The 85,387-nt window shown below is 41.8% G+C and carries 61 protein-coding genes and 1 pseudogene; 18 read left to right on the top strand and 44 right to left on the bottom strand.

The window, feature by feature from the left end:
• The 9 genes and pseudogenes from ACRD7P_RS16050 to ACRD7P_RS16010 form a co-directional block, all read right to left on the bottom strand.
• A pseudogene (locus tag ACRD7P_RS16050) lies at positions 1 to 280 on the bottom strand (transposase); the annotation flags it as partial.
• Positions 281 to 427: 147 nt separating this feature from the next.
• Positions 428 to 1,291 carry a hypothetical protein gene (locus ACRD7P_RS16045; protein ID WP_430908668.1) on the bottom strand — a complete coding sequence of 288 codons (864 nt, stop codon included), beginning with the start codon at positions 1,289 to 1,291 and terminating at the stop codon, positions 428 to 430.
• 445 nt (positions 1,292 to 1,736) lie between these two features.
• The gene (locus ACRD7P_RS16040) at positions 1,737 to 2,816 is read right to left on the bottom strand and encodes a glycosyltransferase (protein WP_430908667.1); all 1,080 of its coding nucleotides are present in this window, start codon (positions 2,814 to 2,816) and stop codon (positions 1,737 to 1,739) included.
• A gap of 369 nt (positions 2,817 to 3,185) precedes the next feature.
• Positions 3,186 to 3,884 (bottom strand): methyltransferase family protein, encoded by a 699-nt coding sequence (locus ACRD7P_RS16035; RefSeq protein WP_430908666.1) that lies wholly within the window; start codon positions 3,882 to 3,884, stop codon positions 3,186 to 3,188.
• A gap of 6 nt (positions 3,885 to 3,890) precedes the next feature.
• Positions 3,891 to 4,757, bottom strand: coding sequence for a CPBP family glutamic-type intramembrane protease (locus tag ACRD7P_RS16030; protein WP_430908665.1), 867 nt, complete (start codon positions 4,755 to 4,757; stop codon positions 3,891 to 3,893).
• Complete coding sequence (locus ACRD7P_RS16025) at positions 4,750 to 5,874, bottom strand: quinone oxidoreductase family protein (RefSeq protein WP_430908664.1); 1,125 nt, start codon at positions 5,872 to 5,874, stop codon at positions 4,750 to 4,752. The genes ACRD7P_RS16030 and ACRD7P_RS16025 overlap by 8 nt, the downstream gene beginning before the upstream one ends.
• A gap of 328 nt (positions 5,875 to 6,202) precedes the next feature.
• A complete protein-coding gene (locus tag ACRD7P_RS16020) occupies positions 6,203 to 6,346 on the bottom strand; it encodes a class I lanthipeptide (protein WP_430908663.1) in 144 nt (47 codons plus the stop codon).
• Between the two features lie 73 nt (positions 6,347 to 6,419).
• Complete coding sequence (locus ACRD7P_RS16015) at positions 6,420 to 6,569, bottom strand: class I lanthipeptide (protein WP_430908662.1); 150 nt, start codon at positions 6,567 to 6,569, stop codon at positions 6,420 to 6,422.
• A gap of 292 nt (positions 6,570 to 6,861) precedes the next feature.
• Entirely contained in the window at positions 6,862 to 7,011 is a 150-nt protein-coding gene (locus ACRD7P_RS16010; RefSeq protein WP_430908661.1) for a TIGR04149 family rSAM-modified RiPP, read from the bottom strand.
• 604 nt (positions 7,012 to 7,615) lie between these two features.
• Here ACRD7P_RS16010 and ACRD7P_RS16005 point away from each other — a divergent pair.
• The 4 genes from ACRD7P_RS16005 to ACRD7P_RS15990 all read left to right on the top strand — a co-directional run bounded on the left by ACRD7P_RS16005 (position 7,616) and on the right by ACRD7P_RS15990 (position 15,913).
• Entirely contained in the window at positions 7,616 to 8,851 is a 1,236-nt protein-coding gene (locus tag ACRD7P_RS16005) for a lanthionine synthetase C family protein (protein WP_430908660.1), read from the top strand.
• A gap of 43 nt (positions 8,852 to 8,894) precedes the next feature.
• Positions 8,895 to 12,044: a lantibiotic dehydratase gene (locus ACRD7P_RS16000; RefSeq protein ID WP_430908658.1), complete on the top strand. Its 3,150-nt coding sequence runs from the start codon at positions 8,895 to 8,897 to the stop codon at positions 12,042 to 12,044.
• A 359-nt stretch (positions 12,045 to 12,403) separates the two neighbouring features.
• Positions 12,404 to 14,602: a peptidase domain-containing ABC transporter gene (locus ACRD7P_RS15995; protein ID WP_430908657.1), complete on the top strand. Its 2,199-nt coding sequence runs from the start codon at positions 12,404 to 12,406 to the stop codon at positions 14,600 to 14,602.
• 9 nt (positions 14,603 to 14,611) lie between these two features.
• Positions 14,612 to 15,913, top strand: a complete 1,302-nt coding sequence (locus tag ACRD7P_RS15990) for an HlyD family efflux transporter periplasmic adaptor subunit (RefSeq protein WP_430908655.1) — start codon at positions 14,612 to 14,614, stop codon at positions 15,911 to 15,913.
• 265 nt (positions 15,914 to 16,178) lie between these two features.
• On the opposite strand, the gene ACRD7P_RS15985 is transcribed toward ACRD7P_RS15990, so the two are convergent.
• The 9 genes from ACRD7P_RS15985 to ACRD7P_RS15945 all read right to left on the bottom strand — a co-directional run bounded on the left by ACRD7P_RS15985 (position 16,179) and on the right by ACRD7P_RS15945 (position 31,464).
• Positions 16,179 to 16,427, bottom strand: a complete 249-nt coding sequence (locus ACRD7P_RS15985; RefSeq protein ID WP_430908670.1) for an integrase core domain-containing protein — start codon at positions 16,425 to 16,427, stop codon at positions 16,179 to 16,181.
• A 108-nt stretch (positions 16,428 to 16,535) separates the two neighbouring features.
• Positions 16,536 to 16,640 carry a hypothetical protein gene (locus ACRD7P_RS15980; RefSeq protein WP_430908654.1) on the bottom strand — a complete coding sequence of 35 codons (105 nt, stop codon included), beginning with the start codon at positions 16,638 to 16,640 and terminating at the stop codon, positions 16,536 to 16,538.
• Between the two features lie 544 nt (positions 16,641 to 17,184).
• Positions 17,185 to 20,487: a VCBS repeat-containing protein gene (locus ACRD7P_RS15975; RefSeq protein ID WP_430908652.1), complete on the bottom strand. Its 3,303-nt coding sequence runs from the start codon at positions 20,485 to 20,487 to the stop codon at positions 17,185 to 17,187.
• Between the two features lie 925 nt (positions 20,488 to 21,412).
• Entirely contained in the window at positions 21,413 to 23,020 is a 1,608-nt protein-coding gene (locus ACRD7P_RS15970) for a fasciclin domain-containing protein (RefSeq protein ID WP_430908651.1), read from the bottom strand.
• Positions 23,021 to 23,049: 29 nt separating this feature from the next.
• A complete protein-coding gene (locus ACRD7P_RS15965; protein WP_430908650.1) occupies positions 23,050 to 24,756 on the bottom strand; it encodes a RagB/SusD family nutrient uptake outer membrane protein in 1,707 nt (568 codons plus the stop codon).
• 11 nt (positions 24,757 to 24,767) lie between these two features.
• Entirely contained in the window at positions 24,768 to 27,950 is a 3,183-nt protein-coding gene (locus ACRD7P_RS15960) for a SusC/RagA family TonB-linked outer membrane protein (RefSeq protein ID WP_430908649.1), read from the bottom strand.
• 463 nt (positions 27,951 to 28,413) lie between these two features.
• Complete coding sequence (locus ACRD7P_RS15955; protein ID WP_430908648.1) at positions 28,414 to 29,598, bottom strand: THUMP-like domain-containing protein; 1,185 nt, start codon at positions 29,596 to 29,598, stop codon at positions 28,414 to 28,416.
• Between the two features lie 5 nt (positions 29,599 to 29,603).
• A complete protein-coding gene (locus ACRD7P_RS15950; RefSeq protein WP_430908647.1) occupies positions 29,604 to 30,704 on the bottom strand; it encodes an AI-2E family transporter in 1,101 nt (366 codons plus the stop codon).
• 109 nt (positions 30,705 to 30,813) lie between these two features.
• Positions 30,814 to 31,464 carry a DUF4159 domain-containing protein gene (locus tag ACRD7P_RS15945; RefSeq protein WP_430908646.1) on the bottom strand — a complete coding sequence of 217 codons (651 nt, stop codon included), beginning with the start codon at positions 31,462 to 31,464 and terminating at the stop codon, positions 30,814 to 30,816.
• Positions 31,465 to 31,528: 64 nt separating this feature from the next.
• On the opposite strand from ACRD7P_RS15945, the gene ACRD7P_RS15940 reads away from it, so the two are divergent.
• On the top strand, positions 31,529 to 32,329 hold the full coding sequence (locus ACRD7P_RS15940; protein WP_430908645.1) for a DUF1223 domain-containing protein: 801 nt from the start codon (positions 31,529 to 31,531) through the stop codon (positions 32,327 to 32,329).
• A 64-nt stretch (positions 32,330 to 32,393) separates the two neighbouring features.
• Here the strand turns inward: ACRD7P_RS15940 and ACRD7P_RS15935 are convergent, their stop codons facing one another.
• The 3 genes from ACRD7P_RS15935 to tsaD all read right to left on the bottom strand — a co-directional run bounded on the left by ACRD7P_RS15935 (position 32,394) and on the right by tsaD (position 35,152).
• On the bottom strand, positions 32,394 to 33,107 hold the full coding sequence (locus tag ACRD7P_RS15935) for a 16S rRNA (uracil(1498)-N(3))-methyltransferase (RefSeq protein ID WP_430908644.1): 714 nt from the start codon (positions 33,105 to 33,107) through the stop codon (positions 32,394 to 32,396).
• Between the two features lie 127 nt (positions 33,108 to 33,234).
• On the bottom strand, positions 33,235 to 33,975 hold the full coding sequence (locus tag ACRD7P_RS15930; RefSeq protein ID WP_430908643.1) for a class I SAM-dependent methyltransferase: 741 nt from the start codon (positions 33,973 to 33,975) through the stop codon (positions 33,235 to 33,237).
• 154 nt (positions 33,976 to 34,129) lie between these two features.
• Complete coding sequence (gene tsaD, locus ACRD7P_RS15925) at positions 34,130 to 35,152, bottom strand: tRNA (adenosine(37)-N6)-threonylcarbamoyltransferase complex transferase subunit TsaD (RefSeq protein ID WP_430908642.1); 1,023 nt, start codon at positions 35,150 to 35,152, stop codon at positions 34,130 to 34,132.
• 57 nt (positions 35,153 to 35,209) lie between these two features.
• On the opposite strand from tsaD, the gene ACRD7P_RS15920 reads away from it, so the two are divergent.
• The 4 genes from ACRD7P_RS15920 to ACRD7P_RS15905 all read left to right on the top strand — a co-directional run bounded on the left by ACRD7P_RS15920 (position 35,210) and on the right by ACRD7P_RS15905 (position 43,107).
• The gene (locus tag ACRD7P_RS15920; protein ID WP_430908641.1) at positions 35,210 to 39,688 is read left to right on the top strand and encodes a translocation/assembly module TamB domain-containing protein; all 4,479 of its coding nucleotides are present in this window, start codon (positions 35,210 to 35,212) and stop codon (positions 39,686 to 39,688) included.
• Positions 39,689 to 39,999: 311 nt separating this feature from the next.
• Positions 40,000 to 40,986: a 6-phosphofructokinase gene (gene pfkA, locus ACRD7P_RS15915; protein WP_430908640.1), complete on the top strand. Its 987-nt coding sequence runs from the start codon at positions 40,000 to 40,002 to the stop codon at positions 40,984 to 40,986.
• 23 nt (positions 40,987 to 41,009) lie between these two features.
• Positions 41,010 to 42,011, top strand: coding sequence for a type I glyceraldehyde-3-phosphate dehydrogenase (gap, locus tag ACRD7P_RS15910; protein WP_430908639.1), 1,002 nt, complete (start codon positions 41,010 to 41,012; stop codon positions 42,009 to 42,011).
• Positions 42,012 to 42,255: 244 nt separating this feature from the next.
• Positions 42,256 to 43,107: an N-acetylglucosamine kinase gene (locus tag ACRD7P_RS15905; RefSeq protein ID WP_430908638.1), complete on the top strand. Its 852-nt coding sequence runs from the start codon at positions 42,256 to 42,258 to the stop codon at positions 43,105 to 43,107.
• A gap of 87 nt (positions 43,108 to 43,194) precedes the next feature.
• Here ACRD7P_RS15905 and ACRD7P_RS15900 read toward each other — a convergent pair whose 3' ends face one another.
• Positions 43,195 to 43,575 (bottom strand): RidA family protein, encoded by a 381-nt coding sequence (locus ACRD7P_RS15900; RefSeq protein WP_430908637.1) that lies wholly within the window; start codon positions 43,573 to 43,575, stop codon positions 43,195 to 43,197.
• A 43-nt stretch (positions 43,576 to 43,618) separates the two neighbouring features.
• The gene (locus ACRD7P_RS15895; RefSeq protein ID WP_430908636.1) at positions 43,619 to 46,384 is read right to left on the bottom strand and encodes a putative LPS assembly protein LptD; all 2,766 of its coding nucleotides are present in this window, start codon (positions 46,382 to 46,384) and stop codon (positions 43,619 to 43,621) included.
• A 106-nt stretch (positions 46,385 to 46,490) separates the two neighbouring features.
• Here ACRD7P_RS15895 and ACRD7P_RS15890 point away from each other — a divergent pair, with 106 nt between their 5' ends.
• From ACRD7P_RS15890 to ACRD7P_RS15850, 9 genes are all read left to right on the top strand, one after another.
• The gene (locus ACRD7P_RS15890) at positions 46,491 to 47,930 is read left to right on the top strand and encodes an N-acetylmuramoyl-L-alanine amidase (protein ID WP_430908635.1); all 1,440 of its coding nucleotides are present in this window, start codon (positions 46,491 to 46,493) and stop codon (positions 47,928 to 47,930) included.
• A gap of 54 nt (positions 47,931 to 47,984) precedes the next feature.
• A complete protein-coding gene (locus ACRD7P_RS15885) occupies positions 47,985 to 48,953 on the top strand; it encodes an MlaD family protein (protein ID WP_430908634.1) in 969 nt (322 codons plus the stop codon).
• Between the two features lie 6 nt (positions 48,954 to 48,959).
• Positions 48,960 to 50,297, top strand: coding sequence for a 4Fe-4S dicluster domain-containing protein (locus ACRD7P_RS15880; RefSeq protein ID WP_430908633.1), 1,338 nt, complete (start codon positions 48,960 to 48,962; stop codon positions 50,295 to 50,297).
• Between the two features lie 28 nt (positions 50,298 to 50,325).
• Positions 50,326 to 51,117, top strand: a complete 792-nt coding sequence (locus ACRD7P_RS15875) for a (Fe-S)-binding protein (RefSeq protein WP_430908631.1) — start codon at positions 50,326 to 50,328, stop codon at positions 51,115 to 51,117.
• Between the two features lie 83 nt (positions 51,118 to 51,200).
• Positions 51,201 to 51,683, top strand: a complete 483-nt coding sequence (locus ACRD7P_RS15870) for an ABC transporter ATPase (protein WP_430908630.1) — start codon at positions 51,201 to 51,203, stop codon at positions 51,681 to 51,683.
• Positions 51,684 to 51,817: 134 nt separating this feature from the next.
• The gene (locus tag ACRD7P_RS15865) at positions 51,818 to 54,736 is read left to right on the top strand and encodes a glycoside hydrolase family 3 N-terminal domain-containing protein (protein ID WP_430908628.1); all 2,919 of its coding nucleotides are present in this window, start codon (positions 51,818 to 51,820) and stop codon (positions 54,734 to 54,736) included.
• Between the two features lie 115 nt (positions 54,737 to 54,851).
• A complete protein-coding gene (bshA, locus tag ACRD7P_RS15860) occupies positions 54,852 to 55,997 on the top strand; it encodes an N-acetyl-alpha-D-glucosaminyl L-malate synthase BshA (RefSeq protein ID WP_430908627.1) in 1,146 nt (381 codons plus the stop codon).
• The gene (locus tag ACRD7P_RS15855) at positions 55,969 to 56,457 is read left to right on the top strand and encodes a hypothetical protein (RefSeq protein WP_430908625.1); all 489 of its coding nucleotides are present in this window, start codon (positions 55,969 to 55,971) and stop codon (positions 56,455 to 56,457) included. Before bshA ends, ACRD7P_RS15855 begins: the two co-directional genes overlap by 29 nt.
• Positions 56,458 to 56,714: 257 nt before the next feature.
• Positions 56,715 to 57,899, top strand: a complete 1,185-nt coding sequence (locus ACRD7P_RS15850) for an OmpA family protein (protein ID WP_430908624.1) — start codon at positions 56,715 to 56,717, stop codon at positions 57,897 to 57,899.
• Between the two features lie 172 nt (positions 57,900 to 58,071).
• Here ACRD7P_RS15850 and ACRD7P_RS15845 read toward each other — a convergent pair whose 3' ends face one another.
• From ACRD7P_RS15845 to ACRD7P_RS15745, 21 genes are all read right to left on the bottom strand, one after another.
• A complete protein-coding gene (locus tag ACRD7P_RS15845; RefSeq protein WP_430908623.1) occupies positions 58,072 to 58,671 on the bottom strand; it encodes an acyltransferase in 600 nt (199 codons plus the stop codon).
• Positions 58,672 to 58,698: 27 nt separating this feature from the next.
• Complete coding sequence (locus ACRD7P_RS15840; RefSeq protein ID WP_430908622.1) at positions 58,699 to 59,763, bottom strand: O-antigen ligase family protein; 1,065 nt, start codon at positions 59,761 to 59,763, stop codon at positions 58,699 to 58,701.
• 448 nt (positions 59,764 to 60,211) lie between these two features.
• Positions 60,212 to 61,651: a lipopolysaccharide biosynthesis protein gene (locus ACRD7P_RS15835; RefSeq protein WP_430908621.1), complete on the bottom strand. Its 1,440-nt coding sequence runs from the start codon at positions 61,649 to 61,651 to the stop codon at positions 60,212 to 60,214.
• A gap of 69 nt (positions 61,652 to 61,720) precedes the next feature.
• Positions 61,721 to 62,809, bottom strand: coding sequence for a GDP-L-fucose synthase family protein (locus tag ACRD7P_RS15830; RefSeq protein WP_430908620.1), 1,089 nt, complete (start codon positions 62,807 to 62,809; stop codon positions 61,721 to 61,723).
• Positions 62,810 to 62,845: 36 nt separating this feature from the next.
• Positions 62,846 to 63,961, bottom strand: a complete 1,116-nt coding sequence (gmd, locus tag ACRD7P_RS15825; RefSeq protein WP_430908619.1) for a GDP-mannose 4,6-dehydratase — start codon at positions 63,959 to 63,961, stop codon at positions 62,846 to 62,848.
• Positions 63,962 to 64,367: 406 nt separating this feature from the next.
• Positions 64,368 to 65,636, bottom strand: a complete 1,269-nt coding sequence (locus ACRD7P_RS15820) for a glycosyltransferase family 4 protein (protein ID WP_430908618.1) — start codon at positions 65,634 to 65,636, stop codon at positions 64,368 to 64,370.
• Between the two features lie 105 nt (positions 65,637 to 65,741).
• Entirely contained in the window at positions 65,742 to 66,854 is a 1,113-nt protein-coding gene (locus ACRD7P_RS15815; protein ID WP_430908617.1) for a glycosyltransferase, read from the bottom strand.
• Positions 66,855 to 66,883: 29 nt separating this feature from the next.
• A complete protein-coding gene (locus ACRD7P_RS15810; RefSeq protein ID WP_430908616.1) occupies positions 66,884 to 68,596 on the bottom strand; it encodes a N,N-dimethylformamidase beta subunit family domain-containing protein in 1,713 nt (570 codons plus the stop codon).
• A gap of 38 nt (positions 68,597 to 68,634) precedes the next feature.
• Complete coding sequence (locus ACRD7P_RS15805; RefSeq protein ID WP_430908615.1) at positions 68,635 to 69,645, bottom strand: peptidoglycan bridge formation glycyltransferase FemA/FemB family protein; 1,011 nt, start codon at positions 69,643 to 69,645, stop codon at positions 68,635 to 68,637.
• Positions 69,646 to 69,759: 114 nt separating this feature from the next.
• Positions 69,760 to 70,386: a sugar transferase gene (locus ACRD7P_RS15800; RefSeq protein ID WP_430908614.1), complete on the bottom strand. Its 627-nt coding sequence runs from the start codon at positions 70,384 to 70,386 to the stop codon at positions 69,760 to 69,762.
• Positions 70,387 to 70,394: 8 nt separating this feature from the next.
• Positions 70,395 to 71,516 carry a glycosyltransferase family 4 protein gene (locus ACRD7P_RS15795; RefSeq protein ID WP_430908612.1) on the bottom strand — a complete coding sequence of 374 codons (1,122 nt, stop codon included), beginning with the start codon at positions 71,514 to 71,516 and terminating at the stop codon, positions 70,395 to 70,397.
• 143 nt (positions 71,517 to 71,659) lie between these two features.
• Positions 71,660 to 72,877, bottom strand: a complete 1,218-nt coding sequence (locus ACRD7P_RS15790) for a glycosyltransferase family 4 protein (protein ID WP_430908611.1) — start codon at positions 72,875 to 72,877, stop codon at positions 71,660 to 71,662.
• On the bottom strand, positions 72,874 to 73,380 hold the full coding sequence (locus tag ACRD7P_RS15785) for a DapH/DapD/GlmU-related protein (protein WP_430908610.1): 507 nt from the start codon (positions 73,378 to 73,380) through the stop codon (positions 72,874 to 72,876). The genes ACRD7P_RS15790 and ACRD7P_RS15785 overlap by 4 nt, the downstream gene beginning before the upstream one ends.
• A 51-nt stretch (positions 73,381 to 73,431) precedes the next feature.
• The gene (locus tag ACRD7P_RS15780; protein WP_430908609.1) at positions 73,432 to 74,553 is read right to left on the bottom strand and encodes a glycosyltransferase family 4 protein; all 1,122 of its coding nucleotides are present in this window, start codon (positions 74,551 to 74,553) and stop codon (positions 73,432 to 73,434) included.
• A 12-nt stretch (positions 74,554 to 74,565) separates the two neighbouring features.
• On the bottom strand, positions 74,566 to 75,435 hold the full coding sequence (locus ACRD7P_RS15775; RefSeq protein ID WP_430908608.1) for a glycosyltransferase family 2 protein: 870 nt from the start codon (positions 75,433 to 75,435) through the stop codon (positions 74,566 to 74,568).
• Positions 75,436 to 75,733: 298 nt separating this feature from the next.
• A complete protein-coding gene (locus ACRD7P_RS15770) occupies positions 75,734 to 77,383 on the bottom strand; it encodes an Ig-like domain-containing protein (protein WP_430908606.1) in 1,650 nt (549 codons plus the stop codon).
• 535 nt (positions 77,384 to 77,918) lie between these two features.
• Complete coding sequence (locus ACRD7P_RS15765; RefSeq protein WP_430908605.1) at positions 77,919 to 79,205, bottom strand: nucleotide sugar dehydrogenase; 1,287 nt, start codon at positions 79,203 to 79,205, stop codon at positions 77,919 to 77,921.
• Positions 79,206 to 79,235: 30 nt separating this feature from the next.
• On the bottom strand, positions 79,236 to 80,564 hold the full coding sequence (locus ACRD7P_RS15760) for a UDP-glucose dehydrogenase family protein (RefSeq protein WP_430908604.1): 1,329 nt from the start codon (positions 80,562 to 80,564) through the stop codon (positions 79,236 to 79,238).
• 2 nt (positions 80,565 to 80,566) lie between these two features.
• Positions 80,567 to 81,571 (bottom strand): SDR family oxidoreductase, encoded by a 1,005-nt coding sequence (locus tag ACRD7P_RS15755; protein ID WP_430908603.1) that lies wholly within the window; start codon positions 81,569 to 81,571, stop codon positions 80,567 to 80,569.
• A gap of 128 nt (positions 81,572 to 81,699) precedes the next feature.
• A complete protein-coding gene (locus ACRD7P_RS15750) occupies positions 81,700 to 82,734 on the bottom strand; it encodes an NAD-dependent epimerase (RefSeq protein WP_430908602.1) in 1,035 nt (344 codons plus the stop codon).
• Positions 82,735 to 82,834: 100 nt separating this feature from the next.
• Positions 82,835 to 85,387: T9SS type A sorting domain-containing protein (locus ACRD7P_RS15745; protein ID WP_430908601.1), on the bottom strand; the 2,553-nt coding region annotated here is incomplete at its 5' end.

Genomic DNA, 85,387 nt, shown 5'->3' with positions numbered 1-85,387 from the left:
CTTGGGGACGATCATCGGATTGAAGGAAGCGTCCCTGTCCCGAGGCACAGCGATTTCGGATTCCCCGAAGGACGTCCTGACCCTTTTCTTTGAGTGGCCGTTACGCGTGTTCCCGCCTTTGGATTTTTGGTGTTTTTCATAGTCCAAGTGACCATCCAGCTCACCTTCGAGCATCTTCTCGATGCCACGTTTTTGCAGTTCCTTTAAGAAACCGTTGAGTTCATCACCGGTCTTGAAACTGTTTTAAAAATTCATCGTTGAATAATTCCTCTTTTTTCAATAAGGTGTAAATATTTAAAGTTAAAAAAAATAGCGGGGGCATGCCCCCGCTATTTTGCTACTTACACACTTTATGAGATAGTCCTGTTTATTTTGAAAAAAGTAGAAGCTTATGGAAAATCCAATTTGTTGTATACCGAGGCAAGTTTTATCGTTTTGAATTTTCAAGAGTGTTAAGTGCGGCCAAAAAAATCAGATAAGTCTCCCCTTTATTTCTAATATCTAATTTATTAAAAATGGCATCAATTAAAAGCTCATAAATCAAATCTTGATTTTCTGAAGTTTTATTCTGGAAGCGAGATTTTGACACCAAAGACTCCCATTCAATTTCCCAAGCTTCTTTTTGAGATCCAACCTTTTTAAGCATAGTGTCCTCAAGATAACCTAAAATCTCATTTCTGTTATCGTTGAAATTTATCAATCCCAATTTCTGTGCATCTTCTACATATTCCGTTTTATGCTTTTTAAACTCTTTTTGCAACAGCGTATTAAAAAAGGTGATTGCCGAACCTAATTCCTTTTCAGAAATCAAACAAAAAAGCGCCATGATTTGAATGGCTATCTCAATGGTCATCCCTACAGTTTCTTCACCGAAGTCTTGAAAAATAGTAATGATCAGGCCTGTAATTTGATGGTTTATATCCGCAATGGATTCAAAAGGTTGATTGTTTGCCCTGAATATTGGTACATAGTCATGAACACCATAATGAATCGTGTTATTTGGGAAATCTAAAAAGAATACATCGTTAATTGTATCTAAACTTTTGTTTGATGAAGGTGTTGTTTCAAGAAATTTCTCGATACAACCGCTAAAATGTTTGACACATGTTTTTGAATGTTTTTTTCCAACCTCAATGGTGAACTCGACATGGCCCCCTCTAAAAGTGCTAAGATTCAGAAAATAGTTAAAAATTCTTTTGTCATCTTTAACTAGGGTGTGTATCTCATTGATCAACTTATGCCATTCTTTTTTATTATAGTAAATCGAAAAAGTTAGATGGTAGGTGCTCATTATCTTTTATATATAGCAATTTTAGTTCTTAAGTTCTATGGTCTAGTTACAATTAGACCGTAATTCAAAATCATAACAGAGGGTTGTAATCAAAACAACGCTCCCACCTTTAAAAGGGCTTTGACACCTTAATCTATTCAAATTGAGCCTTAAATTATGTTTCCTGATACATCGGTTACAAATAGATGCAAACAACGGCCTATTTGGTTGTGACTATATGGAGCCATGAATTTGTGATTTTACAGGTTATATGTTAAACACTCACCTCACAGCGCGTTACTAGAGCTAAAACTATAGCCGGCAAACTAAGCAATAACAATCGCTGCTTAAAGTTTCATCTTTATCTTAAGACCATATCTGATTGTATTGGGACTTGAAAAAACTTATGGTTCAAGGCCATTAATAAGTGAAAAATTAATCAACACAATCCTGGTCTTTCTTTAAACTAAAGTTTCACAAGATTAACTTTTCCGAAAGAAACTTGATTTAGGGTGGTTGACTTCTCACTTCTATTTCTTAACATTTTAATTCTATTCGAGATTTGAGAATAAAACATTTTCATAGATAAAATGCGGGCTTCATCTTCGACCGGGAAAAAATCTTCTACTGCCACATAATTCTCTGTTTCATTGAAACCATCCTTTGTTAAACCTGAAAGAAACTTAGGTTTTAGCAGCATTAATCTACCGTTGGTAAACTTAAAAAGTCCTTTTTCCCACTTATCTTGTTTGATGGAGTGTTCGTATTCATATTCTCTATTTTCTGGAAAAATGTTACTTAAAGATTGCGAATTTTGCAATCGATTATATAGTAATTCTCCATGGCAATATTCAGAATTTTTGAATAGAAATAACAATTGGACAGATTTATAGTCTATTTTACGGGCAAACACACGTTGAATATCCACAGAGTTTTTTTCATCTTTAAGTCGTTCCCCGTCATCATGTGAAATTGCGTTCAAATAGTTTGAATTTGTTATTTTTATCCTAGTTAATGGAAGCATTTCAAGTCTGTTGGTCAGGTCAAAGTCCTCAAAACCGTAACCTTTCATTGTTTCATCATAACCTGTAATCTTATAGAAGTCAGAAGCCTTGGCGCAAATTCTACCATAACAACCAACAGCTTTAGCGTTTTTGGGTGTCGCTATGAAAACATTTTTGTTTTCGGTAAACACTTTATTCACATAATCCACAAAACCTTTTCCAATAAAATTATCTGCATCCACATTGCAAATGATATTTCCTTTTGCACATTTAGCCACCGCATTTTTTGCATGACTATGCTGAAAGCTCTCCGGCTCCGTAGTTTTATAATATTGTAAAATACCTGAATCGAGATACTTCCCCATTTTTTTAGTTACCCACTCATCGATAGCATCTTTCGAATTATAATTTAAGACGACAAATTCTAAATTGTCGTAATCAATATTATCTTCAATATTTTTCGGCAACGTTTGCATAAGGTGATGCAGACGGTTCATGCTTACCGTACATAACGAGATTTTATTTTTTTTTAAATTTTTCATGGACTGAAGTTATATTTTGAATCGTGTCAGTTTTAAATCAGGACCTAAGAACAAAAGCGGTAACTCTAAAATTTAAACCGTAAATCACTGCTTATTTCTACTATATGTTAAAGTATTCTTCAGTTAAGACTCCACATATTACTTCAAAGTTTTTTAAAAAATTAAGATTTTTTCATACAATTAAAAGAATAATCCTAATTATTAAAGCGCGGTTCAAACTTTATTGACAGGTTATCAAGTCTGTTTTTTACTTTTTTGATACAACACAATGGTGTAAATCTGAAATGGGTATTCATTTCCAAAATGTAAGTCCTCAATTGGCAGAAAGCAATTCTTTTGAAAGAAGAGCGATCAAACATAAATTTGTATTTACCAGATACCAGGAAGTATTCGGTATTTAGTACTTTCCATATAACTATCATAATTAAGCAGTTTTTCTAAAAGTAACTTCTCTTCCCTAGTTATCCTATAAATTAGATTTGCTACAAATAATACAGCTGGTATTAGTCCATAATAGGACTCAGCTGCCAAAACAATTGATATAATCAGTAAAATAGAGGCAGAATACCCGGGATGCCTAACATATTTATAAGGACCGCTATCAATAACCATTTGATTTCTATCGGATTGGAACCGAACGTGTGTTTCGTAAAACGGATTGGTTAAAATTACCTGCGTAATTATTAATTTGTAAAAAACCAAAAGTACCAATGAAATTAAAAAGCTGAATCTAAGTTGATCCGGTTTTGGAAAAAATCGCATTTCCAAAGCTGATATTACAAATATGAGTACCAGAAAACTACCGTAAAGAAAAACTACTTTCTTATCCCACGATTCCACATTTAGCTTATTTTTTTTCAGCCTAAAATATAATGTCTGTGGAACTTTATCTGTTAAAACATAATAGCTTGCAACGGTCAGGATAAAGTAACAACCAAAAAATATATACACATATATATCCGTAAACCTACCGGAAAAAACTAAAAAAATCAATGCCAAAGCAGCTATCTGCAAAACGGATACCTTAATTGCTGCTATTAATGGAGATTCGGTTATTTGTCTGTTCAATTGTTTTTATTTAAGGATGAATTTTTGTAACAGAAGGATAGTCAGGATCGCTAAGACAAATGCGACACCAAACGGACCATAAACTGGATTTTCAATCTTAATTATCAATCCGGAAAGCGTCATTGCCGAGGCATTTATAATTCCATGCAAAACTGCTGGAGTAATTAAAGTATTGCTCTGTTTTAAGCTGTCGGCTAAGAAGAAGGAAATCGAAATACAAAGAACAATCATAATTAAACTTCCGGAAAGATAGTGTTCCCCAAAATTATGACCGTTCAAAATAATCGGAATATGCCAAGCCCCCCAAATAGTTCCGATAACAATATTCTTGGTAAAGTACTTTAATTTCAAATGCTTATTTAAAAACCCCCTCCACGCTACCTCTTCTCCAAAAGCAAAAACCATATTAATGGTTACTCCGGCAAGAATGCTGGATATTACCATCATGGGGAACCATACCAAAATAGGATATTTTACATCAAGAAAGCTTGGAAGCGTTTTTTTTAACTCGACGGGAAGTTCGGAAGAAGAAAGAATTACGCTGCCAAAATTTTCAATTTCTAAATGGTTTCCAAAAAAATATACTAATAAGACTATTAAGAATGGGAGAATAAAAGCAGTTAAAACAATGTATTTTAGAAGGGATTTAAAGTTAATAGAATTAAGATTGAATTGATACTCCGTAAAAATCTTCCTAAAATCAAACCTATCAACAATCAATACGGACAGTAGGGGAGTAAACATTAAAACTGCATAACAAATTAATACCGCATTCGGATTATTGCTTTCCGTTTTTAAATACCTTGCCACAAAACCAATTAAAACAGAAAAAGAATATGCAATCAATAAAAAGTAAACAACCTTTTTAGTCATATCTATATACTACTTTCCCGAATTTTTCTTTAAAATTATAGGTGGCATCAAAAAATTCCGATTCTTCTCCTTTGGAAAAAACTTTATCCACTACTACCTGAAATTTACCTGATTCGCAGTCTTTTATCGCCTTAATTCCATCTTCGTAAGAACCTATGCAATTGCCAATCAAACTAATGTTTTTCGTCATTACTTCGGTAATTATCTCACTAAACGATTTACCCCTAGGCTCGAATGACGTTTTTGAAAACAACGGAAATTGATTATAAAAACCACATGTGACGTATTTAGAGTCATATGTCATGAGTTCCGTAATTTTCGGAAGGTGAATATCAAATAATGGATCGATAACTGCATCAAAACCGGTAAAATCCTTTATGACTTTCTGAATATCGGGTAAGTAACTGTCGGTATCATGGTTTACCATAATTACATCGGTGGCCCCCAACTCCTTTAGTTCGTTATTGTTTTGGTCAGTCGAACTCATAACATAAACTTCTACCGGGTGATTTTTTAATGCACTTATGGCCGCTAAGGAAGTAGAGGATCTTCCTGCTGTTACCAATACCTTAATATTAGGACGAACTACTTTTCTGACCATACTGTGCGCGGTAAACCCGGCTATGGACAGACATGCCGCTACTTCATCGGGAATCTTATTCGATATTTTTATCAATTTGTTGGGATAGAAATCATCTATTCTTCTAGAGCCATGATTAGTAGCTAAGCCACCGGCATATGTCGGGTCGTAAGACGGGTAAGCAATGTTGGAAATAACGCGGTCTCCTATTTTGAAACCACTCACATTTTTTCCTACATCTACCACTTCTCCAACAAACTCGGACCCGATATAAGAAAAAGAGGGAACGCCCATTTCCATTTTATCAGAAACTTGCTTGTTATATTTAAATGTTAACGACTTGTCCCTGTAATTACAGGAAATTGCTTTTTTCTTAACAAGAACCCTATTATCTGGATCGGAAGAATTACTAAGTTCCAAATCTTCTTCCTCAATTAAACCGACATTAATTTGCTCATTTTCAAGTGAAAAACTCCCATAACTTTTAATAGAATCGTCCGAATTTAGCTCTTCCGGAAATATACCTAAACTTATCATATAAAAATTTGAATTATATTTTGATTTAAAATTGAAATTACGGTTTTCTTACAAAAAAAGATGAGTAAAATTATAGAAAAACTTCAATTAGTATGTTATAGTAAAGATTTTTAGTAGTCGATGATGAGAAGTTTCTAGTTCATCGTCACAGAATGCGTAAAATAAGATTTTAAGCAACTAAGTTTTGAGTGCGCGTCTGTGATATTATTATAATTTCTCAGCACCTGAACCCATTAAATGCACCAAGTGTTTTCAACAAAAGGGTACAAATCGCTAAAAAAAAAGGGTAGCTGCTTTACGCGCTACCCCGTCAAAACTCATAATCAATTCAACATGGAATCGTTATCGTAATGGTGAAAGTAACAGTAATGGTGAGCAGCTGCGCATACCCCCCTTTTATCTGCTCCATTTCTTGTTCGTTAATATTCGAAATTGTTGTCTTCTTTAGTTTTAACTTTTTTTTATTTTCCATTTTGTACTATTTATTTTGTTATACTTTGAACTATCAACGATAAAAAATGTTTTCTTTTTATCTATAAATTATTCTAACAATCATAAGACCATGTCCACGTCCATGAATATGTAACGGTAAGGGTTAACGATTGTGCGTACCCCCCCTTAATGTCTTCCATCTCTTTTTCATTAATGTTAGAGATAGTAGTTTTTTTTAACCTCAACTTTTTGTCATCTTTCATTTGTAAAAATTTATATAATTAGACTTAAATTAAATATTATCAAGAAATCTATATAATCCCAAAAAGGAATAACACTCCTAATCTATAAATCAAGCCTTTTCAAAGAAGAGGGAAATCAAACAATCATTTTCAGTTAGCATTAACACTAGAAATGTTTGTTCTTTGGGCTTACGCTTGTGTTAATCATATATATAAACACTATCCTTAGATTAAGGGTGACGACATCAAAAACAATTTAACGGGATGTTTTTTCACATTCATAGAGAGCACCTTAAATAGTAGCAGCGTCTTTTTAGCAACAAATCGGTAACGTTACCGTAATTATAGATGGACCACAGATAGTTATTGACAAACCATAGCCCCCTTTCAGTTGTTCCATTTCCTTCTCGTTTAAATTTGAAACTATACTCTTCTTTAATTTTAATTTCACCTGTTTTTTCATAATAAGTCTTTTTGAAAATTCATAAAAAAATCTTTTTTGGAGGGTAATTGCAAAATTTCACAACTACTATCTATAAGATAAATACTATAATAATTACTTAAAAGTAAGCAAAATATTAATAGATTTCATAAAAAGATGCATTTTATTCAGAATTAGTAGTAGGGTAAAGAATGTAAATCAATTTAATAATCCAGTATAATGCTTTATATTTAGTAGCTTTAACACTACATAAAACTATGAGATATCATTTTTAAACAGAAAGAATACAATTGGCTTGGATTGAACTTTGGGCCGTAGATTTGAAAAACGCTGCGCTAGGGATGCTTTTTATGTTTAGAACTGAGGTTGCTTTTAAAGCTGACAATGCCCTGATAAACGTTTTTGTAGCAGGAAGTTTTTTAAAACGATTCTAAAGGGTTTCACCGATTAAATGGACCTCACACTGGCGTTATTAAATAAGGCAATATGTTTTTGGACGACTTTAATTTTCCGGAATTACTGTTCAATAGAAAGTAAAGCATCCGTCGAGGTTTTTGTTAAATTAAAATTTCGCTCAATTAGGGGATTAAAATAATTAATATTTCAAAAAAATCGTGCACTGAAAATGGATAGAATATTGAAATCTAAAATTCACGAAATCAAGGGTTCCCTCTTGAATCCTTCATCAGTGAATACTTCTCTTCTGGCAGGCACATTAGGCGAAATACTTTTTCTCTTTTACTATGCTGAGGAGTTTAAAGATGAAGAAACCAAAAACTTTGCAGATAAATTACTAGATAAAGTTTTGGAGAAAATTCAAAAACAGCGGGGCACCTATTTATATTCCGACGGTCTATCGGGATTTGGTTGGTTAATGATACACTTAAAAGAAAAAAAATTTATAGATATTGATATTGAGTACATGTTTGAAGATTTAGATGAGAATTTTGAAAAATCGGTGGATTACCTTATTAAGAATAATGATTTGGATTTTTTGCATGGAGCTATCGGTATCGGTTTTTTTTACTTAAAAAGGGATAACGGTTTAGTGAGGAACCGAATACTAAAGAAAATCATATGTAGCATTAATGAAAGTGCTATTATAGTTGGGAAGCACGCAAAGTGGGCAAGTTACGATTATGAAAAAAAGGAGTTTGACAACACTAAAGTTAATATGGGATTGGCCCATGGTGTCCCCAGTATTTTATCTTTTCTAGTCAACTGCGCACGGCAAAGGATACATAGTGAAATAACGATACCATTGATTACCAAAAGTGCCGATTATATTTTGGACAATCAGTTAGAACAAAATGCTTACAACTGTCATTTTCCTTTCTATATAGATAGTGAACCATTACGGAGCAGAATGGGTTGGTGCTATGGAGATATGGGTGTCTGTAGTGCGCTATGGAAAAGTGGGGTTTTTTTAGAAAATCGCCGTATTCTAGATCGAGTAATTGAAATTATGGATGACAATGTTTTAAGAGAGGATTTAAGACTTAATATGGTCAATGATGCCGGCCTATGCCATGGAACGGGAGGCGTTGCCGTAATTTTTCAACGAATGTATTATAATACAGGGAGAAAGAACTATGCCAAGGCAGCCGATTTTTGGTATAACAAAACATTGGAAAAGGGGAATCGCCCTACGGGCTTGGCCGGTTACGAATCCTGCTATAGCGCAACAAAAGAACAATTGAACTTAAAAAAGTTTGTTGCTAATAACGGGTTTGTCGAAGGAGAGATGAAATGGGCCAGTAGTCGTGGTTTTTTAGACGGTATTTCCGGTATCGGCCTTGCACTGTTATCAAGATTGAATAAACGCAACATGGTTTGGGACGAGGCATTGTTGATTTCATAATTACCAGATTAGAATTACTCTTTTAATAATAAAGCAAAACTAGATGAAAGAATACGAATTTGGTGATGAACTTGTGTTGCGAACCCCACTTCATCCCATTGTTCTTGATACCACAGAAAATGAATTAAAAAAGTTTTTCTCAGAGCCTCAAAATAAGGAGGCACTGTTTTTAGCTTCTCCAGATTTACATTATGTACTTTGCAAATGGTTGAATAATGATATAACTGAAGAAACAGACAAGGCAAAATTAATTGTCTCCCTAAGCAAATATTACACCAGGATGCATAGTAGATGTACACCATTCGGTCTTTTTGCAGGGTGTTCGTTAGTGAAGTGGGGAGATCAAAATGAGATTACGCTCTCCATGCCAGATTCAATTTCTAGACATACTAGACTTGATATGAACTTCCTTTGTGCCTTAGCGCAAAACTTAGAAAAAATCCCGGAAATCAGGGGCCAATTAAAATTCTTCCCCAATACCAGTTTATATGCGTTCAACGATGAGATTAGATATGTAGAATATCTTTACAGACATACAGGAATCAGAACCCATAAGTTATCTTCTATACTTTCTGATGAGTATATAGAGATGGTCCTTTCGAAAAGTAAGTCAGGAGCTACTATTGATTTGCTGTCCGATAGTTTGGTCGATGACGACATTAGTAAGGAAGATGCAATTCATTTCATTTCGGAAATAATCAATTCGCAACTACTGGTTAGCGAGTTGGAGCCAGCTATCACGGGTAAAGAATTTATTTTTCAGATTATTTCCGTTTTAGAAGGAATTGGCCATAAAAGCCATTTAATAAATGCTATAATTTCTGATTTGAAAGCTTTAGAACAAAAAATTCTACGTCTTGATGAAAGGGTTGTTAATAATACTCAAGAATATTTTGAAATATCTGAATCCCTTAAAAAGTTCAACACAAAATATGATCTCAGTAAATTGTTTCAGACCGATTTAAACAGAAAATTGTTTAAAGATGCCACAATTTCGAAAACCATTACCAAAGATTTAAAAAATTGTCTTGAATTTATAAATCGGATTACCCCAAAAAGAAAAGGGGATAATAACAAATTGGAAGAATTCGCCATACAGTTTTACAGGAGGTATGGAGATGCCGAGATTTCACTTGGCAAAGCCCTTGATGTAGAGTCCGGAATAAGTTATCCCGTAAATACCGGTAATACTGACATAAGTCCATTGATCCAAGGTTTGGTTACGAACGGTAACACGAAAGATAATCCTAAAAATATACTATGGGATAGCTTTCAATCAAAGCTTTTCAATTTAATTACAGAGGCTAATATCAATGATGATGATTGGGTAGATCTGTTTGAGAAATGGGAACCAAAAGATATTGAAGAATCTTCGGAAAAGAATCCCCTACCTGATTCTATTGCATGTATGTTCAGTATTTTGGGTAAACTTGACAATGGCGGGCACCTTATCCACTTATTACCATCGGGAGGAAGTAGCGCCGTAAATATTTTGTCGAGGTTCGCTCATGGAAATTTTGAGATAAATGATCTTATCAAAAGAATTTGCTCATTTGAGGAGGAACTAAATAAAGATTTATTGATAGCGGAAATCGTCCATTTACCGGAAGCTAGAACCGGAAATATTCTTTTGCACCCTGCATTTCGAAAGTACGAAATCCCGTATTTGGCGAAAACTTCTGTCGACAAACAAGAAACCTTAAGAGTCGATGATATTATGATCAGTGTTATACCAGGCGAGAATCGGATTCTACTGCGATCATTGAAACATAACAAATTTATACTACCAAGACTGAGCAATGCTCATAACTATTCATTTCTATCATTGCCCATTTATCATTTCTTGGCAGATATGCAAACCCATAAGACAAATAGTGGTATCCATTTTAGTTGGGGCCGTATGGCGAACAAATTTAAAATAGTGCCAAGGGCAGTATGGAAAAATGTGATTCTAAAACCAAAAACCTGGCATTTGCAAAAAGAGGATTTCATCGTATTAATAAATAAAAACGCATCCTTGGAGGAACTTTCTAAATGGAAGCGGCAATGGAAATTACCGAATTTATTTTTTTTAAAGGATGCGGACAATGAATTGTTGATCAATTGGAAAAGTCGCCTGTCGTTAAATATGTTTCTATCTATAATTATCAAAAGACAATCTATAACGATTACAGAGTTTTTGTTTGACATGGAATCGGCAGTTGTTTTGGATGAGGAAGGAAACGCATATACCAATCAATTAGTAGCTTATTTAAAAACTAAAAAAACCAAAAAAACATTTCCTTTTAAGGCAATTCCCCAGAAAAAACCGGTCATCCCCAGTTCATTTGTTCTTGGTTCGGAATGGTTATATTATAAAATTTATTGTGGAACCAAAACTTCAGATTTTGTACTGACAAATATTGTAAAACGTCTTCTGGACGACTTAAAAGATAAGTCCCTAATTGATAATTGGTTCTTTATCAGGTATGTTGACGAGGAAGGTTTTCACCTAAGATTAAGATTCCATTTTGTAGACCTTACGAAGATTTCTGAGGTAGTCGACTTATTTAAGAATATGGTAACTCCTTTCATCGAAAAAGGTGTTGTTACAAACGTAACTACGGATACCTATAAGAGAGAAATCGAGCGTTACGGAGAAAATGTTATGGTTTTGACCGAAGCTTGGTTTGGTGTGGATAGTATGGCAATTTTAGATGTTTTGTGCCTACTCGAAGATGATCAGGGAGAGGATTTAAGATGGCTTTGTGGTATTTTAATGATAGACGAACTCCTTCAAAGTTTTAATTATGATAGTGAAAAGAAATTACGTTTGACAGAACATTTAAAAAATGCATTTTACAGGGAATTCGCCGTAGACAGAGGTGTAAAGAAGCAAATTGATAAAAAGTACAGAACCGTAAAACCCTTTATCGATAAAGTAATGAAAAGAGAAGGAATAGTAAGTGAGACTATTTTAGAAGTTTTAAAGGTTAAAAAAGAAAAATCGAAAGAAATAGTAGATGCATTATTATATAAAGAACAAGAGGGTCAGCTAAAGATTTCTTTAGATAGCTTGCTTCCTAGTTATGTTCATATGCTGTTAAATCGGTTATTCAGATCAAATCAAAGATTACACGAACTGGTAATTTATGATTATATGTTTCGTTTCTATAAGAGTGATATTGCGAAAAGAAAATATCTTTCTAAATAACGGATTACGCTTTTCAATCTGTTTAAGTAAGTAGATTATTGCGTAACTTCCCGATTGAAGATAAGTTTCACTAAAATTTATTTTTTTATAGGTAAAAAATATCTGACGTTTCAGTGAATCGTTAATAACTCATGTAACCTTAGGAGACGTAACGCATATGCCTTGGAATCTTAATAATTTCACAGCCATTTAAAACAAGTACATAAAAAAGGTATTTTAGAAAATGTAATCCAAGAACAAATGAGCACGGTACAAAGGAACTATCTTGAAGTTTGGATGTTCTAGTAGCATATGGAAAAAAATGGAAACCATTCACGCTCATAATCACTTAAATACTATCCCCTTAAATTATTTCAAATTTGAGTTTTCCACACATTAAACAGCTTGACATTATGGATTGTGGTCCTTCCTGTATAAGGATCATTGCTAAGTTCTATGGGAAGAACTTCTCTAGGGAAAGAATTGTGAACCTCAGTGAAACTACCAGAGAAGGAAGTACTTTGCTAGGGCTGAGCGATGCAGCAGAAGCTATAGGATTCAGGTCTTTAGGAGCAAGGCTTGACTTTCTATCTTTGGAAGAAGAATCCCCTTTTCCCTGTATTGCACATTGGAATAAGTCCCATTTTATCGTTGTTTATAAAATAAAAGATGATATTGTTTATGTTTCGGACCCTGCCTATGGTTTAATAACTTACACTAAAGATGATTTTATAAAGGGCTGGGTAGGCAATAATACTGATGAGGTAACGCCAGAAGGAATAATTTTGATTTTGGATCCTACACCAAAATTTAATCAAACTTCTCTTGAAGTTGATGAAACAAAAAAAGGACTTAAATTTCTATACAAATATATATTCCGGTACAAGAAGTTTTTAACCCAGCTTCTTTTGGGGTTAATCGCTGGTAGCCTTCTTCAGCTAGTTTTTCCTTTTTTAACCCAAAGTATAGTTGATATAGGTATTCAAAACCAGGACATCAATTTTATCTATTTAATCTTATTGGCCCAGTTGATGCTTTTTTTGGGAAAAACGTCGATAGAGCTGATTAGAGGATGGATTCTTCTGCACCTAAGTACAAGAATAAACATTTCGCTGATTTCTGATTTTTTTATAAAATTAATGAGTTTGCCTATCGCTTTTTTTGATGTAAAAATGACGGGGGATATCATGCAACGTATACAAGATCATAGAAGAATTGAACATCTTCTTACGTCCACCTCTTTAAGCGTGCTTTTTTCATTTGTGACTATCGTACTTTTCAGTTTTGTCCTTTTCTACTATAGCTTTAGTATTTTCTTAGTGTTCCTCTTTGGAAGTCTTTTATATTTTTTGTGGGTGATATTATTTTTAAAAAAAAGAAGGAAACTAGACTATAAACGTTTTGCTTATGTAAGTCAGGAACAGAGTAAAATAATTGAACTGATTAATGGAATGCAGGAGATAAAACTAAATAACGCCGAAAAGCAAAAACGTTGGGGTTGGGAACATTTACAGGCCAGACTTTTTAAGGTTTCCATACAAAGTTTGACGTTGGAACAAAGTCAAACAGCAGGCTCAATGTTTATAAACGAATTAAAGAATATTTTTATTTCGTTTTTATCGGCAACGCTGGTAATTAATGGGGAAATGACCCTAGGTATGATGCTATCCGTTTCATACATTATAGGAGAATTAAATGCTCCTATCACTCAAATTGCAGGTTTTGCCCAATCAATTCAAGATGCAAAAATCAGTTTGGAAAGGCTTCAGGAAATACACGTCAAAAAAGAGGAAGATGATGTTCAAGATACCTTCGTGCCAATTGTAGATGTTAACAATGATTTAATTTTGAGTAACGTCAGTTTTCGATATACCGGTACAAGAACGCATGTTCTAGATGATTTGAACATTTTAATTCCCGGAAATAAGGTGACCGCTATAGTTGGGGCAAGCGGCAGTGGTAAAACCACCTTGATGAAATTGCTTTTAAAATTTTATGAAGCGGATATTGGCGAAGTGCGGATCGGAGAACAAAACCTTAAAAATATCTCACAAAAAAAATGGAGGGATCTATCTGGCGTAGTCATGCAAGAAGGATATATTTTTAACGATACCATTGCCAGAAATATAGCGGTAGGACAGGATGTTATCGACAAGGAAAAACTCAGGAGGGCGGTAACCTTAGCAAACATAAAAGAATATATTGAAGGACTGCCTACTTCTTACAATACGAAAATAGGTCTGGAAGGTGTGGGGTTAAGTGCCGGCCAAAAACAACGAATTTTGATTGCAAGGGCAATTTATAAAGATCCAAAGTTGTTTTTTTTAGATGAAGCAACTTCGGCATTGGATGCTAATAATGAAAAAATTATTATGAACAATCTTGAGAAATTTTATAAGAACAAAACTGTGGTCGTTATTGCACATAGATTAAGTACCGTAAAAAATGCAGATAAAATCATAGTTCTGGAAAAGGGTAAAGTTATTGAAGAGGGAAACCATCAAGCCTTGGTTAATTTAAAGGGAAGATATTTTTCGTTGGTTAAAAATCAGTTAGATCTGGGAAAATTAAATGATTAAGTTAGAGTTATGTCGGAAAAAGATAAACTTGAAGCCATTGATCTCCGTTCTCCCGATTTTCAGGACATACTAAGCCATGTCCCAAACAAGATCATTAAATGGGGTTCAGGATTAATTTTGGGTATAATAGCGATAGCTATTTTCTTAACTTGGTTGATTAAGTATCCTGAAACCGTAAGTGGTCAGGCCATAGTTACTACCAAGCAACCAACGATAAAAGTTGTAACAAAAATCTCGGGTAAAATCGAAAAACTCTTTATAAAGAATGAATCTAAAATAGATGAAGGAGATTATATAGTTAAAATCGAAAGTCAAGTTCATATCAAGGAGATTAATTTCTTGGATTCCTTGCTTAAACAGGTTTTTAATTTGTTAAATGGTTCTCCAGCATCTTTAAATCTTTTACCGCATAACGGTTTCGTATTTGGTGAAGCACAAACCGTATATAATCAGCTAATAAAATCACTCCAAGACTATCAAGAACACTTGGAAGACGACTATTTTTTAGAGGGTATAAAGAATTTAGAAAGTCAGATTGCGAATTACAAGTACTTGTTGCAACTAAATTCAGAACAAATAAAGTCTTCCGAAGCGGAGCGGGAGTATGCCCGCGAACGATTGGAGGCTAACAACAAGTTATATGACAAGGGGGTGATTTCTAAGATGGAGTGGTTTCAAGAAAAAACAATTTTTTCTCAAAAAGATCAAAATTCACAAATAACAAAAAAAGACTTGGTCCAAAGTAAGATTACCCTAACCGAGTATGAAAAGCAATTAGCACAACTAAAGTTTGAAAAAAAGGAAAAAGAGAGAAATCTAAAAAATCAAATAAATCAAAATGCCATTCAAATTAAAAATTTTATAAATTCTTGGGAACAAAATTATGTCTTAGTTTCACCAACAGATGGAATAATTAATTATTTGGATGACTGGACGGAAAATGAATTTGTAAAAGGAGGTGAACCTGTATTTGCTGTAGTTCCCGACAATCAGGAATTTCTGGCGGTACTACAATTATCTGCTTTTGGTTTTGGAAAAGTTAAAGTGGGCCAAAAAGTATTGGTAAGGTTAGATAATTATCCTTTTCAGGAGTACGGTGAATTGGAAGGAAAAGTACAGAGTATTTCGGCTGTACCAAATCAGGATTTATACCGGGTTGAAATTGCCTTAGCAAAAAAAATGGTTACCCGATATAAGAAAGTAATAAAGTACACTCCGGAAATGACCGGTACTGCTAAGATAATTACCGAAGACCTTAGACTTATTGAACGACTACTTTATAAGTTTAGAAAGATTTTTACGACCGATTAATGAGCTGTTTTAAGTTGGTAATAGTACTTCCAAAAAAAGGCTTCAATTTCTTTTTCATGGTACTTTTAATGATAGTGGTGTGTTAAGGTATACCAAAGGCTTCACTTGTTTAGAATTTGAAGTTGAAGAATGCCCCGTTTTCGTAGAGTGCTGAGTTAAACAATCTTCTTTTTCCATTAGGCCTAGCCCCGATGAAAATTCTCTAAAATTCTGTTCGGGCTTTTTCTGCCAAGAAACTTGAAGACTTACCCGTTTTCGTACAGCCCTAAGTTAAACAATCCTGTTTTTTCATTGGGGCTAGCCCCAATGAAAATTCTTTGAATATTTGGTTCGGGCTTTTTCTGCCCAACGATTTGTGAGGGTGATACTGGTTGTAATCTTCCCTAAAACCTTCTGCTTGTTGATACACCTCCTCGATGTTCCTGAAAAGATAGGCATCCAACACATCTTCTCTGAAGGTCTTATTGAATCTTTTGTAAGCTACCCTTGAAACCGAACTGTTTAAAAGTAGAATAATAACCTTAATTTTAAACAGTCATTATGAGAAAGAGCAGATTTTCACCCACGCAGGGAAGCCTTCAAAAACAGGGAAGCCTTCAAACTTATGGGGACGATGTTCGTTCTAGTCTTCCCTAAAAATCTCTTTTATACAGCTAACTTCTTCGGTATTATTAAAGACATATGCGTTCAACACGTTTTCCTTGAAGGTGTTGTTGAACCTTTCCATACAAACGTTCTGTAATGACCTGCCCGGTTGTTAAGATAAAGACTTCACATTTTAGGAAAAAACCTTCTAAATTGAAGCAAATATTGTTAATTTGAAATAAATTACATAAATAATGATGTATTTTTCTTATATTCAATAGATTCTACTATGTATATTAACCTTTAAATTATTCTGAAATGAAAAAAAAGAAGTTAAATCTCAAATTAGATCTTTCTAAAAAAGTTGTATCAAACTTAAATTCTATTAAGGGAGGATACTGGTCTCAAGGTTGTACGGACGGCTGTTCACCGTATGCAACTTTTTATAATTGTACTCGTGGTGATTGTACGAATGACTGCAGAGTTGAATAATATTAGGGAAAAGTATCCCAATCGCTTTGTAAATAGCATTATCAAAATGTCTTAAGTATAATTTAGCGGGTTCAGCTTTTAGGAGTGGGCCCGTTTTTTAGATATATTCAAGGTAAATAGCAGGACTAAATCACTTAATATTAAAGTAATTTTTTTTAGTTTCAAAAACTACTGTATCGCGTCATAAATTATTATCAATGTCGTATCGAAACCAATTGAAGGTAATCGTTGTTTTTTGCCACAATAAGGTATTCCTTTTCTTGAAATGTAATTTTGGCAACATCGCGCACATCACCAGTGGCGAACAAGCCGCTGTCCCTTCCGCTAATGGGCAGGAAGGATCCGTTTTCGTCCTGTAACAAAAGCAGACCGTTACCGGCATCATTTCTAGGGGTTTCTACCTCTGCGGTATGTAAATTGCCCGCAATCATTACATCCAGTTTTCCGTCACCGTTAAAATCTTGGATTATAGAGCTGTTGATATTCGATATTTGTGCCGCTCTGGGTAAGGGGGAAAGTCGAAACGTTCCGTTGTCATTTTCGAGATAAACGCTGGCAAACGATTTGATTTTGTAGTTGAGGGATTTGTTCAAATAGTCTTCGGTATACACCTCTTCCAGGGTAGCCTCCGAAAAGGACTGATAGGATTCGAACTTCTTTTTAATTCCGGGCATTTGTTGTGAGGAGCATTCCCGTCCGCGCAGCGGATATTGTTTTCCCTCGTTAAAATAACTTAATACGATATCTTTGGAGCTGTTGTCGTCAAAATCCCTATAATACACGTCAAAGGTTTCCGCTTCGGTAGCTTGGTATTTGTAATTCAGCCCCAAGTTGCCAACAATATAATCCATGTCGCCATCTCCGTCAAAATCGGCCGAATTGATATGGTACCACCACCCATGGGTGTCCGCTATGCCTAAATTCTCGCTGGTATTTTTAAACCTGCCTGTTGTATTTTTAAATACGGTAATCGGCATCCATTCCCCTACTAAGATCAGGTCGTCCCAACCGTCGGCATCGTAATCGCTCCATAGGGCATCGCTGACCATTCCAATACGTTGTAACTCCGGGGCGACTGTAGCGGTTACATCCTTAAAAATGATTTTTTCCGGGGTACTTCTATTTTCCATAATGTAACTGTTGGTCGGTTCGGGATATCCACCGGGCACCAATCTACCTCCCACAAAAAGATCCAAATCGCCATCTTTATCAAAATCATGGGGTTTGGCAACAAGCCCGCTCGCCGTAATTTCAGGAAGGCTCCCTTCCGCTTTGTGGAAATGGCCGTTTCCGTCATTGACATAAATACGATCTTGTAGTTGCTCGGATTCCGGAGCGAATTCATTTCCGCCGCTAACGACATAGAGGTCGTTATCGCCATCGCCCTCCATGTCAAAAATTACAATGTCCATATCCTCATAGGCCCGTTCTTTTTCTAGGGAGGCTATCTGTGTTCGTTCAAAACCCGTAGCCGTTTGAAGAAAGATGCCCATAGGATTGTTGTGGGAACCTCCCACGACAAAGTCGTCCAAACCATCACCGTTCAAATCGGCAACCGATGTCAAGGGCCCGAGCATGGAGGTCTGATAGGGAAGTAAAATTTCTTTGTTGAAATCGTTATAATAATTTTCCAAATGGCGATAGGGCTTTAGGAAGGCAGTATCGCTTTCGGTTTTAAAAATTGGCTTCGACAACAAAGGGCTTGGACTATTTTGGACGAGGTTCTGACGTTTGGCATCCTCTTGGGAAACGGTCAAAAGTTGATTGGTTTTTACCGCTGTTTTAATTTCGGTGTCGCCATTGGGCCATTGTATCGCTACCGAATCGATTTGCGCTATCTTACCCACCCCAAAGTGCAACCGCGGGGCAACCGACGATTGAAAACCTCTGGTGAAGGTCATTTCCTGAAACTGAAAGTGCCCATCCTCCAAATAGAGATACACTTTAACGCTGCTCCCAAAAACATCGTTTACGCTACCTTTAAAGTCGAGGCTCAAAAAATTATTGGCATTCGGATTTAAATTTTCGTAGAGTTTGGCCGGTTCGTCTATATTGTTGGTCACGATTTCAAGATCGCCGTCATTATCAAGATCGGCGTATACGGAACCGTTGGAAAAGCCCTTATGTGAAATGCCCCAAGCGTCGTTTACCTCCTCAAAATCGAGGTTTCCCGTATTACGGAACATGAAGTTGTCTATTTTTTCTGAAGGAATGGCCAAGCTGCGCTCTAGCAGGCTGTCCTTAGGTTTTCCGGCCTTTTTATATCCGATAAAGTAATCCCGATTATTGATTTCCCTTCGGATACCGTTGGTGATGAACAGATCTTTATGCCCGTCGTTGTCGAAATCCCCAAAAAGAGGGGCCCAGCTCCAATCTGTGGAGGATGTTCCGGTCAGTCGGGCAATATTGCTAAAATCGGGTAGAGTGTCGTTCAGTATTCCGTTGTTCAGCTGAAAACTGTTCTGCATGTATTGATAATGAAATCCCGAACCGACGGTGTTCCAAAACAGCTTTGGATTCATACTGGCCATATTGGATTTGGAACGCCTATTGTCCTTTGCCGTCATATCGACCTGAAAGATATCGAGCCAACCATCGTTGTTAACGTCCGCGATATCGGTACCCATCCCAAAGAAAGAAGTTTGTTTGGTCACTTCTTTCACCACCTCGGAAAAGGTCCCGTTTTTATTGTTGATGTAAAAAAGGTCCGGCGTACTAAAATCGTTGGATACATAAATATCCGGCCAGCCGTCGTTGTTCATGTCTCCCACGGTGGCACTTAACGATAGTCCGAATGATGTTACCCCCGAAGCTTCTGTAGCGTCGGTGAACTGGCCATTATCGTTTCGAAACAATTTGTCGGTTTCGATTGTTTTGGGGGACTGCATTTTATAGCTATAGTACTGGTTTGGTGCGTCGAATGGTGTAGGGGGGTAGTTGGCCACATAGGCGTCAAGATCACCGTCTTTATCGTAGTCGAAAAAAGTGGTCTGTACACTATTGCCGTCTTCCGCCAACCCAAATTGTTCGGCCCGTTCGGAGAAGGTTTCGTCCCCATTGTTCAAAAACAACTGATTGGTTTTGATGCCGGATCGGCCGCCTACGGAACAATAAATATCCAAAAAGCCGTCATTGTTGACATCTGCCATAGTTACTCCGGTATACCATCGATCATCTCCGGCAACCCCGGCGGAAACCGAAATATTCTCGAACTGCAAATCGCCTTTGTTCAGATATAGGGCATTGGGCACCATGTTCCCTGTAAAATAAAGGTCGATTAGCCCGTCGTTGTTAATATCGCCCGCTGCGATACCGCCGCCCATGTACAGGTATCCATAGGTGAAATAATTTAAGGAATCGGTTTCGGTAAGGGTATTGGTAAAGGTAATATCAGAAGTGCTTGAAGCAATTTCCCGAAATACTTTTTTTATAGTACGTTCTTTATCCGGGTCCGCAGCTTTCTCGTTACAGGAGCCGAGAATTCCTATAATCGCCATAACAAGCAGTTCCAAGGCTCTTGGATGGAAAAAAGTAAGTCGATTTAAAAAAGAGAACATATGATACGGCATTTCTTCAAATAAATTCCAATTTAACAACATAGTAAAGGCTACGGATATTCCAAGATATCAGGACCACTCGCTTAGAAGTGGTAAAATATGAATTTTCGTGTTGAACCAAAAGTTAAAACAATCTGATTGTTCTTGAACCTGGATGATATATTAGAAAATCCATTATGGTTCGAAACTACTGTAAAACCGAAGGCTTCACTATCTTTTGGGCTTGACCGCAGTCTCAATGCTTTGCGGCGATGCGCAAACCCGAAGAACATCTTAATTTTATAGCATTTTCGACCCTCATGACGAAGTTCCATTGCTTAAAACGGGTTAAGCAATTCCCTTTTTTCCGCTTTTTTATGGGTGGTTAGGTGATGATATTATTGGTCGTATGCATCACTTTTTAAGTGTAAGCCTATATAGCAGGCGGCCTACGATGTTAAAACTGTTTTTAGAATATAATACCGTTTCTGGTATTAAATTACCCATTAAAAATTGTTCTTTTCCGTGTTTACTTCAAAAGAAAATCTAACCATAGCTACTGCTATGCTTGGATTTTCTTTTTCATCTACCCAAAAAATCCCTGGTTTTTATTTGCGTAATGTAACCCGCTTTATGCATTAGAAAATCGATTACAGCTTCCAGCTACTTCAAACTATGGTGCTGCGCTACATTTTTAAATGTAACCGTAGCGGTGCTATGCTTACATTCATAAAATGTCATATTTTATCGCAGCTAAAAGCTTCATTACGAAGTTCTAATACATAATCCGGGTTGAACACCATAAATGGTATAAAAAAGGCCGGTACTAGTACCGGCCTTTTTGAGTTGACCGGTTTTGAATACGGTCAACGGTATGGTCAAAAGGTTATTCCAATGAGTCGATAAAGGCCAGGGCCACAGCGGGCAATAACACTTTATCGATAGTATGGGCCACCCCGTTTCTTGCCGTCACGTCCGCGGTCAATATTTCCGCATTGATGTCGTCGGTAGCGTCACCGATAACAAAGGCATTGCCCCTCGCAATGATTTCCAAGGAAGCCGCTTCCAGAGCCGTATCTACCGATCCGGGCGCTAAGTCAGCAGCGGTAATGGTGCCCACAACCACATGATACCGAAGGATATCGGCCAACAAAGCGATTTCGGCATCCGTTTGGAAGTCACCGATACCATTGTAATTCGGTCCTAGTGCATCGAATAGGGCGGTAAACGCCGCATTTGTCGGTGCAAAAACGGTTGCTGTATTGAAATAGGTAAAACTATTTACGACCGTAGTATCATTGGTAACATCAATAAACAAGGTGTCAAGCTGCGTTGCCGCAAGGGCTTCACCAAGTATGGAAAGATCAGCAACGTTGCCAACCGTGGTCGCTAGGTCGTCCGAGGCCAAAAGGTCAAGGAACTCCTGAATAGCTGCCGGTTTCAAAACTTTATCGATAACATTGGCTTCCCCATTGGTCGTACTGATAGGCTCGGCCCCAACATTGGCCGTTTCACCAAAACTATCCGTAATGGTAAACGCCCCGGGAGCACCTGCTACATCCAGTGTAGCTCCTGTTGCAGTTTCGACCGTACCAACGGCAAGTTCTTGAAGCACATCCATCTCATCATCTCCCATTCCCATGGTAGCCGGAGGAAGTACGTGATAGGACAATATATCGGCCAATAACTGTAATTCTACGCTGTTGTCAAAGGATTCCAGACCGGTATAATCATCACCCAAATCTTCCAACAATTGTGCAAAAGCATCGTTGGTAGGGGCTAGTACGTTCAACGGTCCAGCACCGGAAACAACATCCACGAGCCCGGCCTGGGCCAAAGCACTGTTTAAAGTGGAAAGCGCCTCGGTATCACCTACCAATTCCGGTAGATTAGGTCTGATATCGAGACTGGCAGCATCGATTAAGGCCTGTGGGATCAGTACTTTGTCGACAAAGTGAATTACGCCATTGGAGGCATTTTGATCTTGGGCTGTAACGTTCGCTGCAGTGGAGGTGGACGAAAGTTCCGTTTTATCCTGTACCTGCACGCCATCGGCAAGGGATATGGTAATATCCTCTCCCTGTACCGTAGTAAACGAAGCGCCATCGCTCAAACTGGAAGCTCGGTTCGTTCCCGGCACCACATGGTAGGTCAGGATCGCCGATAGCAACGCATTGTCAACATTCGCCAAAAGTTCAGCGGCATCGGCAAAACCAAGTTGTTTTCCCAAATTATCAAAAGCGGTGTTGTTCGGGGCGAAAACCGTAAACGGTCCGTCTCCACTAAGGGTCTGCACCAAATTACCGTCAGCCTGCGATAATGCCGCGACCAGGGAGTTTAAGGAAGTGCTCCTTTGCGCGACCTCTACGATGTTACGGGTACTATTGTCCGAAATCGTACCATCGTTGGTATCGTCGTCTTCACAGCTAACTAAAAAAGCCGAAAGCGTTAATAGTGATAATAACCAGGTGGTTATCTTTTTGTTATAAATCATTATATGTCTTTTTTCTGGTTAATGTACGTTTAATATCCTGGATTCTGCTCAATTAACCCGCCACTAAGATCAATGATCGCTTGTGGTATGGCAAAATAGTTGCTTGTTTCGGTAAAACCGGGAGCCGCCTGTAGGTGTACTCTTTTGGTTTTTTCCGCGTCGAGGTAAGCATTCATTACCTGAACGGCATCGCCCCATCGTACAAGGTCAAAATAACGATGTCCTTCCAATGCCAGTTCCAATCGGGTTTCAAACTTTACCGCTTTTAAGGCAAACGCAGCGTCCGGGAACGTGCTGTATGGTTGAACATTATAATTGGCTGCAGGAACGCCGTTATCAAAACGAACAACATTGTCGGGAAGTGCCGCTCTGTTCCGTACTTCGTTGACCAGACTTAACGCCTTTGCCAAATCGCCTTCGTCAACGGCAACCTCGGCACGCCATAGCAACACTTGTGCATAACGGATGATATTGGTATTAAGCCCGTTTACTGCGGGAGTCCAAGCTGCGGTAGAGGAAGCATTATCCCTTTCGGCAGCGGAGAATACCTGCTTTATTTGGTTATAGGGCCCACCGTTACTTGGGTCCCTTACCCAGGCTACACCGGCAAATTCGCCATATCCCAAGAAAGGAATGCCACGGCGCGCGACGGTCCAATCCAAACGGGGGTCTAATTGTCCCGTGTAAGGCGTAAACGGATCCGAGGCGGCAACACTTTCATCATTGGTCACATCTGTAGCGTTAAACGTGTCCAAAAGAGGAAGACCACTAGCATCGGTCTTGAAGGCGTTCACCAAATTCTGGGAAGGCTGATAAAACCCACAGCAGGAAGATACCGGTCCACGATGGTGAAATTGGAGGATATCGCCCCAGTTCCCGTTTCGATCTTGGGGTGTTCCGTCACCTACGCTATATTGTATGGAAAAAATCGCTTCGGGGGAATTCTCCGTTGCGAGATCAAAGTTATCTCTGAACCTACCGTTTAAACTATGTTTGCCACTATTGATTACGGCATCCAACAAGGGTTTTGCGGCCGCGTAATCCGACTGGAATAGGTGGGTTTTTGCCAAATACGCCTGCGCAGCGGCTTTGGTCGCTCCACCGGTACGGGTGGGGTCTTCATTCAGGTTATCTACGGCATACTGAAAATCGGCCTCGATGGCGCTCCACGAATCGACACCCACATTGGTGGTACTTTCCGTAATATCCTCGGTTATATAGGGAATGTTGTTCCAGATTTGCTTGGCATCAAAGTGATAGTGCGCCCTTAAGAAACGCATTTCCCCTTCTGCCTGATTGGCTTCCGCTTCTGAAAGGTCTCCCGACTCCCTTCCCTGTGCTATGGATAGCAAGGTAATATTAGTTCTGGCAACACCTTCATAAAGCGCTTTCCATTTTCCATCAAGATATCCGTTTACCGAAGTGGTATTTCCGAATTCTATCGGGGTGATTACGGCGGCATCATTCGGTTCACTGCCCTTGTAGGCATTATCCGAGGTCACACCACCATAGGTCCAATTCGATGGGGAAGATGCAATGGCATTTCCGGTATCCGGGCGAAACCCGTCCAAAAGGGCATATGCCGAAACAACTTGGGTTTCGATGAATGTAGAATTTAAAGGAACACTGTTCCCCGCTATTTGTCCTTCGATGGGAACATTGAGGTCTTCCTCACATCCCATGGTCACCATAGATATGGCAACTAGAATACTAAGATATTTATACATTTTTTTCATAGTTTTTTTATTTAAAAATTAACATTTAACCCAACAATTACTTGTCTGTCAATAGGGTAGGCACCGCCGTCAACGCCGATGGTGAGGTTCTGGTCGTCCTCACCGAAACGGGCAAGACTGATTTCCGGGTCAAGACCGGAGTAATCCGTAATGGTGATCAGGTTTTTTCCTTGAACGTAAAACCGAATTCCCGCAAGCCCTAATTTTTCAACGGTTTGGGAAGGAAGGGTATATCCGATTTGGATGTTCTTCATTCTTGCATAAGAACCATCTTCAAGATAAAAGGACGACTGATCCGATTCCCTATTAATGATTTCAGCACTGGTAGTCAAGGCAGGAAGATTGTTTTCCTGTACGTAGTCTACACTTTTCGCTCCTGGAAAGGTATTAAAGTCAAGGAAAAATTTGTTGAAATTATAAATATCGTTTCCTTGTGACCCCTGCCATAACATGGCCATGTCCCAGTTTTCATAGTTCGCCGAGAAATTCAGGCCGTAAGTAAAATCAGGATGTGGACTTCCAATAAATTGCCTGTCCTCGGCATCGTCGGCTCCATCGCCATTGATATCCTCGAACAACATTCTCCCTTCGTCGTTGAAACCTAGGAACTTTTTGCCCCAAAAGGCTGCCAACGGCTGTCCGGCAATGGTTCTGTTCGGTCTTTGACTTCTAAATGCGATACCATCAATAAAATCGTCCAGGTTGTTAGGATCTAAAAACTTCACTTCGTTTTTATAGTGCGAGACATTTGCCGCAATGGTATAGGTAAATTTGTTATCGGGTGAGTTGGAATAACTCAAATTGACATCGATACCTTTGTTCTCGACCTCTCCAAGGTTTTTTCGGATAACGTTCGTACTACCCAAAATTGTGGCATCACCCGGATCGTTTACCAATAGGTCCTCTGTCGTGGCAATGTAAGCATCCACGTCCAAACCTATTCTATTGAAAAGCTGTGTTGTAATACCCACGTTGGTGGTTGTAGTGGTTTCCCAAGTCAACGACTCATTACCCCTACTTTGAAGCCCATAACCGATATCCAACGAGCCATTACCACTAGGGTAGGCATTAAACTCTGTATTGGGGGTCAGTATGTCGGCTACGTCATCGGCAGGAATACTTGCATTACTACCGATCACTCCATAACCCGCTTTGATAAGAAGATTGGTAAACACCTCGGAATCCTGTAAAAAGGATTCGTTGCTCACCCTCCAACCTGCACTAAAGGATGGAAAAACACCATATTTGTTTCCTTCGGTAAACTGAGAGGAACCATCTCTACGCAGGGTGGCCGACAATAGGTATTTATCGTCAAACTTATAATCGACCTTTCCGAATAATGAAAAGTAGTTTACCTGCGAGGCAAACCCAAAGTTAGCGATGTTTTCGGTACCCAAGTCAAGAACTCTGGTGTTCAGTACATCGTTAAACAAGAAACCTGTTCTACTAGCTCCTACGGTCCTGCGATTGGTATTGTTAAATTCGGTACCGGCCAATACATTAATGGAGTGTTTCCCAAAATCCTTATCATAGGAAAGCGTATTAAACCACGTATAAATACGATTGAATTCGGTACGTTCCTCTAAACGATTGGTAAGGTTGACTACCTCGCCTTCGGGAGCCGCAGGGAAAAATCGCGATTGATTAAAGCTATTGATATCAAACCCCATATTGGATTTGAATGTTAAGTTTTCCAAAATATCGTATTCTCCGAAAAAGTTACCAAGTGCTCGAAAATTGACAGAAGAGTTGTCCTTAAAGCGAAGTGCGCGGGCAATAGGGGCATTAGCGTTACCAAGCCCGGGAGCACCGGAGCCGGCAAAGTTGCCACCTTCGTCGTAAATAGGGATAAAAGGATGAATTCTGGTCAATGCGGCAATAGACCCATTGGTATCCTGATTGTTGTTCAACCCGTTTCTATCTGTCAATGACACTGTAATGTTTTCTCCGACCCGAAATCGATTTGTGATGTTGAACTGTGTATTCGCTCTTAAAGAGACCCTAAAGAAATCGGTACCTAGGGCCACACCGTCTTGATCCAAAAGCCCTAAGGAAAAGAACGATTTGGAATTCTCCGTACCTCCCGAGGCATTGATACTGTAATTCGTTGTCAATGCGGAGTTGAAAAATTCATCGAAGTAATCGGTTCCGACAGCATTACCTCGTGTTATGCGATTGGTCTCCAAATTATAAGGTAGGGCACCGGGATCTCCAGAACCCGCCGGAATAATATAGGTCGGCAATACTGGTGTAGGGCCGTTACCGAACTGCGGATGGTTCGGGGAGTTACCACTGGTATTGATTTCTGCACGCCATAAAGCCTCGGCATGTTGTTGTGGGGTAGCGATGTTCGGAAAAACGGAATTTGGAATAAAACTGACACCGGTCCATACATTAGCCGAAAACCGTACTTTCTGGTTTACTTTTCCCGATTTGGTGGTAATGATGATTACCCCGTTACCTGCTCGGATACCGTAAATGGCAGCGGCGGAGGCATCTTTTAGAATTTGGATCGATTCGATATCGTTCGGATTCAAATCGTTCAGACCCGCATTTGAAGGTGTTCCATCGATGATGTACAAGGGGTCGTTACCATTTACGGTTCCGAAACCACGAATACGAACTGCGGCCGAACCACCTGGTCCACCTTCGCTACCCACGGTAACACCTGCCGCCTGACCCTGTAAGGCCTGTTCTATGCTTGTTGGGGCGGTCGCTTCCAACTCTTTGGCCCCTACCACGGTGACCGCTCCGGTAATATCCCTTGTCGATTGTTTGGAATACCCCGTAACAACTACCCCTTCCAGTTCCGCTGCATCCAATTCCATGCTTACCTGCAGGGTCGATTGTGCGCTCACAGAAACTTCTTGGGTTTTGTAGCCGATATAGCTAAAAATCAAAACCGCATCGGAGCTGGCTTCAATGGTAAAATTACCATCAAAATCGGTCTGGGTTCCCGTAGTGGTTCCCTTGACCACAATGTTTGCTCCCGGTAGCGGTAATCCGTTTTCATCCAAAACGGTACCCGAAACCGTAGATTGAACCATTTCATAAAGCATTGGTCCACCTTTTATCTTGGGCTTTGCATGCAGAAAACCCGTGCCTAGGATGATTCCTATACCCAAAAGACGGGTAAGGAAAAAAGTTAAACCCCTATTGCAGCGCAACAGGTAGTAATCTCGTTTTTGATTCATAATCCTTCTTGTTTGTTAGTTTAAAATTGTCTTGTCGGATTTAAGTTTTCCTTGACATTTTCGGCTTTTAAGTGTTAAGAAAACTTAAAATCGTGATAATAATACCAAATTTCTGGGAGATAGTACCGTTTAAAGCATAATATTTTGACAGTAATAAATCGGATAAATAGGGTTTTAAATTGCTTTTATCTTATTTATGCCCTGTATTTATTATGCTTTTTTAATTTTTTCTATTGGTTTTTTGCGAAATACCCAATACTCTAAAACCTAATTTAGACTGATTTTAATCGTTAAAACGGCCCTGAAATTAGCTCTGGATCGGCCAACTATAACGTTTGAAGTGACGTCCGATTTTTAGTTGTTCTTATGTTAAATTAGCATAAAATTAAGAAATGTGGTCGGTAGCATTTCAAGGAAGAGTTTTATCTATTTTTTCAGGGTAGTGCTAAAAGCAAAAGAAGTTTTATCGCTCGATTTTTTCACAGTGAAGTACTACTTGTTTTTCCTCGGAATTTTTGACGAAAAACAAGTAGTGCTCACCACCGTCCTTAATCTTGGTTTTTTTTCGGATAACCGCACTGGTTTCCGGAAAATTGCGACAACTGATATTGGCTTTTTGGAGGCGTAACGTTTTTAATGCTTTTTTGGAGTACGGCAGTGTTTGTTTTATTTTGAAGCGTCTGCCGGGAAACGGGCACAGTTCCGAATGGGTATATAGATGGGTATTCCTGTGCAATTTGAAAAGCCCGTACGTTTCCCCTATTTTTTTAAAGGCCCCCGATTTCAATATGGCCGCATTGGGTTCATAAAGGTAGTGTTGCGGACCGGAAAATGTTGAAACGGCCGTCGATTCTTCCTCGCGATCAAAATCAAAGCGCATAACACCCGAATTGGTAAAGTTTATGGTTTTTACACTAACATTTCCCTGATATCCGCTTTGAATGACCCATAGCAGCTCTTTCACTTCATTTTGTATGGCGACAATATGGATTTCCTTCACCCATTTGAGTTCATTGATTCCTTGAGACAAATCCAATAAAGGTGCGGTTTTTATCAATAGATTATAGGTACGCCCCATCAGTAGTTCAAAATGGCTTATAACGTCAGGGGTACAATCGGCCAAGCGAAAAACTTTGCGCTGTTCAGGATTTCTCCGCGAAGGATCGATATACACCCAATCTATCTTTTCGGAATCTTCCCTTAAGAACTGCAACCCGTTTACTGGAAGTACCGTAATGTTGTTGGTCCCCAAAACCGAGAAATTATGAGCTGTAATTCTGGAAAGTTCTTCGTTGATGTCGCAATGGACTACCGTATCCATCTTCTTGGCAAAATAATAGGTGTCCACTCCGAAACCTCCCGTAATATCCACCAATCGTTCTCCGGAAACAATTTCAGCTTTGTAGCGGGCCGTTATTTCCGAGGAGGTCTGTTCGAGGTTTAATTTTGGTGGATAGTAGATACCCGGCGTACCGAACCACAGGGGAAGCTTTTTTTTACATTTTTGTTTCCCTACCAATTGTTGTAATAATTCCGTATTCGAAACGCCTTCAAAAATGGGTTTCTTGAACAGTAATGGAGTGGCATCCTTATGGTATTGCCGTTCAATATAGTCCTGCACCTCTTCGCTAAGTACCGCTACATTCAAAAGTATTAAAGGTTTTGTGTCAACGATTTCACCAATTTGTTTTCGGAAAGGAATTCTTTAAGAATTACTTTGATCGCCGTGTACCCGGGTACGGCAACGATCATCCCAATGATTCCGAACAGTAGTCCGGCAATGATAATGATCAAAAAGATTTCCAAAGGATGCGATTTCACACTATTGGAGAAAATAATGGGTTGGGAAGCGAAGTTGTCGATCAGCTGTCCAATAGCGAGACCGATGAGTACATATCCTGTTTTGGGAAGTATTACGGAACTGAAGTCCATGCCCAAAAAACTGGTCATTGTAAGAACAATCATCAAAACCCCGCCAATAATGGGCCCCACATATGGAATGATATTGAAAAGCGCGCACAAAAATGCGATAACCACGGCATTTTCTACCCCTACGACCAAAAGGGTTATGGTATAAATAATGAAAAGGACAAAGAGTTGCAGCAGCAACCCAACGAAATATCGGGAAAGGAGATTGTTGATTTTATCGATCGATTTTACAGTACCGGACTCCTTTGTTTTAGGGACGAACATCAAAAGACCATTTTGGAACAATTTACTGTCCTTTAGAAAGAAAAAGGAAATGAACAGTACGGAAAATAACCCAATACTGGCAGTACTTAAGAGCGTTAGAAAGGAATTCAGAAAGTCGGGAATGAACCCCATGTCCAACCCCTCCAAAATATTTTTTTCGATTTCGGTATCTTCAATAATTTCATTGACCACCACTGGGGATGCGCCCAAATATTCGGTCAATTGCCGGTACAGCGCATTTAGGTTCCCTTGAAGGGCATCAATATTGAGCAACGAAAGGTTTTTGCCCTGCTCCGATATCAATGGCACGAAAAGCGCAATAATGCCGACCAATACCCCTACCATGATGAGCATGGTCAGTATTACGGCCAACGTATTGGGAAATTTAAGTTTCCTTCTTAGGAAAAGAACCATGGGCCTCCCGATCAACGCTATTACCGCCGCAATGGACAAATATGCCAAAACGGACTGTATTTTATAAAGAAAATACCCGACTAGGGCAATTCCTACTAGAATGCCGACGGCCCTAAGAATACCGTTTGCAATTGTTTTCGCTTTCACTGTCATAGTTTCAATTCATGATATGGTTGAAACGATCATTATGTTTCCAAAAAAGAATAATAGTTTATTCCCATACCGGTTTTGGTTTCTTCGAGAAAATGGTACCACCTCAATTTTTAAAAACGTAAGAGATAATGTTGGCACCCATTTTTAATGCTTTTTGTCGAACGGCTTCGGGATCGTTATGCACCGATGGGTCTTCCCACCCATCCCCCAGATCACTTTCAAATGTGAATAGGAGCAGTAACCTGTTCTCATGGAAAATTCCCAGGGCCTGGGGCCTTTTGCCATCATGCTCATGAATTTTGGGAAGCCCTTCGGGAAAATCGTATTCTTGTTTGAACAGGGGATGATCGGCACCCAATTCTTCCAATTCCTTATCCGGGAAAACCGATTCTAACGCCTTTCTCACATAAGGTTCCATTCCATAGTTGTCGTCGATATGAAGAAATCCGCCCGACATCAGGTAGTTTCTTAAATTGAGCGATTCTTCATCGCTGAAAACCACATTGCCATGCCCTGTCATATGTAAAAAAGGGTATTGGAAAATGCCACTGCTCCCTACCGCTATGGAAACCACTTTTTCGTTTAGGGCGGTACCGATATTGGTATTACAAAAACGGACCAAGTTGGGAATAGCAGTAGGGTTCGCATACCAATCACCGCCCCCATTGTATTTTAAAATGGCAATTTCCTGCGCTTGGACCACCATACTCATAAAAAAAGCATAAAAGAAAAAAACGGATGTAAGTTGCTTCATGGCAGTGCGTACTAAAAGGACAGGTGCATTGTTCGTTTAACAGTACTCAAAAGTAAGGATTCTCATGATTAAAAAAGTTACAATTGCTATTTTGGTGTTCAGCGGATTTTTTATCACGGCATTTTCCTTCGGGAACAGGAACCTCGCGCCAAAAATGATGTCCGCACAACCCGATGGCATGAAGGAGCAAGCTACCTCGTTCGTAGTGCTAGAGTTATTTACGTCGCAAGGATGTTCGAGCTGCCCTGCCGCCGATGTACTCTTGGAAAAAATGAAACAGAAATACCCTGAAAATGTTTATGCATTATCATACCATGTCGATTATTGGAACTACATCGGATGGGAAGATCCCTTTAGTAGGTCGGAACATACGGAAAAACAAGGCCGATACAATAAAAAATTCGGGTACCGGGGAAACTATACCCCAGAGGTAGTGGTCAACGGAAAAAATCATTTTGTTGGGTCCGATGCCAGAAAAATGCAGCATGCCGTTGCTACTTATGGACAGGACGAAGGTGCCAATAGCATTCGGCTTTCCGACATAGGGATAACCGACAAAAAGGTCGACTTTCGGTATTTCGTAACGGGCACGGTAGCGAATAAAAAAATCAGGACGGTATTGGTATTGGACAAACGAGTTACCGATGTAAAACGGGGAGAAAACCGAAATAGGACCGTTACCAATAGTAACATTGTGGTTTCGGAAAACCAATGGAACCTGGAAAAGGACGAGGGCACGGGTGCTATCGCGATTCCCGATATTGTTGAAAAGGACGAGCTACTTTATCTAATGGTTTTGATATCGAACGCCAAAGATGAAATTACCGGCGCTGCAAAGGTCGCGCTACAAAATAGTACGATTTAAAATTCTTGTTTGTTAGGTGTTTATATCCGAACGGTCTACTTGTTCATGGGCCGTTCGGATTTTTTTATACTTCAAAGACACTTTGCACCAATGTGCAGGCCACAATTGCGGCCGTTTCCGTACGCAAACGGCTTTTTCCCAAGGAAATAGGTGCATAGCCCTGTTCCATGGCGGCTTTGATTTCCTGAGGTGCAAAATCACCTTCGGGTCCGATCAAAACAATACTCTCGGTATTGGTCTTTTCATGTGATAAGCTGTGCAAGGTCCATTTGTCCCCTTCTTCGCAATGGGCTATAAACCGGTTGCCTGAAAACGGTTTTTGTAAGAACGCTTCAAGGGTAATCGGACTGTTCAACTTAGGGAGGTAGGTATTCAGGCTTTGTTTCATGGCAGCCTGTACCACCTTTTCATAACGTTCCTGTTTGATGGTTTTTCTTTCGGACCGTTGGCAGATTATAGGGGTAATCTCATGGACCCCTATTTCAGTGGCCTTTTCCAAAAACCATTCGTATCGTTCGTTCATTTTTGTCGGCGCTACGGCCATATGAAGCCGATAGGCCGGTTTGGGCGTATGCTCGGTACGTAAGATATTGACTTGACATTTTTTTGGGTCCGCCACGAGCAAGGTCACCTCAAATAGCTCCCCTTTTCCGTTGGTGATGTGGAAGCGGTCACCGATTTTTTTTCGGAGCACCTTAACAATATGTCGGCTTTCATCCTTTGAAAAAGAAAAGGTGCCGGCGGTACTCACGATATCGGCATTATAGAATAACTGCATGGAACAAAAATACTACTAAAAATAGTTCGCTAATAGGTCACTTGATCGGTGCCGTCCAAACGGCACCAAAACAGGAAAATGATATCGTCTTTGCATGGCGTCCTGTTAGCCATTAAAGCGAACGTTATTACTTTTTACACACGATATAAAGCGCCCCCTTATTCCCCTTTTTATGGATTTCGTTTCCTTTGACTACTTCTTCGATTCGAAACCCTACCGCTTTGAGCTGTTCTATTATACTATCCTTGGTAGGCCAGTAGATGCTGGGTTGTCCTTTAGCGAACAACTTCCAGTTGAATTCGGTATCGTTTAATTTAAGCCATGGGAGATGATGTTTCGACACCGTCTCTTTTCTAAGATAGCGTAAGGTATTACTCAAAAAACTCAGTATGGGATTATAAAAACGGGAGTGATAATCCAAGAAAGAAAAAATAATGGTCGCATCTTTTTTGGCAATGCGAAAGGTTTCCATGAGAGCCTTATGAAAAAGTGGTTGTGGAACGAAGCATAGTACCTGTTGGATATACACCAAGTAGTCGAAATTGGCATCGGGAAAGCAATCTAGGTTGGAGGCGTCCCCAGTCAAAAAATGTACCTTTGAATTTCGCTCGGTAGCTTTTTTTTGAGCAATGGCCATCATTTCTGAAACGATATCGAATCCGGTAACCTGATCAAATCCCAATTCTTCTATAAAAAAAGTAAGTCGACCCCCTCCGGCACCTGCTTCTACAACAGTTTTGGCGGCGTCGGTCAAGTACTTCTTTAATATAGCCGCTTCTTCTGGCCAAACACCTTCGCGCCTCACGGTACTATCTACCATGTGCTCCGTGTAGAAATCCTTGTTCGGGTTTGCTGTGGTGCCTGCCATGTTTGAAGTGTTGTGCTCGGTCGGTTCGATAACCTTAAAGTTTGCCAGAATCCTATCGATTTTACTATTGTACTCTTTAAATGTAATCGTTTTCTGCGTAACGAGCCACTAAAAATCGTTAACCTGCCATTTTTGTTTCAACCGGACATGGCCGTTATATGGAGAATCTAGCCTTGGCACTAACGGTCTGTTTCGAGAAATCGTTTTCCTTGAATTTGTAGTATCCTACGATACCGATCATGGCCGCGTTGTCGGTACAGTATTCCAATCGAGGGATATGGGTTCGCCATTCATGGGTAGCTTCCATTTCCATAAGTGCTTTTCGAATTCCGCTATTTGCAGAGACTCCTCCGCCGATGGCAATTTCTTTGATGCCCGTTTCTTTTACCGCTTTTTGCAGTTTATCCATCAAAATGGTAACGATCCGATGCTGAATGGAAGCACAAATATCATTTAAATGTGTTTTGATGAAATCGGGATTTTCCGCCGTTTTTTTCTGTAAAAAGTATAGAATACTGGTCTTTAGTCCACTAAAGCTAAAGTTGAGCCCCGCGACCTTTGGCTTTGGAAACACAAACGCATTCGGATTTCCATGTTGCGCATGGCGATCGATCAATGGTCCTCCCGGGTAGGGTAGCCCTAGCAGTTTGGCACTTTTATCAAAAGCCTCACCAACGGCATCGTCCAAGGTCTCCCCAATGATCTCCATGTCAAAATAGTTCTTCACCAGCACAATTTGGGTATGTCCGCCACTGATGGTCATCGCTAAAAAAGGAAAGCTTGGGGGAGTACTTTTTTCATCGGCTATAAAATGGGCCAAAATATGGGCCTGCATATGATTTACGGCTATTAAGGGAACACCAAGTCCCAACGACATCGATTTCGCAAAGGAGGTTCCTACCAATAACGAGCCCATAAGTCCCGGACCTCTTGTAAAAGCTATGGCCGATACTAGTTTTTTATCGATATTTGCTTCGGCCAATGCCTGGTGAACTACGGGAACAATATTTTGCTGGTGCGCCCTTGATGCTAATTCGGGAACCACTCCACCATATTGCTCGTGAATTTTTTGGGTCGCAACGACATTGCTGAGTACCTTGTCGCCTTGTAAAACTGCCGCAGAAGTATCATCGCAAGACGATTCGATAGCAAGAATGTAAATAGTTTCCTTTTCCACCGGGTTTGGAATAAAAATTGGACGCCCAAAGGTAAAACATAAGGCCTTATCAAAAAATTGAAAAAAATATTGATTCGAACGGTACTGGTCTTGGTACTGCTTTGTGTGTTCGGAACCCTTATTTTATCGCTTCCCTTTGTGCAGACCCGCTTGGCCCGGTATACCACGGAGTCCATCAATACCGAGTTCGGGACCAATATCAATATCGAAAAGCTCCATATCTCGCTGATTTCCTGGGACACTTCCTTGGAAGGGGTGCTTATCGAAGATTTTAGACGGGATACCCTGTTTTATGTAAACGAACTGAGCACTTCAATTTTGAATGCGCGGAACCTGGTAAAGGGCAAGCTGGAGTTTGGGGATATTGAGGTGGATAAGCTCGATTTTAAGTTGACGACTTACAAGGACAGTAGCAGCACCAATTTAGAGGTATTTATCGATAAACTGGACGATGGCAAACCTAGGGCGCCCGGTACGCCCCCTTTTTATTTTTCATCTTCTTCCATTTCCGTAAGGAACAGTCGTTTTAAAATGATAGACGAAAATTTACAACGGCCCGTAGCGTTGGATTTTCGTAGCCTTGATATTGCCGCAAAAGATTTTCAAATCCTTGGTCCGGAAGTGACCACAGGAATAGAGACCATGTCGTTCCACAGCGGCAGGGGCGTACAGGTCGATACGCTGCGAACGGACTTCAAGTATACCAAACAACAAATGCGTTTCGATTCCTTGGCCATCCGTACCCCGGGATCTGAACTGAACGGGGCCTTGGTATTCAATTACGATCGGAAGGATTTCAAGGATTTTTTGAACAAGGTAAAAGTCGATGCCAGTTTTAATGAATCTACCCTCGCCTTTGACGAGGTGAATTTGTTGTACGACCAGTTTGGGAAGGGGAAAGAGGTTTCGTTTTCCTCCAATTTTAACGGAGTGTTGAACGACCTGAACTTGGAAGATCTGTTTTTGCTTTCTGATAATACGGGAATCCGAGGGGATTTTAATTTTAAAAACCTTTTTAGCAAGCGGCGTCCATTTTTGATGCAGGCCAAAATGAAAAACGTTAGCTCCAGTTATTATCAGCTGAACGCGTTAATGCCCAATATTCTGGGCAAGTCGTTGCCGCCCTCCATTTTTAAAAAACTGGGCCAGTTTACCATTAGGGGGAATGCCATGGTAACGGAAACTTCTATCGATGCCAAAGTAAACGTAAATACGGCCATAGGAAGCAGTTATACCGATATGACCTTGACCAACATTAATAATATCGATGAGGCGGCTTACGAAGGTTTTGTTTCGTTGATCGATTTTGACCTTGGCGATTTTGTGGAGAACGAACGTTTGGGAAAAACGACGCTCGACTTTAATGTGGAAGGAAAGAGTTTTTTGACAAAGAACCTCAATACCGAAGTTATTGGAGAGGTGTATTCCATCGTTTTTAACAACTACGAGTATAACAATTTAAAAGTATCCGGAATTTTAAAGGAACAGCTTTTCGACGGTAGCTTGATAAGCAATGATGAAAATTTAAAATTCAATTTTAAGGGATTGGCCGATTTCGCGCCCGACCGTAACAATTTTAACTTTATTGCCAACGTAGACTATGCCGACCTTAAAAAACTGAATTTTATAAAGGACAGTGTTTCCATTTTCAAAGGTAACGTGAATATGGATGTTACCGGAAATACCTTGGATAACTTGGTAGGGGACATCAAATTCTCCAAAACCAACTTTCAGAACAAGAACGACACTTATTATTTTGAAGACTTTAAAGTATCGGCCACCTTTGAAAATGACTCCACCAGAGTAATCGATATCAATTCGCCCGACATCATTACGGGGTACATGCGGGGCAATTTTAAGGTAAAGGAATTGGGCAAACTGGTACAAAATTCCTTAGGTAGCATTTATACGAACTACCGGCCCTTTCAAATTTCTCCTGGACAAAAACTAGCCTTTAATTTTAAAATTTACAATAAGATCGTAGGGGTGTTCTTTCCTGAAGTAAATTTTGACCCGAATACCTTTATCAAGGGAGATATCGTGGCCGACGAAGGGGACTTTAAGCTGACTTTTAAATCTCCGCTCATACAGGCATATGGTTCCAAAGCGGAAAATATCGATCTACAGATCGATAATAAAAATCCCCTGTTCAACACCTTCGTTTCGGTTGGGGACCTTTCCAACCCGTATTATGATGTGAAAGACTTTAACATCATAAACACCACCCTAAAGGATACGCTGTTTTTCAGGGCAGAATTTAACGGAGGAAGTGAGTATAACGATATATACAACCTAAATTTCTACCACACTTTTAATCAACAGAACAAATCGGTCATCGGTTTCAAGCAATCGGATGTCAGTTTTAAGGGGAACAAGTGGATTTTGAACAAATTCAACGATAGCAAGAACAAAGTTATCATTAACCGTTCCTTGGACAGCGTTAGCATTCAGGAAATTGTAATGAATAACGAGGTTTCCGAGCAAATTAGGTTAAAAGGTCAGTTGGCGGATTCTACCTTCAAAGATTTACAGTTGGAGTTTAAAATAGTGTCTCTCGACAAGATTACCCCGGCCATAGATAGCTTAAAACTCAAGGGAGAGGTAAACGGGATCTTGAATGTTTTTCAAAAAGACGGCATTTACCTTCCGTCTTCCAACCTGAATGTTGTCGATCTATCGGTCAATGATATCCGTTTGGGGGACTTGGCCGTAAGTATTGCCGGAAACCGTGATCTGACCGACTTTATAGTCAACTCCCAAATTACGGACAAGGGAGAAGAAAAATTGGCCATTGTTGGGAACGTGCGCAAAAAAGGGGAGATGCCTACGGCCGATTTGCTGGTGAATTTCAATCGGTTTGATCTGGAACCTTTTAACCCATTGGGCGAAGGGGTCATCGATCGTATTCGTGGCCGCTTGAACGGAAATGCCCGGGTAAAGGGTCCGGTGGATAACCCCGATTTTAGCGGTCTTCTCACCTTGGACGATGCCGGCATCGCAATTCCCTATTTAAATGTCGACTATAGTTTTGCGAACAACTCCAGGGTGAATTTGTTCGATCAGACCTTTGATTTTGAAAATATATCCATTACCGATGTGGCCGAAAATACCCAGGCCACTTTGGACGGTACCATAACCCATAGTTTTTTCAAGGATTGGGCGTTGGACCTGAACGTCGATACCAATAATGACCGACTATTGATCCTGAATACCCCGCCCGATGATGACGAACTTTACTACGGTACGGGATTCTTGAACGGTACGGGAAGGATATATGGCCCGACCAAAGGCTTGAATATCGATGTGGTAGGAAGCACTGCAAGAGGTACTTCCCTTTCCATACCGTTGAGCGATGTTGCCAGTGTAGGAGACTATTCTTTTATCAACTTCATCGATAAAAATACCGTTAACGACATTGCCGTAAGGCGCACCCTTAATGATGTTCAGGGGTTGGAACTTACCTTTGACCTGGATATCACACCCGAAGCGGAGGTGCAGATCGTTACCGATACCGAAACTGGTAGTACGCTTTCGGGTACCGGTCGGGGGCTGTTGCTCATGCGGATCAACACTCGGGGCGCATTTGAGATGTTCGGGGAATTTGTAGTGGTTACCGGAAAATATAACTACCGCTTTGGCGGTATTGTTAACAAAGTCTTTGATGTACGTCCCGGAGGGAATATTGTTTGGGACGGCAAACCTTTGGATGCCTTATTGAACATGGAGGCGGTGTATAATCTGCAGGCCAACCCCTCGCCGCTGTTGGTCAACAATAACTATACCCGACAGATTCCAGTCGACGTGGTCATCAAACTTACCGAACAGATCCAAAATCCCGGTATCGATTTCAATATTGAATTTCCCGGAACCAATTCTATCATACAGTCCGAATTGGAGTATAGCCTACAAGACCCTACTGTAGAAGAGCGTAATGCCATCTTTCTGTTAACACAAGGGTCTTTCGCAGGCCAGCAAGGCGGAATCAACCAGCAGGCCGTAACGGGCAATTTATTGCAATCGGCTTCCGGACTTTTTAATTCGTTGCTAAGTGGGGACAACGATAAATTTAACTTCGGGGTATCCTATGTACAGGGCGATGTGCTGGCCGAAACACAGGTCGAGGACAGGCTAGGGGTCACCGTATCCTCCAAATTGAGTGATCGGCTGTTGTTCAACGGAAAAGTGGGTGTGCCCGTAGGGGCCGCAGGAACCACAGTGGTCGCGGGAGATTTCGAAATACAGTTGTTATTGAACGAGGAAGGTACCGTAAGCGCCAAATTTTTTAGCCGTGAGAGCGAAATACAGGAGTTTTTGGCCGAACGTATCGGCTCCACACAAGGGGTAGGCCTGTCGTACGAAGTGGACTTCGATAGTTTTCAAGAACTTTTTAGAAAAGTGGTCCGTAAAAAAAATAAAAAACAAGATGAAGAAAACCCGTCATCCCCGGTCAAATTAAAAGCCTCGCCGACCGCCGTAATGGGAAGGGACAGTTTAATACGCATCACCCCCAAGAGCAGAACAAAGGGGCTCCCATAATTTTAACACACAATTTTTCAAAATCGTTTCATATAACACCCCGTAATACTCGGGTGAACGCAAACGTTTGAATTGTATTAAAATCTTGTATCCAAATCGATTCGATTTTCGAAACACAGCACTTTTTTTGAGATTAAATTATTGATTTTCAGTTATTTGAAATAAAATTTGTTTGATGTTTTCAGTTCCGTGTCTTTTTTTGAAACCCTTTGGCCATCCATCAAAAATCAGCTGTGGAAGCCGTAATTTTAGAAGGGCAACAATTCGTAATTTGAAATAAGTTTGTTAATATTGTAGCTTACATTTTTTTGATGGAGTCAGCAATAAAAAAAATAGGAGTATTAACTTCTGGAGGGGATTCTCCCGGGATGAATGCTGCCATTCGTTCCGTTGTTCGTACCTGTGCCTATCTGAAGGTAGATTGCGTAGCTATATATCGTGGTTACCAGGGGATGATAGAAGGGGATTTTAAACCTATGGATGCCCGTAGCGTGAATAACATCATTAATAAGGGCGGTACCATTTTGAAGTCCGCGCGTTGTGACGATTTTAGGACTGCCGAAGGCCGGAAAATTGCACATTATCAACTGTTAAAGGAAGGTATCGAGGCATTTGTGGTCATCGGTGGCGACGGAAGTTTCACTGGAGCGATGATCTTTAACCAGGAGTATAACTTTCCAGTGATCGGTATCCCCGGTACGATCGATAACGATATTTTTGGTACTACTTTCACCCTTGGCTTTGATACTGCCTTGAATACGGTGGTCGAGGCCATCGATAAAATTAGGGACACCGCCAGTTCGCATAACCGACTGTTTTTTGTTGAGGTTATGGGAAGGGACGTAGGGCATATCGCCTTGAATGCCGGAGTAGGTGCAGGGGCCGAGGAAATTCTGATCCCTGAGGAAAATTTAGGGCTCGAACGTTTGCTCGAATCGTTGAAACGAAGTAAAAAATCGGGAAAATCGTCCAGTATCGTCATCGTTGCCGAAGGCGATAAAACCGGTAAAAACGTTTTTGAACTTAAGGAATATGTTGAAGAGCATTTGCCCATATACGATGTACGGGTATCCGTTCTGGGGCATATGCAACGGGGTGGAGGACCATCTTGCTACGATCGCGTACTCGCCAGTAGAATGGGTGTCAAGGCCGTAGAGTCCATTTTAGAAGGGAAAACGAACCTTATGGTAGGGGTACAGGACAACCGGCTTATTTTGACTCCCATTAACAAGGCGATTAAAGGACACACGAAAATCGATAAAGAACTCATTCGGGTCTCCGAAATAATGACAACATAATACTAATACTTAAATAAGGAAAAATGGCAAAATTGAATATAGGAATCAACGGCTTTGGACGGATCGGTAGAATGGTTTTTCGTGCTACCGTTCGCAGGGACGATGTAGATGTGGTAGCGATCAACGACTTGTTGGATATCGAGCACCTCGCATATTTGTTGAAGTATGATTCCGTTCACGGTAGGTTCGACGGTGATGTTGAAGTTTCCGGTGATCACTTGATCGTTAATGGAAAAAAAGTAAGGATAACTGCCGAGCGAGATCCAAAGAACTTGAAATGGGACGAAGCAGGTGCCGATATCGTAGCAGAATGTACCGGTATATTCACCACTTTGGAAACGGCGCAGTACCATATTGACGGTGGCGCCAAAAAGGTGGTCATTTCCGCACCATCCAAAGATGCCCCAATGTTCGTTATGGGGGTCAACCATAAAGAAGCAAAAGCATCGGACATGATCGTCTCAAATGCTTCCTGTACCACTAACTGTTTGGCTCCTTTGGCCAAAGTGCTGAACGATACCTACGGTATCGAAGAAGCGTTGATGACCACTGTTCACGCTACCACGGCCACCCAACTGACCGTTGACGGACCTTCCAAAAAGGATTACCGTGGCGGTAGAAGTGCCATGCTCAATATTATACCGGCCTCCACAGGTGCCGCCAAAGCGGTAACAAAGGTAATACCGGCATTGGTAGGGAAATTGACTGGAATGGCCTTTAGGGTACCCACGGCAGATGTATCCGTTGTAGACCTTACGGTCCGTTTGGAGAAAGAGACCTCGTACGAGGATATTAAAAATACCTTCAAAAATGCCTCGGAAGGCGATTTGAAAGGCGTTTTGGGATACACCGAAGAGTCCGTAGTTTCACAAGATTTCATCGGGGACGCGCGTACCAGTATTTTTGATGCGGGTGCGGGAATAGAATTGAATTCCAAGTTCTTTAAAATTATTTCTTGGTACGATAACGAGGCGGGCTACTCCAATAAGTTGATCGATTTGGCACAGTATGTCAACGCCCTGTAGATAATACCATGTTAACTTTGAAATAACACTAATAAATGGTTTCTTTTTCAGTTATTCTTCGTTAAAAAAAATAACCGTAGCTACGGCTATGCTTAGATTTTTCGCCTTGAATACCTAAAAAATAATTCAATTTCTATACGTGCCATTTCAAAGTTAAAATGGCATAAGTAATTATAGGTAAAGTATTTTCCCGAAAATAGGTGTTTTTGCTTATTTTCGGGATTCTTTTTTAAATCGTTTGTGTATGATATTAATTGTGGATAGTGGAGCGACCAAATCGGATTGGATCGCCTTGGATGAAAAAGGAGATCAATTGTTTTTGACGCAGACCCTGGGACTTAGTCCAGAGGTGTTGACCCGTGAGGTTATAGAAGACCGTTTGGCGAATAATTTTGAGATCTCGAAAAATAAGGAAAAGGTGACCCGCTTGTATTTTTATGGCGCCGGTTGCGGTACCGACCGTATGAAGCAGTTTCTGACCGCAATTTTCAAGGACTTTTTTCCCAAAGCAAAAACGGAGGTCAAAGAGGATACCTATGCAGCAATCTTTGCGACCACCAAAATCGGTCACCAAGGTATCGTATGTATTCTGGGCACCGGTTCCAACTGCAGTTATTACGATGGACACCAACTGTTTCAAAAGGTGACTTCCTTGGGTTATATCCCAATGGATGACGGCAGTGGAAACTTTTTTGGACGTAAGCTGATACGCGATTATTATTTCCATAAAATGCCACAAGACCTTGGAATGAAATTTGCCAAGGGCTACGACCTTGACGCCGATGTCATTAAGGAAAACTTGTACAAACAACCGAACCCCAATACATACTTGGCTACTTTTGCACGGTTTTTAGTGGAAAACAAAGACCATCCCTATTGCAAAGGGGTCATCGACAAGGGGTTTCAGCAGTTCGTCAACAACTACATTATGCAGTTTGAGCTGGCCACCAAAGTACCCATCAATTTTGTAGGGAGTATTGCCTACTACCTGCGGGAAGAGCTCACTACGGTATTGGAAAGAAACGACTTGATTGTTGGGGTCATCCGTCAGCGGCCTATTGATGGTTTGGTAGAGTTTCATAAAGAAAATCTGTAAGTACTGAGGTAACTTAAGCAAAATCTGCCCAAGAATGGGTTTTTGATTTTATACAACGGGTGTAAGGCAAATCATCTTTGATGTAGCCTATAGTACGGCAATCATGGAGATTTCCACAGCTACGAACTTAGGAAGGTTCGCTACTTCTACCGTTTCCCTGGCCGGAGCGGTTTCTATGTCGAAATAAGTGCCGTATACCTCGTTTATTGCCGAAAACTGGTGCATGTCCTTCACAAAAATACTGGCTTTTACTACATGGGAGAAGGAAGCGCCCGCTTCGCTAAGGATGGCTTTTAGGTTTTCCATCGACTGTTGTGTTTGCGCTTTAATGTCACCGGTCACCAGTTCCCCGGTTTTGGGATCCATTGGTATTTGTCCTGAAATGTACAGCGTATTGCCGGTCAATATCGCCTGGTTATAAGGTCCGATGGGTGCCGGAGCATTGGGTGTATTGATGATTTTTTTCATAATCTTAAGCTGTTTTATGGGAATTCATGTCACTTCTGGGGCATTATTGTCTAACGGGTTGGCTGCGGTTCTCCCATTTGAGGTCTTTAAGTACATTTGCCTTTATCCCGATAAAAAAGTTCCATTGTCGAAACCGACCAAAAGGGGTCCAGTTAAAACGCATTACAAAACTCTTTAAGTCCCGCTGTATACGCAAGTTGGTTATGGAAAAACCTTTGTTCTTAAAGTCGTAACCCGAATTTCCACCGATTTTCCAACGTGGGGAAAGGCTGATATTTCCTGAGAACATTAAAGAGTGCGAACTGAATTCGTTCTGTCTTGCGGTATTCGCATAAGTGGCCGCGTAGGCAAGCCGAAAATCCCAAGGTATTTTGGTGGCGTATACCGGGTTTTCTACATCTTCGTCGCCATCGTCATCCTCAAAAGCACCTTGGTCCCCGTAAAGACTATCGGCCGTTCCAAAAAGATCGTCGTCTCGACCGCCGCTCTGCGCTACGTAATCATAAGGGTCCGGTTCTTCGTCCTCCTCGTCCTCCTCGTCCTTTTTTCCAAACATCTTGCTGCTGATATTGTAGCCCACGTTCAAATTGGCCCGTGTAAGCCGAAAAAGGCTTCCTCCGTTGTTAATGTTCCAAGTGTCGATTCTACGGCCGTTGTTGTCAATGGCATACGCGTCCAGCGCGGCACCAAAGTTAATACTCATCTTATTGTCCAGAATAGAGGTTCCCCCATTGATGTTGACCGGACTGAGTTTAAGGGAATCCGCTTCAAAGTTATAGGCCGTACTAAGGTTAAGGTTCGATAATAGCGGTATTTTTTTGGGTTCCAGTACTGTAGAGTCCCTATCGCGTACCTTTGCTTCCAGGGTATTGGCCAGAGAAAAACTAAGGCTGCTCGATTTACCCAAACTGGGCGCTCCATTTAGTGTCCCCTGAAAACGGGTGTACTCTACTATTTCATCGGTATCCGTATTCACATACTCGTCAAAAAACTGATCGAAGGATGGCGTGTATCCATAACTGATGGATGGCCGCATAACGTGTCTGATCGCTTGTATTTTTTTATCCTCCCCGAGCAAAAAGGTTCCGTAAAGGGTAGTACCTACACTGGTGGATACCCCGTATCGGTTAAAGCGGTCAAAGCCCTTCATGGTATCGATGACCACTTCGCCCCGTTCCCCGTTTTCCCCAGGCTCGAAACGTCTGCCAAACGTTTCCAAGGCCCAAACATCTTCATAGGTACCGCCCATGGTAACACTGAAAAACTTGGCGATTTTAAAGTTGGTGCTGATGGGTACGCGGTGTCTCGCCCCAACTTGGGCATTGTCGAACATTTTGGCGGTGAGAAAGTCGGCGTCATTAGTGGCCAGTCGATTCTGGCCGTTCACATCATATTGTAAATTAATATTTTGAATTGCCCCCTTCTTAATACCATCGCGTTTGGCGAACGGAAAAATACGTTCTAAACTGGCCTGAAAGGTCGGTAAGGTCATTTGAATATTGTCGGTCCCTTCCGGTGCACTGGTATTTTGGCTATGGGTCATGGTAAGGCTCATGTTCACGGACGGATACTCTGGAAACGTTTTGGAATAGGAAACGGAGGAGCTCAACGTATTATTGAGCCTGTTCCCTACATTTAACTGGTTTAGAGAGTTTTGAAAATACGAACTACTCCCCAGGTTAACAGAGGCCGAAAACCGGGAGTTTGGACTTGCCTTGGTATCTTGCGAATGCGAAATCTGGATGTTGTATATAGTGCTTCGTGCATAATCATCGAACCCTCTTTGGCTAGTGACCAGGTTTTCGAACCGGAAGTTTACATTTCCACGATATCGGTACCGTTTTGCATATACCGATTGCGTTCGAAACCCGTAACTACCGTTGGTGTAAAAATCCCCGGTCAATGTAAGGTCGGCAACCTCTCCAAAGGGAAAATAATATCCTCCGTTCTGCAAAAAATACCCACGATTTGGGTCATTGCCGAAAGTAGGCATCATAAGGCCGGCCGTTCGGCCCACGGTCAAGGGAAAATAGGCAAAGGGAAGCGCAATCGGAGTAGGCACATCGGCAATATAAAGGTTGCTCAGCCCGGCGATGACCTTTTTCTTAGGCACAAATTTTGCCTTTCGTATCCGTATGTAATAATCCGGGTTGATGGTGTCCTTTGAAGTCGTCAATTTTCCTTCGCTTAAAAAGTAGACCGAATCGTTTTCCTTTTTGGTGATTTCGGCATACACTTTCATAGAGTCGCTACCCAAGTTTCCGGCATCGGCCTGCTGTTCGGTCCTGGAGTTCCATATCAACGCTTTTTGGGTGTCAAAATTAAACCGTATGGAGTCGGGCCGCACTTCCTGAGTGCCCTGCTTGAAGAAGGGTAGTTGCGTATAATTGCCGAGCGAATCTTTTAATCTGCCCGCGTACACCTCATTGTTTACATAGTCCATGATAATGATTCCGGCCTTGAGCTCCGTATCCTGATAGTAAATTTCAGCCTCGTTGTACAGGTAAATCTTCTGCTCTTTTTGGCTTAATCGTACATAATCCTTGGCTTTGTATCGAATTTTATCCAAAAGAATGCTCTTCTTTTTTCCAAGGGAGTCGGTTTTGGTGGAATCGTTCAAAGTGGAGTCCTGCAACATTTCTGCAGAAAGCAGTGGGGCGGTAATGGTATCTTTCACCGCTTTAATGGGCATTACCACTATTTTATCTTCTTGGGAGAATACCGTAAACGTACCGATCAAAAACAGGAAAAGGAAAACTAAATTATGTTTGTTTGATTGCAAGGCTTTATATCCTATTTTTGTAATCATTGGGTGTGCGTGATACACCGTGTTCCGGGCTCAAACTTACATATATTTTTTGTTCCATGGCAGGGGCATTACCATAAATTTAACCAATTTGAAGACTCTAAAAACTATGAATAGTGCAAAGTTGAAGCCATTGCTTTTAATTCTTATGGCGCAGTTGGTTACATCATTTTGCGCTTACGGTGGTCCCGACTTGCCCAACGGGGGTGACGATAAGTTTGTAGTGGTGCTCGATGCCGGGCATGGAGGGCACGACCCGGGCAACCTGGGGAATGGCTATTTTGAAAAGAACATAGCGCTCAATATTGTATTGAATATTGGCAAGATTTTGGAGAACGATCCCGACATAAAGGTGATCTATACCCGAGATGACGACACCTTTGTAGATCTTTATGTGCGAGGGGAAATTGCCAATAAGGCGAATGCCGATCTTTTTGTTTCGGTACACTGCGACTCCCATTCATCCAATGCGCACGGTGCGGGTACTTTTGTATTGGGACTGCACGCCAACAAGCAGAATTTTGATATTGCCAAAAAGGAGAATTCCGTTATTTATCTGGAGGATAATTATGAAAAACGGTACGCCGATTACGATATCAATTCACCGGAATCAGTCATTGGGTTGACCATAATGCAAGAAGAGTTTTTAGACCAGAGCATTCGTTTGGCAAAAGGGATTCAAGATAATTTTTCCGGCCAGCTCAAGAGAAACGATCGAAAAGTAAAACAAGCCGGATTTATCGTGTTGCATCAAACCTTTATGCCAAGTGTTTTGGTAGAGACCGGTTTTTTGACCAATGCGGACGAAGGAGCCTATTTGAACTCGAAAAAAGGGCAGGAGGAAATGGGGAATGCCATTGCCAATGCCATTCTTAAGTACAAGAACGGCGTGCCGGTCGGCACTGAGAAGGCCACGAATACTACTTTGCCTTCAGATGTGGATAAAGCACCTGATACGGACGAGAAGCCAGAAATGGTGGAGGAACTTCCGGAAACAGTGACCGTCCCGGATACGGCCGTGGCCGATGAAGCCGTGGAGGTTAGTGAAGCATCTCCTCAGGCAACAGAAGTAAAGGAGGAAATCCCACCTGCGGTAGAAACCGAAGTAATAGAAGTGACCAAAACCGATACCGATGGGGTCGCAGCGCCAAGTGCGGATGTTCCAGAGCGTGAAACCCCAAAAGCGGTTGCGGAAAAAGTACTGACCGAAACGGTCGCGGAACCCGAGTCCACACCGACGGAACCCATTACCGAAGTGGCGCCTGCGGAAAAGAAAGAAAAGGCCAACATTACCTTTAAAGTACAATTGCTTGCCAGTTCAAAGGACATCGCCCTTCGATCCGACAATTTTAACGGTTTAAATAAACTGTCCCGTGAGCCTTTTAAAAACATGTTCCGATATTTGTATGGGAGCACCACGTCTTTCGAAGAGGCCAAGCTATTGAAGTCCAACGCCGATATCAAGGGATATCCTACTTCCTATATCGTGGCGTACAAGGACGGCAAACGTATCACTATGGCCGAGGCGCAGAAATACGTTTCCGATTAATGGTGTCTTGTAAAATTTATTTCTAATTTTGTTTGGAACAGAAAAACAATTCTTTTGAAGCTATCTAGGGAAATCAAAACGGGAATTATCGTAATAGGTGGCATTCTTCTTTTTATATTGGGCTTTAGTTATTTAAAATCCTCCCCATTATTCGACAATAGCCGGCAATTGTTCGCCGTATATCCCAATGTGGGCGGCCTACAGCCAGGTACCCCGGTATCGATAAACGGTTTGAACGTAGGGAAGGTGAACGACATTCGTTTTATCGATAAGGCCGGTAACCTTCTTGTCACATTTACCGTAAACAGCGATTTTGCTTTTTCCAAAAATAGTCCGGTAGAGTTGTACGATACCGGGATCATCGGGGGCAAGGGACTTCAGATAAATCCTATTTTTGATGGTGCCGCTCCGGCAAAGAACGGCGATACGCTGGCCACCGATACCCGGCCTGGGTTAACCGAGCTCGCACAAGAAAAATTGACGCCTTTGTTCAAAAAGTTCGAATCGGCGGTATCGGATGCCGATTCCGTATTATTGAACGTAAACGAGGTGCTCGATACCAAAACGAAAAGGGATTTAAGGGATGCGATTTCAGGATTTAGCCGGTTGATCGGTAGTTTGCAGGGCAGTGCATCCTCATTGAACGCTATCTTAAGTCAAAATGCCGGAAAATTGGACAGCTCCTTACGTAATTTTCAAGACCTAACGGCAAATTTTTCAAAATTGGCCGATTCCCTGAATAATGCCGGACTGCCCAGGACCCTTAAGAGTTTGGAGTCTACAGTGGCGAATCTGGATAAGGTCATGGCCAAAATAGACGCTAAAGAAGGCACTTTAGGCCAGTTGGTCAACGATAAAGAACTGTATACCAATTTAAACGGTGCATCCAAGGAACTGGAATTGCTACTTCAGGATTTCAGACTGAACCCGAAGCGCTATGTAAACGTTTCGGTCTTTGGCAAAAAACAAAAGGAGTATGAACTCCCCGAGGATGATCCCGCGGCAAAAATGGACGACCAATAACGATTTATGGAATACTTCCCCAATATACTTTTTGCCCTGCTATTGATTGCAGGGATAGGGTATTTCGCCCGAAACGTAAAAAAGCTGGCCCGTAATATAAAGCTCGGAAAAGAGGCCGATGTATCGGACAATTCGTCCCAAAGGTGGAAGAATATGGCCATGATCGCCTTGGGACAAAGCAAAATGGTAGTACGGCCGATCGCCGGCCTACTTCATATAATCGTTTATGTTGGTTTCGTAATCATCAACATTGAAGTGTTGGAAATAATACTGGACGGACTATTGGGAACACATCGGCTGTTTGCCTTTTTGGGTCCGGTGTATAACGTACTTATCGGTAGCTTTGAAATTCTGGCATTTTTAGTGGTCGTAGCGGTAATTATTTTTTGGATTCGAAGAAATGTCATACGATTACAGCGTTTTTTAAAGTCCGAAATGAAGGGATGGCCGAAAAAAGACGGAAACCTGATCCTGTATATCGAATTGGTGCTGATGTTTTTGTTCCTGACGATGAATGCCGCAGACTACCAATTACAATTAAAGGGAGCCGCACATTACGCTAGCGAAGCGGGAATTATGGGGTCGTTCCCCATAAGTGGGTTCATTGCGCCCCTTTTTGAAAATTTATCCATTTCAAGCCTTATTTTGGTAGAACGTACTGCGTGGTGGCTGCATATTGTTGGAATCTTACTGTTTTTGAATTACCTCTATTACTCCAAACATTTACACATTTTATTGGCGTTTCCCAATACCTATTATGGAAACTTGAAGCCAAAGGGACAATTTAAAAACCTACAATCGGTCACCAACGAGGTAAAGTTGATGATGGATCCAGAGGCCGACCCTTTTGCCGCTCCCGATGAGGATGCCCCCGAGCCTGAAAAGTTCGGTGCTTCCGATGTAGCGGACCTCTCATGGGTACAACTTTTAAATGCTTATACCTGTACCGAATGTGGTCGGTGTACCAGTGAATGTCCCGCAAATCAGACCGGAAAAAAGTTATCTCCCCGAAAAATAATGATGGATACCCGTGACCGTCTGGAAGCGGTAGGGAAAAATATCGATGCCAATAAGGGAAGTTTTGTAGATGATGGAAAACAACTGCTGGACGACTACATCACAAGAGAGGAACTGTGGGCATGTACCTCATGTAATGCCTGTGTAGAGGCTTGCCCTGTGAGCATAGATCCCCTTTCCATAATTATGGACATGCGACAATATTTGGTAATGGAACAATCTGCGGCACCCACCGACTTGAACAATATGATGGGCAACATCGAAAACAACGGTGCACCATGGCCCTTTAACCAAATGGACCGGCTGAATTGGGCGAACGAGTCTTAAACCCTTAATAACGACACAATACACGACTATGTCAAACGAGTTGAAAGTACCTACAATGGCGGAACTGTTCGCGAAAGGCGAACAACCAGAGGTTTTGTTTTGGGTAGGTTGCGCAGGAAGTTTTGACGACCGGGCAAAAAAAATTACGAAGGCGTTTATCCGCCTATTGAACAAGGCGGAGGTATCTTTTGCCGTTTTGGGTACCGAGGAGAGCTGTACGGGCGACCCGGCCAAACGAGCAGGAAACGAGTTTTTGTTTCAAATGCAGGCGGTCACCAATATTGAGGTGATGAACGCTTACGAAGTGAAGAAAGTAGTTACCGCATGCCCTCATTGCTTCAATACCATAAAAAATGAATATCCTGGCTTGGGCGGGAATTATGAGGTGTTGCACCATACCCAATTTTTAAAACAACTATTCGAAAGCGGAAAACTTGGTCTGCAAGGCGGAACCTTCAAGGGGAAACGCATCACCTATCATGATCCGTGTTATTTGGGAAGGGCCAATGCATTGTATGAGGCACCTAGGGAGTTGATCAAAAAGCTGGATGCAGAGCTCGTTGAAATGAAGAACTGCAGAAAAAAAGGACTTTGTTGCGGAGCCGGTGGCGCCCAAATGTTCAAAGAACCCGAAAATGGCGACAAAGACGTAAACATAGAACGGACCGAGCAGGCCATGGAAACAAAACCTGACATTATAGCCGCCGCCTGTCCGTTTTGCAATACCATGATGACCGACGGGGTCAAAAACAAAGAAAAAGAGGCCAGTGTTGCGGTAATGGACATTGCGGAACTGATTGCCCAAGCCGAAGAATTGTAGGTTTGCTACCCCAGATAGGAAGACTATCGATTACATACAATAATAAAATTTAGGCCCACGCGCCTATCCCCAAATACAGAAAAATGCTAGTTGATTTTGAAAAATTGCCCGGAGATTCCCGTGTTTGGATCTATCAGGCCAATCGGACCTTTACCGATATCGAACTTGAGGAGATCAAAACGGAGACCGATACCTTTCTTAAAGCATGGACGGCCCATGGCCAAGCTTTGAATGCAGGTTACGAAATACCGTATAAACGATTTTTGATCATTGGGTTAGATCAAACCGATGCTTCGGCCTCTGGTTGTTCCATAGATGCCTCCGTACATTTTATTCAGCAATTGGAGCAGAAGTACGATGTGCTTTTGTTGGACAAAATGAACGTATCCTATAAGCAAGGCGAGTACGTAGCCTATAAGCCTTTGACGGAGTTTAAAAAGATGGCCAAGGCAAAATCCGTTTCCGCAAAAACGGTGGTCTTCAATAATTTGGTCGCTACAAAGGAGGAGTATTTAGATCATTGGGAGGTACCGGCCTCCGAAAGTTGGCACGCCCGTTTTATGTAATCCAAAATCACGTATTGGTTGTAGGCGGCACCCCAAATGGCATGGTAGTTGAACCGCTATAAATGATATGCGACGGAAGATCGGTGAAATACAATAATTTCCGTTGTTTTTAGTTATTTGATAGAAGTTTTACTATGCGATCCGTATTTTTCTCCCTTGTGTTCTTTCTGTACGCAGCTTCCCTTTTAGGGCAAGCGCATCCCTTGGTGGCCAAGGACAGTGCGGCGCAGGCACAGTGGGTAGATTCGCGATACAACGCAATGGACATCAATGAAAAACTAGGACAGCTTTTCATGGTGATGGTCGCATCCGACGGAGGAAAAGCGAGTCATGAAAAAATCGGAAAGCTAATTCGGGAACAGCATATAGGAGGCGTGATTTTCTCCACTGGAGGACCAATAAAACAGGCACAGCTCACCAACGATTATCAAAAGCAATCAAAAACCCCCTTACTTATAGGAATGGATGCCGAATGGGGACTGTCCATGCGTTTGGATTCTACCTATGCTTTTCCATGGAATATGACCTTAGGGGCAATTGCGGATAGCAGTATTGTAGAATCAGTAGGATACCGTATCGGTCTGCATGCAAAGCGATTGGGCGTGCATATTAATTTCGCCCCGGATATCGACATCAATATCAATCCTAAAAATCCCATTATCGGAAATCGTTCCTTTGGCGAAAACCGCGTTAATGTGGCAACGAAGGGAATGGCGTACATGCGCGGAATGCATCGCGCGGGCATACTCTCCAGTGGTAAACATTTTCCGGGCCATGGCGATACGGCGACCGATTCGCACTTGGCCTTGCCGGTAATCGAGGCGAGCAGAAAACGTTTGGATAGTATAGAGCTCCACCCTTTTAAGAAACTCATCGATGCCGGGGTGTCCAGTGTTATGGTGGCACATTTGAACGTCCCCAGCATGGAAATAAAGAAAAATCTGCCGTCATCCCTTTCCGAACAGATCATCACAGGAATATTAAAGGAAGAAATGGGGTTCAAAGGCCTTGTTTTTACCGATGCGCTGAATATGAAAGGTGCTACAGACTATGGCGATGAGGGTGAAGTATCGCTGAAGGCCTTTATGGCGGGAAACGATATCCTATTGATGCCTACCGATGTGGTGAAAGCGAAAGAAAAATTGCTACGGTTTTATGAGCGGGGTAAAATTAGCGAGGACCGTTTGGCCCGTTCGGTAAAAAAGATATTGATGGCCAAATACCAAGCAGGTCTCGGGAATTATCGCCCTATCGATCTCAAAGGTTTGTACGCCGATCTAAACTCCTTACAGGACGACCTTGTCTATGAAAAGGCCATTGAAAATGCACTTACCGTTGTAAAAAATAATTTTTACTTGATGGGCATCAAAAAATTGGAAAACAAAAAAATAGCCTATGTGAAACTGGGCGATTCCGATAGTGACCCATTTTTAAAAGAGTTGAACAAATATGCTACGGTTACCCAAGTGAATACTGCCGACATCGGGAATGTTAAGGATAAATTATCGGAGTATAACCTCGTCATCATTGGATACCATAAGAGCAATGAAAGCCCGTGGAAGGCATACCGGTTTTCGAAAAAGGAATTGAGCTGGTTGAAGGAAATTTCAGAAGCAAGAACGTCCAATACCATACTGGCATTATTTGCAAAACCCTATGCCTTGTCGGATGTACCCTCCTTTAAAACCTTGGACGGTGTGGTGGTCGGCTATCAGAATAGCGAAATGGCACAGCGTAAAATGGCACAGTTGATTTTTGGTGCCATTCCTTCGAACGGCGTATTACCGGTAAGCGCCCATAAAGACTTTCCAGAGGGCACGTCCATACGGTTGAAGTCCTTACAACGTCTCGGTTACAGTTTTCCCGAACGTGTGGGTATCAGTAGTACGGCATTGGCAAAAGTGGATACCCTTGTAAAAAACGGACTGGACTCCCTAATGTTTCCCGGGGCGCAGGTATTGATTGCACGGAAAGGAAAAATTATTTATCAAAAAGCCTTTGGAAAGCCCACGTATACCTCAAAAGATTCCGTTACCCCAAAACACCTTTACGATTTGGCCTCGGTAACCAAAATTTTGGCCACACTTCCCATGGTCATGAAAATGGAGGAAGATGGCGATGTTGATTTGAGCGATACCTTTGGAGAGATCATACCCCAATACGATACTACCGAGCTAAAAAACGTGACGGTGTTAAAAGCATTATCGCACTATGGTCGTTTGCCTGCCTGGATCGCGTTTTACGTAAGTACCCTGAATGGCAAAAGACGTCCCTCAAAAGAGTTTTATAGACAAGCGCCCATGGACGGTTTTTCCATAAAGGTTAGTGATGGGCTGTATTTGGCGGATGCTTATACCGATTCCATTTATAATAGAATAGGGCGGCAAGACTTAAAATCGAACCGCTATCGCTACAGTGATGTTGCCTATTATGTGATGAAAAAATTTGTCGAGGATAGCAAAGGACAGCAGTTGAACGAATTGGCCAATGATTTTTTATATGGTCCTTTGGGTGCGACCACCACTACGTACAACCCTTTGGAGAAGTTTGAAAAATCGCTGATCGTTCCCACGGAAGAAGACAAATATTATCGCTACCAACGGGTGCAGGGTTATGTGCACGATATGGGGGCGGCGATGCAAGGTGGGGTCGGCGGTCATGCCGGTCTGTTCAGTAACGCCAACGATGTGGCGAAGGTAATGCAGATGTACCTACAGGGCGGTTTCTACGGGGGACACCGTTTTTTTGATGCGCGTACCATTAAAAAGTTCAATACCTGTTATTTCTGTGATAAAAAGGTGCGGCGGGGCGTTGGATTCGATAAGCCCAATCCCAATGGCGGCGGTCCGGCATGCGACTATGTTTCGCGAAAAAGTTTCGGACATAGCGGTTTTACCGGAACTTATACGTGGGCCGACCCGGAAGAAGAGCTGGTTTATGTGTTCCTTTCCAACCGAACCTACCCATCGGCAAGCAATACGCTATTGGTAAAATCGGGCTTGCGCACCCGTATTCAGGGTGCCATATACGAAGCCATTGTTTCCGACCGATAATTTGACCAACAAGCCGTTCATTTGCCATATCGATAATCCCGATATTGACCACCCTTTGTTGTAATAATACCAATGTAAAACCGACAGACCTACTGGATTTCACTAAATTTGACAGATGAAAATAGCAATTGTATGTTATCCGACCTTTGGAGGAAGCGGGGTAGTGGCAACCGAACTGGGTATTGCCCTTGCCAATAGGGGGCACGAAGTACATTTTGTAACGTATCGACAGCCCGTTCGTTTGGAACTCCTGAACAACAATATTTATTTCCACGAGGTAAACGTTCCCGAATATCCGCTGTTCCATTACCAGCCCTATGAACTGGCTTTATCGAGCAAATTGGTCGATACCATCAAACTTTTCGGTATCGAATTATTACATGTACATTATGCCATACCGCATGCCTATGCCGGCTATATGGCAAAAAAAATGTTGGAAGAGGAACAGATTTTTGTTCCCATGGTCACTACACTGCACGGTACCGATATTACCTTGGTAGGGAAACATCCGTTTTATAAGCCCGCGGTTACGTTCAGTATCAATCAATCCGATGTTGTAACCTCGGTATCCGAGAACCTGAAACAGCGTACGTTGGAATTTTTCGATATCAAAAAAGAGATTGCGGTAGTACCGAATTTTATAGACGAAAAAAAATACAGCCTTTCTTTTACGGATTGTCAGCGTTCGTTGATGGCCAATGACGACGAGAAAATAATTACCCATATCAGTAATTTTAGGAAGGTAAAACGGATCCCGGATATTATTGCCGTTTTCCATAAGGTACAACGGTCCATACCCGCTAAATTGGTTATGGTCGGGGAGGGGCCTGAAAAAGAAGGTGCCGAGCGCCTGTGCGAGGAACTCGGTATTGCCGAAAAAGTCATCTTTTTGGGGAATAGTAATGAAATTGATCGCATCCTTTGTTTTTCCGATCTTTTTCTACTTCCTTCGGAGTCCGAAAGTTTTGGACTGGCCGCATTGGAGGCCATGATCAATAAGGTGCCGGTTATCTCCAGTAATGCCGGAGGTATTCCCGAGGTAAACAAGCATGGGGTTACCGGATATTTGAGCGACATAGGCGATATTGACGATATGGCGGAAAATGCGATTCGGGTGTTGCGGGACGATACCGTGTTGGATCGTTTTAAGGAAGATGCCTATAGGGAAGCGAAAAAATTTGATATTCTTAAGGTGCTGCCCTTATACGAGCAGATCTATAAAAAAGCATACGATGCGCGACTTCATAAAGTTTATAATTAACGGTACCGCTGCAATGGTGGTGGCATCCATATTCCTTATGGCATGCAACGGGCAAAAAAAAGCGACTATGGGAACAACGGACGCAACTGCCGACAACCCCCTCACCTTAATTTTACAAGATAACTACGCGCCTACGGATACAGAGGAAACCTTGGTGGTTAAGGACCAGAAGTCGCTCCAGAAATTTTTCTCAAAAATTAACCGTACCCGAAAGCCCGGAATACCCGTACCTCAAGTAGACTTTGAAAAGGAGTATGTACTGGTCTATTGTTCCGGAAAACAAAAAGGTTCCGGCATACCAATCCTATCCATGGATAAGGAAACCGAAAGTGAATTGGTAATCGGTAAGCAAATGACCGTATTGCCAAAAGGAGCATCGGAAACCGCTGTCATAAGCCCGTTTAGCGTTTACAAAATACCAGCTACCCAAAAAGCTATTGTTTTTAAACCCGAAGAATAGCGGTATTTGTATATTTTGTTGGTTGTTTTTGTCTTTTTCAGCCCTTGGTCTATGCTCTTTTAAATCCTTGAAAGGACCTTCCTTTAAGTTCATCTGCTGATTTTTCCGTTTACTGGCCTCCCTGATTTTGGAGCATTCGCCCAAAACAAGGTGTAGAACCCCCGTGTATCGAATTATAAGGCACTTTAGAGGCACTTTTTGTGGCTAATACTACATATGGATAACTTTGTGACGGTATTGACCCAAATCCTACCGCTATGAAGAATGGATGCTTGCTTCTTTTGGCCTGTTTGTTTGTACGTATTGTTACTGCCCAAGTTGATGTGGAAAACGATAGCCTTCCCGAACTTACCGCAAAGGATAGCATTGTGGTAAGTGCTTGGACCGTTGGTCTTGGATATAACTTTGTTGACGATTCCGGCGATGTAACGGACAAACTTTTTTCCGTAAATGCGCAATGGAACGCCTTGCCCTATCCTTCGCGAATAAGTATCGGCCGTTACTTCAAAAGTGGTATCGGGTTATCGGCTGTAGGCAGTTATAACAAGTACAAGGTTGGAAAGCAGATCGATGGGCGTGTAAACCAACAAGAAACGGATTACTTGGCCTTGGATACCGGCGTATCCTACGATCTTAATAAAATAGTGGGCGAGACCGCTTGGTTCGATCCGTATTTGGGACTTGGGCTCGGGTTTACCAGGGCCAACACGATTTCTAGAGTTACTTTTAACACTACGGTCGGGTTTCGTATTTGGTTTTCCGACCGATGGGGGGCAGACCTGAATACCATGGCGAAATGGACCATAGGGGAAACGGATGCCACAAACCATGTTCAATATGGTGCGGGTGCCGTATATCGCTTTGGAATCGAGAAAGCGTTATCCAAAAAAGGGGAAGAAAAGTTAGCGTTGCGCAATGCGCTGGAGAAGCAAAGGCAACAGTATCAAGATTCCCTGGCCCAGGCGACCCGAGAGAAAGCGGCTTTGGCTTTGGCCGAGGAATTGGAAAATGCTAAAAAAGAAGCGGCATTGGCCGCCGAACGGGCAATCTCGGAAAGAGAACAGCGGGAGGCACGGTTACGCGCTGAAATTGATAAAATCGGCCACGCTTATTTTCCGTTGAACTCTTCTTACTTAAACCCCGAGTCCAAAAGGGTTTTAGATGAGCTTACCCTTTTTTTACGGCAAAACCCGACTGTTGTACTCAGTGTGGCTTCCCATACCGATTCCCGAGGGAGTACCCGGTATAACCAATGGTTGTCGGACCGGCGCGTACTACGTACTACGGATTACTTGATCGCCAATGGGGTTCCGGACGCGCAACTCGTGAGCGAAGCATTGGGGGAAACCCTTTTGTTGAACGAATGTGATGATGTTACCTATTGCCCTGAAGAAAAGCATAGTGTAAACCGCAGATCTGAATTCGGTATTGTGGCGTTTTAGGTGGGAGTCCGATAGTTCTTGTTGTTTAATGTGGCCTAGTATTTCGTTGCCAAGGGGGTCTTGAAGAAAAAAACATTCCATACCAATAAAAGTAATGCAATAGTATAACGGGTCTAGGGTTGTGAAGTGATACATTTCCGATTTCAAACACACTAAATCAAATGAAGCGGTATTAACCAATAGCATCAATTTTTTTAATGAACTTCGCCGGGTTTCCACCCCATACTTCGCCCTCGGGAATGGATTTGGTTACTACGGAACCCGCTCCTATAATTGCCTTGTTGCCTATGGTGACGCCCTTTAGAATGATGCTATGTGCACCAATAAAGCAATGGTCACCGATAACGACCGATTTGGTAAGGGGAATGTCCGTTTTACGATTTTCCCGTTCCGTGTATTTCAAATGGTGGAAATCGGTATCATAGATCTTTACACTGCCGCCGATTTTTACATGTTTGCCAATGGTTACGCCGTTTTGGCATACAATGGTGCAATTGGACAGGCCCGTATGATCCCCTATTGTCAATACGGCATTTTGTGAGACGATGAGGTTGGTTCGGGTATCGCCTCCGATGGGATTGCTGGTAGCTCCCGAATTTATGGAAACACCTGTTCCGAAGACCACCTTTCCGGTCTTATAAATATATATTTTTCCCGTTATTTTGGGTCGGGCCGCATAGAAAACCCTTTTGAACCGGAACATTACGGCATTATGGATGCCGTTCCAGGTTTGTGATGGAAAAGTTAAGATGGATTTTAATACCTGAATCATATTAAAGGTGTTGCGGTGCTGAATGCATTAGGGAACAATTTCTGAAATGTTCTCCGTGTCCGTATGAACAAGCTCTTGTTCCTTTTTAGATTCAGAAATCTTTTTCCTGTAAATTAAGATTACCCCGTTAAAAAGGCAAAAAGCGGTAAAAAAGGTAAATGAACTATCGATGATCGGCTCTACCATAAAAGAGAGGTACAACGCCAAAAAGAAGCAGATCATAACTACGTTTATGGAAAGACTTTTTTTTCTGAGGAAAACGGCCTTTTTTAAATTTAGCAACGCCCAAACCGTATAAATCAAAAGCAAGAACGCGGAAATAAGGCTGCCTACCCGAGCGGTGTCCAACCAGAGGTTATGGGCATGCCCGATATCTTCCAAGCCCCAACCCAATGGTTTGTCTACCAGATTTTGGAGGGAAACCTCCCAACGTTCCGACCGATTGCCTGCATTGGCAACGGTATTTTTAGAACTCTTTAATCGCGATTCGAAAGCTGCGAGCCAATTGGCATTAAGATCAAAGGAAACGTTTTTATAAATTACTCCCGAAAGTGCCAAAAGCGCTAACAAAAGCCCAACGTTTTGTTTAATTCGTTGCCTGGGAAACAAATAAACCAGCCCAATGACAAAAGTGAACATTAGTATGGCGAGCTGCGATCTACTTCCCAGTCTTATAACGCAAAGCAGGGAAATAAAGAAAAGCAGCCCTAATATTCCTTTTTGTAGCAACGATAGCCGCTTATCGTTGGTCATCAAATATGCGGGAATACACATATTGAAAACGAAGAGGACCGCCATGTTCGTAGCATTTCTGGAAGTTTCCGCCCAGAAGTAGGGGATGTCCCTTGAAGATTGCCCAAGGCCATCGGACATAATGTTCAATAAAATGGAAATCATTCCTATACTGGAAAACACCAACCCTATAACGATGAATGCCATGGTGAAGTCACTTAGCTCAAGCCTATAGGCAATGTATTTCCCCCAGAGATAAAGCGTTACCGGAAACGTCAGGTAAATGAAGAAGTATTGCACGCCCCCAATGGGGTCCATCAAGTAGAAAAGCGCATAAACAACGCTAAACGCCAACAACATAAAAAAGTGTTTGTCCAGATTTTTTTTTATGAAGCTTTTTTTAAGAAAAATGCTAATAAAAAGCGCATAGCCAAATACAAAACCGATGTTCATTGGGGTGGACAAAAAAGCAATAAGCAGGAGGGAGTGAATAATTCCTATGCTTTTTATATAGTTCAATATTTTGGACATATAGGTGACTTTCAAATGGCCCTTGACAACACGTTGTTTATGGAATTACGAGCCCGTATTCGACTCAAATATAGTTTCTATTTCCGTACTACATTATACCCTTTTCCAGTAATACGCTTAGCTAAAGTATAAATATTGATTGCCAATGATCCAAATAGGATGATAATTTTGTTGAAAAACAAAATTTTACCCGGGAACTACGGTTACCTATATCCATTTCTTATGCGTTCGTACGATGGTGTCCAAGTTTTGCAGCACGCTTTTTTATGTTGTGATTTCAACTTTTCTTTAAAAAAGATTGTGCCTTTTTTTGGAGTTCCAGCAATTCGGAGATGTTTAAAGTGCGCACCATGAAGTAGTAAAGTACCGGGGCAATAATTCCCGCCAATACCAAACGTAACCAATCGTAAGGTATCCACAGGTTGATCAGGATCAAAGGCACTACCATTACAATACCCGCGAAAACCACTTTCCTTAGGTCTTTTAGTTGTTGTAAAGCTCCAAAATTCATTAGTTTTCCGGGATAATAGGTATTGATGAAGAAATGGATGGAGGTAGCCACAACTTCGGCCAATGCAATATAGACGATACCGAACGGCAAAGCGGCAAGTAGCAGTGCTATCTTTATAGCAATGCTGACATACTGTTGCTTTAAAACAAGATCGGTGCGCCCTAGGACATAAAGGAGATTAACATTGATTCCGCTGATGATGGTGATCATTCTACCGATGCAAAACGCTTGCATAATGGGGATGGATAACAACCATTGCTCACCGATCGATATACGAATAATAGGCTCCGCCATTGTGGCCAACCCTAAGAATATCGGCACGACCACAATTGCGGAGGACTTGATGATCTTTTTCGTTTGAAATACTAATTTATCTCGCTGATCCTGCAACGGTGAAAGCCCGGGAAGAAGTACTCCGTTCAATGCGGAGGTAACCAGATTGAACACAACATTGGTAAATTGCATGCCCTGTTGATATAGTCCAAGGTCTTTTTGGCTGATATATTTCCCGATCAGCAAAGCGTTCATTTGAGTGGTGAACGTGCCCAAAAGCGAGGAGATGAGTAGCTTTGAACCAAAGGAGAACATTTCCTTGAAGGACTTTTTTGAAAAGACAAGATTGGGTTTCCATCGTAGCCAATACCACATTAAAAGGGTCGTTAAAAGGCCTTTAAGCAAGGCTTGCCATACCAATGACCATACCCCGAAACCCGAAGCGGCCATGATAACTGCCACCGTTCCCGAGATTAGGGCAGAAATAAAGTTAATTTTGGTGATTACCTTGAAGTTCAGATCAATGGTATAGAGCGTAGTAGGAACGGTAAACAAGGCATTCAAAAATAGCGATAGCGATAATACCCTTAGCAACAGTGTTAAGGCAGAATTGTCATAGAATGCCGCAACAAAGGGCGCGATAAACCATATTACAATGTAGCAAACAACGGCAATGGCAATGTTGAATAAAAATACCGTAGAAACATCGTCCTCTGAACGGTTCTTTTTTTGAATAAGCGCCTTGGTGAAGCCACTATCGATAAATACTTGGGATATTGTGGTGAAAATTACCAAGATGGTAAGCGCCCCATAAACTTTTGGACCTAGAATCCGCGCCAAGATGATTCCTAATATGAACTGTACCGCTTGAATACTAATACTTCCAAAAGCATTCCAAGCGGCACCTCGGAACATTTTATCACCTTGTCCCATCCGATACCGATTTTGAGCTATGTTGGGTTTCGGGGAAGAGACGAATGTTATAGCATTTATTTGGGCGCATCACTGTTTTAGATACCAATCGTATTGTTTTTGTATACCTTCTTTCAAGGATATGTTATGTTTCCATCCCAAATCGTGCAATTTTGAAACATCGGTCAACTTTTTCATGGTTCCGTCGGGTTTATCGGTATTGAACACGAATGTACCTTTAAAGCCAATAATTTCCGAAATGAGGTTCGCCAAATCTGCTATGGAAACATCTGTACCGGTACCGATGTTGATATGGGTATTGCGTACTTCGGTGGTGTCTTTGGAATAGGTATCCTTAAAGTCCCTTTCCTGCATTAAAAAGACGCAGGCATCGGCCATGTCTTCCGACCATAAAAATTCCCTCATCGGTTTTCCACTACCCCAAATCTCAACGGAAACACCGTCTTCCAAATTTGGTTGAAGTCCATACTTTTCAAGAATTCCTTTTATATCGGACGTAGAAGCTTCTCCGTTTACCCCTTCAATGGGCAAACGGTTCAAATCCGCCCGAACGCTGTCCCAATCTTCATTTTCTAGGGCCTTTCCCAAGTGAATTTTTCGAATTAGGGCCGGTAGTACATGTGACTTTTCTAAATCAAAATTATCGTTGGGACCGTATAAGTTGGTCGGCATTACCGAAATGTAGTTGGTGCCGTATTGGAGATTATAGCTCTCACATAGTTTGATGCCCGCAATTTTGGCTATGGCGTAAGGCTCATTGGTATACTCCAAGGGATCCGTTAACAGATAGGTTTCTTTCATCGGTTGTGGACAAGCCTTTGGATAGATGCAGGTGCTTCCCAAAAACAATAGTTTTTTTACCTGATGCAGATAACTCTGGTGAACCACATTGTTTTGGATCATCAGATTTTCATAAATGAATTCTGCACGATAGGTATTATTGGCTACAATGCCTCCCACCTTTGCGGCTGCGAGAATAACGTATTCCGGACGCTCCCGATCAAAAAAATCGGCTACGGCCAAGGCATCTGTCAAGTCCAGTTCAGCATGCCTCCTGGTAACAAGGTTGGTATATCCCCTGGCGGTCAAATTTTTCACAATAGCGCTACCTACCAGTCCGCGATGTCCGGCGATATATATTTTGGAATCTTTTTGCATGAAATTAGGCTATGCTGTACAAATAGGGTTTGAATTCTATTCGAAATAGTTTAAGGTACGGTATCCTCCAGTCTGTAAAAAACGGTCTTTTTGCATGAGTTTCAGGTCACTTTGCATCATATCCTTCACCAGATCTTTTAGTTCGAACTCTGGGATCCAGCCCAATTTGTTTTTGGCCTTACTGGGGTCGCCGATCAACAGTTCGACCTCTGTTGGCCTAAAGTACTTGGGGTCCACCGACAGGACTTCCTTACCAATTTCAATTTGGTAGTCCGGGTTATTACAGGCTTTTACAAAGGCCTTTTCGTTAACACCTTCCCCTTTGAACTCCAATTCGATATCTGCCTCCGCAAAGCTCATCCGTACAAAATCACGGACCGTTGTCGTTTTTCCGGTGGCAATTACCCAGTCTTCTGCCTCATCCGCTTGAAGGATCATCCACATCATACGAACGTAATCCTTTGCATGGCCCCAGTCTCTTTTCGCATCCAGATTTCCGAGATAAAATTTATCTTGAAGTCCTAACGCTATTCTGGAAGCCGCCCTGGTTATTTTACGGGTGACAAAGGTTTCTCCACGGATCGGTGATTCGTGATTGAAAAGAATACCATTACAGGCATACATGTTATACGCTTCCCTGTAATTCACGGTTATCCAATAGGCATACATTTTGGCCACCGCATATGGGCTTCTTGGATAAAAAGGAGTGGTTTCACTTTGCGGAACTTCCTGTACTTTTCCATACAGTTCCGAAGTGGACGCTTGATAAATTCTGGTTTTTTTGCCGAGCCCTAAAAGCCGGACCGCGTCCAATATGCGCAAGGTTCCTATTCCATCCGCATTTGCGGTATACTCGGGTACCTCGAACGATACATGTACGTGGCTCATTGCCGCCAGGTTGTAAATTTCGTCAGGCTGTATTTCTTGGATCAGCCGAATCAAATTGGTACTATCGGTCATGTCGCCATAATGCAGGATAAAGTTTCTATTCTCTACATGTGGGTCTTGGTATAAATGGTCTATCCTATCGGTATTGAACAAAGAGGATCTTCTCTTTAGTCCATGTACTTCATATCCTTTTTTTAACAAAAACTCGCTTAAATAAGCGCCATCCTGTCCGGTAACCCCGGTAATCAATGCTACTTTTTTCATGAAATGAAATTTGTTTTTCAATTACTGCTGGACATCGTCGAACAGTGATAAAAATGTTCCCGCCAATGGTTCGGGATGTTAAAAGTATAACGTTCATTTACTTGAGAAATTTTCTCTTCTTTCCGATACGCAATACCAAAATTTACGCAAACTTAAAGATGTTCCCTTTAATAGTAAACTTTATGTCCACATATATGCATAAAAAAACGTTATATCGACACAATTTACCATTACGAGTGGTTTGTCATCAAATTAGTATCGTTCATTTATACCTGACATCGGTGGATTGAAGCGAGTTCATTAAAGAGCGGCTTACCACCATCGTTTAACATTACGTTGATACCGCATCCAAAGGGATGTTGCTTCTTTCCTTATAACTTTCATGTCTTTTTAACGGTATAGTGATTTAGGAGACATTCAATATTTGGTCGTAAACCTGCACAAGCCTTTTGCAATTATTTTGTCGATGGTGTCGTTTAGTGGCCACCTCAATTTCTTTTTCCGACAATGAACGCGTCAAATCGCCATCTTCAAATAGCTTTCGCATGCAAGAAGCCAACATTTCCACTTCCTCGAAACGGTATAGTAGGCCGGTTTCCCCGTCGCTAATGAAAGTAGGTACTCCACCTACATATGAGGCAATGGTAGGCACGCCCAGTAGTTGTGCTTCACCTACCGAGTTGGGGCTGTTTTCGATACTTGACGGACAAATAAAAACATGGCTTTTTAGGTATTCGCCGACCATTTGTTCTGATTTAAGAAATCCTAAAAAACTAACATTTTTTTCTAGGTCATTAGTGTCTATTATGGATTGTATGTATTTTCCATAGCCTTTGCGTTTCAATTTCTTTTTGAAACCAGCATCGTTCATTAAAATATTACCACCGGCAATACGGACCTGCAGGTTTGGGTAGAACGGTTTTAAAAGAGCTACAGCTTTCAAAACCATATGGAGCCCCTTTATAGGATACCCCGCTTGACTTAGGAAAATGGTGTGCGGTGCCGCATTGTTCAAATCCCATTTTTTGGAGGTATAAAAAATATCGCGCAACGACTCGTCTGCATGGTAATAAGCCGCCTTGGGTGCCATAGTGGATATATGGTCCTTATCCCATTGTGTGCGACCTATAATGTGCTTCGCATTTTGTAAATATACTTTTTCCACCAGTCGAGCTCTTTTATAAAAGGAGCTTTGTGCATGTAAAATGGTATCCCGTTTAAGCACATCCCTAAACGTAATGTTTTTTACAATTTGTTTGGTGGGAATCCCTGCGGTGTAGTACCGAGCGATCACCCCGATCAATCCTTGTATGGAAATAACGTGTTTCATTTTAGGATAGGCTTTTAACAGGGAAAGACCCTGCGCATATTCCGTTCCGTGGATGTGTACCAGATCCGGCGCGACCGTTTCGATCAGTTTTTGCCATTTGGGCACCAAACTTTGATCGTAAAATGTTTTGGGTTTATTGGATTGTAATAGGTAGTATTGAATACCGGCCACGGATACCTGCTCGTCCTTCCCAAAATTGGTTACCGTTGCAACAGTAAGCGTTACGTTCGACTCGCTCAAGTCTTTAGCAAGCCCATACATCCAGCCTCCTACCACCGGTGGAGCTTTTCCCAATGCTATGGCCGCATCGGGGAAAAGGGTATTGGTTATCCATAAAATTTTCATGATGCGCTTTTTTGGCCCCTCTTGTTTTGTTCCGACTTTCTGGTCAAAGATAATTCGAATTACACGTAATACTTCTTGTTCTTTTTTTCAAAAACCATGAAAACATTAGTTTCCAATTATTTGTTGCATGGTCTTTATCTGTTCATGAGGATTATATTTTTTGTCGATAACCGTATAGGAACGTTTTCGTACTTCATCCCGTTCCCTTGTTTCTAAGGCGATCCAGTGCTCAATAGTTTTGCAAAGATCTTCGAAGTCCTCATTTTTATAAAAATCACCGGTTTCTCCGTTTTCAATAACTTCGTGTTCGGGCATTTGTGAAGGAAAGTGGTCGTTCGTTATTACAGGGGTCCCATAGGTTGCGGCATGGACGGCAGTAAGGCCCACCGGACCCGGTGATACACAAACATGAGCGTTGTACATCAGGTTTCCGATTTCCAATTCTTTATAACTGGGCCCGTAGAACCAAATATTGTCTTGTAGGCCCATTTCGTCAACCATTTGTGAAACGGGATCGTCTCCTGTTTCTTTTCCAATGAAAACTAGGTTACATCTTTTTTGGGGCGTGTTTATTTTTTTTACCGCCTCCACCAACATCGGTAATTTTTTGGATTTTTGGATGCGCCCAATGTATACCACTACCGGAAGGTCATTTTTAAAGTGGTCTTTATAAATGTCCGAGTACTTTAGTTGACTCCTCACTTTTAATTGTTCGTCGTAGTCGAGGGAATTATAGATGAGGTGTAACCTTTTTGCATCAAACCCTTCTTTGATCATCAGTTGTCGGGATCGATCTCCATATAGAAAGAGATGGTCGAATAGCTTAAAAAAAGTTTTGGCGAGTTTTTTGGTCTTTTCCGTTTCTCCTCCTTTTAGCCCATGGGCCCATCCGTAGGTTTTTTTACCAAGCAACTTGGCCAATAACAAAGTTGCCCAGCTCGATAGGTAATATGGCGAGCTATTGATCAAAAAATGATCGTAATGGGAAAATGGCAATCGCCAAATGGAATGCTGCCATATAAATCGGTTGCCAAGTACTTTGCGGTTTTTCACCGTTTTTTTATACCCGCTAAGTTTGGCATAATCCATTTTTTTTATGGGTGCAAAAATAGTGTCTCCAAAGTAAAAATCGCAAGGTAGGGCGGCATCCATTAATTTATAGATGGGTTCACGGTAGTGGCTGCCAATATTGAAAATGCAGCAAATAGTATTTTTCATGATAGTGTATTGTCCGAATTGGGGGTTTATTATTTTTGTGTGGTTCTTGTTCCCAGCGTATCCAGGATATTTCGGGTGATGATTTCCGCTACTTTATTTTTTCTAGCGCTTCTTAGTTGCGGTGCATTAAAATCATCCAGGCCCCAACTCCATTGTATGGTACCGTTCGCAAACACCGTACTGTTCGATGGAGTCCTGTAAATGGTCATTTGGGAATAACTTGTTGTCACTATTTTTCTGTTTTGTCGCAATACCATTCTCCAAAGTATAAAGAGAAACAGGGATACCCCCAAAAGTTGAAGTATTCCGAACAAAGACCATAACGTCTTTCCTGCAACCGCGAACAACAAAAAATTGAACAGGATCGCTCCGGTTAAAAAAAGGATAAGAAAACTTCCACTTTTTTTAGCTACCCAATCCCTAGGAAAATACAGTCTTCTACAAATCTTTTGTAATAGCTGCTTTATAGCGTAACCATAATTGTTATATAACAAATTTGTTGCCATGGAATCGGCCAGTACTGTAATATTTTTTGGGGATTGTTCCGTTACATGATCCACTTCATAGCCAAGCACCCCTTTGATGCGGTCTCCTTTTTTTAAATGGGTTCCTTTAAAGGCCCAATGCTCCGGATGGGTCACAACAATATCACCGTCCACCGGATCGATACTATGTTCTACGCCCAACAAGGCCGATTCCGGTTTGTTTACCGGTGGTTCCCGAAAATTGATAGTTAGTTTTTTTCCTTGAATGGGATCGGTTCTATCCTTATAGCAAATGATAGTTCTTGGTTCTTTGTTGTCTTTTTCGGAAAAGGCCAATCGAATTTGCCAAAAACCCGTATTTCCGGCAAAGAAAGCCAAGTTTACTCCCGAATTCCGAGCTTGCTCTAGGTTTTCCCTCATTTCCATCGACCAATATTCGTCGTGGCCGTGTGCAATGAAAAGCGTTTGTTTCAATAGTAATTCCGGATGTGAATGCGTATCCAGATTGGTACAGTAGGAGAGGTTATAGTTGTTTTTTTCAAGCCAGCGCACCATGTTGTAATCCCAAGCCGCGCTGCTTATGGGGTAAAAGTGTGAAGTAACCGGTTGAATGTTGGTGAAGAATTCACCAGCTCCTACACCATAAGCGGCTTTTGGGTCATTATTGGCGGCATATGGTCGGTCAAAAGAGACCTCGATCGCTCTTTTCCCGGTTTGCTGCCCCCATTTTTCCCATGATCCACTGCCCCAGTCGTACAAGGATTTACCGCCCCAAAAGTTATAGGCCTGGTAGGTATTTACCGGTAGTTGAAACAAAATGGTAGCTTCGCAGCTCATATCCTTTACCACAAAAATGATGTAACTTTCTTTCTTTTGCGTTTCTTCCTGAAGTTTCGCCACATATACCCCTGTAAGCCACTCTTTTGGTATTTTTAGCCGATATGGGTCGGTCCATTGGCAAGCGATCAATCCCGTTTCGCTATGCGCCCTTGGCATCTGTTGTTGGATTCCCTTGCGGGTAATGGGTCCGTAGACCGTTCTCCCCCCAAGGCCACCGTACCAGCCCATGCGATATATTGAAATGGTGTATTGTGGTGCTTCGGTATGTACGAAAAAATGAATCTCTTCTCCTGCGGTAACACTGCTCAAGGAGGCATACCCTTCAATTTCACGCCTTGAGGATGGGTTTTTCAACTGCCAATCAGTTGTCCCTTTTCGCTTGTTTTCAATCGCTATTTTTGTAGTGTCAGAGCTCATTTATGGTTTTCTTACCACATGATACTTCGTGTTACCGATCAACTGGTTGCCCGGTAGGCCGGAAAAAAATCGGAATGTTTTCGTTCTCCGACCAGGGTATCGTAAACCGAATTGTTCACAATGTACTTCCAAATTTTGAAATCACGATAATCTTTGGAAAAAGAGGCTTTAAAGTTAAAAAGGGAATCTTGTTCGCTGCCGAGACCGCCACCCAAGTTAAAGGTGGTATATCCTTCCTGGGTCGCTTTTAACCGCATCTCATCCAAAAAAAGGTTGGCCGGTGCAATGTTCAAATACTCCGTTCTGCTTCCCGATAAATGGAATTGTACCATACTGTTCGTTTTTACGAACATGGAGCCGGCAATGGCCAATTGGTCCTCTTCATGGATTACCAATAGGATATCCGTCTCAAAATCGGAACACTCCAAAAAATCGAAGAAGTACTTTCTTGGAAAAAAGTAACTTTCCGCGGCCGACAAACGCTTCATGTTCTCGTAGTAAATATCGATAAAGGTATCGATGTCCTCCGTAGTGGTTGCGCTAACGACCTTGCAGAGCCTCCGGCATTTATTGGTCCTGTTTTTGGTGCTTTTTCCATACTGCGTGCGCTGTTCGTCCACACTTTTTGTCAAATCGATATTTACCGTTTTTCCAAGGGTGATTACCTGGCCAAGTCCTGCTAAAAGCGGTTCTTGGTAGTTAAGGTAGGGATGTAATCGTGAAAAAACCGAAACGACCTTCAATTCGGCAAGACAGCTGTTGAACATGGTTTGAAACAGGCCAAGGTCGGCATCCTCCAACGTACCTTTCTGCAATGGACCGGCGTAGCCATACACGGACGTTAGGTCAACATATGGTCCGTCCGCTATCGTACGCTTTAAAAAAGGGATGACCAGATGTAGGTGTTCATCTTTATACATTACCAAAAGCGGGGTTTCATCAGCATTTTTGGATAAGTGGTGGTAATCGTACGTATGATAAAAATCATAGCCGCCTATCGCTTTCAGTGCGTTGCGCCATTCCTCTTTTTCTGTAATTAGGGATATCATGTTAGCTATACAAAGGTTACAAATTGTTGTGGTTTCTTTTACGCTTTCTCCGTTCTATCGGCCTTGCCAAGTGTTTAGAAAAAGAAAAATAATGGGGCGTACCCTCATTAAAATTTAATCAGGGCTATCTATTTTACGCTCCGTACCCATAAACATTTCCATGGTTACCGTCTCATTTGCGGAAACGCCTTCTGAAATAAATACTTTATGCACCGTCTTCAATAAAATGCGAAAATCGGTCACAAAACCGATGTTTTTAACATACCAGATGTCGTGTGCAAATTTCTCCTCCCAGCTGATCGCATTTCTTCCGTTCACCTGGGCCCAGCCGGTAATCCCCGGTTTTACCAGATGTCTTTGGGCTTGTTCCCGATTGTATCGGGTAAGGTAGGCAACCAAAAGGGGCCTAGGGCCTACGATGGACATATCTCCTTTTAAAACGTTCAACAACTGGGGCAGCTCGTCCAAAGAACTGTTACGGATCCATTTTCCTATAGTAGTCATTCTTTCGAAATCGGGAAGGAGATTACCGTCCGGATCTTTACGATCGTTCATGGTCTTGAACTTGATAATTTTGAAGATTTTCTCGTTTTTTCCCGGGCGCAACTGAAAAAAGAACGGTTTTCCATTGTTGGAATACAGCAAAATTAAGGTCACCGTGATGACAATGGGCGATAGCAAACTTAGTGCCAACAGGGCAACAAAAAAGTCTAAAAGCGGTTTTACTACTTTAGTGTACATGGCCGATACTAGTTCATTTTAATTTTGTCGTAGACTTTTAAAGTCTTTTCGGTCATTGCGGGAATGGTGAATTCCTGTAATGCTTTTTCCTTTGCATTTTTTGCCAAGGTCATCCTAAGGGTATCGTCAAAAATCAAGGTTTCCAATGTTTCGGTAAGACCTTGAACGTTTTCGGTCTCGAACAACATACCGTTAACTTTATGCTCAATTTGCTCATAGGCCCCTTCTACATTACTTCTTACCGGACAGCATTCCGACATCATCGCTTCAATGGTAGCCAAAGGAAAGGATTCCATTCTTGAGGGGAGCACAAAAACATCAAAAAGGTCGTAAAATGGTTTTGGGTCTTCAAAGGGTACCATATGTACCATATTTTCAATTTCCGCTTTTTCGATCAGGTCTTTCAGCCAAGTATGTTCGTCACTACCCGCGGTACCACCTAAAAAAACAAAACTGATCTTAGATTTTGCGCTGTCGTTAAGGCCCTGTAGCGCTTTTATCATAATATCGCTCCCTTTGCGCAGGGAAATGCTCCCTACAAAGCCAATAACAAGGTTTCCTTTTGGAATACCCAAGCGATCCGAAAGCATCGCCTTGTCCGTGTTGTTTATCGGTTTTGAAAACCGTTCCGAAACCCCATGATGTATCAGACTGGTATGCTTCTCCGGCATACCGAATACCTCCTTTGCGAACTGGTAGGACTCCTGACTGATGGCAATCATATGATTCGGGTTCTTATACTTGAAGTTTTTTTTCAAATACAGTATATGTATGGTGGTGGTGAATTTTAGCCTCATAAACCAAGGTATAAAGGTCATATAAGGCGATTGTGAATGAATGACATTCGGTTGATAGGCCCGAATGTCCCGCATAATTTCGATTACCGATGCAACGGCATCCACGCCTTTGCGTACTAAGCTTCCCTTAGGGGTCTTGAACTCTTTAATTTCGACACCCAAATCCACAAAGGCCTGATGAAAATCATCCACTCTGTTCGACGCGCCTTCAATTTTACCCCCGGTAATCAAACGCACCTGATGCCCTTTTTTAACAAGCCCCTCCGCAAGGTCGATGGTATGTGTGGTGACGCCCGTTTGTTCAATTCTACTGAGTAACAATACGATTTTCATGTAAACGATTCAATTTCGTTGATTTACAGGGGAGCTGTTTTACTTGTTCTATCGAACTTACAACGGTAAAGTTCTTAATTTTTTACGTAAAGACAAGGATGATGCCGTGCCAGGTCCGTTGAACTTTAAAAATATCCGTTTTATCAGGCTTTTTTACTTTTGATTTCTTTTTCGGCCGCTGCGATTACCGTTGCAAATTGTTTGCAAAGGATGGATTTATCGTACTTTGTTTCCGCTAATTTTCTTGAATTTTCACCCATGCGAGCGACGGTTTCCGGGTTTTCCATGAGCCAAATAATTTTTTCGGAAAATTCAGAGGGCTTTTTCGGGTCAACAAAAACACCACATTCATAGGTTTCTACAAGATCTTTGGTCCAACCCGGAGAGTTTACGATCAACGCTTTTCCTGCCGAAAGGGAATCGAACAGTTTGTTGGGTGAATTGGTGGCCAAAATTGGGAGGTCGGAAAAGGTAACCAAGGACACATTACAGAAATTGGTGATCTTGGATAGTTTTTCCATACGTACATTTCCAAAAAAGTGTACATTTTTTAAGCCTAGTTCCGCCGTTTTCGCCTTGAGCATTTTTTCCATGGCGCCGTGGCCCAAAAAAAGGAACTCTATGTTTTCACGGTCCTTTAACAGTGTTATGCCGTCCATAACATAGTTCATGGCATTGGCCAGTCCCATCGCGCCAAAGTAGATGACCTTAAAAGAGTCCTCTTTCAAACCCATTTCAAGCAATAGCTCCGTATCGTTTTCACGGGGCCAAAACGCGTCAATTTTGGACATGTTGGGAATCATGGAAACCAATTTCGGATCAATACCTTCCTGTAGCACGCCGGCCTCCATGCCAGGGCTTAAGGCTACGATCCGTGTAGCTTTCTTATAAATTCTTCTTTCGAACCACTTGGCGATACCGATGATAATCCCATTTTTCAGGGCACCCATTTGTATCGGTACTTCTGGCCAAAGATCTCTGACCTCGAATACAAAGGGTATTTTTTTCATCCGTTTCAACACCAATGCGGGAAAACCTACGGTAAGTGGAGTAGAGGTGGCCAAAACCATATCGACATCCTTCTCTTTCCAAGCAAGGCGAAGCGATTTGAACATAAAACGAAGAAACGAAAGGAGCCTTTTAAAAATACCCATATCGTTTTCATAGGGGATATTGATGTAAATAACGTTTATTCCATCGACTACCGTACGCTGTATGGGCCGTTCCATTACCTTATCGGTAGTGGTGAGCATGGTAATTTCATGCCCGTTTTTCATAAGCTCCCGGCTTATCCAATACGATCGGGTACCTCCCGGTTCATAAGGGGTCCTAAAATATTGATGTATATAGAGTATCTTCAATTCGAAAAGTATTTAGCGTCCAGTTCCGCCAGTTTTAAACGGGCATTTGATTCGTTCATTGTCCAATAGCCTGATTCTTTGATCGCTTCAAAAATGGTCGGATCGAGCCTTTTTTTGTAAAATTTGGCAGGACTTCCAAAATAGATCGTGTTTTCCGGTACATCGGTGTTTACGAAGGATGCTGCGCCAATAACGGCACCGTCCCCTATGGTTACTCCCCGTTTGATAATGGCACCGGCACCGATCCATACATCGTTCCCTATTTTTGTAATGGCGGTGCTTCCCTGTTTTTCGGTCAATCTGGGACTGGTACTCAACCACCAATGGGAGTGTTCCATACCTCCGATTTGGACCGCGGCAGCGATGGAGCAGTAATTGCCTATTTCGCACATGTTCATTACGGTATTGACGGCAATATAGGTTCCCATGCCCACTGTGGTGTTCGAAACCAAGGTGTTCGATCCAATACGCGCAGTATGGTGTACACGGTTATTTTTGAGCATATCTTTTGGATACCGCAATATATGTTTCAACAAAAAATAGAGTTTACGCATTTAGAGTACCTTTTCGTAGAGCTGTATGTATTTCTTGGCGATTTTAGACCAATAAAACTGGTCAAAATTAATATTTTCCATGCCATAAATGTGATAGTTCACGATAATCTTTCTTAATGCGGCGATCACACTGTCCAAATCGGTACCATCACATTTTTCCCCAACGCTGCCGTCCGGAAACACTCCATCGACTCCCTGTGCTTCGTTATACAGAATGGGCAGTCCTTGCGATAAGGCCTCAATGTACACCAACCCAAAGGTTTCTGCCGAGGAAGGCATGGCAAAAATTGCATTGTTACCATACACCTCTCGTAATTTTTCCTTATCGCGAACAGCACCCATATATTGGACGAAATTTGCGTTTTCTTTTGATTTTTGTTTGATAATCGACTCTTCTTCACCTCCGGCACCGACTAGATTCAAAAACAGATCTTGCCCTTCGTCCCGCAAGACCCCAATAGCGGCAATAAGGTTTTGAATATTCTTGGTGGGGATAAACCTACCTACATACAGTATGCAGTTGGGAGCAACCCTTTTGGAAGCATTTCTGTTATCCAACCAAAAATCGTCTATGCCGTTATAAATCAGTACACTTTTTTCTAGGATTTCATTTTTTTTGGAGGCCAATAACCGATGTTCCGCAAAGGCCGTACGCAGTGAATTGCTGATGAATATTATCTTGGCGGCTTTTTTGATAATTTTAAAGGCCAAACCCCGTAAATCGGGTCTCAAACGAAGAAAAACCGAAATATCGGTACCGCGAACGGCTACTATAAAAGGTGTGCCGAACTCTTGATGTACTTTAAGGGCCAATGCGCCATCGGTAAAGAAGGTCGTTGCATGAACTAGCTGAACAGTGTTAAGTTCGACCTTTTTTTTGAGGTCCCGAAAAAGATAGTTCATCTTGTTCCGAAAGAACACTTTGTGGTATTTCTTTATTTTTTTTGAATATACTATTTCCGATTCCTTGTCGGTAAAATCGATGGTATTGTTACCAATAGGGGTGGTATCCCGAACGGGATTGTAAACGATTTGGGTCATTCCCTCGGCATCGAAATTGCTATAGAGGTTTTTATGCACTTTGGTCAGGGAAAAATCATTACAGATATGCAAACATTTCATATGATCGATTCCTTAACGGTTGCGAAAAAAATTCAAATATAGCTTGGGGAAATAGAGTTTTAGCCAACCAAAAAAAACAACGAAAGGATAGCGGAACGGAAAAAACTTCCACATGTATTTTTTATAGGAACCCAATGCCAACCCATTTGGTTTGTAAAGGTGATTTTTACGTTCTTTAAAGCTCTTTTCGGCAAAACCTTCATAATGGTCGGTGTGGTCATTGAGGCAATGTCCGCAGTAGGCTGGGGCGATTAGCACCGGTATATTACTACGATTGGCCATAAGGCTGTAGTCATAATCGGCCATACCATGGCTATACCCTTCCGATAAAATTCCGATTTGCGCTACCGCTTCTTTAGTAACCATCATAATATTGGCGTTGGCCATATCACACCTTTGCACCTTTCCATTCGGTTCTAGCCTTTTGGCGGTATACAGAAAGCGGTTCAATAGTATCGAGCCGCTGTAGGTCAGTTTTTTGGTAAACCGATCTTCGGTGGCACCAATGTAAATGCCTGATTTTCCCAAGTGGTCAACAGCATACTTATGTGTTTTTAGAAGTTGGTCGAACAGGTTTTCATAAAGTTCCACATCATCGTTCAGTAGTAAAAAGGCCTCATAATCTTGGTCCAGTGCGGCTTTCCATGATTTGCGCATACCCTCCGCCCAGAAAAGGGTGCCATCTCCCTCTATGATCTGTACTTCGGGAAACTGTAACGAAACGGCCTCGGCGGTACCGTCCGTAGAGCCATCGTCCGTCAAGTATACTTTGAACGAAAGGGTAGGAGTCGTCCGTTGGGCAACGTCGTATAAACTTTTTAAAGAGGCCAAGGTTTTTTCCTTGCGATTGTAACAGGTATAAAGGACCGCAAAATGCTTCATCGAGTTTTTTTTACTTGAACCGTTATTCTTCGGTGGCGTGCTTCTGCTTAGACGTTATCGGTTTTCCAAAAAAAGGAATGGTTAAAAGAACGTCGGAATAGGGCAGACATTGTTTTTAGGTTTTGAGCTATATTTTTTAAATAGGGGAAGATATGTTGAACTACAAACGGTTTTGGAGTCTTAAGTGGGCACTATTTTTGGTTATTGTCAAACGAAAAATTTAAGTACGCAAATGTAAACAAAAAACCCCGATGGTTAGGTCCATCGAGGTTTTTTGATTGTCTTAGCCATGAGGGCCTTACCAGATTTCTGGATAGGCGGGACGGCCATTGGTCAATACTCTTTCATTTAGTGCGGCAATACCGGCAGGTTGTAGTCCCACATAGCCCAAGTTGTTTCTATTGCTATAGTGATCGAAAACTTTATCCTGTATTTCCCTATTATACCTTCCTAGATGTAACCACTCGTTCAAATAGGTCTGAGCAGGGTTGAGTTTACCGGTTCCGTTAACAAACTCTCTAGCATCTACGAGTTCTCCTGTACATATCACGTTGTTGAACGTTGATACAAGGGCATTGATATCGCTTCTGTTCCAGTACATGTTGTTTTCCTCTGCGGCAACCCAGAAACTGACCACTGAACCTCCATGGGAAGTGTCTTGAATGCCTGTGTCGTCCCAATTCATGTTCCACACATATGCGGTAGGTACGCTTGGGTTGAACTTCAGTTGGTTCCTTAGGTCGGACTCGCGATAAGGATTGGGGCCAAAGGAAATTTCGTCAAAGACTTTTTTATATTTTGCCTTACCTGTGATTACATACAGTTCCATGGCGATGCGGGCCCAATGTGATGCCATGTGGGTGTTGATCCGGTAGATGTAATCTTTTTCATTTTCGGCATAACGATCCCAGATGTTTCGTTCGGAAAAGTTCAAAAGGCGTTGATAGGCGTTCTGATATTTTTGATCGGAGCGTAAACTAGGCGATTGGTGCATTATACGGGTAAGTGTGGCCACGAATCTCCAATAGAAACTATCCCATAAGGGAATCTGTTGTCCTGAGGCTGAAGGCCATCCTTTATATCCCCCGCTGACCGAAACGGCGTCGTTCATGGTTTTGTCAACAATGCCGATTACGGTATCCAAATACGCATTGTCCCCGGTCGCTTGCCAAAGGCTTGTTAGGCCATCTATATAATATCCTAAATAGTAATACTCCTGATTCTTATTTTTACTATTGGTAAGCCTTGTGATTTCGTCGGAATAATAACTCCACCCATCATCAAACCGTTGCTTCCAGTACAATACCTGTTCTGGGATGGGTCCCGGATCATAACCCGCCGTCTCCTCTTCTTGAGTTTCCTCTTCTTCTTGCGTTTCCTCTTCCTCTTCGTCCGTATATTCTACGGTTACCGTCCCTTGTTCTGTGGTTTTGGTGCCGTCTTCGTTTTCTGTTTCGGCAGTGTAGTCGAACGTATCGGATTCGCTGGCTTCCGCTGTATCGGTGCCATTCTGGTTATCCGTTCCTGAATTTTCGGTTTCTTCCGTTTCGGTAGTTTCATCTTCGGTAGTGTCACTGGAATCGTTACTGCTATCCGACTCATTTTCATTGGTGTCGGTTTCTTCTGTAGTAGAGGCTACCGGGGTGTACAAAATGGTTTTATCTTCCTGTATCTCAACGATACCAAGGGATGGATTCGATATTTTTATAATGTTTACCTTTTCGGCATCGGGGAAATTGTCATTGGAAAGTACATCTAGTATAACGCTTTCATTGCCGTTAATGTTGAAAACATCATCCTTTACATACTTGCCATTTTCAATGATTTCGGGGATGTCGCTAACACTGTAATCTTCTAAAAGATCGGAATCTTTACTACAGGAAATGAGTAGTGAAAACACAAAAATACTTGCTGTCAACTTGTTGACATTGGGAGTGGTGGGGACCATAGTTAGGAGTAGGTTTAAATACGTTTAATTTAATTTCTGATAAGATTCGGGAAAACAAAAATCCAATTTATTTTTTAAAGTTTTGTTCCAAAAAAAATTTTTTCGACGAATGGTTAGCAGGTTTTCGACAAACTGCATCACAAATCTTACCCCCAAATTACGTCAGTTTTCGTAGCTATGGATGATGAACTACCAATTAATTCGATGAAATGCACTTTTTTTTAACAAATTTCAGGAAAATTGGGCATTTGTTAAGAAAAAAGCGCTATCTAAAAGGGTTGTGCCCAATGAATTAAGACCGATAGGGACGGAGGTCTCTGGCCACTACGGCATTTTTTTAAAAAACGTCTCTTTTAAAATGGACCGAGTTTGTGTGAAGAAGGCTATACCTATCTATTGATTTGATGCGAGGCCACGGTCGGTTCGCTGAGAAATTGCGTAATCGACTGCTGTAAGTAAAAAGAACATAACCTAAGGGACCATTATTTACTTAAAAGTACCTTAACCTTACGGTCGAAGTAAAAGCAATGGACCGCTATAACCTACCATCGGTATTTTGCAATATGCCCTTTACATCGTAAACAATGCTGTTCGAATTCAAGTAATCGGACCAATCTACCGTTAAAAACTCTTTGTGCGATACGGTAAGTACTACGGCATCAAATTTAGGTTGACCCTCCTTATCCAGATGTTGAACAGTGTCAAGGTTGTATTCGCGTAAAACTTCGGCAGGATCGGCCCAAGGATCGAAGATACTAAGGTCGGCACCGTAACTTTTTAAGTGTTCTATCACGGAAACAGCACCGGTATTCCGCACATCCGGGCAGTTTTCCTTAAATGTTATTCCCAAAACCAAAATACGGGCACCTTTTATTTTGATATCTTTTTGAACCATTAACTTCACAATTTCCGAAGCTACATAGGACCCCATGCCGTCGTTCATCCGTCGGCCGGCGAGAATAATTTCTGGATGATAGCCATATTGCTGTGCCTTTTGTGCCAAATAGTAAGGATCTACTCCAATACAGTGTCCTCCGACCAAACCAGGTTTAAAGGGGAGGAAGTTCCATTTGGTTCCCGCGGCTTCCAACACCTCATGGGTGTCAATGTCCATAAGATTGAAAATTTTCGCCAATTCGTTTACAAAGGCAATATTGATATCCCGTTGGGAGTTTTCGATAACCTTGGCCGCTTCGGCGACTTTTATGGAAGTGGCCAAATACGTACCGGCCGTAATGACCGAACCGTATAATTCGTCTACTTTTTTTCCAACTTCGGGAGTGGACCCCGAGGTTACCTTTAATATTTTTTCTACTGTATGTTTCTTATCACCGGGATTGATCCGTTCCGGAGAATAGCCCGCAAAAAAACCTTCATTGAAGCGAAGACCGCTTATTTTCTCCAAAATCGGGACGCATTCTTCCTCCGTCACCCCAGGGTATACCGTTGACTCGTAAACAACGATGTCTCCTTGTTTTAGGACTTTGCCAACAGTTTCGCTGGCCTTGTACAAGGGCGTCAAGATAGGTCTCTTCGTAGGGTCTACAGGCGTGGGTACCGTAATAATATAGTAGTTGCAATCCGCCAAATGGGAAACGGAATCGGAACAGTATAGTCCTGTTTCCATATTCGGGGATTTTGATAGTACAGCATTAAGTTCTTCATTGTCGACCTCCAAGGTACTGTCGATACCCTGCATAAGTTCGTTTACCCTTTCGGTATTGATATCAAAACCCACTACGGGATATTTTGTGGCGAAAAGGCGGGCCAAGGGAAGTCCAACGTATCCTAATCCGATTATCCCTATTTTAATTGTTGACATATGAAGAGCTTTAGAGTGGTATAGTGATATTTAGGCTTTTCCGATTTGAAAATATTCGAACCCTTGCTTGACCATGCGCTCATGGTTGTACTGGTTTCTTCCATCAAAAATCACCGGTTGTTTTAGTTGAAGTTTTAACTCTTCAAAGTCGGGGGAACGAAATTCCTTCCATTCGGTAAGCAAAAGCATGGCATCAGCTCCCGGTAGGGTCTCGTATTTGGAATTAAAATACGTGATGTTCTTTTCTTCTTTTAGGTAAAAGTGCTGTGCCTCCTCCATGGCCTTTGGGTCGTACGCATGAACATTGGCCCCACGTTTCACCAATTCCTTAATGATGTATATTGCAGGTGCTTCTCGCATATCGTCGGTCTCCGGTTTAAACGCTAGGCCCCAAATAGCGAATGTTTTTCCTTTGAGGTCTTCCCCAAATCGTTTGACCACTTTATTTGCGATCACAAATTTTTGACGGTTATTGACTTCTTCTACGGAATTGATCAGTTGTGCGGTGTAACCATGTTCTTGGGCAGTTTTTTTAAGTGCTTTTACATCTTTTGGAAAACACGACCCTCCATAACCACTTCCGGGATAAATGAAACTGTATCCAATCCTACTATCGGATCCGATACCGATCCGTACTTTGTTTACGTCGGCACCTACCAATTCGCAAATGTTGGCAATTTCGTTCATAAACGAAATTTTGGTGGCCAACATGGCGTTGGCTACGTATTTGGTCATTTCCGCAGAGCGAACGTCCATAGTGATAAGCCTATCCATGCTACTTCTGAAAAACGGAGCGTACAATGCCCTCATTTTTTCAGATGCTTCTTCATTGTCCGAGCCGATTACCACACGGTCGGGTTTCATAAAATCGTTGATCGCATCGCCCTCCTTTAAAAACTCCGGATTGGATACCACATCAAAATCGATTTGCAGACCGCGCTTGTCCAACTCATCCTGTACCGTTTTACGAACTTTGTCCGCAGTTCCTACAGGTACTGTGGATTTGTCCACGATGACCAGGTAATGGCTCATATGTTCCCCGATTTCTTTGGCTACCTGAAGCACGTATTTTAAATCTGCGGAACCGTCGTCGCCCATTGGAGTGCCCACTGCTATAAAAGCAATATCGCACTTTTCCAGGTTTTGCGACAAGTCGGTGCTAAAACGCAAGGTTTTGGTGCCAATGTTCCGTTTTACCATAGGCTCTAGCCCGGGTTCATATATAGGAATGATACCTGACTTTAGGTTTTCGATTTTTTTGGTGTCAACATCGATGCAGGTGACCGTGTTGCCCATTTCGGCAAAACAAGTGCCACTTACCAAACCGACATAACCTGTTCCTATTACAGTTAAATTCATCTTTAGTCTATTTTTAAATTTTGCCAATACCAGGTAACGGCATTTTTAAGTCCTTTTCGAATATCAAAATTAGGGGAGTATCCCAACCGTTGTTTTGCCTTTTCTATAGAAGCTAACGAGTGGGGTACATCTCCTTGTCTATTTGGACCATATTCAGGGTTTAATTTGCTGATTTCGGGGTCTAATTCCCCTAAAAACTCTTTTAAAAGGTCCATCAACTCATTTAAGGTCGTACGTTCTCCGTACGCAACGTTGTATACGGTATTGATCGCTTCATTGTCTTCCGCCATCATGGCCCGTACGTTCATTTGAACTACATTGTCGATATAAGTGAAGTCCCGCGAATAACTACCGTCTCCGTTAATGATCGGTTTTTCGTGTCGCATCAATTGAATGACGAATTTCGGGATTACCGCGGCATACGCCCCGTTTGGATCTTGTTTTCTCCCAAAGACGTTAAAGTATCGCAGGCCTATGGTCTCCAAGCCATAGGTGCTGCTAAAAATTCCGGCATACAGTTCGTTTACATATTTGGTTATCGCATAGGGTGAAAGCGGTTTGCCAATGTTGTCCTCAACTTTGGGCATTTTTACGGAATCACCATATGTAGAGGAACTTGCCGCATAAACAAATCTTTTTACACCTGTGTCCCTCGCCGCTACCAGCATATTCAAAAAGCCGGAAATATTTACTTCATTGCTGGTTATCGGGTCGTTAATGGATCTTGGAACGGAACCTAGGGCTGCTTGGTGCAGTACATAGTCCACATTTTTACAGGCCTGTTTGCAAACGGCCAGGTCTCGAATGTCGCCTTCTACGAAATTGAAATTCGAATGATCTATTATAGCATCCAAATTCGCCTTTTTTCCAGTGGCGAAGTTATCGAGGCAAATCACCGTATTGCCGTTTTTGATCAGGGCTTCACAGAGATTGGAACCAATAAAGCCGGCTCCACCGGTAACGAGAACGGTAAATTTGGCATTGAACTTAAGGTCGGTCAGATCCATTCGATCGAAATTTGAGACCGCAAAGGTCGGAAAAACATATTAAACTCACTATCGATTCCATTTTAGATGTATATAAATCGGTTGAATGGGGAACCCCGTTTTGTTGGGCAGTATCCTATGTAGCGGTTTTAACCGTTTTGTATGCCACCGTAATGGTTTAAATACCATTTTACAAATTGCTCGACCCCATCGACCAGAGGGGTGTTCGGCCGATAGCCATAGTCGTCGATCAATCCGCTGACATCTGCCCAAGTCTGTGAAACATCTCCGGGCTGCATCGGTAAAAATTCTTTTTCAGCGCTTTTTCCTAGCTGCGTTTCTATGGCTTGAATAAAATCCATTAATTTTACCGAATTGTTATTGCCGATGTTATATACTCTTGCACAATTTTTGACAATACCAGCGTCTTTTTTCTTGCTAATAACACGTACCACTCCTTCTACGATATCATCAATATAGGTGAAATCCCGGGCCAGCTCCCCATTATTAAAGACCTTTATGGGATTGCCCTCATGAATTGCCTTGGTGAACAGGAATAGGGCCATATCCGGTCTTCCCCAAGGGCCATATACCGTAAAAAAGCGAAGTCCGGTAGTCGGTAATTGAAACAAATGGGAGTAGGTATGGGCCATCAGTTCATTCGTTTTCTTTGAAGCCGCGTACAAACTAACCGGCCGGTCCGTGCGGTCGGTGGTGCTAAAAGGTACTTTTTCGTTTAGACCATAAACGCTGGAGCTGCTGGCATACACCAAATGTTTTACGGAGTGGTTTCTACAGCATTCCAGTACGTTCAGAAAACCGACGATGTTCGAATCGATATACGTTTCGGGATGTTCTAGACTATAGCGCACCCCTGCTTGGGCGGCCAAATTACAGACCACATCGAATCCTTCTTCTTTGAAAAGCAGTGGCAATTCTACTCTATTTTCCAAGTTGCTCCGTATGAATATAAAACCCTGATAAGTAATGCTTTGGGTCTTTTGGTCCATACGCATGGCATCGTCCTTTGGTATACCAAGTTCTTTCAACCGTGCATATTTCAAATTTGGGTCGTAATAATCGTTAATGTTGTCCAGGCCCACTACTTGGTGCCCTAACTTCAAAACGCTTTTGCAAACATGAAATCCAATAAATCCGGCGGCACCGGTAACGAGTATCTTCAAAATGCTCAAATTTCTATCAAATATCAGAACAATATTCTTAAAAATGAAAAAACCCTGAATAGCTTTCTAAACAGGGTCTTTTCTTTTGGTGGTATACTAGTTATCTTCTTTTGATGACCTTTTTTAAGGTATTCTCGTCTTCTGCCGTTCTTCTTATCTCTACGATGTAGGTTCCGACACTAAGGTCATAAAGATCCATCGTAACCACCGTCTGATGGTTTTCAGGAACTACCTCGCGAAAAACAAACTTTCCATAGATGTCATAGAACGTGATGAAAAGTCTTTCGTTCATATAGTTTTCCAATCCAATGGATAGGACGCCGTCCGTAGTAGGGTTTGGAAAAAGCCTCACATCTTCAAGTTTGGCTTCGGGGTCTACCGGCGCCAAGGGGGCTACATTTATGGAGAATTGGGCGGAACAACCTGATTCGGAAGAGAAGACATAATTTCCGGCCTGTTCCAAGGTTATGGCCCCCAACTCTTGTCTTCCCTCCGTATTGGTCCCGTCCGGCGCCGTAATGGTGAAAGGGATATCCTGAACGATATCCAATACAATGGCGCTTCCTTGGTCCACGGTAATTCCCGTCTCTCCCGAGCCGGCAGTACCATTGATGCTGAATACAACGGAAAAATCCTCGTCGGAACAGTTTGCCACCGGTAAAACGATTATCGAAATAACTCGTTCGCAACCCTTTGGCGAAGTAAATACATAATTGCCCGATTGTTCGGGTGTAATATCATCCAACTCTAAAAGGGTGTTATTTACGGTAGTATCGTCCGGTGCGGTTATGGTGTAATCGACATCTTGCTGAACAAGCAATAGGGTTACGGAACCACCTTGGTTTACCTCAATTGTGGTTTCCTCGGTTCCGGATACGCCATCGACAATGTATTGCGGGGTAAAGCGGTCTGGTGTACACGGATCTACTACCTCGATATCCAAAATGGCCGTACAGGAATTTGAACTGGATGTAAAAACATAGCGCCCGCTATCGTCAAATGTTGCCGATTCGATTTCATAATCTTCGTTCACAACGTTACCGTCCGGTAGAGTAATGGTATATTCCTGATCGTTTTGTAGCACGCTTAAATCAATGCTCGATCCTAAATCAACTGTATAGGCAACGGCCTCTGTACGTAATTCACCGTCTATTGTAATTCTAGGATTAAAGGTTCCGGGAACACACGGACTGATTACAATTATACTCAAGGAAGCGGTACACCCTTCGGATGATGTAAAAATGTATGCCCCGGACGCATCGGTGGTTACGGCACCAAGGTCCAAATCTCCCGTTGCGACGCTTCCATCAGGGCGTGTTATCGTATAAGGCACATTTTTTTCGACCGTGCTAAGGGAAACGGTGCTTCCAGCGTCTACCGTAAGAATTTCTTCTCCGCTGTTCGCTACGCCATCAACGGTATATTCCGGGGTAAACGGTCCGCTAGGGCAGGTGACTTCCAACGTTAATATGGTACTACAGCCATTCACTGTAGTAATCGTGTACTCGCCGCTATCTTCGCTATTAAGGTTTCCAAGGTCATAATCGAGCTGCCCGTTGTATACTTCATCTCCATCGTAGGTAATGGTATAGGTCGTATTGTTCGGCAACATACTGATTTCAAAGGCGTCTCCAAAGAGTGCGGGAACCGTAATAGGCTGTTCGTCGGGAGCACTAAAATAAGTACCGTTAAGGCGCCATTCCGCTCTTATCGCATCCGAGTCACATATAATGTCGGTCACGTTTAGGGTAAGGGTGGTGGTACAGCCCTGGTCCGAATCGATAATGTAGTCTCCGCTATTGGTCGGATCGACGACACCCAAAATATAATCTTGAGATCCATCATAAACAATTCCGCCCTCATAAGTCACGGTAAATTCAACACCATTGGGTAGCATGCTCAATCGAACATTATCACCCGTATTGGCCGCTACTGTAATATTGCCATCGTCCGGAGCGCTCTCGTAGGAGCCTCCACCGTCTAACGACCACTCTGCCCGAATCGTGTCGGCTGTACAATCGAATTGGGTCACATTTAAGTTCAAAGTGGTCGAACACCCTTGCTGAGTCGTGATAGTATAGGCGCCACTATCCGCAATTTCAGCAATTCCTAAAACAAAATCCGTGTTTCCGGTGTATACGGGATCACCTCCATAGGTTACGGTGTAGTCGATTCCATTAGGAAGCATGCTGATTCTTATATTGTCGCCCGTAAAAGCCTCTACGGTAACTGGTTCGGCATCGGGTGCGCTGCTGTACGAACCACCTCCGTTCAATGACCATTCCGCTTTGATGTCGCTACAATCGATTTCTTCCACTTCCAATGTAATGATTACGGAACATCCTTCTACGGAGGTCATCACATAGGCGCCCGCATCCAGTAAACTGACGGCTTCCAATACATAATCACCCGTTAAATCGTCTACGAACCCTCCTCTTGGTAAGGTGACATTGAAGCTGAGTTGTTCGCTACCTGCGCCACCCACGTTATTTGGTAAAATGCTCAATCGAACTTCTTGACCTTCGGTCGCGGTAATTTGAACGTCCTCTCCGGGATTCGCGCTTTCATAGGCCCCTGATCCTATCCTCCATTCGGGGCTGATCAGGATGTCCTCGGGGTCGCACTGTTTCACCACGTTGACGTTCACTACGGT

It is taken from the genome of Maribacter sp. 2-571, from assembly GCF_050589625.1.
Taxonomy (GTDB): domain Bacteria; phylum Bacteroidota; class Bacteroidia; order Flavobacteriales; family Flavobacteriaceae; genus Pelagihabitans.
This window is presented reverse-complemented; position numbering and strand designations above follow the sequence as displayed.

Coding starts and splice junctions, on each gene's coding strand:
- ACRD7P_RS16045 (WP_430908668.1), bottom strand. CDS start 1,291: ATGAGCACCTACCATCTAACTTTTTCGATTTACTATAATAAAAAAGAA.
- ACRD7P_RS16040 (WP_430908667.1), bottom strand. CDS start 2,816: ATGAAAAATTTAAAAAAAAATAAAATCTCGTTATGTACGGTAAGCATG.
- ACRD7P_RS16030 (WP_430908665.1), bottom strand. CDS start 4,757: ATGACTAAAAAGGTTGTTTACTTTTTATTGATTGCATATTCTTTTTCT.
- ACRD7P_RS16025 (WP_430908664.1), bottom strand. CDS start 5,874: ATGATAAGTTTAGGTATATTTCCGGAAGAGCTAAATTCGGACGATTCT.
- ACRD7P_RS16020 (WP_430908663.1), bottom strand. CDS start 6,346: ATGGAAAATAAAAAAAAGTTAAAACTAAAGAAGACAACAATTTCGAAT.
- ACRD7P_RS16015 (WP_430908662.1), bottom strand. CDS start 6,569: ATGAAAGATGACAAAAAGTTGAGGTTAAAAAAAACTACTATCTCTAAC.
- ACRD7P_RS16010 (WP_430908661.1), bottom strand. CDS start 7,011: ATGAAAAAACAGGTGAAATTAAAATTAAAGAAGAGTATAGTTTCAAAT.
- ACRD7P_RS16005 (WP_430908660.1), top strand. CDS start 7,616: ATGGATAGAATATTGAAATCTAAAATTCACGAAATCAAGGGTTCCCTC.
- ACRD7P_RS16000 (WP_430908658.1), top strand. CDS start 8,895: ATGAAAGAATACGAATTTGGTGATGAACTTGTGTTGCGAACCCCACTT.
- ACRD7P_RS15990 (WP_430908655.1), top strand. CDS start 14,612: ATGTCGGAAAAAGATAAACTTGAAGCCATTGATCTCCGTTCTCCCGAT.
- ACRD7P_RS15980 (WP_430908654.1), bottom strand. CDS start 16,640: ATGGAAAGGTTCAACAACACCTTCAAGGAAAACGTGTTGAACGCATAT.
- ACRD7P_RS15975 (WP_430908652.1), bottom strand. CDS start 20,487: ATGGCGATTATAGGAATTCTCGGCTCCTGTAACGAGAAAGCTGCGGAC.
- ACRD7P_RS15970 (WP_430908651.1), bottom strand. CDS start 23,020: ATGATTTATAACAAAAAGATAACCACCTGGTTATTATCACTATTAACG.
- ACRD7P_RS15965 (WP_430908650.1), bottom strand. CDS start 24,756: ATGAAAAAAATGTATAAATATCTTAGTATTCTAGTTGCCATATCTATG.
- ACRD7P_RS15960 (WP_430908649.1), bottom strand. CDS start 27,950: ATGAATCAAAAACGAGATTACTACCTGTTGCGCTGCAATAGGGGTTTA.
- ACRD7P_RS15945 (WP_430908646.1), bottom strand. CDS start 31,464: ATGAAGCAACTTACATCCGTTTTTTTCTTTTATGCTTTTTTTATGAGT.
- ACRD7P_RS15940 (WP_430908645.1), top strand. CDS start 31,529: ATGATTAAAAAAGTTACAATTGCTATTTTGGTGTTCAGCGGATTTTTT.
- ACRD7P_RS15935 (WP_430908644.1), bottom strand. CDS start 33,107: ATGCAGTTATTCTATAATGCCGATATCGTGAGTACCGCCGGCACCTTT.
- ACRD7P_RS15930 (WP_430908643.1), bottom strand. CDS start 33,975: ATGGCAGGCACCACAGCAAACCCGAACAAGGATTTCTACACGGAGCAC.
- pfkA (WP_430908640.1), top strand. CDS start 40,000: ATGGAGTCAGCAATAAAAAAAATAGGAGTATTAACTTCTGGAGGGGAT.
- gap (WP_430908639.1), top strand. CDS start 41,010: ATGGCAAAATTGAATATAGGAATCAACGGCTTTGGACGGATCGGTAGA.
- ACRD7P_RS15905 (WP_430908638.1), top strand. CDS start 42,256: ATGATATTAATTGTGGATAGTGGAGCGACCAAATCGGATTGGATCGCC.
- ACRD7P_RS15900 (WP_430908637.1), bottom strand. CDS start 43,575: ATGAAAAAAATCATCAATACACCCAATGCTCCGGCACCCATCGGACCT.
- ACRD7P_RS15895 (WP_430908636.1), bottom strand. CDS start 46,384: ATGATTACAAAAATAGGATATAAAGCCTTGCAATCAAACAAACATAAT.
- ACRD7P_RS15890 (WP_430908635.1), top strand. CDS start 46,491: ATGAATAGTGCAAAGTTGAAGCCATTGCTTTTAATTCTTATGGCGCAG.
- ACRD7P_RS15880 (WP_430908633.1), top strand. CDS start 48,960: ATGGAATACTTCCCCAATATACTTTTTGCCCTGCTATTGATTGCAGGG.
- ACRD7P_RS15875 (WP_430908631.1), top strand. CDS start 50,326: ATGTCAAACGAGTTGAAAGTACCTACAATGGCGGAACTGTTCGCGAAA.
- ACRD7P_RS15870 (WP_430908630.1), top strand. CDS start 51,201: ATGCTAGTTGATTTTGAAAAATTGCCCGGAGATTCCCGTGTTTGGATC.
- ACRD7P_RS15865 (WP_430908628.1), top strand. CDS start 51,818: ATGCGATCCGTATTTTTCTCCCTTGTGTTCTTTCTGTACGCAGCTTCC.
- bshA (WP_430908627.1), top strand. CDS start 54,852: ATGAAAATAGCAATTGTATGTTATCCGACCTTTGGAGGAAGCGGGGTA.
- ACRD7P_RS15855 (WP_430908625.1), top strand. CDS start 55,969: ATGCGCGACTTCATAAAGTTTATAATTAACGGTACCGCTGCAATGGTG.
- ACRD7P_RS15850 (WP_430908624.1), top strand. CDS start 56,715: ATGAAGAATGGATGCTTGCTTCTTTTGGCCTGTTTGTTTGTACGTATT.
- ACRD7P_RS15845 (WP_430908623.1), bottom strand. CDS start 58,671: ATGATTCAGGTATTAAAATCCATCTTAACTTTTCCATCACAAACCTGG.
- ACRD7P_RS15840 (WP_430908622.1), bottom strand. CDS start 59,763: ATGTTGTTGGCGTTTAGCGTTGTTTATGCGCTTTTCTACTTGATGGAC.
- ACRD7P_RS15835 (WP_430908621.1), bottom strand. CDS start 61,651: ATGGGACAAGGTGATAAAATGTTCCGAGGTGCCGCTTGGAATGCTTTT.
- ACRD7P_RS15830 (WP_430908620.1), bottom strand. CDS start 62,809: ATGCAAAAAGATTCCAAAATATATATCGCCGGACATCGCGGACTGGTA.
- gmd (WP_430908619.1), bottom strand. CDS start 63,961: ATGAAAAAAGTAGCATTGATTACCGGGGTTACCGGACAGGATGGCGCT.
- ACRD7P_RS15820 (WP_430908618.1), bottom strand. CDS start 65,636: ATGAAAATTTTATGGATAACCAATACCCTTTTCCCCGATGCGGCCATA.
- ACRD7P_RS15815 (WP_430908617.1), bottom strand. CDS start 66,854: ATGAAAAATACTATTTGCTGCATTTTCAATATTGGCAGCCACTACCGT.
- ACRD7P_RS15810 (WP_430908616.1), bottom strand. CDS start 68,596: ATGAGCTCTGACACTACAAAAATAGCGATTGAAAACAAGCGAAAAGGG.
- ACRD7P_RS15805 (WP_430908615.1), bottom strand. CDS start 69,645: ATGATATCCCTAATTACAGAAAAAGAGGAATGGCGCAACGCACTGAAA.
- ACRD7P_RS15800 (WP_430908614.1), bottom strand. CDS start 70,386: ATGTACACTAAAGTAGTAAAACCGCTTTTAGACTTTTTTGTTGCCCTG.
- ACRD7P_RS15795 (WP_430908612.1), bottom strand. CDS start 71,516: ATGAAAATCGTATTGTTACTCAGTAGAATTGAACAAACGGGCGTCACC.
- ACRD7P_RS15785 (WP_430908610.1), bottom strand. CDS start 73,380: ATGCTCAAAAATAACCGTGTACACCATACTGCGCGTATTGGATCGAAC.
- ACRD7P_RS15780 (WP_430908609.1), bottom strand. CDS start 74,553: ATGAAATGTTTGCATATCTGTAATGATTTTTCCCTGACCAAAGTGCAT.
- ACRD7P_RS15775 (WP_430908608.1), bottom strand. CDS start 75,435: ATGAAGCATTTTGCGGTCCTTTATACCTGTTACAATCGCAAGGAAAAA.
- ACRD7P_RS15770 (WP_430908606.1), bottom strand. CDS start 77,383: ATGGTCCCCACCACTCCCAATGTCAACAAGTTGACAGCAAGTATTTTT.
- ACRD7P_RS15765 (WP_430908605.1), bottom strand. CDS start 79,205: ATGTCAACAATTAAAATAGGGATAATCGGATTAGGATACGTTGGACTT.
- ACRD7P_RS15760 (WP_430908604.1), bottom strand. CDS start 80,564: ATGAATTTAACTGTAATAGGAACAGGTTATGTCGGTTTGGTAAGTGGC.
- ACRD7P_RS15755 (WP_430908603.1), bottom strand. CDS start 81,571: ATGGATCTGACCGACCTTAAGTTCAATGCCAAATTTACCGTTCTCGTT.